The 115,343-nt window shown below is 70.3% G+C and carries 99 protein-coding genes, 1 tRNA gene and 1 pseudogene (2 of these 101 cut by a window edge); 70 read left to right on the plus strand and 31 right to left on the minus strand.

From position 1 onward, the window contains the following. On the minus strand, positions 1-845 hold the 5' portion of the coding sequence (locus tag SB754_RS06660) for an MFS transporter (RefSeq protein WP_410781555.1). Its footprint begins 478 nt before the window's first position; the window shows 845 of its 1,323 coding nt (coding positions 1-845); its start codon is at positions 843-845; its stop codon lies beyond the left edge, outside the window. Between the two features lie 65 nt (positions 846-910). Here SB754_RS06660 and SB754_RS06665 point away from each other — a divergent pair, with 65 nt between their 5' ends. From SB754_RS06665 to ndk, 5 genes are all read left to right on the plus strand, one after another. Continuing rightward, positions 911-1,540: a TetR/AcrR family transcriptional regulator gene (locus SB754_RS06665; protein ID WP_410781556.1), complete on the plus strand. Its 630-nt coding sequence runs from the start codon at positions 911-913 to the stop codon at positions 1,538-1,540. Positions 1,541-1,855: 315 nt separating this feature from the next. Next, positions 1,856-5,209 carry an isoleucine--tRNA ligase gene (gene ileS, locus SB754_RS06670; protein ID WP_410781557.1) on the plus strand — a complete coding sequence of 1,118 codons (3,354 nt, stop codon included), beginning with the start codon at positions 1,856-1,858 and terminating at the stop codon, positions 5,207-5,209. Further along, a complete protein-coding gene (locus SB754_RS06675) occupies positions 5,206-6,573 on the plus strand; it encodes a bifunctional folylpolyglutamate synthase/dihydrofolate synthase (protein ID WP_410781558.1) in 1,368 nt (455 codons plus the stop codon). The genes ileS and SB754_RS06675 overlap by 4 nt, the downstream gene beginning before the upstream one ends. Next, positions 6,552-6,995 carry a DUF4233 domain-containing protein gene (locus SB754_RS06680; RefSeq protein WP_410781559.1) on the plus strand — a complete coding sequence of 148 codons (444 nt, stop codon included), beginning with the start codon at positions 6,552-6,554 and terminating at the stop codon, positions 6,993-6,995. The genes SB754_RS06675 and SB754_RS06680 overlap by 22 nt, the downstream gene beginning before the upstream one ends. Further along, entirely contained in the window at positions 6,992-7,414 is a 423-nt protein-coding gene (ndk, locus tag SB754_RS06685; RefSeq protein WP_410781560.1) for a nucleoside-diphosphate kinase, read from the plus strand. The genes SB754_RS06680 and ndk overlap by 4 nt, the downstream gene beginning before the upstream one ends. Before the next feature lie 164 nt (positions 7,415-7,578). Here the strand turns inward: ndk and SB754_RS06690 are convergent, their stop codons facing one another. Further along, positions 7,579-8,196, minus strand: a complete 618-nt coding sequence (locus tag SB754_RS06690) for a vitamin K epoxide reductase family protein (RefSeq protein ID WP_410781561.1) — start codon at positions 8,194-8,196, stop codon at positions 7,579-7,581. Positions 8,197-8,504: 308 nt separating this feature from the next. On the opposite strand from SB754_RS06690, the gene SB754_RS06695 reads away from it, so the two are divergent. Next, a complete protein-coding gene (locus SB754_RS06695; protein ID WP_410781562.1) occupies positions 8,505-11,096 on the plus strand; it encodes an Rne/Rng family ribonuclease in 2,592 nt (863 codons plus the stop codon). Positions 11,097-11,132: 36 nt separating this feature from the next. On the opposite strand, the gene SB754_RS06700 is transcribed toward SB754_RS06695, so the two are convergent. After that, positions 11,133-11,408, minus strand: coding sequence for a DUF4031 domain-containing protein (locus tag SB754_RS06700; protein ID WP_410781563.1), 276 nt, complete (start codon positions 11,406-11,408; stop codon positions 11,133-11,135). A 277-nt stretch (positions 11,409-11,685) separates the two neighbouring features. Between SB754_RS06700 and rplU the strand changes: the two genes are divergently transcribed. The 11 genes from rplU (at position 11,686) to SB754_RS06755 (ending at position 20,388) form a co-directional block, all read left to right on the plus strand. Beyond that, a complete protein-coding gene (gene rplU / locus SB754_RS06705; protein ID WP_410781564.1) occupies positions 11,686-11,994 on the plus strand; it encodes a 50S ribosomal protein L21 in 309 nt (102 codons plus the stop codon). Positions 11,995-12,031: 37 nt separating this feature from the next. Beyond that, entirely contained in the window at positions 12,032-12,289 is a 258-nt protein-coding gene (rpmA, locus tag SB754_RS06710) for a 50S ribosomal protein L27 (protein ID WP_410781565.1), read from the plus strand. Between the two features lie 124 nt (positions 12,290-12,413). After that, positions 12,414-13,982, plus strand: a complete 1,569-nt coding sequence (gene obgE / locus SB754_RS06715) for a GTPase ObgE (protein ID WP_410781566.1) — start codon at positions 12,414-12,416, stop codon at positions 13,980-13,982. After that, entirely contained in the window at positions 13,979-14,833 is an 855-nt protein-coding gene (gene proB / locus SB754_RS06720; protein WP_410781567.1) for a glutamate 5-kinase, read from the plus strand. The genes obgE and proB overlap by 4 nt, the downstream gene beginning before the upstream one ends. Before the next feature lie 9 nt (positions 14,834-14,842). Next, positions 14,843-16,123 carry a glutamate-5-semialdehyde dehydrogenase gene (locus SB754_RS06725; RefSeq protein WP_410781568.1) on the plus strand — a complete coding sequence of 427 codons (1,281 nt, stop codon included), beginning with the start codon at positions 14,843-14,845 and terminating at the stop codon, positions 16,121-16,123. A 53-nt stretch (positions 16,124-16,176) separates the two neighbouring features. After that, positions 16,177-16,413, plus strand: coding sequence for a hypothetical protein (locus tag SB754_RS06730; protein WP_410781569.1), 237 nt, complete (start codon positions 16,177-16,179; stop codon positions 16,411-16,413). A gap of 11 nt (positions 16,414-16,424) precedes the next feature. Next, a complete protein-coding gene (gene nadD, locus SB754_RS06735) occupies positions 16,425-17,027 on the plus strand; it encodes a nicotinate-nucleotide adenylyltransferase (protein WP_410781570.1) in 603 nt (200 codons plus the stop codon). Beyond that, positions 17,024-18,472 (plus strand): hypothetical protein, encoded by a 1,449-nt coding sequence (locus SB754_RS06740; RefSeq protein WP_410781571.1) that lies wholly within the window; start codon positions 17,024-17,026, stop codon positions 18,470-18,472. Before nadD ends, SB754_RS06740 begins: the two co-directional genes overlap by 4 nt. A gap of 64 nt (positions 18,473-18,536) precedes the next feature. After that, positions 18,537-18,914: a ribosome silencing factor gene (gene rsfS, locus SB754_RS06745; protein ID WP_410781572.1), complete on the plus strand. Its 378-nt coding sequence runs from the start codon at positions 18,537-18,539 to the stop codon at positions 18,912-18,914. A 235-nt stretch (positions 18,915-19,149) separates the two neighbouring features. Further along, positions 19,150-19,222, plus strand: a tRNA-Ala gene (locus tag SB754_RS06750). Positions 19,223-19,494: 272 nt separating this feature from the next. Next, positions 19,495-20,388: a response regulator transcription factor gene (locus SB754_RS06755; protein ID WP_410781573.1), complete on the plus strand. Its 894-nt coding sequence runs from the start codon at positions 19,495-19,497 to the stop codon at positions 20,386-20,388. Between the two features lie 21 nt (positions 20,389-20,409). Here the strand turns inward: SB754_RS06755 and SB754_RS06760 are convergent, their stop codons facing one another. From SB754_RS06760 to SB754_RS06770, 3 genes are read right to left on the minus strand one after another with little or no spacing between them, the layout of a single operon-like run. Continuing rightward, positions 20,410-21,378: a thioredoxin gene (locus SB754_RS06760; protein ID WP_410781574.1), complete on the minus strand. Its 969-nt coding sequence runs from the start codon at positions 21,376-21,378 to the stop codon at positions 20,410-20,412. Next, the gene (locus SB754_RS06765; RefSeq protein WP_410781575.1) at positions 21,368-22,327 is read right to left on the minus strand and encodes an alpha/beta fold hydrolase; all 960 of its coding nucleotides are present in this window, start codon (positions 22,325-22,327) and stop codon (positions 21,368-21,370) included. Before SB754_RS06765 ends, SB754_RS06760 begins: the two co-directional genes overlap by 11 nt. A gap of 12 nt (positions 22,328-22,339) precedes the next feature. Next, complete coding sequence (locus SB754_RS06770) at positions 22,340-23,554, minus strand: epoxide hydrolase family protein (protein ID WP_410781576.1); 1,215 nt, start codon at positions 23,552-23,554, stop codon at positions 22,340-22,342. Between the two features lie 245 nt (positions 23,555-23,799). Here SB754_RS06770 and SB754_RS06775 point away from each other — a divergent pair, with 245 nt between their 5' ends. Further along, a complete protein-coding gene (locus SB754_RS06775) occupies positions 23,800-25,140 on the plus strand; it encodes an LCP family protein (RefSeq protein WP_410781577.1) in 1,341 nt (446 codons plus the stop codon). Between the two features lie 22 nt (positions 25,141-25,162). Here the strand turns inward: SB754_RS06775 and SB754_RS06780 are convergent, their stop codons facing one another. Continuing rightward, positions 25,163-25,369, minus strand: a complete 207-nt coding sequence (locus tag SB754_RS06780) for a DUF6186 family protein (protein WP_410781578.1) — start codon at positions 25,367-25,369, stop codon at positions 25,163-25,165. Continuing rightward, the gene (locus SB754_RS06785; protein WP_410781579.1) at positions 25,366-26,013 is read right to left on the minus strand and encodes a hypothetical protein; all 648 of its coding nucleotides are present in this window, start codon (positions 26,011-26,013) and stop codon (positions 25,366-25,368) included. The genes SB754_RS06780 and SB754_RS06785 overlap by 4 nt, the downstream gene beginning before the upstream one ends. Positions 26,014-26,084: 71 nt before the next feature. On the opposite strand from SB754_RS06785, the gene SB754_RS06790 reads away from it, so the two are divergent. Then, positions 26,085-27,482 carry an MFS transporter gene (locus SB754_RS06790; RefSeq protein ID WP_410781580.1) on the plus strand — a complete coding sequence of 466 codons (1,398 nt, stop codon included), beginning with the start codon at positions 26,085-26,087 and terminating at the stop codon, positions 27,480-27,482. On the opposite strand, the gene SB754_RS06795 is transcribed toward SB754_RS06790, so the two are convergent. After that, the gene (locus SB754_RS06795) at positions 27,464-28,297 is read right to left on the minus strand and encodes a UbiA family prenyltransferase (protein ID WP_410781581.1); all 834 of its coding nucleotides are present in this window, start codon (positions 28,295-28,297) and stop codon (positions 27,464-27,466) included. The two genes, SB754_RS06790 and SB754_RS06795, sit on opposite strands and share 19 nt — an antisense overlap. A gap of 94 nt (positions 28,298-28,391) precedes the next feature. Here SB754_RS06795 and SB754_RS06800 point away from each other — a divergent pair, with 94 nt between their 5' ends. The 7 genes from SB754_RS06800 (at position 28,392) to SB754_RS06830 (ending at position 36,580) form a co-directional block, all read left to right on the plus strand. Further along, positions 28,392-29,405, plus strand: coding sequence for a LacI family DNA-binding transcriptional regulator (locus SB754_RS06800; RefSeq protein WP_410781582.1), 1,014 nt, complete (start codon positions 28,392-28,394; stop codon positions 29,403-29,405). A 151-nt stretch (positions 29,406-29,556) separates the two neighbouring features. Further along, on the plus strand, positions 29,557-31,263 hold the full coding sequence (locus SB754_RS06805) for a glycoside hydrolase family 13 protein (protein WP_410783276.1): 1,707 nt from the start codon (positions 29,557-29,559) through the stop codon (positions 31,261-31,263). 40 nt (positions 31,264-31,303) lie between these two features. Then, positions 31,304-32,680: an ABC transporter substrate-binding protein gene (locus tag SB754_RS06810; RefSeq protein WP_410781583.1), complete on the plus strand. Its 1,377-nt coding sequence runs from the start codon at positions 31,304-31,306 to the stop codon at positions 32,678-32,680. 74 nt (positions 32,681-32,754) lie between these two features. After that, a complete protein-coding gene (locus tag SB754_RS06815) occupies positions 32,755-33,684 on the plus strand; it encodes a carbohydrate ABC transporter permease (protein WP_410781584.1) in 930 nt (309 codons plus the stop codon). After that, positions 33,681-34,679, plus strand: a complete 999-nt coding sequence (locus tag SB754_RS06820; RefSeq protein WP_410781585.1) for a carbohydrate ABC transporter permease — start codon at positions 33,681-33,683, stop codon at positions 34,677-34,679. The genes SB754_RS06815 and SB754_RS06820 overlap by 4 nt, the downstream gene beginning before the upstream one ends. A 16-nt stretch (positions 34,680-34,695) precedes the next feature. Further along, positions 34,696-35,922, plus strand: a complete 1,227-nt coding sequence (locus tag SB754_RS06825) for a glycoside hydrolase family 3 N-terminal domain-containing protein (RefSeq protein WP_410781586.1) — start codon at positions 34,696-34,698, stop codon at positions 35,920-35,922. A 109-nt stretch (positions 35,923-36,031) separates the two neighbouring features. Then, positions 36,032-36,580 (plus strand): YceI family protein, encoded by a 549-nt coding sequence (locus tag SB754_RS06830; protein WP_410781587.1) that lies wholly within the window; start codon positions 36,032-36,034, stop codon positions 36,578-36,580. Positions 36,581-36,695: 115 nt separating this feature from the next. On the opposite strand, the gene SB754_RS06835 is transcribed toward SB754_RS06830, so the two are convergent. The 5 genes from SB754_RS06835 to SB754_RS06855 all read right to left on the minus strand — a co-directional run bounded on the left by SB754_RS06835 (position 36,696) and on the right by SB754_RS06855 (position 42,639). Continuing rightward, entirely contained in the window at positions 36,696-38,084 is a 1,389-nt protein-coding gene (locus SB754_RS06835) for an NAD(P)/FAD-dependent oxidoreductase (RefSeq protein WP_410781588.1), read from the minus strand. 81 nt (positions 38,085-38,165) lie between these two features. Next, a complete protein-coding gene (locus tag SB754_RS06840) occupies positions 38,166-39,581 on the minus strand; it encodes an aspartate aminotransferase family protein (RefSeq protein ID WP_410781589.1) in 1,416 nt (471 codons plus the stop codon). Between the two features lie 2 nt (positions 39,582-39,583). After that, positions 39,584-40,066 carry an Lrp/AsnC family transcriptional regulator gene (locus SB754_RS06845; RefSeq protein ID WP_310129075.1) on the minus strand — a complete coding sequence of 161 codons (483 nt, stop codon included), beginning with the start codon at positions 40,064-40,066 and terminating at the stop codon, positions 39,584-39,586. A gap of 169 nt (positions 40,067-40,235) precedes the next feature. Then, complete coding sequence (locus SB754_RS06850; protein ID WP_410781590.1) at positions 40,236-41,399, minus strand: acyl-CoA dehydrogenase family protein; 1,164 nt, start codon at positions 41,397-41,399, stop codon at positions 40,236-40,238. 55 nt (positions 41,400-41,454) lie between these two features. Beyond that, a complete protein-coding gene (locus SB754_RS06855; protein WP_410781591.1) occupies positions 41,455-42,639 on the minus strand; it encodes a CaiB/BaiF CoA transferase family protein in 1,185 nt (394 codons plus the stop codon). Between the two features lie 111 nt (positions 42,640-42,750). Between SB754_RS06855 and SB754_RS06860 the strand changes: the two genes are divergently transcribed. The 8 genes from SB754_RS06860 to SB754_RS06895 all read left to right on the plus strand — a co-directional run bounded on the left by SB754_RS06860 (position 42,751) and on the right by SB754_RS06895 (position 57,533). Beyond that, the gene (locus SB754_RS06860; RefSeq protein ID WP_410781592.1) at positions 42,751-43,902 is read left to right on the plus strand and encodes an FHA domain-containing protein; all 1,152 of its coding nucleotides are present in this window, start codon (positions 42,751-42,753) and stop codon (positions 43,900-43,902) included. After that, on the plus strand, positions 43,899-44,735 hold the full coding sequence (locus tag SB754_RS06865) for a PP2C family protein-serine/threonine phosphatase (RefSeq protein ID WP_410781593.1): 837 nt from the start codon (positions 43,899-43,901) through the stop codon (positions 44,733-44,735). The genes SB754_RS06860 and SB754_RS06865 overlap by 4 nt, the downstream gene beginning before the upstream one ends. 138 nt (positions 44,736-44,873) lie before the next feature. Beyond that, on the plus strand, positions 44,874-46,304 hold the full coding sequence (locus SB754_RS06870) for a serine/threonine-protein kinase (protein ID WP_410781594.1): 1,431 nt from the start codon (positions 44,874-44,876) through the stop codon (positions 46,302-46,304). Then, positions 46,301-52,213 (plus strand): Ig-like domain-containing protein, encoded by a 5,913-nt coding sequence (locus SB754_RS06875; RefSeq protein WP_410781595.1) that lies wholly within the window; start codon positions 46,301-46,303, stop codon positions 52,211-52,213. The genes SB754_RS06870 and SB754_RS06875 overlap by 4 nt, the downstream gene beginning before the upstream one ends. A 97-nt stretch (positions 52,214-52,310) precedes the next feature. Continuing rightward, the gene (locus tag SB754_RS06880; protein ID WP_410781596.1) at positions 52,311-53,282 is read left to right on the plus strand and encodes an AAA family ATPase; all 972 of its coding nucleotides are present in this window, start codon (positions 52,311-52,313) and stop codon (positions 53,280-53,282) included. After that, entirely contained in the window at positions 53,279-54,619 is a 1,341-nt protein-coding gene (locus tag SB754_RS06885) for a DUF58 domain-containing protein (RefSeq protein ID WP_410781597.1), read from the plus strand. The genes SB754_RS06880 and SB754_RS06885 overlap by 4 nt, the downstream gene beginning before the upstream one ends. Beyond that, positions 54,619-56,928 (plus strand): transglutaminaseTgpA domain-containing protein, encoded by a 2,310-nt coding sequence (locus SB754_RS06890; RefSeq protein WP_410781598.1) that lies wholly within the window; start codon positions 54,619-54,621, stop codon positions 56,926-56,928. Before SB754_RS06885 ends, SB754_RS06890 begins: the two co-directional genes overlap by 1 nt. After that, entirely contained in the window at positions 56,925-57,533 is a 609-nt protein-coding gene (locus SB754_RS06895; protein WP_410781599.1) for a zinc-ribbon domain-containing protein, read from the plus strand. Before SB754_RS06890 ends, SB754_RS06895 begins: the two co-directional genes overlap by 4 nt. A gap of 53 nt (positions 57,534-57,586) precedes the next feature. On the opposite strand, the gene ald is transcribed toward SB754_RS06895, so the two are convergent. After that, complete coding sequence (gene ald, locus SB754_RS06900) at positions 57,587-58,702, minus strand: alanine dehydrogenase (protein ID WP_410781600.1); 1,116 nt, start codon at positions 58,700-58,702, stop codon at positions 57,587-57,589. Between the two features lie 382 nt (positions 58,703-59,084). Here ald and SB754_RS06905 point away from each other — a divergent pair, with 382 nt between their 5' ends. The 4 genes from SB754_RS06905 to SB754_RS06920 are packed head-to-tail and all read left to right on the plus strand — an operon-like array spanning position 59,085 to position 63,266. After that, positions 59,085-60,299 (plus strand): ABC transporter substrate-binding protein, encoded by a 1,215-nt coding sequence (locus SB754_RS06905; RefSeq protein WP_410781601.1) that lies wholly within the window; start codon positions 59,085-59,087, stop codon positions 60,297-60,299. After that, positions 60,299-61,498, plus strand: a complete 1,200-nt coding sequence (locus SB754_RS06910; RefSeq protein ID WP_410781602.1) for an ABC transporter ATP-binding protein — start codon at positions 60,299-60,301, stop codon at positions 61,496-61,498. Before SB754_RS06905 ends, SB754_RS06910 begins: the two co-directional genes overlap by 1 nt. Continuing rightward, positions 61,498-62,418 carry an ABC transporter permease gene (locus tag SB754_RS06915; protein WP_410781603.1) on the plus strand — a complete coding sequence of 307 codons (921 nt, stop codon included), beginning with the start codon at positions 61,498-61,500 and terminating at the stop codon, positions 62,416-62,418. The genes SB754_RS06910 and SB754_RS06915 overlap by 1 nt, the downstream gene beginning before the upstream one ends. Next, the gene (locus SB754_RS06920; RefSeq protein WP_410781604.1) at positions 62,415-63,266 is read left to right on the plus strand and encodes an ABC transporter permease; all 852 of its coding nucleotides are present in this window, start codon (positions 62,415-62,417) and stop codon (positions 63,264-63,266) included. The genes SB754_RS06915 and SB754_RS06920 overlap by 4 nt, the downstream gene beginning before the upstream one ends. Before the next feature lie 130 nt (positions 63,267-63,396). On the opposite strand, the gene SB754_RS06925 is transcribed toward SB754_RS06920, so the two are convergent. Both SB754_RS06925 and gabT read right to left on the minus strand, forming a co-directional pair. Further along, positions 63,397-64,410, minus strand: coding sequence for an asparaginase (locus SB754_RS06925; protein ID WP_410781605.1), 1,014 nt, complete (start codon positions 64,408-64,410; stop codon positions 63,397-63,399). After that, positions 64,407-65,768, minus strand: coding sequence for a 4-aminobutyrate--2-oxoglutarate transaminase (gabT, locus tag SB754_RS06930; protein ID WP_410781606.1), 1,362 nt, complete (start codon positions 65,766-65,768; stop codon positions 64,407-64,409). The genes SB754_RS06925 and gabT overlap by 4 nt, the downstream gene beginning before the upstream one ends. A gap of 38 nt (positions 65,769-65,806) precedes the next feature. On the opposite strand from gabT, the gene SB754_RS06935 reads away from it, so the two are divergent. After that, positions 65,807-66,280 carry an OsmC family protein gene (locus SB754_RS06935; RefSeq protein ID WP_410781607.1) on the plus strand — a complete coding sequence of 158 codons (474 nt, stop codon included), beginning with the start codon at positions 65,807-65,809 and terminating at the stop codon, positions 66,278-66,280. Between the two features lie 124 nt (positions 66,281-66,404). Here SB754_RS06935 and SB754_RS06940 read toward each other — a convergent pair whose 3' ends face one another. Next, positions 66,405-66,638 (minus strand): hypothetical protein, encoded by a 234-nt coding sequence (locus SB754_RS06940; protein ID WP_410781608.1) that lies wholly within the window; start codon positions 66,636-66,638, stop codon positions 66,405-66,407. A gap of 67 nt (positions 66,639-66,705) precedes the next feature. On the opposite strand from SB754_RS06940, the gene SB754_RS06945 reads away from it, so the two are divergent. Then, a complete protein-coding gene (locus SB754_RS06945) occupies positions 66,706-67,179 on the plus strand; it encodes a CGNR zinc finger domain-containing protein (protein ID WP_410781609.1) in 474 nt (157 codons plus the stop codon). A gap of 92 nt (positions 67,180-67,271) precedes the next feature. On the opposite strand, the gene SB754_RS06950 is transcribed toward SB754_RS06945, so the two are convergent. The 3 genes from SB754_RS06950 to SB754_RS06960 form a co-directional block, all read right to left on the minus strand. Further along, complete coding sequence (locus tag SB754_RS06950) at positions 67,272-68,030, minus strand: lysophospholipid acyltransferase family protein (RefSeq protein WP_410781610.1); 759 nt, start codon at positions 68,028-68,030, stop codon at positions 67,272-67,274. A gap of 57 nt (positions 68,031-68,087) precedes the next feature. Further along, positions 68,088-68,942, minus strand: coding sequence for a hypothetical protein (locus tag SB754_RS06955; RefSeq protein ID WP_410781611.1), 855 nt, complete (start codon positions 68,940-68,942; stop codon positions 68,088-68,090). Between the two features lie 120 nt (positions 68,943-69,062). Then, positions 69,063-70,409 (minus strand): aminotransferase class III-fold pyridoxal phosphate-dependent enzyme, encoded by a 1,347-nt coding sequence (locus tag SB754_RS06960; RefSeq protein WP_410781612.1) that lies wholly within the window; start codon positions 70,407-70,409, stop codon positions 69,063-69,065. A 75-nt stretch (positions 70,410-70,484) separates the two neighbouring features. Between SB754_RS06960 and SB754_RS06965 the strand changes: the two genes are divergently transcribed. From SB754_RS06965 to SB754_RS06985, 5 genes are all read left to right on the plus strand, one after another. Beyond that, a complete protein-coding gene (locus tag SB754_RS06965) occupies positions 70,485-71,468 on the plus strand; it encodes an FKBP-type peptidyl-prolyl cis-trans isomerase (protein ID WP_410781613.1) in 984 nt (327 codons plus the stop codon). A gap of 117 nt (positions 71,469-71,585) precedes the next feature. Next, positions 71,586-72,668: a 1-deoxy-D-xylulose-5-phosphate reductoisomerase gene (locus tag SB754_RS06970; protein ID WP_410781614.1), complete on the plus strand. Its 1,083-nt coding sequence runs from the start codon at positions 71,586-71,588 to the stop codon at positions 72,666-72,668. A 93-nt stretch (positions 72,669-72,761) separates the two neighbouring features. Next, positions 72,762-74,087, plus strand: a complete 1,326-nt coding sequence (locus tag SB754_RS06975; protein ID WP_410783277.1) for a M50 family metallopeptidase — start codon at positions 72,762-72,764, stop codon at positions 74,085-74,087. Positions 74,088-74,177: 90 nt separating this feature from the next. After that, on the plus strand, positions 74,178-75,311 hold the full coding sequence (ispG, locus tag SB754_RS06980) for a flavodoxin-dependent (E)-4-hydroxy-3-methylbut-2-enyl-diphosphate synthase (RefSeq protein ID WP_410783278.1): 1,134 nt from the start codon (positions 74,178-74,180) through the stop codon (positions 75,309-75,311). Positions 75,312-75,735: 424 nt separating this feature from the next. Continuing rightward, entirely contained in the window at positions 75,736-77,502 is a 1,767-nt protein-coding gene (locus SB754_RS06985) for a proline--tRNA ligase (RefSeq protein ID WP_410781615.1), read from the plus strand. Positions 77,503-77,598: 96 nt separating this feature from the next. Here the strand turns inward: SB754_RS06985 and SB754_RS06990 are convergent, their stop codons facing one another. Genes SB754_RS06990 through SB754_RS07000 form a run of 3 tightly spaced genes read right to left on the minus strand, consistent with a single transcriptional unit; the run spans position 77,599 to position 80,954 of the window. Then, entirely contained in the window at positions 77,599-78,693 is a 1,095-nt protein-coding gene (locus tag SB754_RS06990; RefSeq protein WP_410781616.1) for an FUSC family protein, read from the minus strand. 9 nt (positions 78,694-78,702) lie between these two features. Further along, entirely contained in the window at positions 78,703-79,809 is a 1,107-nt protein-coding gene (locus SB754_RS06995) for a winged helix DNA-binding domain-containing protein (RefSeq protein ID WP_410781617.1), read from the minus strand. Positions 79,810-79,853: 44 nt separating this feature from the next. Then, positions 79,854-80,954 carry an App1 family protein gene (locus SB754_RS07000; protein ID WP_410781618.1) on the minus strand — a complete coding sequence of 367 codons (1,101 nt, stop codon included), beginning with the start codon at positions 80,952-80,954 and terminating at the stop codon, positions 79,854-79,856. Between the two features lie 201 nt (positions 80,955-81,155). On the opposite strand from SB754_RS07000, the gene SB754_RS07005 reads away from it, so the two are divergent. From SB754_RS07005 to SB754_RS07025, 5 genes are all read left to right on the plus strand, one after another. Continuing rightward, positions 81,156-81,812, plus strand: coding sequence for a TetR/AcrR family transcriptional regulator (locus SB754_RS07005; protein ID WP_410781619.1), 657 nt, complete (start codon positions 81,156-81,158; stop codon positions 81,810-81,812). Positions 81,813-82,072: 260 nt separating this feature from the next. Continuing rightward, a complete protein-coding gene (locus SB754_RS07010; protein ID WP_410781620.1) occupies positions 82,073-82,972 on the plus strand; it encodes an ABC transporter ATP-binding protein in 900 nt (299 codons plus the stop codon). Continuing rightward, positions 82,969-83,658 carry an ABC transporter permease gene (locus tag SB754_RS07015; RefSeq protein WP_410781621.1) on the plus strand — a complete coding sequence of 230 codons (690 nt, stop codon included), beginning with the start codon at positions 82,969-82,971 and terminating at the stop codon, positions 83,656-83,658. The genes SB754_RS07010 and SB754_RS07015 overlap by 4 nt, the downstream gene beginning before the upstream one ends. Beyond that, on the plus strand, positions 83,655-84,395 hold the full coding sequence (locus SB754_RS07020; RefSeq protein WP_410781622.1) for an ABC transporter permease: 741 nt from the start codon (positions 83,655-83,657) through the stop codon (positions 84,393-84,395). Before SB754_RS07015 ends, SB754_RS07020 begins: the two co-directional genes overlap by 4 nt. 65 nt (positions 84,396-84,460) lie before the next feature. Beyond that, positions 84,461-85,387, plus strand: coding sequence for an ABC transporter substrate-binding protein (locus SB754_RS07025; protein ID WP_410781623.1), 927 nt, complete (start codon positions 84,461-84,463; stop codon positions 85,385-85,387). 69 nt (positions 85,388-85,456) lie between these two features. Here SB754_RS07025 and SB754_RS07030 read toward each other — a convergent pair whose 3' ends face one another. Together SB754_RS07030 and SB754_RS07035 are read right to left on the minus strand one after the other, a co-directional pair. Then, the gene (locus SB754_RS07030) at positions 85,457-86,413 is read right to left on the minus strand and encodes a M56 family metallopeptidase (RefSeq protein WP_410781624.1); all 957 of its coding nucleotides are present in this window, start codon (positions 86,411-86,413) and stop codon (positions 85,457-85,459) included. Next, positions 86,410-86,778 carry a BlaI/MecI/CopY family transcriptional regulator gene (locus tag SB754_RS07035; protein ID WP_410781625.1) on the minus strand — a complete coding sequence of 123 codons (369 nt, stop codon included), beginning with the start codon at positions 86,776-86,778 and terminating at the stop codon, positions 86,410-86,412. The genes SB754_RS07030 and SB754_RS07035 overlap by 4 nt, the downstream gene beginning before the upstream one ends. A 91-nt stretch (positions 86,779-86,869) precedes the next feature. Between SB754_RS07035 and SB754_RS07040 the strand changes: the two genes are divergently transcribed. Genes SB754_RS07040 through cydC form a run of 4 tightly spaced genes read left to right on the plus strand, consistent with a single transcriptional unit; the run spans position 86,870 to position 92,647 of the window. Further along, on the plus strand, positions 86,870-88,282 hold the full coding sequence (locus SB754_RS07040) for a cytochrome ubiquinol oxidase subunit I (protein ID WP_410781626.1): 1,413 nt from the start codon (positions 86,870-86,872) through the stop codon (positions 88,280-88,282). A gap of 13 nt (positions 88,283-88,295) precedes the next feature. Beyond that, positions 88,296-89,327, plus strand: coding sequence for a cytochrome d ubiquinol oxidase subunit II (gene cydB, locus SB754_RS07045; RefSeq protein WP_410781627.1), 1,032 nt, complete (start codon positions 88,296-88,298; stop codon positions 89,325-89,327). A gap of 1 nt (position 89,328) precedes the next feature. Continuing rightward, positions 89,329-90,978 carry a thiol reductant ABC exporter subunit CydD gene (gene cydD / locus SB754_RS07050; RefSeq protein WP_410781628.1) on the plus strand — a complete coding sequence of 550 codons (1,650 nt, stop codon included), beginning with the start codon at positions 89,329-89,331 and terminating at the stop codon, positions 90,976-90,978. After that, positions 90,971-92,647, plus strand: a complete 1,677-nt coding sequence (cydC, locus tag SB754_RS07055) for a thiol reductant ABC exporter subunit CydC (protein WP_410781629.1) — start codon at positions 90,971-90,973, stop codon at positions 92,645-92,647. Before cydD ends, cydC begins: the two co-directional genes overlap by 8 nt. A gap of 138 nt (positions 92,648-92,785) precedes the next feature. On the opposite strand, the gene SB754_RS07060 is transcribed toward cydC, so the two are convergent. Next, complete coding sequence (locus tag SB754_RS07060) at positions 92,786-93,583, minus strand: aminotransferase class IV (RefSeq protein WP_410781630.1); 798 nt, start codon at positions 93,581-93,583, stop codon at positions 92,786-92,788. An 18-nt stretch (positions 93,584-93,601) separates the two neighbouring features. On the opposite strand from SB754_RS07060, the gene pabB reads away from it, so the two are divergent. The 5 genes and pseudogenes from pabB (at position 93,602) to holA (ending at position 102,117) form a co-directional block, all read left to right on the plus strand. After that, positions 93,602-94,987: an aminodeoxychorismate synthase component I gene (gene pabB, locus SB754_RS07065; RefSeq protein ID WP_410781631.1), complete on the plus strand. Its 1,386-nt coding sequence runs from the start codon at positions 93,602-93,604 to the stop codon at positions 94,985-94,987. Between the two features lie 135 nt (positions 94,988-95,122). After that, on the plus strand, positions 95,123-97,738 hold the full coding sequence (gene leuS, locus SB754_RS07070) for a leucine--tRNA ligase (RefSeq protein WP_410781632.1): 2,616 nt from the start codon (positions 95,123-95,125) through the stop codon (positions 97,736-97,738). 109 nt (positions 97,739-97,847) lie between these two features. After that, a complete protein-coding gene (locus SB754_RS07075) occupies positions 97,848-98,615 on the plus strand; it encodes a ComEA family DNA-binding protein (RefSeq protein ID WP_410781633.1) in 768 nt (255 codons plus the stop codon). Between the two features lie 368 nt (positions 98,616-98,983). Then, positions 98,984-100,420 (plus strand): annotated as a pseudogene (locus tag SB754_RS07080) (ComEC/Rec2 family competence protein); the annotation flags it as partial. A 656-nt stretch (positions 100,421-101,076) separates the two neighbouring features. After that, positions 101,077-102,117 (plus strand): DNA polymerase III subunit delta, encoded by a 1,041-nt coding sequence (holA, locus tag SB754_RS07085; RefSeq protein WP_410781634.1) that lies wholly within the window; start codon positions 101,077-101,079, stop codon positions 102,115-102,117. A 155-nt stretch (positions 102,118-102,272) separates the two neighbouring features. Here holA and rpsT read toward each other — a convergent pair whose 3' ends face one another. Continuing rightward, positions 102,273-102,533: a 30S ribosomal protein S20 gene (gene rpsT / locus SB754_RS07090; protein WP_410781635.1), complete on the minus strand. Its 261-nt coding sequence runs from the start codon at positions 102,531-102,533 to the stop codon at positions 102,273-102,275. Positions 102,534-102,696: 163 nt separating this feature from the next. Continuing rightward, the gene (locus tag SB754_RS07095) at positions 102,697-103,578 is read right to left on the minus strand and encodes an NAD-dependent epimerase/dehydratase family protein (protein ID WP_410781636.1); all 882 of its coding nucleotides are present in this window, start codon (positions 103,576-103,578) and stop codon (positions 102,697-102,699) included. Between the two features lie 87 nt (positions 103,579-103,665). Here SB754_RS07095 and SB754_RS07100 point away from each other — a divergent pair, with 87 nt between their 5' ends. The 4 genes from SB754_RS07100 (at position 103,666) to hemW (ending at position 108,816) form a co-directional block, all read left to right on the plus strand. Then, positions 103,666-104,886 (plus strand): amidohydrolase, encoded by a 1,221-nt coding sequence (locus SB754_RS07100; protein ID WP_410781637.1) that lies wholly within the window; start codon positions 103,666-103,668, stop codon positions 104,884-104,886. Between the two features lie 82 nt (positions 104,887-104,968). Continuing rightward, positions 104,969-106,819, plus strand: coding sequence for a translation elongation factor 4 (lepA, locus tag SB754_RS07105; protein ID WP_410781638.1), 1,851 nt, complete (start codon positions 104,969-104,971; stop codon positions 106,817-106,819). Positions 106,820-106,888: 69 nt separating this feature from the next. Then, positions 106,889-107,536 (plus strand): DUF1990 family protein, encoded by a 648-nt coding sequence (locus SB754_RS07110; protein WP_410781639.1) that lies wholly within the window; start codon positions 106,889-106,891, stop codon positions 107,534-107,536. Continuing rightward, positions 107,536-108,816, plus strand: a complete 1,281-nt coding sequence (gene hemW, locus SB754_RS07115; protein WP_410781640.1) for a radical SAM family heme chaperone HemW — start codon at positions 107,536-107,538, stop codon at positions 108,814-108,816. The genes SB754_RS07110 and hemW overlap by 1 nt, the downstream gene beginning before the upstream one ends. Here the strand turns inward: hemW and SB754_RS07120 are convergent. Together SB754_RS07120 and SB754_RS07125 are read right to left on the minus strand one after the other, a co-directional pair. Beyond that, a complete protein-coding gene (locus SB754_RS07120; RefSeq protein WP_410781641.1) occupies positions 108,809-109,189 on the minus strand; it encodes a DUF4870 domain-containing protein in 381 nt (126 codons plus the stop codon). The two genes, hemW and SB754_RS07120, sit on opposite strands and share 8 nt — an antisense overlap. 93 nt (positions 109,190-109,282) lie before the next feature. Continuing rightward, on the minus strand, positions 109,283-109,825 hold the full coding sequence (locus SB754_RS07125) for a DUF4870 domain-containing protein (RefSeq protein WP_410781642.1): 543 nt from the start codon (positions 109,823-109,825) through the stop codon (positions 109,283-109,285). Between the two features lie 157 nt (positions 109,826-109,982). Between SB754_RS07125 and hrcA the strand changes: the two genes are divergently transcribed. The 7 genes from hrcA to SB754_RS07160 all read left to right on the plus strand — a co-directional run. Then, a complete protein-coding gene (gene hrcA, locus SB754_RS07130) occupies positions 109,983-111,005 on the plus strand; it encodes a heat-inducible transcriptional repressor HrcA (RefSeq protein WP_410781643.1) in 1,023 nt (340 codons plus the stop codon). 53 nt (positions 111,006-111,058) lie between these two features. Next, entirely contained in the window at positions 111,059-112,174 is a 1,116-nt protein-coding gene (gene dnaJ, locus SB754_RS07135; protein ID WP_410781644.1) for a molecular chaperone DnaJ, read from the plus strand. Positions 112,175-112,181: 7 nt separating this feature from the next. Beyond that, complete coding sequence (locus tag SB754_RS07140; RefSeq protein ID WP_410781645.1) at positions 112,182-112,910, plus strand: 16S rRNA (uracil(1498)-N(3))-methyltransferase; 729 nt, start codon at positions 112,182-112,184, stop codon at positions 112,908-112,910. A 132-nt stretch (positions 112,911-113,042) separates the two neighbouring features. Further along, on the plus strand, positions 113,043-113,414 hold the full coding sequence (locus SB754_RS07145; RefSeq protein ID WP_410781646.1) for a histidine triad nucleotide-binding protein: 372 nt from the start codon (positions 113,043-113,045) through the stop codon (positions 113,412-113,414). Next, the gene (locus SB754_RS07150) at positions 113,401-114,507 is read left to right on the plus strand and encodes a PhoH family protein (protein ID WP_410781647.1); all 1,107 of its coding nucleotides are present in this window, start codon (positions 113,401-113,403) and stop codon (positions 114,505-114,507) included. Before SB754_RS07145 ends, SB754_RS07150 begins: the two co-directional genes overlap by 14 nt. Before the next feature lie 7 nt (positions 114,508-114,514). Continuing rightward, positions 114,515-114,976 carry an rRNA maturation RNase YbeY gene (gene ybeY / locus SB754_RS07155; RefSeq protein ID WP_121260820.1) on the plus strand — a complete coding sequence of 154 codons (462 nt, stop codon included), beginning with the start codon at positions 114,515-114,517 and terminating at the stop codon, positions 114,974-114,976. An 8-nt stretch (positions 114,977-114,984) separates the two neighbouring features. Next, on the plus strand, positions 114,985-115,343 hold the beginning of the coding sequence (locus SB754_RS07160; RefSeq protein WP_410781648.1) for a hemolysin family protein. 1,090 nt of this gene lie beyond the right edge of the window; the window shows 359 of its 1,449 coding nt (coding positions 1-359); its start codon is at positions 114,985-114,987; its stop codon lies beyond the right edge, outside the window.

Here is a 115,343-nt window from a genome sequence, read left to right on the forward strand (position 1 = left end):
CCGAGGACCGCGGTGCCGTAGTCGACCATGTAGGTGTTCATCAGCGAGTAGGAGCCGATGCCGAGGATGGCGGCGCCGATCCCGATGATGAAGCCCGTGGGCGCCTTCCGGAAGACGTCGAGGACGGGGAACCGGTCACGGGTGCCGGTCTCCAGCAGCTTGCGGAAGACGGGCGTCTCGTCGATCGACCAGCGCAGGTAGAGCGAGACGAGCAGCAGCGGGAACGCGGTCAGGAACGGGATGCGCCAGCCCCAGGCGGCGATGTCCGCCGACGACATGCTCAGCGTCAGGACGATGAAGACGACGGCGCTGAGGATGGAGCCGACCGGCGAGCCGAGCTGGGGGAGCGCGGCGTAGAAGCCGCGGCGCTTCGGATTGGCGTACTCCGTCGCGAGGAGGATGGAGCCTCCCCACTCGCCGCCCACCGAGAAGCCCTGCACCAGTCGCAGCAGCACGATCGCGATGGCGCCGAACCAGCCGGCAGCCGTGTAGGTCGGCAGCACGCCGACGAGACCGGTGCTCAGCCCCATCAGGAGGATGGTGATCAGAAGGGTCGGACGGCGGCCGATGCGGTCGCCGAGGTTGCCGAAGACGATCGCGCCGATCGGGCGGATCACGAAACCGGCCGCGATGGCCAGGAACCCGGCCAGCGCCCCGCCGAAGGTGCCCAGCGGCGCGAAGAAGAGCGGACCGACGAAGAACGCCGCGAAGTACGCGTACAGGTAGAAGTCGTACGACTCGAGCGCGGTGCCGACGAACGACGCTATGGTGACGCGGCGTGCGGTGCCCGGCGTGATGCCCGGGCGGTCGGTCTCGCTGCGGACGGGGCTGATGGTGGTAGTCACGGGTGTCCTTCGGAAACGAATAATATGTGGACCGGGTCCAATAATGGCACGAGGAGGAACGCAGGATGGTCGAAGCGCATTCCCCGCGCCCCAAACGGGCCGCAGCGACCGGCCGGCCCCGCTCCTCCTCCCGCGCCATGCTCGCCGAGGCCGCGGCCGAACTCTTCCTCGAGCAGACGTACGGCGGGACCACGGTTGACGACATCGCCCGGCGTACAGGCGTGAGCCGGGCGACCTTCTTCAACTACGTCGGCTCCAAGAGCGACCTCCTCTGGCTGGAGGTGGATGAGGCGCTCGCCGCGTTCGACGCGACGGCAGCCTCCGTTTCTCGGGACCTGGCGCCGATGGAGGCCGTGCTCGAGGCGATGACGCGGCTCGCCGACGGCTTCGGGCCCGGGCGCCTCCCGCTCGCCGTGACCCAGGTCGACCTGATGGGGACCGACGCCGAACTGCAGGCGTCCGCCCTCCCGCGGTTCCTCGCCCTGGTGCGCCGCCTCCAGTCGTTCATCGCCGCGCGCAGCGGCGCCTCCACGGACGCGCTCCTGCCGCGCGCCGCTGCGACCGCCGTCGTCGGCGCCGCCGTCTCCGCCGCGACCGCCTGGGCCCGGGCCGGAGTCTCCCGCGGCCCCCTCACCCCGCTCGTCCGCACCGCCGTCGCCCCCGTCTGCGCCGGCTTCGCCCCCCACCTCCCCTGAACCCGCCCCCCACCATCGAGTCCTCACTTAATGCACACTCCCGCGGCGTGTCGCGTGCAGAAAGTGAGGACTCGATGGTGGGGGGCGGGAGGTTGGTAGGATGGGGGGACAGGCTGTGATCCGGGTATCGCCGGGGAGCCTTCGGAAGAACGGCGTGCGAGCGCTCAGTAGAACCGAACGGGGCCGGCCCGTCACAGCCGAAGAATGAGAGGCTCCGTCCGGCACCGGCGGCGGGTGGGGCAAGCGGGGTGGTACCGCGGCGGGCGTGCGAGCGTCCGGCGTCCTCGTGCAGAACCAGAACCTGCCAGGAGTGAGATGCCGTACCCCAAGTCCGCGCCGGACTCGAACGAGCCCCGCGCCGAGGACACCGCCCAGCGTCCCGACGGACAGCGCCAAGAGATCGTAGCGAGCCCCGTCTTCCCGGCGATCGAGACCGAGATCCTGAAGTTCTGGGACGAGGACGGGACCTTCCGCGCCTCCGTCGACAACCGCGACGGCGCCGAGGAGTGGGTCTTCTACGACGGCCCGCCGTTCGCCAACGGCCTCCCGCACTACGGCCACCTGCTCACCGGCTACGCCAAGGATGTCTTCCCGCGGTTCCAGACCATGCGCGGCAAGAAGGTGGAGCGCCGGTTCGGCTGGGACACCCACGGACTCCCGGCCGAGCTCGAGGCGGAGCGGCAGCTCGGCATCACCGACAAGAGCCAGATCGAGGAGATGGGCCTCGCCGCCTTCAACCAGGCCGCGAAGGACTCCGTGCTGCGCTACACCCGCGAGTGGCGGGAGTACGTCACCCGCCAGGCGCGCTGGGTCGACTTCGACAACGACTACAAGACGCTCGACACCAGCTACATGGAGTCCGTGATCTGGGCGTTCAAGCAGCTGCACGAGAAGGGCCTCGCCTACGAGGGCTACCGCGTTCTGCCGTACTGCTGGCGCGACCAGACGCCGCTGTCGAACCACGAGCTGCGGATGGACGACGACGTCTACAAGATGCGTCAGGATCAGACCGTCACCGTCACCTTCCCGCTGGTCGGCGAGAAGGCGGAGGTGCTCGGTCTGACCGGTGTGCGTGCGCTCGCCTGGACGACCACGCCGTGGACCCTCCCGACGAACCTCGCCCTGGCCGTCGGCCCGGACATCGAGTACGCCGTGCTGCCCTCCGGCCCGAACGGCGCGGCCGACTCGTACGGCTCCCCGGATCAGGAGGTCCTCAGCGGCCGCTACCTGCTGGCCACGGATCTCGTCGGCAACTACGCCAAGGATCTCGGCTACGACTCCCCGGCCGACGCCGTCGCGGCGATCAGCGGGACCGTCCACGGCTCCGAGCTCGCCGACGTGGAGTACGACCGGCTCTGGGACTACTACGCCGACACCGAGAAGTGGGGCACGCAGAACGCGTGGCGCATCCTCGTCGACGACTACGTCACGGTGGAGGACGGCACCGGCATCGTGCACCAGGCTCCCGCCTACGGCGAGGACGACCAGCGCGTCACCGAGGCCGCCGGCATCCCGGTCATCATCTCGGTCGACGACGGCGGCCGCTTCCTGCCCGACGTCGCGGAGGTCGCCGGCCTGCAGGTGTTCGACGCGAACAAGCCGCTGACCCGGCTGCTCAAGGAACAGGGCCGGCTGCTGCGCCAGGCCAGTTACGAGCACTCGTACCCGCACTGCTGGCGCTGCCGCAATCCGCTGATCTACAAGGCGGTCTCGAGCTGGTTCGTGCGCGTCACCGACTTCCGCGACCGGATGGGCGAGCTCAACCAGCAGATCACCTGGGTCCCCGAGAACGTCAAGGACGGCCAATTCGGCAAGTGGCTCGCGGGCGCCCGCGACTGGTCGGTCTCCCGCAACCGGTACTTCGGTTCGCCGATCCCGGTGTGGAAGAGCGACGACCCGGCCTACCCGCGCGTCGACGTGTACGGGTCGCTTGCGGAGCTGGAGCGCGACTTCGGCCGCCTCCCGCTGAATGCGGCGGGGGAGCCGGACCTGCACCGTCCCTTCATCGACGAGCTGACGCGGCCCAACCCCGACGACCCGACCGGCCGGTCGACGATGCGCCGCATCCCGGACGTGCTGGACGTCTGGTTCGACTCCGGTTCGATGCCGTTCGCCCAGGTGCACTACCCCTTCGAGAACCGGGACTGGTTCGACACGCACAACCCGGCCGACTTCATCGTCGAGTACATCGGGCAGACCCGCGGCTGGTTCTACCTGCTGCACACGCTCGCCACCGCCCTGTTCGACCGCCCCGCGTTCAAGAACGTCATCAGCCACGGCATCGTGCTGGGCAGCGACGGCCAGAAGATGTCGAAGTCGCTGCGCAACTACCCGGACGTCAACGAGGTCTTCGACCGCGACGGCTCCGACGCGATGCGCTGGTTCCTGATGTCGAGCCCTGTGCTGCGCGGCGGCAACCTGGTGGTCACCGAGGAGGGCATCCGCGAGGGCGTCCGACAGGTGCTGCTCCCGCTGTGGAGCACCTGGTACTTCTTCTCCCTCTATGCGAACGCGACCGGGTACGAGGCGAAGCGCTCCACCGCCTCCACCGACGTGCTCGACCGCTACCTGCTCGCCAAGACGCGCGACCTGGTGGAGGCTGTGACGGCCGACCTGGAGGCCCTGGACTCGACGCTGGCCGCCGCCAAGCTGCGCGACTTCGCCGACGTGCTCACCAACTGGTACGTGCGCCGTTCGCGCGACCGGTTCTGGGAGGGCGTGGCCGGCGACGGTTCGGGCGCCCAGGCGTTCGACACGCTTTACACCGTGCTCGAGACGCTGACCCGCGTCGCCGCGCCGCTCCTCCCGCTCGTCAGCGAGCGGATCTGGAAGGACCTCACCGGCGGCCGCAGCGTGCACCTGACCGACTGGCCGGAGGCCGCCGAGTTCCCGGCCGACGACGCCCTGATGGATGCGATGGACCGCATCCGCTCGATCAGTTCGACCGCGCTCTCGCTGCGCAAGCAGGCCGGCCGTCGCGTGCGGCTCCCGCTGGCATCCCTGACGGTCGTCGCCCAGAACGCGGACGCTCTGCGTCCCTTCGAGGGCATCCTGCGCGACGAGCTCAACGTGAAGGCGATCCGGCTGGAGGAGCTGCGTGAGGACAGCGCCGCCGACTACGGCATCACGAGCCGCCTGACCGTGAACGCCCGCGCCGCGGGTCCGCGCCTCGGCAAGCAGGTGCAGCAGGTCATCCAGGCCGCCCGTGCCGGCGACTGGCGCGAGGTGGACGGCGTCGTCACGGTCGGCGGGATCGAGCTGGCCGAGGGGGAGTACGACCTGGTGCTGGAGACCGCGTCCGACGGCGACGACTCGTCGGCGCTCGCGCTGCTCGCAGACGGCGGCTTCGTGCTGCTCGACACGGCGACCACTCCGGAGCTGGAGGCCGAGGGCCTGGCGCGCGACATCATCCGCGCCGTGCAGGACACCCGCAAGGCGGCCGGGCTCGACGTGAGCGACCGCATCCGCCTCAGCCTCGCGTTCGATCATGAGGACGACCAGCGCGCCCTCGGCCTCGCCGGGGACGTCGACATCGCGACGGAGACACTTGCGCTGGCGATGGAGATCGCGACGGCCGACGGTGCGTTCCAGAAGCGTTTCGAAGCGGGCCAGTTCGCGAATGTCGGCGGTTTCACCGTCGGCGTGACCAAGGTGGAGGTGCAGTCGTGAGCGACGAGGAGGACTACCGCGAGCGCGCAGAGGAGGTCTACCAGGCGCTGCTGGCGCGCGTCGGGGAGGGTGCTCCCGAGCGCCGTCTCGACGCCACCCGCCGAGCGGTCGAGCTGCTGGGCGATCCGCAGCGGGCGTACCCGATCATCCACGTGACGGGGACGAACGGCAAGACGTCCACCAGCCGCATCGCCGAGAGCCTCCTGCGCGCCTATGGCCTCCGCACCGGCCTCCTGACGAGCCCGCACCTGGTGCGCTTCAACGAGCGCATCGTCATCGACGGCGAGCCGATCGAGGACGAGGCGCTGGTGCGCAACTGGGACGACATCAGCCCGTACCTCGACATCGTGGATGCGGAGCTGACCGAGGCGGGTAAGCAGCCGCTGACGTTCTTCGAGGCGCTCACAGCGCTCGCCTACGCCGCCTTCGCGGACGCGCCGGTCGACGTCGCGGTGATCGAGGTCGGCATGGGCGGCGAGTGGGACTCGACGAACGTCGGCGACGGGCAGGTCGCCGTCTTCACGCCGATCGCGCTCGACCACACCAAGGCTCTGGGCGACACGGTCGAAGAGATCGCGCGCACCAAGTCCGGGATCATCAAGCCGTCCGCCGACGTCGTGTCCTCGGCCCAGACTCCGGAGGCCGACCACGTCCTCCGCGAGGCAGCCGAGCTGACCGAGTCGACGTTCGCCGAGCAGCCGGCCGACTTCGGCGTCGCGGCCACTCGCGTCGCCGTTGGCGGCCAGCTGGTGACCGTCCGAGGACGGGCGGCCACCTACGAGGACGTCTTCCTGCCCCTGTACGGCGACCACCAGGCGCAGAACGCCGCCGTCGCCGTGGCGGCGGTCGAGACGTTCCTCGGCCGGGGCACGCAGCCGCTCAAGACGGACCTGGTCGAGGAGGGGTTCGCCACGGCGACCTCGCCCGGCCGGCTGCAGCTGATCGGCATCGAGCCGAGCATCCTCGTCGACGCCGCCCACAACCCCGCGGGCGCCGAGACCCTCGCCGAGGCCCTGCGGACCTACTTCGACTTCGACGAGATCACGTTCGTCATCGGCATCCTGGGCGACAAGGATGCGCGGGGCGTCATCCGCGCGCTCGCTCCCGTCGCCACCCAGTTCTTCGTGACCCGGCCCGACTCGGACCGTGCTCGCGATCCCGAGGACTTCGGCGAGCTGGTCCGCGAGGAGGTCGGCGACGAGGCGACCATCGTCTACTCCGACGCCATCGACGCGCTCGAGTCGGCCCGCGACTGGGCCGGCGAGGAGGCGCGGCGCGCCGTCGTGGTGGCCGGCAGCATCGTGCTCGTCGGCCAGGCGATGGCGTACGCGGAGGAGCAGGAGTGGAAGCAGGCCGCGTCGTGACCGACGCTCCGGAGGGCGCGGAGGGCGCGGAGGGCGCGAGCGGCCGGCCGCGGCGTCAGCGGTCTCTCCGCGAGCTGCTGGGCTCCATCGTGCTCGGCTTCGAGTTGCTCGTGGTGTTCCTCGGCGCGCTCGTGCTGTTCGGCCTCCACTCGCTGCCCGCCTGGGTGGCGCTCGGCGGGGGAGCGGCGCTGATCGTGCTCATGATCGTCGCGATCGGCCTGCTGCGGAACACCGTCGGGGTCGTCCTCGGCTGGATCGTCCAGGCCATCCTCATCGCCGCGGGCATCCTCGTGCCCGCCTTCTTCATCGTCGGCGCGATCTTCACCGCCATGTGGGCGTACTGCATGATCACCGCCGCGCGCATCGACCGAAACAATCGAGCGGCCGCCCGCGCGGCCGACAACGGAACGGAGAACCCATGACCAGCGCCGTCGAAGAGACCCTCGTCCTCATCAAGCCCGACGGGGTCGCCCGCAGCCTGACCGGCGAGATCCTGCGCCGCATCGAGGCGAAGGGCTACTCGCTCGTCGACCTGCGGATGCTGCAGGCCGACCGCGACCTGCTCGCCCAGCACTACGCCGAGCACGAGGGCAAGCCGTTCTACGAGCCGCTGGTGGAGTTCATGGAGTCGGGCCCGATCGTCGCGATCCGCCTCGCAGGCAACCGCGTCATCGAGGGCTTCCGCTCGCTGGCCGGCACGACCGACCCGACGACCGCCGCTCCCGGAACGATCCGCGGCGACCTCGCCCGCGACTGGGGCCTGAAGGTGCAGCAGAACCTCGTCCACGGCTCCGACTCGCCCGAGTCCGCCCAGCGCGAGCTCGCCCTCTGGTTCGGCTGACCCCTCCCTCGCCCCCTTCCCCGATTCGTGACGAATGTGGCGATCACGCGCGTGAGAGTCCACTTTCGTCACGAATCGGGAGGCTTCCGCGGACCCACGATTCGTGACGAATCGGGGTTTTGCGCCAGCGAAAGCCCACATTCGTCACGAATCGGGACTGCAGGTCAGACGAAGGCGCGGTGGATCCAGTCCAGCTGGATCTGCGCCAGGATCGCGACGATCGCGTAGCAGACGATCGTGATCAGCGGCACCCAGCTGTAAAGGGTGCGGAAGACACCGCGCGCCCGCTCCGGGACCGGGATGTTGCCCTCCTTGAGGTTGTAGAGGGTCACCGACCAGAACGTCGGGATGGTGACGATCCACGTCACCATGCACCACGGGCACAGCACGTTCAGCACCGTCAGCGACTCGGTGATAAGGAAGATCACCAGGACGAGGGCGAGCAGCACGCCGACGTTGAACGCGATCCAGTACCAGCGGGCGAACCGCGCCCGGGTCGCCAGGAGGCCGACGCCGACGGCGATCGTCGCCGTCCAGCCGCCGAGGCCCAGGATCGGGTTCGGGAAGCCGAGCACAGAGCCCGCGGCGGAGTTCAGGTTCTTCGAACAACCCACGAGGACCGAGAAATTGCACGAGAGCTGGGCGCCCGGATTCTCCAGCAGGTGGAACTTGTCCACCGTGAGCATGAAGGCGGCCCAGAGGCCGATGAGTCCGGCGACGATCAGGAAGACGGCGAGAGCGGTCGGGCGGCGGTAGGCGGCCTCGGCGGGACTGGCTGACACCCTCGGATTATGGCATGACCCCTGCGTGTCGTCCTGGGAGGCGACCGTCGGGAGCGGCGATGCGTGCGATAATCGTTGCAGCAGTCGTCCCGGCCGTGGCCGGGATCAGCGACAGAAGGCTTGAGGGCGCCCAGAGCGCCCGGAAATGCCGGCCCTGGAGGTCGGCACAGAACAGTGAACCGGATGTGCGCGGCGCTACGAGCGCGGCAGCATCCGAACAGGATTGAGGGAGGCGCCGCTCGCGCCGCCTCCCGACGGAGAGTACCCGGCGAGTGGGGAGCCGCCGCCGGTCGAGGAGTGCACCAGCGATGGTGGATAACGAGAACAACGACAACACGGACTACAACGAGACGGAGACAGGAGGACGGAAGCGCAAGGGGCTCTTCGGCACGCGACGCGTGGTGAGGAAGGCTCCGCAGGCTTTCTCCGACGTCTCGTCCGCACCGACTGCGGCGCAGACCGCTGAGGGCGACGCGCCCGAGACAGGTGCGCCCGAGACGGGTGCGCCCGAGACGGGTGCGCCCGAGACGCGCGCGCCCGAGACGGACACGCCCGAGACGTCGGCGCCCGAGTCGGCGGCGCCCGAGCAGGCAGCACCGGCCCCCGCGCACGAGCCGCCCGCCCTGCCCGAGAAGCACGGAGAGGACGAGGCGCCGGTCTCGCCGGCGGCCGCCCCCGGCCTCCCGCCGACCACCCTGCTCTTCCAGGCGCCCGACATCCTGCCGCTGCCGCCGCTTCCGGACGCCGAGGAGGAGCCGGCCGGCGGAGTCCGCCGTCGCTCCCGCCGCCGTGCGGGGGAGACCGGCCGCGACACCTCGAACGACCCGGCCAACACCGTGGTCAAGGTCCGTACGCCGCGCGAGCCGGAGCTGATCACCGAGCCGCAGAAGGTCAAGGGCTCCACCCGCCTGGAGGCGAAGAAGCAGCGCCGCCGCGACGGCCGCGACGCCGGACGCCGCCGCCCCGTCATCACCGAGGCCGAGTTCCTCGCCCGTCGCGAGTCCGTCGACCGGCAGATGATCGTCCGCTCGAAGGGCGGCCGCATCCAGATCGGCGTGCTGGAGGACAACGTGCTCGTCGAGCACTACGTCGCCCGGTCGCAGGAGGCGTCCCTCATCGGCAACGTGTACCTCGGTCGCGTGCAGAACGTCCTCCCCAGCATGGAGGCCGCGTTCGTCGACATCGGCCGTGGCCGCAACGCGGTGCTCTACTCGGGCGAGGTCGACTGGGATGCCGTCGAGACCGGCAACCAGCCGCGCCGCATCGAGCTCGCCCTGAAGGCGGGCGATCGCGTCCTCGTGCAGGTCACGAAGGACCCGGTGGGTCACAAGGGCGCCCGCCTGACCAGCCAGATCTCGCTGCCGGGCCGCTACCTCGTGTACGTGCCGAACGGCTCCATGAACGGGATCAGCCGCAAGCTGCCCGACACCGAGCGCTCTCGCCTCAAGAAGATCCTCAAGGAGGTCCTCCCCGAGAGCGCCGGCGTGATCGTGCGCACCGCCGCCGAGGGCGCGACCGAGGAGCAGCTGACGCTCGACGTCAACCGCCTCACGGCGCAGTGGGCCGACATCAGCTCGCGGGTCGAGTCGCAGCAGGCGCCCGCGCTCCTGCACAGCGAGCCGGACCTCCTGATCAAGATCATCCGCGACGTCTTCAACGAGGACTTCCAGAAGCTCGTGATCGCCGGGGACGACGCCCGGCAGACGATCGAGAACTACCTGCGCCAGGTCGCCCCCGACCTGCTCGACCGCGTCGAGGCGTACACGGGCGACCGCGACGCCTTCGACGAGTTCCGCATCACGGAGCAGATCGAGAAGGCGCTGGAGCGCAAGGTGTGGCTGCCGTCCGGCGGTTCGCTCGTGATCGACCGCACCGAGGCCATGACCGTCGTCGACGTCAACACCGGCAAGTTCGTCGGCTCCGGCGGCAACCTCGAAGAGACCGTCACCAAGAACAACCTGGAGGCTGCGGAGGAGATCGTCCGCCAGCTGCGGCTCCGCGACATCGGCGGCATCATCGTCGTCGACTTCATCGACATGGTTCTCGAGTCGAACCGCGACCTCGTCCTGCGCCGGCTGGTGGAGTGCCTGAGCCGCGACAGGACCAAGCACCAGGTGGCCGAGGTCACCTCCCTCGGGCTGGTGCAGATGACCCGCAAGAAGCTCGGCCTCGGCCTGCTCGAGACGTTCAGCGAGGCCTGCGAGGTCTGCGCCGGCCGCGGCGTCGTCGTGCACCACGACCCGGTCGTGAAGCACCGCCAGCCGCAGCAGCAGGCGCCGCAGGGCGAACGCCGGCGGGGGAGGGGCGGCAACGGCGCCCCTACCGCCAACGGCGCGTCTAACGGCGGCTCGAACGGCAACGGTCACGGCGGAACGCACGCCATCACCGACGACGCCAAGAACGCTCTGGCGCAGATCGCCGCGTCGACCATCCACCACCACGACGGTGAGGCGAAGGGTCAGGAGGCCGCCGAGGTCTCCGAAGTCGCCATCACCGAGGTGACGCTGACGGAGGTCACCGCGACCAAGAAGCGCCGCCGCAAGGGCAAGGGCGGCGACAAGCAGCGCCCGGCCGCGGAGCAGCCGGAGGCCGAGTCGGCCGATAGCGCGAGCGAAAGGGCCCCGCAGCCCGAGACCGAGACCACGACCGAGGAGGCCGAGGTCGCCGTGGCCGAGGTCGCGGTGGAGGTCGCCGAGGAGATCGTGCCGCTCATCGACCTGCCCGAACCCGCTCCGACGCACTCGCCTGCGCGCCGGTCGCCGGAGGAGACCGAGCTGCTGCTCGACTCCGTGCTGGATGCGCTCCCGCAGCCGAAGGAGCCGGGTCAAGGCCGTGGCCGCCGCCGTCGGGCCAGCACCGCGGTCATCGCCGGGGGCGAGCTGGCCTCGTCCTCCGAGTAGTCCTCACTGAGAAGTCGTCGATCGCGGCGCGGCGGCTCAGTGCCGGCGCGTCCGGTCGCGCCCTTTCACCCGAAGCCCGCTGGCGATGAGCCGTGAGACGAGCTCCTTGCCGGGGACGGGCTCCGCGCCTGCCGCGACCAGCTCGTCGTAGCGGCGGTCCGGCACGTCGTAGTGGTCGAGATCGAACGCGCGGCGCTGGATGCCGTTGGCGTCGGCGAAGGCGTGCAGTTCGTCCAAAGACGCGTCGCTGACCAGGTGCGACCACAACATGCCGTGCGCCGGCCATGCCGGGGGATCGATCAGGACCGTCATACAATGATTGTAGGAACCGGTTCCGCTGGCGGAGCCGCGCGGTCCCGACGGCCCTCCCGAATTGACGGCTTCCAGGGCGTCGGGTAAAGTTGACCGTTGGTGTGTGTCGGGCGTCGTCCGCATCGCCATCATGGTTTTCTGAGAGCCACCGGGTGCGAGAGCATCGGGCCGGACTCGCCAGTGCCTTGCGATCAAGGCGAATTCCAGAAAAGTTGAAGAGCAGGACCAGATCCGCGGCTGCGCCGGGAGCTGTTCCCCGACGAAAAGGTACTGACAAGTGGTTTACGCAGTTGTGCGCGCCGGTGGCCGGCAGGAGAAGGTCGAGGTCGGCACCATCGTGACGATGGACCGCATCAAGGCCGACAAGAACGGCACGGTCGAGCTCGCACCGGTGCTGCTCGTCGACGGTGACAAGATCACCTCCGACGCCGAGTCGCTCGCCAAGGTGACCGTGACCGCAGAGGTCCTCGGCGACCTGCGCGGCCCGAAGATCCACATCCAGAAGTTCAAGAACAAGACCGGCTACAAGAAGCGCCAGGGCCACCGCCAGGAGCTCACGCGCGTCAAGATCACCGGCATCAAGTAGCCGACGGCCACGCAGACAGCCTCGAGGAGAAGACACCATGGCACACAAAAAGGGAGCGAGCTCCACTCGCAACGGCCGCGACTCCAACGCTCAGCGCCTCGGCGTGAAGCGCTTCGGCGGCCAGACCGTCAACGCGGGTGAGATCCTGGTCCGCCAGCGCGGCACCCACTTCCACCCCGGCGTGAACGTCGGCCGTGGCGGCGACGACACCCTCTTCGCCCTCGCCGCCGGTGCGGTCGAGTTCGGCACCAAGGGCGGCCGCAAGGTCGTCAACATCGTGGAAGCCTCGGTCTGAGTCTCGACCACGAGCATCACCTTCAGGATGGGCGGGCTTCGGCCCGCCCATCCGCCATTTGAGCGGTGAATGCCGCAGCAAAGCGGCAACCGCCGCAGCAGTACAACAGCAGTAGGAGAGCACCATGGCGACGTTCGTTGATCGCGTGACGTTGCATCTGCGCGCCGGCAACGGCGGCAACGGGTGCGTCTCGGTGCGCCGCGAGAAGTTCAAGCCGCTCGCCGGTCCAGACGGCGGCAACGGCGGCAACGGCGGCGACATCGTCCTCGTCGCCGACCCGCAGGTCACCACCCTTCTCGGCTACCACCGCCACCCGCACCGCTCGAGCGACAACGGCGGCTTCGGTATGGGCGACCACCGCAGCGGTTACACGGGCGAAGAGCTCGAACTGCCCGTTCCGGTCGGCACCGTGGTGAAGGACGCCGACGGTCAGGAGCTCGCCGACCTGAACGAGCCGGGAATGCGCTTCGTCGCCGCAGCGGGCGGTATCGGCGGTCTCGGCAACGCGGCCCTGTCGAACCCGAAGCGCAAGGCGCCCGGTTTCGCGCTGCTCGGCACTCCCGGCTGGGAGGGCGACATCCGCCTCGAGCTGAAGACGGTCGCCGACATCGCGCTGGTCGGGTATCCGTCCGCAGGCAAGTCGAGTCTGATCGCAGCCCTGTCCTCCGCCAAGCCGAAGATCGCGGACTACCCGTTCACCACGCTGCACCCGAACCTCGGTGTGGTGCAGGCGGGGGATGTCCGCTACACCGTCGCCGACGTGCCCGGTCTCATCGAGGGCGCGAGCGAGGGGCGCGGCCTCGGGCTGGAGTTCCTGCGCCACGTCGAGCGCTGCTCCGCACTGCTGCACGTGCTCGACTGCGCGACGCTCGAGCCCGGGCGGGATCCGCTGAGCGACCTGGACGTGATCCTCGGCGAGCTGGCCGCCTACCCGGTGCCGGAGGGGCAGAAGCCGCTGCTGGAGCGCCCGCAGCTCATCGCGCTCAACAAGATCGACGTGCCCGACGGGCGCGAGCTCGCCGACTTCGTCCGCCCAGAGCTCGAGCAGCGCGGCTACCGCGTGTTCGAGATCTCGACGGTCAGCCATGAGGGCCTCCGCCCGCTGTCGTTCGCCCTCGCCGAGATCGTCGAGCAGGCGCGGGCCGAGCAGGCGGCTCTCGAGCAGTCCCGGCCCCGGATCGTCATGCGTCCGAAAGCGGTCGACGATTCGGGCTTCGTCGTCAAGGTCGAGGGGGGCACCGACGGCCCGGTGTACCGGATCCTGGGCGCCAAGCCGGAGCGCTGGGTCGCGCAGACCGACTTCGCCAACGACGAGGCCGTCGGCTACCTGGCCGACCGGCTGGCGAAGCTCGGAGTCGAGGACCAGCTGGTGCGCGCCGGCGCCGTCGCCGGTTCGACGGTGGTCATCGGCCGCAACAACGGCGTGGTGTTCGACTGGGAGCCCACGCTCACCTCGACCGCCGAGCTCATCGCCGCGCCGCGCGGAACCGACACCCGCCTGGACATGAACCAGCGTCCGACACGCGCCCAGCGCCGCGAGGACTACTTCGACCGGATGGATGCGAAGGCCGAGGCCCGCGAAGAACTGCAGCGTGAGCGCGCGGCCGGCCTCTGGCAGGACGACAGCTACGACGAGAACGCGGCCGCCGACACCGACTCGAACAGCGGAGACAGGGAGAGCACCGAGGGATGACCATCGACGACCGCAGCCAGATCCCCTCCGCCCGGCGGATCGTCGTCAAGGTGGGCTCCTCGTCCATCAGCGGCGAGAACGCCGGGCAGATCGCGCCGCTGGTCGACGCCCTCGCCGAGGCGCACGGGCGCGGCACCCAGGTCGTCCTCGTCTCATCCGGTGCCATCGCGACCGGCATCCCGTACCTCTCGCTGTCCGAACGGCCCACCGATCTGGCGACCCAGCAGGCCGCGGCCGCGGTCGGCCAGAACGTGCTGATTTACCGGTACCAGGACAGCTTCGACCGGTACGACATCGTCGCGGGCCAGGTGCTGCTGACCGCCGGCGACATGGAGAACGCGACCCACCGCAGCAACGCGAAGCGCGCGATGGAGCGGCTGCTCGACCTGCGCATCCTGCCCATCGTCAACGAGAACGACACCGTGGCGACGCACGAGATCCGTTTCGGCGACAACGACCGGCTGGCCGCGCTCGTCGCACTGCTCGTGGAGGCGGACCTCCTGGTCCTGCTGTCCGACGTCGACGCGCTGTACACGCGGCCGCCGCACGAGCCCGGCGCCGAGCGCATCTCGCACGTCGGCTGGGACGACGAGCTCGAGGGTGTGGAGATCGGGTCGACCGGTCTCTCGGGTGTCGGCAGCGGGGGAGCGGTCACCAAGGTGTCCGCGGCCCGTCAGGCGGCGGAGCGCGGCACCGCCGTGGTGCTGACGGCGACCACGCTGGTGTCGCAGGCGCTGCGCGGCGAGCAGGTCGGCACGTGGTTCGCGCCCGCACCGAGCGGATCCGTCCCCAGCCCGGCTCTCTCCACAGGTTCGATCGCCGCTGTCCCGTCGGACGCGGCCGCGTCCTAGAATCGACGCATGTCCTCGATCATGGATGCGGCGCCCGCCGCGACGCTCTCGCTGCTGGAGCGGTTGACCGCCGCCAAGACGGCCTCCCGGTCGCTCGCGACGGCCACCACCGAGCAGAAGAACCGCGCACTCCGGGCGATCGCCGACGGCGTGCTCGCCACGACCGGCGACGTGCTCGCGGCCAACGAGCTCGACCTGGCGAACGGCCGTGAGAACGGGCTGTCGACCGGCCTGCTCGACCGGCTCACCCTGAGCCCTGCGCGGCTGCAGGGGCTCGCCGATGCGGTGCTCGACGTGGTCGGGATCACCGATCCGGTCGGTCAGGCCGTGCGCGGCAGCGCCCTCCCCAACGGCGTCAAGATCACCCAGGTGCGCGTGCCGTTCGGCGTGGTCGGCGCGATCTACGAGGCACGGCCCAACGTGACCATCGACATCGCGGCCCTTGCGATCAAGAGCGGCAACGCGGCAGTGCTGCGGGGCGGGAGCGCGGCGATCGAGACCAATCGCGTCCTCGTCCGTGTCATCCAGGAGGCCCTGGCGAGCGCCGGCCTGCCCGCCGACGCCGTGCAGACCATCGACGACTTCGGCCGCGAGGGCGCGGCGGAGCTCATGACGGCGCGCGGGTTCATCGACGTGCTGATCCCCCGGGGCAGTGCCGACCTCATCCAGACGGTGGTCACCCAGTCGACCGTGCCGGTGATCGAGACCGGCGCAGGCGTGGTGCACGTCGTGCTCGACGAATCGGCCCGCGAGGACTGGGCCGTCGACATCGTGCGGAACGCCAAGGTTCAGCGCCCCAGCGTCTGCAACGCGGTCGAGACCCTCCTGGTCCACCGCGGCGCGGCGGAGCGCCTGCTTCCCCCGGTGCTGACCGCGCTGCGCGAGTCCGGGGTGACCATCCACGCCGACGAGCGCGCCCTGCCCTACGCTCCCGACGGTGTGCCGGTCACCGACGACGACTACGCGACCGAACACATGAGCCTCGACATCTCCGTCAAGGTGGTCGACGACCTCGACGAGGCGCTCGACCACATCCGGCGGTACTCGACGCAGCACACCGAGTCGATCGTCACCAGCGACCTCGAGAACGCCGAGCGCTTCCTCGCCGAGGTCGATTCGGCTGTCGTGATGGTGAACGCGTCGACGCGCTTCACCGACGGCGGCGAGTTCGGGTTCGGCGCCGAGGTCGGGATCTCCACCCAGAAGCTCCACGCCCGCGGCCCGATGGGGCTGCCCGAGCTGACCAGTACGAAGTGGATCGTCCGCGGGTCCGGCCAGATCCGCGGCTAGTCGACCACTAGACTTGACGGCGGGCCGCAGGCCCGGAGAAAGGATTGCGCACGATGTCACTTCTGACGACCGTCCTCGCCGAGGCGGAGACCCACGTCGAGCTGCCGATGCCCACCTGGGCGTTCGGTGCGATCGCCATCGTCGTGTTCATCGCGCTCGCTTTCGTCGCCTGGAGTTTCAAAGACGTCGCGAACCGGCACAGCCACCGCTCCGCTCCCGACGCGGCAGCCCACGCGGGCGCCCCCGGTGCGACGCACCACGGCACCGGTCACCCGAACCAGGGGCACTGAGCCACCCGGGCATGGAGCTGACGGAGAAGGGCCGGCCCCGGATCGGCGTGATGGGCGGCACCTTCGACCCCATCCATCACGGTCACCTGGTCGCCGCCAGCGAAGTCGCCCAGTCCTTCGACCTCGACGAGGTCGTCTTCGTGCCGACCGGCCAGCCCTGGCAGAAGGGCCCGGTCACACCGCCCGAGCACCGGTATCTGATGACCGTCATCGCGACGGCCTCCAACCCGCAGTTCACCGTCAGCCGAGTCGACATCGACCGCGACGGTCCCACCTACACGATCGACACTCTCCGCGACCTGCACGAGGAGCGGCCGGATGCCGAACTGTTCTTCATCACCGGCGCCGACGCCATCGCGCAGATCCTCAGCTGGCGCGACGTCGCCGAGCTCTGGGAGCTCGCCCACTTCGTGGCTGTGAGTCGCCCGGGACATGACTTGAGTATTTCTGGATTGCCGGAGCAAGACGTAAGCTTGTTGGAAGTTCCGGCCCTGGCGATCTCGTCGACCGATTGCCGGAGCCGGGTGAGCAGGGGATTCCCGGTCTGGTACCTCGTCCCGGACGGGGTCGTTCAGTACATCTCCAAACACCATCTGTATCGGAGCGTGGCATGACATCGTGGCCTGAACAGCCGCCGACGGGCCAGCCGCAGGCGCAGACGCGGCGACAGGCACGTGAGTTCGAGCGCGCGCGTCGCGCGGGCACGGCCGAACCGACCCCGGCGGGTCAGATCCCCGAGATGACCACCACGGCGCCGTCGCGAGACGACCGCGCAGAAGAGACGGCGAACGAAGCAGAGACGGCGAGCACGGAGGTCGAGACGGTCGACGCACCGGAGAGCGCCGGTACCGACTCAGGCGCGCCCGCCGCCGACGAGCGCCCCGCGATCCCGGCGAGTGCCTTCGCAGAGCCCGGCGTCACGTCCCCGTCCCGCGACTCCTTCGACTTCTTCCGTCAGACTCCGGATCCCTCCCAGCCGGAGCCGGTGACGCAACCCATGGCGATCCTGCAGCCCCCGGCGGGAAAGACGCCGGCACCTGCGCCCGCAGCTCCCGACTCCGGGCCAGGCGACCCCGCCACCCCGGCGGGCGAGCGCACTCTCACGCGCCGCGAGCTCCGTGCGATGCTCCAGGCGCAGGAGGCCAATGCGCAGGCCAACCACGCGCCCGCCTCAGGCGAGTCCGTGTTCCCCGTGACCTTCACCTCCGAGCCGGAGGGCGGTCCGTCCGCCGCGCAGCAGGACGGCGACCGCTCGGCCGACCGCGCCCCTGCAGCCTCCGGTACCGCTGCGGCGTCCGCTACCGCCGCAGCCGCGGCTGGTGGCCCCGCCGACACGCCGGCGCCCGTGTCTGCGTCGACCAGCGAGAAGTCGTCCTGGCCGTTCGCGTCGCTCACTCCGTCCTCCGCCCCGGTCGCCTCGCGCGCCGGTCAGCCGGAGACGACGGTCACCCAGAGCACCGCCTCGCCGTTCGCCGCCTTCGGTGCGCCGGCTGCCGCGAAGCCGTCGCCTGCCGACGGCTCCGCCGCCGCGCCCGCGACACAGGAGTCGGCCGACGACACGGCGGCGCAGGAGCGCCGTCCGTTCACCCCGCCGACCGGCCACTGGTCGACCGCCGCCGAGCTGGACGACCAGAAGCAGCCGATCACCTCCCGGAACGTCGCCCAGTCGACGGCGGCGACCACGACCAGCGCGCTCATCCTCCCTGTCATACCGCAGCCGGACTCGGCCGCTCCGCTCACCAGTACGGGCGAGATCCTGGTGACGGGATCCATCGACCTGCCGCGTGGCATGGGCGCGACCGGGGCTCACCCGGACCGCATCGACTCGTCCGACATCGACCGTCTCCTCGACGGCGAGGAGAACGAGTTCAACACCTCCGAGGTGCAGCCGGTGCGCGCGTCCCGCGCGATCAGCACGCACACCTCCACCCGCGGCGTGATCGCGCCGCCCAAGAAGCGCGGAAACGCCCTTCCCGTCATCCTCATGGTGACCGCGGGCGTCCTCGCCGTCGGCGTCATCGGCCTCCTGGTCGCGGCGTACGTCCTGAAGGTGTTCTGATCATCCGCGCCTTCCCACTCACTCCCGCAACACTTCTGCACCGACCGCGACCGGAGGGCCGCTCGTGACCGCATCCCCGCACGCCCGCGACATCCTGCAGGTGGCCGCCGCCGCCGCCGACTCGAAGGGCGGCCAGGACCTGGTGGCGCTCGACGTGTCCGGGCCGCTGCCGCTCACGGACGCGTTCCTGCTGGTCAGCGGCCGCGTCGAGCGGAACGTCATCGCCATCGCCTCCGAGGTGGAGGACCAGCTCAACGAGGCGGGCGTCAAGACGCTCCGCCGCGAGGGCAAGGGGGAGGGCCGCTGGGTGCTGCTCGACTTCGGCGACCTCGTCGTGCACGTCTTCCACGAGGAGGACCGCATGTACTACGCGCTGGAGCGGCTCTGGAAGGACTGCCCGGTCCTCCCGATCGAGCTGCCCGTCCACGAGCGCGCCGAGTAACGCTCCCGAGCCCGCGAGAAGCCCCTCGGCGACCCCGTGCGACTCGCGCGTCGTCGCGCCGCCGCCCGCCGAGTGGTGACCAGATGTCGCAACTCGAGCGGAATAGGCGCATCTGCTCACCACTCGACAAGTCTCGACTGACGCGAGGTCCGCTCAGTTTTTTCTCGCGGTCGCGATGTAGTAGTCTGGACGAGTTGTTCCGGGCGGCTCGAAAGGGCCCGAAGGATCACGATCTGGGTCTGTGGCGCAGCTGGTAGCGCACCTGCATGGCATGCAGGGGGTCAGGGGTTCGAGTCCCCTCAGATCCACCGAAATGTGAAGCCCCCGGCCGACGGCCGGGGGTTTTCTCGTTGCCGGGCCAGGCCGGGCCGGTGCGGCTGTCAGCGGAGGCGACGGTCCTCCTCCTGCTCCAGGCGCTCCTTCTCGGCGTCCTTGGCCTCCTGCTCCTTCTGGATCTCTTCTTCGCGGGGTGTCTTGTTCGTCATGCTGCGAGCGTAGCGGCCGGTCACGGCATCCGGAACGCCCGCCGTTGTGCATGCTCCCGGCGCTGCGTTAGCCTCCCGACGGAGCGGATGTCACCATGGCAGTCGAGAACGGACCTGCGGAGCCCACTTCCGCGGACGAGCGGACCTGGATGCGCGACCTCGGGGCGCTGCTGGCCCTGCCGTCGCTATGGGTCGACCACACGGCGCCGGAGATCGCCGACGGGCTGCTCAGCGTCCTCACCGGGATACTGCGCCTGGATGCGGCGTACGCCTGCTTCCAGGGCCCCGACGGCGTGCCTCCGTTGGAGGCGTGGCGCCCGGCCGGGGGCGAGCCGCCGGTGGAGCTGATGTCGTCGGTGCCCGGTTCCGGCGTGACGACCTCCGCGGTGCGTGCGGCTCGGGGGCCCTTCGACCCGCCGGGGATCGCCCGGGTGACGACGCTCACCCTCACCCTCCCGTGGGGAACGGGACTCGTGGCCGGCTCAGCCCGCCGGGCGGACTTCCCGACCGAGCGGGAGACCCATCTGCTGCGCGTGGCCGTCGGGCAGGCCGCCATCGCCCTCCACACCGCACGACGGCTGGCCGCGGAGCAGACGGCGCGGCGTGAGGCGGAGCAGTCGCTGGCGCATCAGAACCGCGTGCTGCGATCGCTGCTTGAGGATGTCGGACCGGCACTGGAGACGGCGTCCCGTCTGGTCGGGGAGGCCTCGCGGGAGGCGACACGGGAGGCCGCCCAGCCGCGGAGTGCGGAGCAGACCGCGCCCACACCCGTTCGGGCGGCGTCCGCTGCCGTCTCCGTCGCCCTGACCCGGCGCGAGCTGGAGGTGCTCGGCCTGCTCGCCCGGGGCCTCAGCAACAAGGAGATGGCGGCGGTGATGTGGTTGAGTGACCGCACGGTCGAGCGCCACATCACCGGCCTGTACCGGAAGATCGGCGTCGCCCGTCGGAGCGAGGCCACCGCCTACGCGTTGCGCCACGGGATCGCGTGAGGCGCGATTCCTCGGCGCCGTTCAGCCGAACGTGAAGCAGTACGCCTCCAGTCCCGGGAGGTCGAACCGCAGCTCGACCAGCGCATCCCGGATCGCTCCCGGCTGCCGGACGAGCTGGTAGGTGTCCTGCCGGTCCACCAGCCCGCGTCCCTCCGCGTCGACGTCCGTGCCGTGCGCTTCCCCGGGCGGCCGCCCGTCGAGCAGCACCCGGAAGGGGATGGGCACGCCGTCTGCGGCCGGACCCATGACGAGGTTGGCGTCGCGGGCGTGGAAGGCGAAGCGCACGCTCCCACCCGCCTCGTCGAGCACGGCGGCGTGGCGGGCCTGCGTCCACCGCCCGGAGAGTGCCCAGCCGTTCAGCGGCAGCGACGCCGGCGGCCGGTAGGTCTCCGAACGGTCGTACGCGTCGGCCGACTCCGCGACGAAGCCGCTGCTCTGCCCGTAGCCGAGATACGTCTCGGGGGACTGGAGGTCGCGCCAGTCGGCCGCGACCTCCAGGCCGGACGGCTCGACCGACACCAGGCCGGGGTTCGGGAGGTCGGCCCCGGCATCCACGAGCAGCCGCTGGATCATCATCTCGGTCCGCTCGTATTCGCCCTCGCCGAAGTGGTGGTAGCGGAGTCCGCCCGACGCGTCGGCGAGGTAGAGAGCGGGCCAGTAGTGATTGGCGAAGTCGTCCCAGACGCCGTAGTCGTCGTCCACGGCGACGGGATACCGCACACCGAGGGCGCTCGTGCGGGCGGTCACGTTGGCGCGGTCGTGCTCGAACCCGAACTCCGGGGTGTGGACGCCGACGATGGTGAGACCGACCTCCGCGTACTTCTCGTGCCAGGCCCGGAGGTACGGGAGGGTCCGCAGCCAGTTCACGCACGTGTACGTCCAGAAGTCGACGAGGACGACCCTGCCGCGCAGCCCCTCCGGGGTGAGCGGCTGCGAGTTCAGCCACCCCGTCGCGCGCGAGAAGGACGGAAGGCGCCCCTCATCCGACACCGGCCGCCCCCGCCTCCGCCGCCCCCGACCTCGCCACCGGACCGCCCTGCTCGTCGGCCAGGCGTGCGGCGTCCAGCATGGCCCGGGCGAACGCGTCCGGCGCCTCCTGCGGCGTGTTGTGACCAATGCCGCCGGTCAGCTCCCGATGCTCGTACGGCCCCGTGAACAGCGACCGGTACGCCGACGGTTCGGGATGCGCGGCGCCGTTGGCATCGCCTTCGAGGGTGATGGCGGGCACCGCGATCGGCGGCCGCGCCGCGAGACGCTCCTCCAGCTCGTCGTAGCGCGGATCGCCGTCGGCGAGGCCGAGCCGCCAGCGGTAGTTGTGGATGACGATCTCCACGTGATCCGGGTTGCGGAACGACTCCGCCGTCCGCAGGAACGTCTCGCCGTCGAACGCCCACTCCGGCGATGCGGTGTGCCAGATGAGCCGGGCGAACTCCTCGCGGTTGCGGTCATAGCCCTCCCGTCCGCGTTCGGTCGCGAAGTAGAACTGGTACCACCAGGCGAGTTCGGCGGCGGGCGGCAGGGGCTGGGCGTTCGCGGCGCGACTGCCGATCAGGTACCCGCTCGCGGTCACCTGGGCACGGAACCGCGCAGGCCAGAGGGCCGCCAGGATGTTGGCCGTCCGCGCTCCCCAGTCGAACCCGCCGACGACAGCGGTCTCGATGTCGAGCGCGTCCAGCAGTGCGATCGCGTCGAGTGCGATCACCGACTGCTGCCCGTTGCGAAGGGTGTCCGGGTCTCGGAAGGTGGTCGTCCCGTAGCCCCGGAGGTAGGGGACGATCACCCGGTGACCCGCATCGACGAGCAGTGGCACCACCTGGTCGAAGCTGTGGACGTCGTACGGCCAGCCGTGCAGCAGCAGTGCGACGGGCCCATCCGCGGGACCGCTGTCCGTGTAGCCGACGCTCAGTTCGCCGGCCTCGATCTGCAGGAGTTCGGGCATGCGCGGCGCCCGTCAGCGCAGCGACCGGAAGGTCGCCCGGACCTCCTGGGAGAACAGCTCCGGCTGCTCCCAGGCGGCGAAGTGGCCTCCGCGGTCGAGGCGGTTGAAATGGATGAGGTGCGGGTACGCCGCAGTCGCCCAGCTGCGCGGGGCCGCGTAGATCTCGTCGGGGAAGACGCTCACCCCGGCCGGGACCGGCACGCCCTTGGGGGCGAAGAAGGCCAGTTTGCTCTCCCAGTAGAGCCGGGCCGAGGAGACGGCGGTGGTGGTGAGCCAGTACAGCGTCACGTTGTCCAGGACGTCGTCGCGCGAGAGCCCCTCCGCGCCGCCGGCGAACACCCGGGCGATGAGGTCGTAGCTGCGGGCGTCGTGGTCGAGCATCCAGGCGGCGAGTCCGACGGGGGAGTCGGCGATGCCGTAGAGGGTCTGCGGGCGGTTGCCCATCTCCTGCGCGTACGCGAGGCCGTGGGCGTAGAAGAAGGCGAGCTGGTCCCAGGCGCCGCGCTCCTCCTCGTCGAGTCCGGCCGGCGGCGGCTCGTGGGCGTCGAGCGCCGCCTGGATGGCGTCGGGCACGGTGGCGGGCATGTTGGTGTGGATGCCGATCAGCCCCGGGGCCTGCAGCAGTGCCAGCTGCTCGGTCACCGCGTTGCCCCAGTCGCCGCCCTGGGCGACGTACCGGTCGTAGCCGAGGCGGGTCATCAGCTCCGCCCAGGCCTTCGCGATGCGGATGGGGTCCCACCCGGTCGCCGTGGGCTTTCCGGAGAAGCCGTGTCCGGGGAGCGACGGGATGACCAGGTGGAACGCGTCGGAGGCGTCGGCGCCGTGAGCGGTCGGATCGGTGAGCGGGCCGACGATCTTCAGCTGCTCGATGATCGAGCCGGGCCAGCCGTGCGTGACGATCATCGGGAGGGCGTCGGCGTGCGGCGACCGGATGTGGAGGAAGTGGATGTCGAGGCCGTCGATCTCGGTGACGAACTGCGGCACAGCGGCGAGGCGGCCTTCGACGCCGCGCCAGTCGTAGTCGCCGGCCCAATAGTCGGCGAGGGCGCGCACGACCTCCAGCCGCACCCCCTGTGAGCTGTCGTCGACGGTCTCGCGTTCGGGCCAGCGGGTGGCGCGGATGCGACGGCGCAGATCGTCGAGCTCCTCCTGCGGAGCGGTGTACGAGAAGGGGCGGATGTCGGCGGCGGAGCTGTCGGCGTCGTGGCGGGGTGCGGCGATGGTCATCGTGGCCTCCTGGGCTCGTCCAGCGACGCCCGGGCGGCCGCCGCGGCACAAGGATGCGACGCGCGAAGCCGGGGCGTCATCAGGGAGACCCCTCAAGGCGTGCGGGGGCCTGCGCAGAATTGGGGGAAACCCCGCACGGCGGGCGACGCCGTGAGAATGCGTTCATCCGCCGTGCGGGTCTCGCAGCGGACGGAAAGCGGCGACGACTAGGATTTCGTCAACGACCGACGACCCGAGGGATGCCGATGACCGATCTGCCGCGACGTCACCAGCGCGCCCGCGGACCGGAGGGCGTCCGCCACGGCCGGTTGCCGCGGAGGCGCGCCGGTGTCGCAGCGCTCAAGCTGCTCGCGGCAGCGGTCGCCATCGTTTTCGTGAGCGTCGGCTCCATCGCCGCGTACGCGGTGTGGGATGTGGCGCACTCGATCAAGACGGGTGTGCACCTCCAGGCGCTGCCCGGGCACTCGGCGATCCCGCAGGACATCCCCAACGTCTCGGCGATCCCCGGCGGCGTGAACCTGCTGCTGGCCGGCACGGACAGCCGCAGCAATTTGGGCGGCGTGTACAGCAGCGCCACCGAGCAGGACGCCAGCAGTGGGGCGGGCAACAACGACGTCACGATGCTGCTGCACATCGCCCAGGACCACAAGAGCATGGTCGTCGTCAGCTTCCCACGCGATCTCATGGTGGCCATCCCGGACTGCCCCTCCGCGGACGGTAAGAGCACGATCGACGGCACTTCCTACGCGCAGTTCAACACGGCACTATCCCGCGGCGGTCTCAACTGCGTCGTGGCCACGGTCTCGAAGATGACGGGACTCACCATCCCCTTCGCCGCGGTCATCAACTTCAACGGCGTCAGCGCCATGTCGAGCGCGGTCGGCGGAGTCACCGTCTGTCTGGCCAGCCCCGTGATCGACGACAAGACCAACCCGCCTCTCGACCTCCCAGCGGGCTCGAACACCATCGTCGGCGATGTCGCCCTCTCGTTCCTGCGCAGCCGGTACGGCGTCGGCGACGGCAGCGATCTGGGCCGCATCTCCAACCAGCAGGTCTTCCTCTCGGCGCTGGCGCGCAAGGTCGTCAGCGGCGGCGTACTGTCCAACCCGGTCCAGCTGTACGGCCTGGCGAAGGCCGCGGTGGACAACATCACGCCGTCCGAGACGCTGACGAACCCGACCACCCTCGTGCAGATCGCGCTGGCGCTGAAGGATACGGGCCTCGACAACATGGTCTTCGTGCAATACCCGGCCGTCAGCGATCCGGACAACCCCAACCGGGTGGTGCCTCAGGAGTCGGCGGCCGACGCGCTCGACCAGGCCCTCGTCGCCGACCAGCCGGTCAAGCTGACCGGGTCGACGGGACGTGGAGCGGAGGATCCGACGGCCACGGCCTCTCCGGCCCCCGATGCCGGCGCGGGGGGAGCGCCGTCGCCGGTCGCGCCGGCCACGCCTGCGGCGCCCGCCACGCCCGCGCCCGCCGCGACGCCTGGTGCCTCCGACACGGCCGCCACGGCCGTCCCCCTCCCCGACACGATCACCGGCCAGACCGCGGCGCAGCAGACCTGCACCAAGGGCAACGACTGACCGTCGGCGCGCTCGGCGAGGCCTAGGGTTCCGGCGCGACCGCGAGGAAGTGCCAGCCCAGCCACCACCAGAACAGCAGGATGACGATCCGAGCGGCGCGGTCCACCATCACGACGTCGAGCAGGGTGCTCAGCCTCGCCACCCGCAGCGGCGCGATGCGCGCTTCGACCACGAGTGCGGCGAACAGCAGCCCGCACACCACGAAACCGGCGACCGTCACGTCCCTCATCGGCGCCACCCCCTCCGCACCAGCGCGTAGCCCCCAAGCAGCCAGAGGGCGACCAGGACCGCCCGCGCCGGCGGCCAGGCGATGAGCGGATCGAGAAGGTCGGACAGCGCAGGGAATTCCTGCTCCCGGTCCGGAAGTCCTCGGCCGAGGAAGAAGGCCGCGATCTCCCAGGCGCAGCCGGCCGCGATGACCGCCGACCACAGCACGGCCGCACGCCGGACGGCTCGCCGTTCGGCGTCCGGTGTCGGCGAGTCGAGCGCGGCCGGCTCCGCCCGGTCGGCCCAGGCAACCGGAAGCAGCAGCAGGCCGATGCCCACCACGACGGCTGTGTCGGCGCCGCCGTAGAGCGGACTCAGCGCGAGCGTGAGCGCGGCCACGCCGATCAGCACGCCGACCACCAGGCGGCGCGACACGGCCCCGCTCTCGGCGCGCAGCCGGAGCGGGACCCGCAACCAGCCCAGCTGGTCGAGCGCCAGCAGCACCGCCCCCGCGCCGTAGATCAGGGCGTCGACCGGCGCTCCGCGAATGACATGGAAAACGGCGGTGAGCACGAGCACTGCCACCCAGGCGAGCCGTGTGACGGCAGCGGCCCGGCCCGTTCCCGTGCCCCGCTCGCGCCGTGCGGAGCGCTCCTGCTCGGCCATGGCGGCACTCTACGCCGGAGGGAGGACCATCCGTGCTTGCCACGGCCGCCTGCGACCCGTTGAATGAGGGGATGGCCACCACCCGGATCGAACGGATGACCCCGCTGCAGTTGCGGGTCCTCCTCATCGCGATCCTGTCCAGCTTCGTCGCCTTCCTCGACGGGGCGGTGATCAACGTCGCCCTCCCGGCCATCTCACGCGATCTCGGCGGCGGCCTGCCGCTACAGCAATGGGTCGTCGACGCGTACCTCGTGACCCTTGGTTCGCTCATCCTGATCGCCGGGTCGCTGTCGGATGTCTTCGGACGCAAGCGCGTGCTCTACGCCGGGCTGATCGGGTTCGGCGTGACGTCGCTGCTCTGCGCGTTCGCGCCGACGGGGATCTTCCTGGTGCTTGCACGCGCCCTGCAGGGCGTCGCCGGCGCGCTCCTCGTGCCGAGCTCGCTGGCGATCATCATCTCCCGGTTCGAGGGCCCTGCGCAGGCGAAGGCCATCGGCCGGTGGACGGCGTGGACCGGCATCGCGATGATCGCCGGGCCGGTCGTCGGCGGCGTGTTCGTCGACACGCTGGGCTGGCGGTGGGTGTTCGTCATCAACGTCATCCCGATCGCGATCACGCTCATCCTGATGGCCGGCCTCAAGGTCACCGACCACGGCATGGGCGGCCGTGTGGATGTGCTGGGCGCGATCCTCGGTTCGGTTGGTCTCGCGGGCACCGTCTTCGCCCTGATCGAGCAGGGCACATACGGGTGGAGCAGCCCACGGGTGTGGATCCCGCTGGTGCTCGGCCTCCTGAGCCTCGCGGCGTTCTTCGTCGCCGAAACGCGGGTGAAGCAGCCCATGCTGCCGCTCGGGCTGTTCCAGGTGCACAACTTCTGGGTGGGCAACATCGCCACCGCCTTCGTCTACGCGGCTCTGTCGTTCGGTCCTCTGATCGTCACCCTCTACCTGCAGCAGGTGGCCGGCTTCTCGGCGATCGCGGCGGGCTTCGTGTTCATCCCGTCGACGCTGTGCATGCTGTTGCTGTCCGGCTTCTTCGGCGGTCTGGCGGGGCGGTACGGGCCGAGGCTGTTCATGGCGATCGGGCCCGTCATCGCGGCCGCCGGCTTCCTCTGGCTGCTGATGATGGGGGAGCAGGTGGACTACTGGACGACGCTGCTGCCGGCCGTCCTGCTCTTCGGCATCGGCCTCTCCATCACGGTCGCACCGCTGACCAGCGCCATCCTGGGCGCGATCCACCCCGAGCAGGCGGGCATCGCCTCCGCCGTCAACAACGCCGTCTCGCGGATCGCCGGGCTGCTCGCGATCGCGGCGGCGGGCATGATCATCGGTGGCACGCTCGACGAGGCGGGACTCCACCGGGCGATGATCGCGGCGGCCTTCCTGCTGCTGGTCGGCGGCGCGGTGTCGGGCGTCGGCATCCGGAACCGCCAGCGCGCGGCCGAGAAGATTCAGACGGTCACGGACTGACCGGCGAGGGCCAGCATCACCACGTCCACGATCGCGCAGGTCATGATCAGCTGCATCAGCAGTCGAGTCGGGCTTCGGCGCAGGAGCAGCACGACGCCGAGCACGGCGGCTGCCAGGCCGATCACCAGTCCGGCGATGAGCAGCGGCCGGACGGGGAGCCCCGGTCCGAAGGTGATCAGCAGGGTGGCGACGGCCAGAGCGGTGAAGGCGAGCAGCCCGCTGATCCGGGCGCCGAGGCGGTGCGGGAGGCCGCGGATGCCGGTGCGCGCGTCGTCCTCGAGGTCGGGCAGCACGTTGGTGACGTGCGCGGCGACGCCGAGCAGCGCGCCGGCAGCGAACACCCACCACTGCGGGAGCGCGGGCTGTTCCTGACCGAGGGTCGCGATGGCCGGCAGCACGCCGAAGGACACCGCGAAGGGAACCCAGGAGGAGGCCGTCGTCTTCAGCCCCAGGTTGTAGGCCCAGCCTCCGGCGATGGCGATGAGGTGCGCGACGAGTGCTCCGGCGCCGAGCGGGACGGTGATCAGGATGGCGACCACCAGGGCGACGAAGGCGGCCGTGCGCACGACGGCGACGGAGACGTCGCCGCGCGCCGCCGGCTTATCGGTCCGCTGCACCGCCCGGTCGCGAGCGGCGTCGAGCCAGTCGTTGCTCCACCCGATGGAGAGCTGGCCGAAGAGGATGGCGAGCCCGAGGACGGCGAGGCGGCCGGGCGGATAGCCGAGACCGACGCCGAGCCCCACCGCGATGACCGTGACGACGACCGTCGGCCCCGGATGACTGGCGAGCAGGAGGGAGAGCACCTTCTTCGCCATGCCCGCCATGCTATCCCGCCCCGTTCCCGAGCCATCCCCGTTCATTCTGCAAAAGACTTGCGCGAATCTGCAAGAAGTTGCGTACACTGTCGCCATGTCGAAACGACTCGCCGAAGTGGCCCGCAAGGTGGGCGTCAGCGAAGCAACGGTCAGCCGCGTGCTCAACGAGAAGCCCGGAGTGTCGGAGGCGACACGCCAGGCCGTCCTGACGGCGCTGGACGTGCTCGGCTACGAACGGCCCACCAAGCTGCGCGGGGAGCGCGCGCGGCTCGTCGGCCTGGTACTGCCCGAGCTGCAGAACCCGATCTTCCCCGCCTTCGCCGAGATCCTCGGGGGTGCGCTGGCCCAGAACGGCTACACGCCGGTGCTGTGCACCCAGACCGCCGGCGGCATCTCCGAGGCCGACTACGTCGACCTCCTGCTTCAGCAGCAGGTGTCCGGCGTCGTGTTCGTGGGCGGCGCCTACGCCCAGAGGGATGCGGACCACGCCCACTACGCACGGCTCGCCGACCTGAACCTGCCCACCGTCCTGGTCAATGCGCCGGTGGACTCCCTCCACTTCGCCACCGTTTCCTGCGACGACGTGGTCGCCACGCGGCAGGCCCTGACGCACCTGCGCTCGCTCGGCCACGAGCGCATCGGCCTGTTGCTCGGACCGCGCGACCATGTGCCGTCGCAGCGCAAGCTGGAGGCCGCCCGGCGCCTCGCGGAGAGCTGGGGCGCGCCGCTGGACGAGTCCCTCGTCGTGCACTCGCTGTACTCGCTGGAGGCGGGACAGGCGGCGGCGACCCGGCTCCTGTCGGCAGGGGTGAGCGCCATTCTGTGCGCGAGTGACCCGATGGCACTGGGCGCGATCCGGGCGGCACGCCGGGCCGGGCTCTCCGTCCCGCGGGATGTGTCGATCGTCGGCTACGACGACTCCGCTCTGATGAACTGCACGGAGCCGCCACTGACGACCATCCGGCAGCCCATCGAGCCGATGGGACGCACCGTCATCGAGCTGCTGCTCCGGCAGATCTCGAGCGATTCGGCGATCCGCGATGAGCTGTTCTTCGAGCCCGAACTGGTCGTGCGTGGGTCGACGGGGCCGGCTCCGCAGAGGTCGTAACGCCGCAAACGGCCGCAAAAGTACGCAAACCAATTACTCACTGTTGAGTTCTTGCGTCGATCTGTCGCGTTAGCTACATTTCGGTGAAACGACGACGGCGCCGCACGGCCCGTCGCGACGACCGAAGGGCCTCAGTGTGGATCTCACCGTGATGGACGGCGACAGCAGCTCGGCGACCGCCGACGGCGCCGCGGCGCCTGCGCCTCCCACCGACGATGCCGACTGGTGGCGCAGCGCGGTCATCTACCAGATCTACCCGCGGAGCTTCGCCGACGGGAACGGCGACGGCGTCGGCGACCTGGCCGGAGTGCGGGAGCACCTCCCGTACCTCGCGGAGCTCGGCGTCGATGCGCTCTGGTTCACGCCCTGGTACGAGTCCCCACTCGCGGACGGCGGCTACGACGTGGCCGACTACCGCAGCATCCACCCGGCCTTCGGCGACCTGAGCGAGGCCGAGGCGCTGATCCGCGAAGCCCTGGGGCTCGGCATCCGCACCATCGTCGACATCGTGCCCAACCACGTCTCCGACCGGCACCGCTGGTTCCAGGAGGCCCTGGCGTCGCCGCCGGGATCGCCGGAGCGGGAGCGGTTCTGGTTCCGGCCCGGTCGCGGGGCGACGGGCGACGGCATGCCCACGGAATGGCGTTCGAACTTCTCCGGTGACACGTGGACGCGCACCACGAACCCCGACGGGACACCCGGCGAGTGGTACCTTCACCTGTTCAGCCCGCAGCAGCCGGACCTCAACTGGGACCATCCGGAGGTGCGCCGCGAGCACGAGGACCTGCTGCGCTTCTGGTTCGACCGCGGCGTGGCCGGCGTGCGGATCGACTCCGCCGCTCTGCTCGTGAAGGACCCGGCGTTGCCCGAGGTGCCAGACGAGCCGGGCGCAGGAGAGCACCCGACGCAGGACCGGGACGAGCTGCACGAGATCTACCGCGACTGGCGCTCCATCGCCGACGGCTACCCGGGCACCCGGGTGCTGGTGGGGGAGTTGTGGCTGCCGGACATCGAGCGGTTCGCCCGGTACCTGCGCCCGGACGAACTGCACACGGCCTTCAACTTCGACTTCCTGGCCCGTCCCTGGGATGCCCGGGAGCTGCGAGCCTCCATCGACCAGACGCTCGCGGCGCACGCCCCGGTGCACGCCCCGAGCACCTGGGTGCTGTCCAACCACGACGTCACCCGGGCGGTCACCCGCTATGGACGCGCCGACTCGTCCTTCGCCTTCGCGACGAAGCGCAAGGGCACGCCGACCGATCTGGGGCTGGGCCGCCGCCGGGCGAGGGCGGCCGCACTGCTGACCGCCGCGCTGCCCGGTTCGCTGTACATCTACCAGGGCGACGAGCTGGGGCTGCCGGAAGTGGAGGACCTGCCCGACGAGCTGCGCGAGGACCCGATGCACGAGCGCTCCGGCGGCGTGGACCCGGGCCGCGACGGCTGCCGGGTCCCGCTGCCCTGGCGGGGGAGCACCCCGCCGTTCGGCTTCAGCCCCGACGGCGCCACGGCGCCTCCGTGGCTTCCGCAGCCGGCGGACTGGGCCGGGCTCACCGTTCAGGCGCAGCAGAGCGATCCGTCGTCGATGCTGTGGCTGTACCGCCAGGCGCTCCGCATCCGCCGCGCCGAGCCGGGGCTGGGCGACGGGCCGCTCGTCTGGCTCGACGCTCCCGACGGCGTCCTCGCGTTCTCCCGCGGAGCCGCCTTCGCCAGCGTGACCAACCTCTCCGGCGCTCCGGTCGCTCTGCCGGAGCACCAGGCGATCCTGCTCAGCAGCTCTCCGCTCGCCGGCGGGCTGCTCCCTCCCGACTCCACGGTGTGGCTGCGGACGCAGCGGCCCGCGGAGCACCTCACCACCTGAATCGCACCATCCACGCATCACATTCGAAAGGGTTCGGACAATGAAGTCACCACGCACCATCGCGGCAGTCGCCGCGATCACCATCGCCGGGGCCGGGCTCCTGGCCGGATGCTCGTCATCCGGCGGGGACTCCGCGGACGGCAAAGTCCACATCACGGTCGCCAGCCTCATCCCGGGCAGCGACAAGTCGGCGTTCAAAGCGTTCGACGACCGGGTCAAGGAGTTCGAGAAGGCCAACCCGAACATCGTCGTGAAGTCCGAGGAATACCAGTGGACCGGACCGACGTTCGCCACGCAGCTCGCCGGCGGCACCCTCCCGGACGTCTTCAACGTGCCGTTCACCGACTCGCAGTCGCTGCTGCAGGCGGGCCAGCTCGCCGACATCACGGCCGAGGTGAACAAGCTGCCGTACGCGAAGAAGTTCAACGAGAACGTGCTCGCCGTCGCGAAGTCGGGCGACAAGATCTACGGGATCCCGTACGGCCCGTACGCCATGGGCCTCTCGTACAACCGCGACATCTTCCAGAAGGCCGGTCTCGACCCGGATAAGCCGCCGACGACCTGGGACGAGGTCCGCCAGGACGCGAAGACCATCTCCGAGAAGGTGCCGGGCGTCGCCGGCTACATGCAGATGACGCAGGGCAACACCGGCGGCTGGGAGCTGACCACCACCGTCTACGCACGCGGCGGCCGGATGGAGACCACCGACGGCGGCAAGACCAAGGTCACCACGAACAACCCGGTGACCAAGGACGCCCTGCAGTGGCTGCACGACGTGCGCTGGGAGGACAACGCGGCGGGCAGCAACTTCCTTCTCGACTGGAGCGGCATCAACCAGGCGTTCGGCGCCGGTCAGATCGCGATGTACCCGTCGGGTTCCGACGTGCTCACCTCCCTGGTGCAGCAGAACAACGTCGACCCGAAGAACTACGGCCTGACCATGCTGCCGATCGACGCCAGCAACTCCGACGCGGGCGTCCTCGGCGGCGGCAACGTCGCCGCGGTGAGCCCCAAGTCGTCGCAGGCGCAGAAGGACGCCGCGGTGAAGTGGATCGACTTCTACTACATGCAGAAGCTGCTCAACCAGGAGCAGGCGGTCGCCGACGCGAAGGTTCTCGTGAAGTCGGGTCAGCCGGTAGGCGTGCCCACCCTCCCCGTGTTCGACAAGGCCACCTACGACCAGAACATGTCGTGGATCAAGGACCAGATCAACGTTCCGCAGGAGAACGTGGCGCCGTTCACCGACAAGATCTTCGACGCCGACCTCGTCCCGGAGCCGAACAAGCACACGCAGGAGCTGTACGGCGCGCTCGACTCGGTCGTGCAGGCGGTGCTGACCGACAAGAACGCGAACGTCGACCAGCTGCTCAGCAAGGTCGACAGCGACATCCAGAAGCTCGTCGACGCCGACAAGTAGGCCGACGAACCCACCGGCCGGCGGGGAGCCCTGTGCTTCCCGCCGGCCCCGTCCTCTTCGATGTGGAGAACCCGATGACAGCGATCGACCGGACGCGCGTGCGTCCGAGGCGCACGCCCGCGACCTGGCTCCGCGGCGGCGGGCTCAGCACCCTCCTCTTCCTGCTGCCGATGCTCCTGATCTTCGGGATCTTCTCGTGGTGGCCGATCGTGCGCAGCGTCGTGATGAGCTTCCAGCACACCAACCTCGTCAGCGCGCCGACCTGGGTCGGCTGGGACAACTTCGTCCAGGTGGTGAACGATCCGCTGTTCTGGACGGCGGTCGGCAACACGGGGTGGTTCGCCCTGCTGGCGCTCGTGCTCGGCTACCCCATCCCGCTGATCGCCGCGGTGCTGATGAGCGAGGTGAAGCGCGCGAAGGGGCTCTACAGTGCGCTCGCCTATCTGCCCGTCGTGGTCCCGCCGGTGGTCGCGGTGCTGCTCTGGAAGTTCTTCTACGACGCCCGGCCGGACGGCGTCTTCAACACGATCCTCGGTTGGGTCGGCATCCCGCCGCAGCCGTGGATCCAGTCGGCCGTGCAAGCGATGCCTTCCCTGGTGGTGGAGGCGACGTGGGCGGCCGCGGGCGGCACCATCATCATCTACCTGGCAGCGATCACCGGTGTGGCGCCCGAGCTGTACGACGCCGCCGAAGTCGACGGAGCAGGGATCTGGCAGAAGATCTGGCACGTCACCCTCCCGCAGCTGCGGGGCGTGCTCCTCATCACGCTGATCCTGCAGATCATCGGGACGGCGCAGGTCTTCCTCGAGCCGTTCCTGTTCACCGGAGGCGGCCCGGTCGATTCGACGGTGACCATCCTGCTGCTGATCTACCGCTACGCCTTCCAGAACTCGCTCGGCGGCGACTACGGCGCGGCGACCGCGCTGAGCCTGCTCCTCGCGGCGTTCCTTGCCGTGCTGTCGCTCGTGTACTTCCGCCTCACCAAGTCCTGGAGCCAGAATTGACCACCACGACCTCCCTCCCGCCCGAAGTCCGGAACGTCCTCGCCGACGTGATCGAGGAGGGCGGCGCGCCCGAGCCTCCGCGTCGCCGCCGCCGACGGCGCAGGGCGGGCGAGGAGGCGGGCGACCGCGGCATCCTCTCCGTCTCGGACCGCCGCAAGAGCGGGGTGCGCTGGGGCGCCCGGACCGTCCACGGCCTCCTGCTGCTCGTCCTGCTCGTGGTGGGCCTCGGACCGCTGCTGTGGCTCGCCAAGTCGGCCATCACGCCCACCGTGGACACCCTCCGTACGCCGATGGCGCTGTTCCCGCACGGTGTGGACTGGGCGAACCTGTCCACAGCGTGGTCCACCGTCCACATCGACGTGCAGTTCGTCAACACGATCTGGGTGGCCGCCGGCTCGTGGGCGGCGCAGATCCTGGTGGCGACGACGGCGGGCTACGCGCTCAGTGTGCTGCGGCCGGCGTACGGGAGAGTGCTCTACGGGCTCATCCTCACCACCCTCTTCGTGCCGTCGGTGGTGCTGCTCGTGCCGCTCTACCTCACCATCCTGAACCCGCCGCTGCTCGGGCAGTCGCTGATCAACACGTTCTGGGCGGTCTGGCTGCCTGCCGGCGCGAGCGCGTTCAACGTCGTGCTGGTGAAACGGTTCTTCGACAACCTGCCGCGCGAGATCTTCGAGGCTGCGCGGACCGACGGGGCCGGACCGTTCCGGCTGTTCTGGTCGATCGTGCTGCCGATGTCGAAGCCGATCCTCGGCGTCGTGTCGGTGTTCGCGATCATCGCCGCCTGGAAGGACTACCTCTGGCCGCTGCTCGTGCTGCGCGACCCGGCGATCCAGCCGCTCTCGGTCCGCCTCCCCACCCTGCAGGCGGCCATCCAGCTCGACGTGTACCTGGCGGCGCTCGCCATCTCGACGCTCATCCCGATCGCCCTGTTCCTCGTGTTCCAGGGGCTGTTCCTGCGCAGCGCGGGTCTCGGAGGCGCCGTCAAGGGGTGACGGCTAGCATCGAGGGATGCGCAGAGCCGGGCGGTGGACGGCCGCGGTCGTGACCGCGGCGCTGGCGGCGACCCTCGTCGGGTGCGCAGCCGCGGCGCCGGGCGAAGGGCGGAGTGCCGGAGCGGAGCCTCGTGGGGGCGCGTCGGCGCGGTCTTCTGTTCCTGGCGCGCCGTCGGCCTCGGGGTCATCGTCGCCCTTGCCGTCATCCGCGCCCTCGGCCGACCCTGTCGCCGCGTACGCCCGTCAGCGGCTGAGCAACATGACCCTCCGTCAGAAGGCCGCGAGCCTGTTCATGCTGCACCTTCCCGGCACGGACCCGGCGGCCCTGCGCGGCTTCATCGATCGGTACGGGCTCGGCGGCATGATCCTGATGGGCGACAACATCCCCGGCTCGCCGGCGCAGCTGGCCGCGCAGACGGCGGCGATGAAGGCCTCCGACCCGGGGCTGCCGCCGCTGATCGGGATCGACGAGGAGGGCGGAGACGTCACCCGTCTGCCCTGGGACGATCAGCCGGGCGCCGAGACGCTCCGGCGGGAGGACGCCTCGGCCACGAAGGCCGCGTTCGCCCGCCGGGCGCAGCTGCTGCAGCAGGCGGGAGTCTCGGTGAACTTCGGCACGGTCGCCGACGTCACCGCCGATCCGTCGTCGTTCATCGCCGACCGGGTGCTCGGCACCGACCCGGCGGGGTCTGCGGCACGTGTCGCGGCCTCCGTCGCCGGGGAGCGGGGTGCGGTGCTCAGCACCCTCAAGCACTTCCCGGGGCACGGCGAGAGCGAGGCGGACTCTCACCACGCCATCCCGTCGACCGCCGTGTCGAAAGCCGACTGGGCCGTGCGGGACGCCCCCAGCTTCCGCGCCGGCGTCGGAGCGGGAGCCGAGCTGGTGATGTTCGGGCACCTCGCGTACACGCAGGTGGATGCGGCGCCCGCCTCCCTCTCGGCCGCCTGGCATCGCATGCTGACGGACGAGCTCGGGTTCCGTGGCGCCTCCATCACCGACGATCTGCGCATGCTGCAGGACTCCGGGCTGCCGCAGTACCAGGATCCGGGGGAGAACGCGGTGCAGGCGATCGCCGCGGGCAACACGATGGTGCTGGATGTGATCCCGACCGGGGAGGACCCCGGCGCGCTGATCGATGCGGTCGTGTCTGCGGTGCAGCAGGGGCGCATCCCGGTCGCGCAGGTCGACGCGGACGCCCTGAAACTGCTCGAACTGCGTCGGTCGCTGGCGCCGAAAGAGTGACGCGTCAACTTTTTTTCGGATTTCCGGAATAGACCGGAGATCGATGCGCTTGCATGGTCTTGACGCGGGGCGGAAGGGCCGCCCGGCGCGCGACTTCTAGGAGACATCCGTGAGCATTGAGATCCCCGGCTACAAGGCAGGCACCTGGACCATCGACCCGACCCACAGCGAGGTCGGCTTCAGCATCCGCCACCTCATGATCAGCAAGGTCAAGGGCGTGTTCGAGAACTTCGACGCCACCTTCGTCACCGCCGAGAACCCGCTCGACTCGAAGGTCACCGCGAAGGCCGACGTCGCCTCCATCAACACCAAGGACAAGAACCGCGACGCGCACCTCCGCACCGGTGACTTCTTCCTCGCCGACGAGCACCCGACCATCGACTTCGTGTCGACCGGCGTCCGCCACGAGGACGGCGAGTTCCTGGTCGACGGCGACCTGACGATCAAGGGCGTCACCAAGCCGGTCACCTTCGAGTTCGACTTCGGCGGCTTCGGTCAGGACCCGTACGGCAACTACAAGGCCGGCGCGACCGCGAAGACCAAGATCAACCGCGAAGAGTTCGGCCTCACCTATAACGCGGCGCTCGAGACCGGCGGCATGCTGCTCGGCGACGAGGTCACCATCACCCTCGAGCTCCAGGCCGTCCTCGCCGCCTGACCCCCTCCGCACCCCAACCCCCACCGTCGAGTCCACAAGAACTGCACGTTTCGCAGCCGAAAACGTGCAGAAATCGTGTACTCGACGGTGGGGGTTGTGCGTTTGAGGAGGCGGGTCAGTGGCCGAGGAGAGGGGAGAGGACGCGCGAGACGACGGAGGGGCGCCGGGTGACGGACTCCTCCAGGTCGGCGGACTCCATGGCCAGGAGGCCGGCGTTGGCGCCGGCGAAGCGCATCGGCTCCGGCTCCCAGTGCGGTGAGCGGTGGCCGACCCACGGGAGCGCGGTGAGCGACGTGCGGGAGCCGGTGAGCAGGTCGGCGAGCGTGCGGCCGGCGAGGTTCGTCGTGCTGAGGCCGTCGCCGACGTAGCCGCCCGCCCAGGCCTCCCGCGCGTCGCGGTCGAAGCCGACGCTCGCGTGCCAATCGCGCGGCACCCCGAGCGGCCCGCCCCAGTGGTGCGTGATCCGGGCGCCCGCCGCATCCGGGAACAGGTCGAACAGCGTCCGGATGAGATGCTCGCGCACCCGCGGCGACCGGTCGTAGCCGGGCTGGATGGCGCTGCCGGCGTGATACCGCGCCCCGCGCCCGCCGAACGCGAACCGGTTGTCGGCGGTCCGCTGCCCGTAGACGATGAGGTTGCGGAAGTCGGTGAAGGTCTGGCCGTGCTCGATTCCGATCCGGTCCCAGGTGGCGTCGGGCAGCGGTTCGGTCGCGATCATCAGCGAGTACAGCGGGAGGATGCGGCGGCCGACCTGGGGCAGCTGCGAGCCGTAGCCTTCTGTGGCGTTCACCACGACGCCCGCGCGTACGGTCCTGTCGACGCCGCCGGAGCGGGCGCGCACCGTCCCGGAATCCCACGACAGCACCTCGGTGCCCTCCGCGATCGTCGCGCCCCGGCGCTCCACGCCGCGCGCGAGGCCGCGCACCAGCTTGGCCGGGTGGATGCGCGCGCACGCGGGCGTGAATGTCGCCGCCACCGCATCCCCCGCCCTGAAGCGCTGCCGCACGGTGCCGGTGCCCCAGAGCGCGACCTGGTCGACGCCGTAGCGCTCCGACTCCTCGAACTCGGCGCGGGCCGCCGCCAGCTGCGGCGCCGACCGGGCGAAGGTGACCGTTCCACCGCGTGCGTAGTCGATGTCGATGCCCTCGGTCTCGGCGACCCGCCCCACCTCGTCGACGGTGTCCACCATGGCGCGCCGCGTCGCGACGGCGGCGTCGAAGCCGTACCGCTTCTCCAGCTTGGAGGCCGACCACGGGAACAGGGAGGAGCACCAGCCGCCGTTGCGGCCGGAGGCGCCGAAGCCGGCGACCTCCTTCTCCAGCAGCACGATCCGGAGGTCCGGGTCGCGCTCCTGCAGGTAGTAGGCGGTCCACAGGCCGGTGAGGCCCGCGCCGACGATGGCGACATCCGCCTCCGCGTCGCTGCTGAGACCGGGCCGGGGGCGGAAGCCGTCCTCCTGCTCGGCGATCGAGTCGAACCAGAAGCCGACGCTGCGGTAGTCCATGTCTCTCCCCTTAACCCAGTGGTCCCAACACGCCGTTATGGTCACGGACGTGACGGCGTGTTGGGACCAGCGGATGCCGAATTACAGGTGGTTGGATGCCTCCGTCAGCACCGACTCCAGGATCTGGCGGATCTCGACGAACTCGTCCGGGCCGATCGTGAGCGGCGGCGCGAGCTGGACGACGGGGTCGCCGCGGTCGTCGGCGCGGCAGTACAGGCCGGCGTCGAAGAGCGCCTTGGACAGGAACCCGCGGAGCAGGCGCTCCGACTCGTCGTCGTCGAAGGTCTCCTTGGTGTTCTTGTCCTTGACCAGCTCGATGCCGAAGAAGTACCCGGCGCCGCGCACGTCGCCGACGATCGGCAGGTCGAGCAGCTTCTCGAGCTCTGCGCGGAACAGCGGCGAGTTCTCGCGCACGCGCTCGTTGAGCCGCTCCTCCTCGAAGATGTCGAGGTTGTCCAGCGCCACCGCGGCGGACACCGGGTGACCGCCGAAGGTGTAGCCGTGGTAGAACGACGTGTTGCCGTGCTTGAACGGCTCGTACAGGCGGTCGCTGATGATCGTCGCGCCGATGGGGGAGTACCCGCTGGTCATGCCCTTGGCGCAGGTGATCATGTCCGGCACGTAGCCGTACTCGTCGCAGGCGAACATGTGGCCGATGCGTCCGAAGGCGCAGATGACCTCGTCGCTGACCATGAGCACGTCGTACTTGTCGCAGATCTCGCGCACCCGCTGGAAGTAGCCGGGGGGAGGCGGGAAGCAGCCGCCGGAGTTCTGCACCGGCTCGAGGAAGATCGCCGCGACGGTCTCCGGGCCCTCGAACTGGATCATCTCCTCGATGCGGTTCGCGGCCCAGACGCCGAACGCCTCGATGTCGTCGCTCGGTGCGCCCATCTCGTCGGCGCGGTAGAAGTTGGTGTTCGGGACGCGGAACCCGCCGGGGGTGAGCGGCTCGAACATCTCCTTCATGGCCGGGATGCCGGTGATTGCCAGCGCGCCCTGCGGCGTGCCGTGGTAGGCGACGGCGCGGGAGAGCACCTTGTGCTTGGTGGGCCGGCCCTGCAGCTTCCAGTAGTACTTCGCCAGCTTGAAGGCGGTCTCGACGGCCTCGCCGCCGCCGGTGGAGAAGAAGACGCGGTTCAGGTCGCCCGGCGCGTAGGAGGCGAGCCGGTCGGCCAGCTCGATCGCGTTGGGGTGGGCGTACGACCAGATCGGGAAGAAGGCCAGCTGCTCCGCCTGCTTCGCCGCCGTCTCGGCCAGGCGCTTGCGGCCGTGGCCCGCGTTCACCACGAACAGCCCGGAGAGGCCGTCGATGTACTGCTTGCCGCGGGAGTCCCAGATGTGGTGCCCCTCGCCCCGCGTGATGATGGGGACGCCGTGGCCCTCCTCCATCACCGACTGACGGGCGAAATGCATCCACAGGTGGTCGCGCGCTTTGGCCTGCAGCGCCGCCTCCTCGGCCGCGATCGGTTCGCCGAACGTTTCTACGGTTGTCGTCATGGTTATCGCGTTCCCCAGTTGTAGAACTGCTTGTGGAGTTTCAGATACACGAACGTCTCGGTGGAGAGCACGCCCTCCAGCGTCCGGATCTCGGAATTGAGCATCGTGATGAGGTCGAGGTCGTTCTCGCACACCACCTCGGCGAGGATGTCGAAGGTGCCGGCTGTCAGCACCACGTAGTCCACGTCCGGCATGGCCGCCAGCTTGTCGGCGACCGCACGCGTGTCGCCTGTGCACCGCACGCCGATCATCGCCTGCCGGTAGAAGCCGAGCTGCATCGGGTCGGTCACGGCCACGATCTGCATCACACCCGATTCGGTGAGCTTCTGCACGCGCTGGCGCACAGCCGCTTCGCTGAGACCGACGGCCTTGCCGATCTCGGCGTACGACTTGCGGCCGTCCACCTGCAACTGCTCGATGATCGCCTTCGAAACGTCATCGATGGTCGCAGCCTTCTGGCCGTTCGTTGCCCGAGGGGTACTCATGGACCGATTCTGTCAGCGGATCGGGGATCGGGCAAGCGATTCCGCACCAATCTGGGCATCCTGGTGACGAAATCAGTAGGCTGCGGGCATGAACACACCCGAACTGCGGAACTTCGTCGGGTCGTACATCGGGGAGTAGTCGCCGGGTGCGGCGTCGTGGGTCGCGCGCTCACCCGAACGCGGCCAGCCCGGTCAGTGCGCGTCCGAGCACGAGCGTGTGGATCTCGTCGGTGCCCTCGTAGGTGCGGACCGACTCCAGGTTGGCGAGGTGCCGCATCACCGGGAACGCGCTGGTGATGCCGTCGCCGCCGAGGATGGTGCGCGCCTCGCGGGCGATCGCCAGCGCCTCCCGCACGCTGTTCAGCTTGCCGACGCTGATCTGGGTCGGCGTGAGGCGGCCAGCCTCCTTCAGCCGGCCGAGGTGCAGCGCGAGCAGCATCCCCTTCTCGTACTCGACCAGCATGTTCGCCAGCTTCTCCTGGATGAGCTGGGTCGCGCCGATCGGACGGCCGAACACCTCGCGGGTCGTCGCCCGGTGGATGGACACCTCCAGGCAGTCGCGGGCGGCGCCCATCGCGCCCCAGACGATCCCGTACCGCGCCTCGTTCAGGCAGGAGAACGGGCCCGAGAGGCCGCGGGCCCCCGGCAGTTGCGCCGAGGCGGGCACCCGGACGTCGTCGAGCACGACGTCGCACTGCACCGACGCCCGCATCGACAGCTTGCCGCCGATCGGCGTCGCCGCGAACCCGGGAGTGCCGGTGGGGACCAGGAACCCGCGCACGCCGTCGTCCGTCGCCGCCCACACCACGGCGACGTCCGCGAGGGAGGCCAGGCCGATCCAGCGCTTTGTGCCGGAGATCAGCCAGTCGTCCCCGTCGCGGCGGGCGTGCGTGCGCATCGCCGCCGGGTCGCTGCCGCCCTCGGGTTCGGTGAGGGCGAAGCAGCCGATCCGCTCCCCGCGCGCCATCGGCGGCAGCCACTCGGCCTTCTGCTCGTCGGATCCGAACTTCGATATCGCACTCATCGCCAGTGAGCCCTGCACGGACACGAAGGTGCGCCAGCCACTGTCCGCGGCCTCCAGTTCGTGGCACACCAGGCCGTAGCCGACCGCACCGGCACCGGCGCACCCCTCGTCCTTCAGGTGCATGCCGAGCACACCGAGCGCGCCGAGCTCGCCGACGAGTTCGCGACGGAAGCGCTGGTCCTCGAAGTCCTGCTCGATCACCGGCCGGATGCGCTCGGTCGCGAAGGCGCGCACCCGGTCCCGCCAGCCGCGCTCCTCGTCGGAGAGCAGGTGGTCGATGGTGAACGCCTCGTCGAGGGTCGTCGTCACGGTGTGTCCTTTCGCCGGGATGCAGGAGTGCGGGATGCGGGAGTGCGGGATGCGGTCAGCGGGGGTCGCGAGCGGAGTCCGCGGCTGCGGGAGTCTCGTCCGCCCAGCGGGCATCGTGCTCGCCGAGCAGCGGGGGCGGGGTCCGATGTACGGCGGGAGCGGTGTCGAGGTGGATGGGCGTGGCGGGCTGGCGGGACGTCCGTCCCGTTGCCGGGTCGACCGTCGTCACGACCGGCTCTCGCCCGAGTGACCGGGCGAACGCGAACGCCTCGGCGACGTCGTTGACGAGGCCGGCCGGGACGCGCGCTGCGGTGAGCACCTCTACCCACGCGGCGGCCGGCCGTGTCGTGAGCACCGCCTCCAGCGCCTCCCGGAGCTCGACGCGGTGGGCGACTCGCGCCTCGTTGGTGACGAACCGGACGTCGTCGGCGAGCTCGGGGAGTCCGAGCGCCGTCGTCAGCGCGGCGAACTGCCGGTCGTTCCCGACCGCGACCACGAGCTCCCGGTCGGAGGCCCGGAACAGTTCGTACGGCGCGATGCTGGGGTGGGCGTTGCCCAGCCGCGCAGGGGCGGCTCCGGTCGTGAGGGTGCTCGAGGCCTGGTTGGTGAGGGCGGCGAGGAGCGAGCCGAGGAGGTCGACATCCACTCGCGAGCCTCGCCCGGTCGACTCCCGCTGCCGCAGCGCGAGCAGGATGCCGGAGAACGCGTTGAGACCGGTGAGCACGTCGACGAGTGCCACGCCGACCTTGCTCGGCTCACCGTCCGGCGCACCGGTGATGCTCATCAGGCCGCCGACCGCCTGCACCAGGAGGTCGTAGCCGGGGAGGTCGCCTCCTGGGTCGCGGCCGAACCCGGTGATCGAGCAGTAGACGAGCCGCGGATTGACGGCGCGGAGGGCCGCCTCGTCGAGCCCGAAACGCTCCATGACGCCCGGCCGGAAGTTCTCGACGACCACGTCGGCGGTCCGCGCGAACCGGACGGCCTTCGCACACCCCTCCGCCGTTCCGAGGTCGCAGACCACGGAGCGCTTGCCGCGGTTGACGGCGCCGAAGTAGGTCGACTCGCCGGTATCGTCCACCGGAGGCCTCCAGGCGCGGGTCTCGTCGCCGGAGGGGCTCTCGATCTTGACGACGTCTGCGCCGAAGTCGGCGAGCATCATGGTGGCGTACGGCCCGGCGAGCACGCGGGAGAAGTCGGCGACTCGGATCCCGCTCAGGACACCGGGGATGCCTTCGGCCATGCTCGCTCCTTCGCTCAGGCGGATTCATCCTAGGGTCATGGTGTCCACGATCCGGTCGGTGATCCCTCCGCGGTCGGGCTACACTCGCATCGACCACGAGAGGAGCCGACGATGACAGGCGGCTTCATCCGGTACGCCCCCACGGCCGGGCCCTCCCGTTGGCTGCTCATCGCCGGGCGCCGCTTCGTCGCCGCCGTCGAGAGCACCGCCTCCGACGAGATCGTCGACGCCGTGTACTGGCTCGCCGACTCCGACCTGGCAACGATCGAGTCGGTCGTCGGCGCGTTCCCGCTGGCCGGGCCCGACAGTGTGCGGTCGTTCGCGGTCGCTGAGGTGGCGGAGCCGAACGCGGCGGGCGAGGTCACCGTGACCGCGGTGGTCCGGGGCTCGGCGGCGATCGACGTCTTCTCGGTGGGAGGCGCGCGCCGTTTCTCCGCCGCCGGCGTCCAGCCCTGGGTGCTGGCCGAGTTCCGGAGCGTGACCGGGCTCGTGCTCCAGGGCGACGATGCGGCGACGGGACCGGTCGCTCGACTCGCCATCGGCTCCCTGCCGCTCCGGATCGGGGTGGCCGACGGCGAGCTGCTCACCTGGACGCTCACCCCGATCGACCGCGCCGAGCGCAACGCGGCGAGCGGATCCTCCGGGGAGGCCGCCGCGGCGACCGGGCCCGCGCGAGACTCGCCCGCGGAGGGACCAGCCGCGGAGGAGACCATCATCCGTGACCGCAATCGCAGCTCGAGCCTGTTCGGGCACGGCGCAGGCGGGATTCAGGAGGTCGACCAGGAAGTCGACCCGGAAGTCGTTCCGCCTGCCGTGCACCCGGCGGTGCACGAGTTGCCCGGCGCGGTGGACATCGAGGAGCCGCCGGCCTCGAAGCCCGCGGCGCCGGAGCCTGCGCCCGCCGCGCTCCGGCTCTTCGCCGCCCGCCTCCCGAACGGCGAGACGCTCCCGCTGGACGCGCCACTGCTGGTGGGCCGCCGACCCGCCCTCGCCCGCGTCGAGCCGGGCGCCCCGCCGCGCCTCGTGACGGTCGTCTCCCCGACGCAGGAGGTCTCCTCGACCCATGCCCGCATCGAGCAGTCCGGGGAGGCCGTCGTGGTCACCGACCTGCGCTCGACGAACGGAACGGTCGTGACCGGCCCAGCCGGCGCGCGCCGCCTGAGGCCGGGGGAGTCCGTCGTCGTCCCGGCCGGCGCGAGGGTCGAGATCGGCGACGGTAATATCATCGAGATCACGGCCCGACGAGACGAAGGACGCGAGTGACCCAGATCGGTCGCAGCAGCAGACGCCACAGTGTGGGCGTCCCCGGCGATTCCGACGCGCGCATCAGTCTCTCCTGGGCGGCGCTCAGCGACACGGGCTACCGGCGCAGCGTCAACGAGGACAGCCTCCTTGCGCGGTCGCCCATCTTCGCCGTCGCCGACGGGATGGGCGGGCACACCGCCGGGGACTTCGCCAGCACGGCGGTGGTCACCCGGCTCGCCGAGAAGGTGAAGGCCGACTTCGTGGGCGAGGTCGCCCTGACCGAGGCGCTCCGCGCGGCGGTCGACGACATGAGCCGCGGTGTCGGCCACACCGACCTCGGGACCGGGACGACGGTGACCGGGATCGCCCTGACCCTGGTCGACGGCTCGCCGTACTGGCTCGTGTTCAACATCGGCGACTCCCGCGTCTACAGCTACCGCGACGGCACGCTCGAGCAGCTGACGGTCGATCACTCGATCGTGCAGGAGCTGCTCGATGCGGGCGCGATCACTCCGGCGGAGGCCGAGGTGCACCCCCACAGCAACGTCATCACGCGTGCGGTCGGGTTCAACGAGGACCCGGTCCCCGACTACTTCCTGCTGCCGATCGTCGCGGGCTCGCGCCTGCTGGTGTGCTCCGACGGCCTCACCAAAGAGCTGACGGAGCACGGCATCCGCTACTTCCTGGGCGAGGGGTCGTCCCCGCTCGACGCGGCGCAGCAGTTGATGGATGCGGCCCTTGGCAACGGAGGTCGCGACAACGTGACCGTGGTGGTGGTCGACGTGCTCGCCACGCCGGAGTCCGGCTCCCACCGCGACGGCGAGTCGAGACGGGCTGCGCGCCGGCACTGAAACTGTCCCCCGACTTGGGGGTAATCGAGTTGTCCCCAGTGCGGGTCCGGCCCAGCAGATGCCCGGGAGCGGCTGCCTACAATTGTCAAACGCTTTTGCACCGTGCGAACGCGTCTTCGCCGACGAACGGGAGGAGCCATGGCCCGGCGTTTGCCGTCCCAGCCGCCCAATCTCCCCGGCTTCTCGTACGTCCGCGTACTCGGGTCTGGCGGCTTCGCCGACGTGTTCCTGTACGAGCAGAACATGCCGCGGCGACAGGTCGCCGTCAAGGTCATGCTGGCCGAGGTCGTCACCAGCCAGGTCAAGCAGATGTTCCAGGCCGAGGCGAACCTGATGGCGCAGCTCAGCACGCACCCCTCGATCCTGACCGTCTACCAGGCGAGCGTGTCGTCCGACGGGCGGCCGTATCTCGTCATGGAGCTCTGCTCGGCGGCGATCGGCCAGCGGTACCGGTCGGAGCCGATGTCGGTCCCCGACGTGCTGAGTGTGGGCGTCCGGATTTCCAGCGCCGTCGAGACCGCTCACCGCGCCGGGGTGCTGCACCGCGACATCAAGCCCTCCAACATCCTGAGCACGGCGTACGGGCATCCTGTCCTGAGCGATTTCGGCATCGCCGCGACGCTGAGCGAAGCCGACGTGACGGAGGCCATCGGCCTCTCGATCCCGTGGTCGGCCCCGGAGGTGCTGCTCGACGAGACCAGCGGCACGATCGCGAGCGAGGTCTGGTCGCTGGGCGCGACGATGTACTCGCTGCTGGCCGGTCGTTCGCCTTTCGAGGTGCCGGGCAAAGAGAACACCTCCGCCGAGCTCATCCACCGCATCACCAAGAGCCGGCCGCTGCCGATCGGGCGCGCCGACGTTCCGCCCCGGCTGGAGCAGGTGCTCCTGCGGTCGATGTCGCGCAAGCCGTCTCAGCGGCAGAGGAGCGCCCTCGAGTTCATCCGTGAGCTGCAGGCCGTCGAAGCCGAGATGGAGCTGCCGCAGACTCCCATCGAGGTCGCGATGGACGACTGGGCGCTGGCGACCGCCGGCGATCCGGAGGACCGGACGCGGGTGAAGGGCGTCGTCGCGGTCGAGCCGGGTGCCCGCCGACGGCGCAGACGATCGGCGCCGGCGTCCGCCACCGTGACGCGCGCGGTCGGCCACACGGTCGTGCGCGAGAGCGCCGGAAGCGCCCAGACGCCCCAGCAGGCGCCGCCCTCCAAGACCTCGCGGGCGCTGGTGGTGTCGCTCATCGCGTGCGCCGCGCTCGTCGTCGTGCTCGCCATCACGGCCTCGATCGTGCTGGTCCGCGCCGGCGCCAGCGGCGACATCCCGACCGTGCGCGACCTGAGCGGCCGGGTAACCGGGAGCACCATCGTGTTCAGCTGGACCGACCCGGGCCTCCAGGCAGGGGACACCTACCAGGTGACGGTCCAGGATCAGCCGCCGAGCAGCCAGCACGCCACTGAGTTCCGGGTGGATGCGAAACCGGGCCAGACCGTCTGCGTCACGGTCACCGTCAACCGCGACGGCAAGACGGGAACGCCCAGCGGCCAGAAATGCGTAGAGAGGGCGGACGGGACGTGAGCGTCCTCACGCGCCTGGGGTCCTGGCTTGCGGCCCACAAGTCGATCGCGGCGACCGCCGTGAGCGGCACGGCCGTCGCGGCCCTGGTGACGACCCTTGCCGTCGTCTCCGGCGGCTACAGCGCGCAGCACCTCCACCTCGACGACGCCGCGGTGTGGGTCGCCAGCGACGCCAAGAAGTCGCTCGGGCGCGCCAACACCGAGATCGACAAGCTCAACACCGTCGTGGCCGGGACCGGCGAATCGCTGGACGTCGTCCAGGACGGCACGGACGTGCTCCTGATCGACCGCGAGGCGAACACGGTCGCCGTCGTCGACCCGGCGACGGCGGAGGCGGGCAAGTCCGTCGCACTGCCCCCGCGTTCGCCGCAGGTGCTTCTGGCCGGCGGGCACGTCGCCCTGCTGTCTCAGACCACCGGGCAGCTCTGGCTCACCAGCGTCTCGCAGCTGGACCAGTTCAACTCCGGTTCCGCGGCCACCGTCGACCTCGGCGGCCGTGCGGTCTCGGCCATGGACCCGTCCGGCGTCCTCTTCGCCTACCAACCGGCGACCAGAACGCTGGTGCGCACCGACCTGGGTACGGCGGAGCCCGCCACCACGACCACCAAGGTCGCCACGCGCGGCGACGGAGCGAACGTCTCACTGACATCGGTCGGCGGCCACTGGGCCCTGCTCGACCCGGACGAGCGCACCATATGGCTGGACGGACGCGCCGTCGATCTCTCCTCGCTCCTCCCCGAGGGCGCGGCCCCGGTGTTGCAGCAGTCGTCCGCCGGCGGCGACGCCGTCTGGGTCTCCTCCGCCGCAGGGCTCGTGCGGGTCCCGCTCGACGGCAGCCGGGCGACGCGCCCGTTCACGCGTGCCACGGGAACCCCGGCCGCTCCGGTCACGGTCGCCGGCTGCACCTACGCGGCCTGGAGCGACGGGACGGCGTGGCGCTCCTGCGACCCGTCGGCCGCGGGGGAGCGGACGACACTCTCGCAGGTGCCGTCCGGCGCCACGCTGGCCTTCCGGGCCAACGGCGATCGGGTCGTGCTCAACGACGGCCGGTCCGGCGTCTCCTGGGCGGTGCAGAGCGGGAACGCGCGCATCGACAACTGGGACGAGCTGGTCTCCAAGAAGAACACCCAGGAGCTCGTCAACCAGACCAAGCAGGACACCGCCCCGCAGTACGAGAAGCAGGAGCAGCCTCCCGTCGCCGTCGACGACACGTTCGGCGCGCGGCCTGGCCGCGTGACGCCCCTCCCCGTGCTGCTCAACGACTACGACCCCAACGGCGACGTGCTGACCATCGACTCCTTCACCGGCGTGCCGGAGACGCAGGGGACGCTCGAGCTGACGAACGCCGACCAGCAGCTGCAGATCTCTCTCCCCGCGACGGCGACCGGCACCATCCCCTTCGACTACACCATCTCGGACGGACGCGGCGGAACGGCCACCGCGCACGTCACCGTCACCGTCCGTGCGGCGGGCGAGAACACGCCGCCGGTCTGCGTCCGCAATGCGAAGGCCGTCGTGCAGTCCGGCGGCCGGGTCACCTCGGCCGTCCTGGGCGACTGCTACGACCCCGATGGCGACTCCTTCTACCTGGCCGGCTCCAGCGTGCCTGCGCCAGACACCGTCACCTTCACGCCGCAGGGTCAGGTCGCCTACTCCGACCACGGCGACGGCGCAGGGGTGAAGGATGTGGCGCTCACCCTCTCGGACGGCCGCGCCGAGTCCGCCGGGCTGCTCGCGGTGACGGTGCGTCCTCCCGGACAGGTCCCGATCATCGCGGACCCGTTCGCCGTGCTCGCCTACCAGGGCCAAGAGGTGACCGTCTCGCCGCTCGACCACGTGCGCGGCGGCAACGGGACGGTCCGGCTCAGCACCGTCCCGACGAAGGCCGACGCGACGATCACCCCGGACTACCAGGGCGGCACCTTCCGCTTCGAGTCGGATCAGGCGGGCACCCACAACATCGAGTACTCGGTGACCGACGGCGTCATCACGGCCACCGGCGTGGTGCGGGTGGAGGTCAAGGCGCCACCGGGGGCCAAGACCGCACCGATCGCCGTGCCCCACACCGCGTTCATCCGCGAGCAGGCGTCGCAAGACGTCGACGTGCTCTCGACCGACATCGACCCGTCCGGCGGTGTGCTGCTGGTCACGGGCGTGACGGCACCGGAGGCGTCGACCGGCGTCCGCGTCCAGGTGCTGCAGCAGCGCACGCTGCGCGTGACTCTCAGCCGTCCGCTCGAGGGTCCTGTCGACTTCCACTACCGGCTCAGCAACGGCCTCGCCGACACGGAGGGCACCGTGACGGTGGTGCAGCTGCCGCCGCTGACCGTGCACCAGCCGCCGATCGCGGCGCCCGACTCGGTGTCCGTCCGGGTCGGCGACGTCGTCGACATCCCCGTGCTGGCGAACGACGTCCAGCCGGACGGCGACACCCTGACCCTCGACCCGACCCTGGCGACCCCGCTTCCGAACGGGGCGGGCCTGCTGTTCGCCAGCGGCGACCACCTGCGCTACCTCGCGCCGGGGAAGCCGGGCAACTACACGGCCGCCTACAAGGTCTACGGCGCCGACGGTCAGTGGGCGACCGCCGAGGTGACCATCGCCGTGCGCGAGCGCGACGCGGCGACGAACAACCCTCCGGTGCCGAAGACGGTCACCGCCCGGGTGCTCGCCGGCGACACGGTGCGGATCACCGTTCCGCTCTCCGGCATCGACCCCGACGGCGACTCCGTGCAGTTCATCGGCCAGGAGACCAACCCGCAGAAGGGCGCCGTGATCGCCTCCGGCCCGGACTGGATGGACTTCCAGGCCGGTGACTACTCGGCGGGCACCGACACGTTCACGTACGCGGTCGTCGACGCGCTCGGCGCGCGGGCGACCGGGACCGTGCGCGTCGGGATCGCCGCCCGGGTCGAGGGCGCGCGCAACCCGATCGCGGTCGAAGACGACGTCACCGCGCGACCCGGCCGCACGCTGACCGTCCAGGTGCTCGCGAACGACAGCGACCCCGACGGCAGCCCGCTCAGCGTCACAGCCGTCTCCTCGCTCGACGGCAAGGCGAAGGCGAAGGTGAGCGGCGACGTCGTCACGGTCACCGCGCCGAAGACGCAGGGCGCGTACGGGTTCCTGTACACGATCCAGAACGAACGGGGAGGGACGAGCCAGGCGTTCCTGCGGCTCACGGTCGACGAGAAGGCGCCCCCAGCCCGTCCGGTCGTCTCGGACACGACGCTCGGCCTCTCCGACATCCTCGGGAAGAACCGGGTCGACGTGAACGTGCTGGCCAACGTGTTCTTCGCCGACGGCCCGGTCTCGACCCTGAAGCTCTCGCTCGTCCCCGGCTACACCAGCGGCGCGCAGGTGACGGCCTCCAAGCGACTCAGCATCCCGATCGGCGCGAAGAGCCAGATCGTGCCGTTCAAGGTCGCCAACCCGGAGGACGAGTCCGTCGTCGCCTACGGCTTCGTGCACGTGCCCGGCTACGACGACGCCCTCCCGCAGCTGAAGCGCGGAGCCCCGAAACTGACGGTGGTCAGCGAGAAGACGCTGACTATCCACCTCAACGACTACATCGTGGCCGTCGGCGACCGGAAGGTGCGCCTCACCGACGCGGCGACGGTCCGGGCGACGCACGCGAACGGCGACGACCTGGTGGTCGGCAATGACACCCTCCAGTTCACGTCGTCCCCGCGGTACTTCGGGCCGGCGTCGATCTCGTTCCAGGTGACGGACGGCTCCAGCGCCACGGATCCGAACGGCAACGTCGCGACGATCGTGCTCCCCATCGACGTGACTCCGCGCGAGAACCAGCCGCCGGTCTTCACCGGAGCCCTCATCGAGTTCGAGCCCGGCCAGACGAAGACGATCGACCTCACCAAGGTGACGAAGTACCCGTACGCCAAGGACCAGGACGAGCTCGTCTACTCGATCCAGAACCCGCGGCCGGACGGTGTGAGCGCGACCCTCGACGGTCAGAAGCTCACGGTGACAGTCGCGACGGGCACGCCGAAGGGATCGACTCCCTCCCTCTCCATCGGCGTGAAGGATGCGGTGAACGCCGGGCAGGCCGGGCGCATCGACATCTCCGTCGTCCCGTCGACCCGGCCGCTGGCCAGCCCGCAGCCCGACCGGGTGATCGCTCCGCGCGGCCAGACGACCACCGTCGACGTCCTCGCCAACGACAGCGCCACCAACCCGTTCCCCGGCAAACCCCTGACGGTCCTCGCTGTGCGCGGACTCGGAAGCGGGCTGCCGGACGGACTGAGCATCACGCCCAGCGCCGACAACTCGCAGCTCGAGGTGTCGGTGTCGGCCACGGCCGCCCCAGCCGACACCACCCTGCAGTACGAGGTGGCGGACGCCACCGGCGACCCCGATCGGTACACCTGGGGCACGGTCACGGTGTCGGTGCAGGACCGGCCGGCGCCGGTGTCCAACGTGCAGGTGGGGACGATCGCCGACCGCAGCCTCACGCTGAGCTGGATCCCCGGAGCCTTCAACAACTCGCCGATCACCGGCTTCGAGGTGGCGATGGCGAACGCGACCACCGGCGCGCTGCTCTCCACCACGCAGTGCGCCACCACGACCTGCGTGATCACGACGCCGGGCAACGGTCCGGACAACTCGGTCACGCTCACCGTCCGCGCGCGGAACGCGCTGGGTCTCTCCGATCCGACGGCCTACGCCGAACCGGTCTGGTCCGACGTCATCCCCAACGCGCCGACCGCGCTCTCGTCGACGCCGCTCGACCATGGCCTGCGGATCACCTGGTCGAAGCCGGCCGACGCGGCGGGCGCCAGTCCCATCACGTCCTATGTGGTCTCGCTCGGCGGAGTCACCAACGCTCTGCAGGTCTCCGCCACCGACCCGGTCGGCACGTCCTACGCACTGAACATCACCGACCCGGGCATCGCGAACGGCGCCGCCATCGCGTTCAGCGTGTCGTCGAGGAACCAGTTCTACCAGGGCCGCACGACCTGGAACCAGAGCCAGGGGAGCGGTGTGCCCGCCGGGGCGCCGACTCTCACCGGTGTCGCGCCCGTCGCCACCCCGGACACCACTGCAGGCACCAGCGCCACCCTCAGCTGGTCCGGGGTCTTCGGTGAGAACGGCAAGGCGATCTCCAGCTACTACGCGGGCGTCTTCCAGGGCGCCGATCCGACATCCTGCCGGGTGACGGGCGTCGACTCCGGTCAGGCGTCCCTCTCCACCAGCGGGCTCCGCCAGGTGCAGGACGGCAGCACGGTGTTCACGGGCTTGAGCCCGAACCAGAGCTACACGTTCGTCGTCTACGCCTTCAACGGGCAGGGCTGCACGGAGGCGGCCCCCGTGACCGCGACGCCCCGGCAGTCTCCGGGCGACGTGACCGGGATCGCGGTGCAGGGCCGGGTGCAGACCGGCGACACGGCCGACTTCCAGGTCACGGTCTCCTACCGGGCAGGCGGCGGCGCGAACCCGCGCTTCGACTACGACCTGCTCAGCGGCGGCGCCGTGGTCGACTCGGGCACTCTGGCCGGCACGACCGGTGTGCTCAGCGGGACGAACGGCACCCACTACGGCGTCCCGCTGACGGTGCGGATCAACAGAGTCTGCGAGGGCTACCCCGACGGCTCCTCCCTCTGCTCACCGCCGCAGAGCGCGACGCAGGATCTCGGGGTCGCGGTCAGTCTCCGGATCGGCGGGGCGCGCTACGACCCGGCGAGCCACGTCTTCAGCTGGACGAGCTGGCCGACCGGTCAGTACGACGCCGTGACGTACAGCTGCGACGGCACCACCCAGCTGCCGATGCCGGCGGCCGGGGAGACGGCCAGCTGCACCGCGCCCGCGAACGACCCGTCGCCGACTCTGACGGTCCGCGTCAGCGCCGGCGACACGTACACCTGGAACTATCCGGGATCGAGCCTGCCATGACCGCCGGCCGCCATAATGACGTGAGCCGCATCCCGCGGCGCACCCTCCCATCCCTGCGGCAGACCCCGCCGCGCCCCGAACCGAAAGAGGCCGGAGCATGACGATGACCCCCGAGCAGGCCGGCTGGTTCTCCGGAGTGTTCGAGCGCCTCGTCGGGAACATCGACCGTGTGCTGCTCGGCAAGACGCACGTGATCCGCCTGGCGCTCACCGCACTGTTCAGCGAAGGGCACCTGCTCCTCGAGGACTTCCCCGGGACCGGCAAGACGTCGCTCGCGCGCGCGATCGCGGAGAGCGTGCGCGGCACGACCAACCGCGTGCAGTTCACCCCCGACCTCCTGCCCGGGGACATCACCGGCGTCAACATCTACGACCAGCGGACGGGAGCGTTCGAGTTCCACCGCGGACCGGTCTTCGCCAACATCGTCCTCGCCGACGAGATCAACCGCGCGAGCCCGAAGACGCAGTCGGCGCTGCTCGAGGTGATGGAGGAGCAGCAGGTCACGGTCGACGGCGTCCGCCACTCCGTCGGCGCGCCGTTCATGGTGATCGCGACCCAGAACCCGATCGAGCAGGCGGGCACCTACCGGCTCCCGGAGGCGCAGCTCGACCGGTTCCTGATGAAGGCGTCGATCGGGTACCCCGACCACGAGGCCACGCTCCGCATCCTCGAAGGGTCGGAGCGCAAGGCGCACGAGGTCGTCGTGCCGGAGGTCATCTCCGCGGCGACGGTCGTCGAGATGGGGACGATCGCGCGCGGGGTCCACGTCGACCCGACGATCAACGACTACATCTCCCGCTTGGTGGAGGCGAGCCGCAGCGCCGACGAGATCCGGCTCGGCGTCAGCGTCCGCGGAGCACTCGCCCTCCTACGTGCCTCGAAGACGCTGGCGGCAGCCTCCGGCCGCTACTACGTCACCCCGGACGACGTGAAGGCGCTGGCCGAGCCCGTGCTCGCGCACCGCCTGGTGCTCGACCCGGAGGCCGAGTTCGAGGGCGTCAGCGCGTCCAGCCTCATCGGCCAGCTCCTCATCGAGGTCCCGCCCCCCAGCGATCGGGCCGCCGTGTGACCACCGTCACCCGTTCGCAGACCGAGCTCACCAACGCGCGCGCCCGCATCGTCGGTGAACGCGAGGGGCTGCTCGCCGACGCGATCGTGTGGGTCGTACGCAGCTCCGCCACGGCCGGTCGCGCGATCGCCGTGCTGGCGCGCCGGGTCGGCAGCGTGGTGACGGCGCTCGGCTGGTCGATGCTCGTGCTCGCGGTGCTGGCCCTGACGGCCGGTTACCTCTGGGGCTGGGTGGAGGCCGTGGTGGCCGGGTGGACGGCCGTCGTCCTGCTCGTCGTCGCCTCCGGGTACCTCATCGGGCGCACCGCGTACGAGGTCGGGCTGTCGCTGCCGGCCAACAGAGTCGTCGTCGGCGACCGTGCGCCGGGTGAGGTGGCCGTCCGCAATCCGCTGCGGCGGAGGCTGCCCGGAGTGCGCGTCGAGGTGCCGGTCGGTCAGGGGTTGGCGGAGTTCGCCGCTCCGTCGCTCGCGCCCTCCGAGGAGCACTCCGACGTGTTCGTCGTCCCGACGAGCCGCCGCGGCATCGTCCCGATCGGCCCCGTCCGCACTGTGCGCGCCGACCCCATCGGCCTGCTGCGACGCGAGGTGGTCTGGGCGGACTCCCTCGACCTGTTCGTGCATCCTCGGACCATCGCCATCCCGAGCATGAGCACCGGCTTCGTGCGCGACCTGGAGGGGTCGCCCACCCGCGACCTGACGTCGAGCGACATCGCCTTCCACGCGCTGCGAGAGTACGTGCCAGGGGACGAGCGCCGGTACATCCACTGGAAGTCGACCGCCAAGACCGGCAGCTATATGGTGCGGCAGTTCGAGGAGACCCGGCGCAGCCACCTCCTGGTCGCCCTCAGCCTCTCGGCGTCCGACTACGCCACCGAGGAGGAGTTCGAGCTCGCGGTCAGCGTGACCGCCTCCCTGGGCGTCCGGGCGATGCTCGACTCCCGCACGGTGTCGGTGGTCGCCAGTGCGGAGACGCCGGACTTCGCCAAGCGGATGGTGTTCAGCGCGCGGCGCCTCAGCACGATCAACCGCGGCAGGCTCCTCGACGACCTCGCGGGTGTCGAGACCGCCGACTCCGCCCTCCGCCTCGCGGAGCTCGCGCAGGTCGCGTCGGAGGACTCGGCGGGCATTTCGATCGCGTTCCTGGTCTGCGGCTCTACACCGACGGCGGCCCAGCTGCGTGCAGCGGCGGCCCACTTCCCGCTCGGCGTCGATGTGGTCGGGATCGTCTGCGACGAGGGGGCGGTGCCGTCCCTCCGCCGGGTCGCCGATCTGAGCGTGCTCACCATCGGCTACCTTGAGGACCTGCAGCGCAGCCTGGCGAAACGGCTGGCCACCTGATGCCCGCCCGCCGCTCCGCCCGCGCGCTGATCGACGTCGTCTTCGCGCTGGCCGCCGTCGCCCTCGGCGCGTGGTCGTTCTGGCCTGTGTACCAGTCGGGCTCCTTCATCGTGATGCTCGTCTGCACGCTCGTGCTCGGCACGGTGATCGGCGTGGTCGGCTGGGCCTGGCGCCTGCCGAGCATCGTCATCGCGGGCCTCGTCGCCGTCGCGTACCTGGCGACGGGTGTGCAACTGGCCGTGCCCGCCGAGGCCTCCGCCGGGGGCCTCCTGCCGACGGCCGCCGGCTTCGTCGACCTTGTGCAGGGAACCTGGCTGAGCTGGAAGCAGCTCGTCACGATCAGTGTGCCGGTCGGCTCCTACCAGGCGCTGCTCGTGCCGGCGTTCCTCCTCACGCTGATCGCCACAGTGCTCACCGTGACGATCGCCCTTCGTTCGTCGCGGCCCGAACTGGCCGCCCTCCCGCCGGTGCTGCTGGTCGTCGCCGGCATCCTCCTCGGCTCCTCGGTGGCGCCGGTCCCGCTGCTGCTCCTCTTCGCCCTGTTCGCGGTACTGCTCGCCTGGATCATCCGCTTCCGCCTGCAGCGGAGGTCGGCGGCCGTCCGCTCCCTGCGTGAGCAGAGCGGCCTCCTCGTGGAGTCGCGCAGCGAGCGCCGTTCGACCGCGCTGCTGACCGCGACCGGCGCGACGGTCATGCTGGTCGCCGCGTCGGCAGGCGGCATCGCGGCGGCTGCGCTGCTCCCTCCGCCGGGCGACCGGCAGGTCGTCCGGACCGCGGTCGAGCAGCCCTTCGACCCCCGCCACTACCCGAGCCCGCTGAGCGGCTTCCGCTCCTACTTCGAGCAGCCGAACGCGGACACCACCATGCTGACGGTCGACGGGCTGCCCGCCGACCACCGCCTGCGCATCGCGACCCTCGACACGTACGACGGGGTGACCTACTCCGTCGGAAGCGGCGACGAGACCAGCGCGTCCGGCTCGTTCGCGCGGGTGCCGTACCGGATCGACCAGGGCGCGACGACCGGCAGGCGGACGACGACCACCGTGGTCGTCCAGGGGTATCGGGGGCCGTGGCTCCCGGGCAGCGGCCAGCTCGAACAGGTGCAGTTCGGCGGCCCGCGGTCCGGCACCCTGGCCGGGGCGTTCTTCTACAACGACGTGACGGGGACGGGCGCCGTCACCACCGCACTGCACACGGGCGACATCTACACGGAGCAATCCGTGGTGAAACCCCTGCTCGCGACGGCCCAGCTCGAGAAGGTCCAGCCGGGGACGGATTCGGTCCCGCGACCGACGGTCATCCCCGATGAGCTTCAGTCCGTCCTGCAGAAGTACACCGCGGGCGTCTCGGGCGCTGGTCCGAAACTCGCCGCAGCCCTGCGCGGGCTGGCGCAGGACGGCTACATCAGTCACGGCGTCGGGCCGAACGAGCCGGCCAGCCGGTCGGGGCACGGCGCGGACCGCATCACAGAACTGCTCACCGACGTGCCGATGCTGGGCGACCAGGAGCAGTACGCGGTCACGGCCGCCCTGATGGCGCGTCAGCTCGGCTTCCCGGCGCGGGTCGTCATGGGCTTCGTCGCGCCGAAGGACGTCACCGGCTCGCAGGTCAGTTTCACCGGATCCGACATCTCGGCGTGGATCGAGGTGCAGACGACGACGGGCTGGGTCACGGTCGACCCGACGCCGCCGGAGCGCCCTGTGCCGCCGAAGCAGCCGGACCAGCCGACGCAGATCTCGCGGCCGCAGACCAACGTGCAGCCGCCGGTCGACGACAACCCGCAGCGCAACGACGAACCCCCGCAGGCCCAGGTCGACCCCTCGAACCAGCCGAAGCCGGATCCGGTGCTGGAGACCCTGCTCACCGTGCTCGTCATCGTGGGATGGACGCTGCTCGTCCTGGCGATCCTCGCCTCCCCGTTCCTGGCCGTGCTCGCAGCCAAGTGGCGCCGGCGGGCACTGCGCAGGTCGGCTCCGACCGCCCGGGAGCGGATCGTCGGCGGTTGGCGCGAGTTCGCCGATGCTGCGGTCGACCACGGCTACGACCCGCCCCCGGCTGCCACCCGGGCGGAGTTCGCCGGCACCATCGGCGGGTCGCGGGCGGCGGCCCTCGCCACGGTGGCCGACCGGGCGACGTTCAGCGGGATCGCGCCCACTCCGGCCGAGGCGGAATCCGTCTGGAAGGCCGTCGACGATCTCCGTGGACAGCTCGCCAAACGCGACACGCGGTGGAAGCGGGTGCTCGCTGCCGTCTCGCTGCGCTCGCTCGGCTACCGTGGGAGGGGAAGCGGAAAGGGACGGAAACGATGACCTGTCGTGTGTGCGGAGCGGAACTGGCCGACGGCACCCTGTTCTGCCCGATGTGCGGCAGCTCGGTCACCTCGTCCCGGCTGCGCGCACCCGAGATCGCCGACCAACGGCCGTCCGACACGTCGATCATCTCCGATCGCCTCGCCGAGCGGCCGCCCGCGCCCGCGATGGCCGGCCGTTTCCCCGACCAGCTGGAACTCGATGAGGACGGCCTGCCTCCGACCCAGGCCATGACCATCGTGCCGGTGGAGGAGGCGCCGCCCGCGCATCCGGTCGCCTACCGCGTGTACACGCTGAGCTTCTCGACGGGCGATATCGTCGAGGTGTCCGGCTCCGGACTGGTCGGCCGCAGGCCGATCATGCAGCCGGGCGAGCACGTCGACCAGCTCATCGTGGTCTCCGACCCGACACGCAGCGTCTCCAAGACGCACCTGGAGTTCGGCCTGGAAGGCGACGAACTCTGGATCTGCGATCGCTACTCCGGCAACGGCACGGTCGCGCATCCTCTCGGAGGTGTCGCGCGTCAGTGCGAGGCCGGCCGGCGCTACCGCGTCACGCGCGGCACCCGGGTGGAGATCGGCGATCAGTGGTTCGACGTCTCCTGAGCTGATCCCGGGCGCCGCGCGGGGCGTGCGGCGGCTCAGATCGCGGGAGGGCCTCAGGCCAGCGCGTCCTGAACGGCGACCGCCTCCAGGCCGTGCGCCGAGGCGACGCCCTCGTTGGTGACGCGTCCGTCGTGCACGTTGAGGCCGAGCGCCAGGGAGGCGTCCGCGCGAAGGGCATCCTGCCAGCCGCGGTTCGCGATGGCGCGCGCGTAGGGGAGCGTCGCGTTGGTCAGTGCGTACGTCGAGGTGTGGGGGACCGCGCCGGGCATGTTGGCGACGCAGTAGAACACCGACTGATGCACCGTGAAGGTGGGGTCCGCGTGCGTGGTCGGGTGCGAGTCCTCGAAGCAGCCTCCCTGGTCGACGGCGATGTCGACGAGGACGCTGCCCGCCTTCATGCGCGACACCAGTTCGTTGGTGACGAGCTTGGGCGCTTTGGCGCCGGGGACCAGCACCGAGCCGATGACGAGGTCGGAGGCCACGACCGCCTTGTCGATCTCGAAGCTGTTGGAGGCGATTGTCTTGATCCGGCCGGCGTACAGCGCGTCGAGTTCGCGCAGACGCTGGATGTTGGTGTCGAGCACCGTCACCTCGGCGCCCAGGCCGACAGCGACGGAGATCGCATTCGTTCCGGCGACACCGCCGCCGAGCACGGTCACGACGGCCGGGTGCGTTCCGGGGACCCCGGGGACGAGGAGGCCGGGTCCACCGTTCGGCTTGAGCATGGTGTTGGCGCCGACGATCGGCGCGAGCCGTCCGGCGACCTCGCTCATCGGCGCGAGCAGGGGGAGGGCACGGGTCGGAAGCTGTACGGTCTCGTACGCGATGGCGGTGACGCCCGCGTCGACCAGGGCGCGGGTGAGCGCCTCGTCGGCCGCCAGGTGCAGGTAGGTGAACAGCACGAGGCCGCGGCGGAAGTAGCCGTACTCGCTCTCGATCGGCTCCTTCACCTTGAGGATCAGGTCGCCGGCCTCCCAGGTGCCCGCCGCGTCGGGGACGATGGTGGCGCCCGCGCGCGCGTACAGCTCGTCGGGGATGGAGGAGCCGACGCCCGCGCCGGCCTCCACGAACACCTCGTGTCCCGCTCCGACCAGGTCGTGTACGCCGGCCGGCGTGATCGCCACCCGGAACTCGTTGTTCTTGATCTCGCGGGGGATCGCGACCTTCATGGGGCTCCTTCGACACTCGACATGGGGTTCGCTCTCACCATAGCCGGGTTCACGGAGGATTTCGACTGAATTTTCGCCACGGGGATGCTGATTTCGCGGGCCGGTGCCGGTGTTTCAGACGGTTTCCGCACCTCCTCCGATACGTGAGCGACAAGTCGACCGCGGGACGCAGCGGCAGAACGCCCGGTCTGCGGTTTCCCGGCCGTTTCGACCGATCCGACACGGATTTCGTAAAGATTGTGTTTCCGAATGGACCATCCGGCCATATTCTGCTGCGGATCGCGACGGTGTGTGCCAGGATCGGGTCCACCGCGACGGCACGACGGAGTGCCGCCGATGCGCCGTCGCCCGTGGTCCGTGTTCGATCCCCGAGGAGCACCCAGTGAAACCGAGCAACCTCCCGCAAGACCCGATGATCCGCCAGCTCGTGGAGTCGGCCCGCGCGTCGCACCTGACGCGCCGCGGCCTCCTCGCCGGTGCGGGAGCCGGCGCCGCCGCACTGGCACTCGCCGCCTGCTCCACCGGCGGCGCATCCAGCAAGCCGACTCCCGCCAAAGACCAGTCCGGCAGCACAAAGAAGATGACCTGGGCGAACTGGCAGGCGTACCTCGACCAGGACGACGCGGGCAAGTACCCGACGCTCGAGGCGTTCGAGAAGCAGAGCGGCATCTCCGTCAAATACGACGTCGCCGTCGACGACAACAACACCTACTACGCCAAAGTGAAGGACCAGCTGGCCCTCGGCAAGGACATCGGCGCGGACACCGTCTGCCTGACCGACTGGATGATCGCCCGCTGGATCCGGCTCGGCTACGTCCAGTCGTTCGACGAGTCCGCCATCCCGAACAAGAAGAACCTGGTCGCCAACCTGCAGGACGTCGACTTCGACCCCGGCCGCAAGAAGTCCCTCCCCTGGCAGAGCGGCTTCGCCGGCATCTGCTGGAACAAGGAGAAGCTCCCCAACGGCCTGAAGTCGATCGACGACCTCTGGAAGTCGGACCTCAAAGGCAAGGTGGGCGTGCTCAGCGAGATGCGCGACACCATGGGCCTGATCATGCTGCAGCAGGGCGTCGACATCTCCAAGAGCTTCAGCGACGCCGACTACGAGAAGGCGATCGAGACGATCACCAAGCAGGTCAACGACGGCCAGATCCGCAACATCAAGGGCAACTCGTACCTCAACGACCTGAAGTCGGGCGACACTCTGGCCGCGATCTGCTGGTCCGGCGACATCACCCAGCTGAACGCGGAGGCGGGCGACAACTGGCAGTTCGCCATCCCCGAGGCCGGCGGCACGCTGTGGAGCGACAACTTCGTCATCCCCATCGGCAGCTCGCAGAAGGCGAACGCCGAGAAGCTGATCGACTACTACTACCAGCCGGAGGTCGCCGCCGAGGTCGCCGCGTGGGTGAACTACATCACGCCGGTGCAGGGCGCGAAGGAGGCCGCGACGAAGATCGACCCGAAGCTCGCGGACAACCAGCTGATCTTCCCGGACGCCGAGACGCTCTCGAAGGTGAAGATCTTCCGCTCGCTGACGCCCGCCGAGGAGCAGAAGTACCAGGCGTCCTTCCAGAAGGTGATCCTGGGGGCCTGATGCCGAAGGGAGCATTCGCCGAGTCCGGCGCCGACCTGCGCCTCGACGGCATCACCAAGCGGTTCCCGGGGTTCACCGCCATCGAGGACCTCGACCTGACCATCCCCGCAGGATCGTTCTTCGCCCTCCTCGGGCCGAGCGGCTGCGGCAAGACCACGACGCTCCGCCTGGTCGCGGGTCTGGAGGAGCCCAGCGCAGGACGCATCCTCATCGGCGGTCAGGACGTGACGCGCACCAAGCCGTTCCAGCGTCCGGTCAATACGGTGTTCCAGAGCTACGCGCTGTTCCCCCACATGACGGTCCTCGAGAACGTCGCGTTCGGGCTCCGCCGGCGCCGGATCGGCGACCCGGTGGCGAAAGCGCACGAGGCGCTCCGTCTCGTCGAGCTCGACCACCTGGCGTCGCGCCGCCCCACCCAGTTGTCCGGCGGTCAGCAGCAGCGCGTGGCGCTCGCCCGCGCCGTCGTGAACCGTCCCGCACTGCTCCTGCTCGACGAGCCGCTCGGCGCGCTCGACCTGAAGCTGCGCAGGCAGATGCAGCTGGAGCTGAAGTCCATCCAGACGGAGGTCGGCCTCACCTTCGTGCACGTCACGCACGACCAGGAGGAGGCCATGACCATGGCCGACACCGTCGCCGTGATGAACAAGGGGCGCATCGAGCAGATGGGCTCGCCGGAGATCCTGTACGAGCTGCCCTCCACGGTGTTCGTCGCCAACTTCCTCGGGCAGTCGAACCTGTTCGCCGGCCCGGTGCGCGACACCGGCACGGACACACTCGGCGTCGACGTCGGGGGAGAGCGCATCCAGGTGCCGCGTGCGCGCGCCCAGCGGACGAGCGGCTTCGTCACCGTCGGCGTCCGTCCGGAGAAGCTCACGCTGCACACCACGCCAGAGACCATCCCGTCCGGCGCCAACCGGCTCGGGCCGGGGCGCGTCGCGGACGTGTCGTTCAGCGGGGTGAGCACCCAGTACCTGGTGGACGTGCCGGGCCTCGGCACCGTCGTCGTCTTCGCTCAGAACACCGCGAGCGGGCCGATCGCGGTCCTCGGCGCCGAGGTGTGGGTGGCCTGGGATGCCGGCCACACGTTCGTCCTCGCCGACGAGCCGCCCGCCGACGGACGCTTCTCCGACGATGCGGACACGCAAGCGATCGCTGCGCAGGCCCGGGAGCGGATGCTCACGGAGCTGGAGGAGGCGTAATGGCGATCGCCGCGTTCACCGGGGCGCCGCCGGTCCAGGACCAGGAGCCCGCCGTCCGCCGCAAGAGCGGCATCGCGCTCGTCCTGCTGCTCCCCGGCATCCTCTACCTCGTCCTGTTCTTCCTCACGCCGCTGATCTCGCTGATCATCACCTCGTTCCAGGCGCCTGTCGTCGACGGCGACATCGGTCAGTATCAGACAGCCTTCCAGTGGCAGAACTACGCCGACTCGCTGTCGGAGTACTGGCCGCAGATCCTCCGCTCGTTCGGGTACGCGCTGATCGCGACCGCCGCGGCGCTGCTGATCAGCTACCCGCTGGCGTACTTCATCGGCGTCACGATGCGCGGCCGTGCGATCCTGCAGAACCTGCTGATGACCCTGGTGATCGCGCCGTTCTTCATCAGCTTCCTGCTGCGGACGCTGGCCTGGAAGGCGCTGCTCAGCGACGACGGGTGGATCGCCAGCTCGCTGAAGGCGCTCTCCATCCTCCCGCCGGACGCACACATCACGGGCACGCCGTTCTCGGTCATCTTCGGGTTGACGTACAACTTCATCCCGTTCATGTGCCTCCCGCTCTACTCGACGCTGGAGCGGCTCGACACCCGGCTGCTCGAAGCCGGGCAGGACCTCTACGCGAGCCCGTGGACCACGTTCCGCAAGGTGACCATCCCGCTGTCCATGCCGGGCATCGTCTCCGGGACGCTGCTGACGTTCATCCCCGCGGCCGGCGACTACATCAACGCCTCGCAGGACTTCCTCGGCGCGGCCGACACCTCCATGATGGGCAACGTCATCGAGAGCAACTTCCTCGTTCTGCAGAACTACCCGGCGGCGGCGTCCATGTCGGTCATCCTGATGGCGGTCATCCTCGTCATCGTCGGACTCTATGTGCGACGGAGTGGGACGGAGGAGCTCCTGTGACCACGATGACCACGCCGACCGACACGAGCACACCGCCCCGGTCGACCACGGGCCGGCGGCGGTACAAAGGGCTCGGGCTCGGCGTCTACGCGTTCCTCGCGCTGGCGTTCCTGCTCATCCCCATCGTCTACACGTTCATCTTCTCGTTCAACGACGCGATCAAGAACAACATCGCCTGGCGCGGGTTCACCCTCCGCAACTGGACGAACGTCTGCGACGCCGCCGGCATCTGCGACGCGTTCATGGCCAGCATCATCATCGGCATCATCTCGACGGTCATCGCGACGGTGCTCGGCACGATGATCGCGATCGCTCTGATGCGCTACCGGTTCCGCTTCCGCTCGCAGACCAGCCTCCTGCTGTTCCTGCCGATGGCGAGCCCGGAGGTGGTGCTCGGAGCGGGCCTGGCGGCGCAGTTCCTCAGCCTCGGCGTGAACAAGGGCTTCATGACGATCATCATCGCCCACGTGATGTTCTGCATCAGCTTCGTCGTGGTGACCGTCAAGGCGCGGGTCGCCTCCCTCGACCCGGCGCTGGAGGAGGCGGGGCGCGACCTGTACGGGTCGCCGAACGCGGTGTTCTGGCGGATCACGTTCCCGCTGCTGCTGCCGGGCATCCTCTCGGCTGCACTGCTGTCGTTCTCGCTCAGCTTCGACGACTTCATCATCACGAACTTCAACGCCGGGGCGGTGACGACGTTCCCGATGTACATCTACATCGCGGCGTCGCGCGGCATCCCGGCGCAGGCCAACGTGATCGCCTCGGCGGTCTTCATCCTGACCCTGCTCGTGGTGCTCGTCTCGCAGCTGACCGCCGCAGCCCGGGCCCGGCGCCTCGCCCGCCAGTAGCCCCGCTGCTTCGCGGGCCTACGCCGCGCTCCCGCGCACTCCCGCGGGCCTACGCCCACCGTCGAGTACACGATTTCTGCACGTTTTTCGCGTGAGAACGTCGAAAAATCGTGTACTCGACGGTGGGGGGTCAGGCGTAGGAGGCGCGGATGGCGCCGACGGGGGCGCCGCGACCGAGGACGGCCAGGTCGAGCTTCGGAGCGACGGCGTCGACGTCCTGGTGGGTGAGCGCGCCGGCGTCGGCGAGGAGGCGCAGGGCGACGATCGAGGCCGCGCGGAGGCTGCCGTCGAGCACCTTGAGGGTCACCGTCGTGCCGTCGGGCGCGGCCATGACCATGACGCCCTCAGCGCCGCCCTTGGCGAAGACGCCCAGCTCGTCGATGACGACGGTGTTCGCCCGCCCTGGTCCGTCGATCGCCCAGCCGTCGGCGAGCACCGCGTTCTTCAGCAGCGCTGCGTTGCGGAACAACGCGAACGGCGACCCGTCGGAGGCGGTCGCGATCCGCTGGATGCCGCGGGCCAGCGCGATCAGCGACATCGCGTGCACGGGAGCACCGCAGCCGTCGACCCCGGTCGCCACGACCTTCTCGCCGGTGAGCCGCTCGATGGTGTCGCGGATGTGCTGCTGCACGGGATGCTGCGGATCGAGGTAGCTGTCGGTCGCCCAGCCGTTCACCCGGCAGGCGAGCAGCATGGCCGCGTGCTTGCCGGAGCAGTTCATGTACACCGGGTGCTTGTGCTCGCCGGCACGGACCAGCTCGTCGCGCGCCGCCGTGTCGAGGGGCCAGTCCGCCGGGCAGTGGAGGGCATCCTCGCCGAGCTGTGCCTGCGCGAGCAGCTTCCGGACGACGGACAGGTGCGCCGGAGTGCCGGCGTGGCTCGCGGTGGCGAGAACCGCGCTCGCGCCTTCGAGCGGTACGCCGGCACCCATCACGGCCACCGCCTGGAACGGCTTCATGCTGGACCGCGGGAACACGGGACGTTCGGGAGCACCGAGGGTGCGGAGCACCGCTCCGTCGGGTCCGAGCACGACGGCAGAACCGGCGTGCCGCGACTCCACGAAGCCGCTACGCTCGACCACGGCGAGCTCGACGGACTCGTCGACCGAGAACACCTCCACCGTCACGGCTGCCTCAGCGCTCACAGCCCGGCGATGGCGTCGTCGATCACCGAGACGGCGTCGGCGATGAGCTCGTCGGACACGGCGAGGCTGGGCAGGAAGCGGAGGACGTTGCCCCAGGTGCCGGCGTTGAGGAACAGGATGCCCTGCTGGGCCGCCGCCGCGACGATCGCGTTGACCGCCTCCGGGTTGGGCTCCTTCGTCGTCTGCGCGGTCCCCGGCTTGACGAGCTCGATGGCGATCATCGCGCCGATGCCGCGGACGTCGCCGATGATGTCGTGCTTCTGCTGCAGCTTCTCGAGGGCGGGCTTGAGGGCGGCCTCGATGCGGCCGGCCTCGGCGAGCAGGTCGTTGCGCTCGATCGTCTCGAAGACGGCGATCGCGGCCGCTGCGGCGACCGGGTTGCCGCCGAAGGTGCCGCCCAGACCGCCGGGCTGCGCGGAGTCCATGATCTCGGCGCGGCCGGTGACCGCGGCGAGGGGGAGGCCTCCCGCGATGCCCTTGGCGCTGAGCACCAGGTCGGGGACCACGCCGAAGTGCTCGCTGGCGTAGTAGGCGCCGGTGCGCGCCATCCCGCTCTGGATCTCATCGGCGATGAACACGACGCCGTTGGCGGTGCACCACTCCTGCAGCGCGGCGAGGTACCCGTCGGCGGGGACGATGAAACCGCCCTCGCCCTGGATCGGCTCGGCGACGAGGCAGGCCAGGTCGGAGGCGCCGACGACCTTCTCGAGGTACGCAATGGTTCGCGCGGCCGCCTCGGCGCCGCTCAGGCCGTCGCGGTACGGGTACGAGTTCGGCGCGTGGTACACGTCGCCGGCGAACGGACCGAAGCCGGTCGCGTACGGCATGGCCTTGTAGTTCATGGCCATGGTGAGGTTGGTGCGGCCGTGATAGGCGTGGTCGAGCACCGCGACGGCGCGGCGGCCCGTGTACTTGCGGGCGATCTTGACGCCGTTCTCGACGGCCTCCGCGCCGGAGTTGACGAGGACCGTCTTCTTGGCGTGGTCGCCGGGTGTGTGCTCGGCGAGGAGCTCGGCCACGCGGACGTACTCCTCGTAGGGCGTGATCGTGAACAGCGTGTGGATGACGTCCTGCAGCTGCCCGGCTGCGGCCTCCACGACCGCGGTCTCCGTGTGCCCGACCGTGGTCACGCCGATCCCTGCGCCGAAGTCGACGAACTGGTTGCCGTCCACATCGACGAGGATCGCGCCATTGGCGCGGGCGATGTAGATCGGCAGAGCCGAGGACACGCCGGTCGGCACGACGGCCAGGCGTCGCTCCTGCAGTTCCTGGGACTTGGGGCCGGGGATGGCGGTCACGATTCGGCGTTCTTGTGGAACGGAGAAGACGGGCGCGGGGGTGCTCACGGTGTCAGTCATGGTGCTTTCGAGTCTAGCCGCGGTGCGAGAATCGGAGCATGAAGCTCGAGCACGCGTATGCGATCGACCTGCAGTGGACCGGCAACCGCGGCACCGGTACCAGCGGCTACAAGGACTACGGCCGCGACCACGTGGTGAGCACGGCGGACAAGCACTCGATCGAAGGCTCGGCGGACCGCGCCTTCTTCGGCGATCGCGACCGCTGGAACCCGGAGGAGCTGCTCCTGGCCGCCCTGTCGCAGTGCCACATGCTCAGCTACCTCGCCGAGGCGGCCCGCGCGGGTGTCGTCGTCGTCGGCTACACGGACGCGGCGACCGGCACCATGGAGCAGACGGGCAACGGCGGTGGTCACTTCACCGAGGTCACCCTCCACCCGCGCGTCACGATCGCCGATCCTGCGCAGCAGGAGCTTGCCGCCTCCCTCCACGCGCCGGCCGCCGAGAAGTGCTTCATCGCCGCGAGCGTCAACTTCCCCGTCCGTCACGCGCCCGAGCTGCTCACCCTCGCCTGAGCCCTCCGCCCCCGCTCCGCACCCTCCGCGCTGCGCCCCCCGTCGAGTCCACACTTTCTGCACGCGACACGCCGTGCGGGCGTGCAAGATTCGTGTACTCGACGGTGGGGCGGCGGATCGGGGGTCAGGCGCAGCCGAGGCGGGCAGCGGCGGAGGGCGAGGGAGCGGGCGGCGCGGCCGGGAGCTGCGGCGGTTCTGCGGCGGCCCAGCGCTGGATGGCGGCGCGCCAGCGGTCGTCGCGGGTCAGGGGAGCAGGCTGCTCGACGCCCGAGTCGCGCTGCGCACGGAGCATCGCCTCCTGCCGCTCGCGCTCGGCGAGATCCGCGACGGAGATCGACCAGAAGAACAACGGATGCATGATAACCACCTATCTGCGTTGACAGGTTACAGGCTACCGTAACTGTCTATTGAGTTACAATGGTTATATGCGTACGAATGAGCCCGAGCTCGGCGCCGACCTCCTGGTCGACTTCCTCAACACGCTCGACGTCGAGGAGGACACCGACCGGCTCGCCGACGACGCCGGCCTCCGCCTCTGGGCCGGCGAGCACGGCGTCGACCCAGGAGACCGGGCGGCCGCAGTCGGCGCACGCGACGCGCTCCGGGCACTGGTCGACGGAACCGACGCGGACCTCCCTCCTCTGCAGCTTCCCGTCGCCGCCGCGCCGGGCGCCGTGCGCCTGACCGCCCGCACCGCGGCCGACGCGGCGGTCGCCAGCGCGGTCGTCCTCAGCCTCCAGGGCAAGCTCGGCCGCGTGAAGCTGTGCGGGGGAGAGGACTGCCGCTGGGCGTTCTACGACGCCTCCCGTAACGGTTCGCGCCAGTGGTGCAGCATGGAGGTCTGCGGCAACCGGCAGAAGGCGCGAACGTACCGGGCCAAGGAGCGCGACGGATCTTGAGGAGCCCCATCGCCTCCGAAGTCGAGTCCACACTTTCTGCACGCGACACGCCGTGAGGACGTGCAAGATTCGTGTACTCGACGGTGGGGAGGCTAGAGGCGCTCCGGGCGGAACGCGCGCTTGACGCGTTCGACGGTGTTGGCAGGGGGAGCCTCGTTGTAGACGTTGGCCAGCTCCTGGCCGGTGAGTTCGTGGATGGCCGCCATGATCGCATCCGTCGCCTGGCGGCGCGCACGCCCCGACTCCGGCGGGCCGAAATGCGACACGTCGATCGGCGCGCCGAACGCCACCGTGATGCGGTGCGGGCGCGGGAAGCGCGCCCCGACCGGCTGCATCTGGTCGGTTCCGATGAGCCCCACCGGGACGACGACGGCGCCCGTGGTCAGCGCGAGCCAGCCGATCCCGGTGCGGCCCTTGTAGAGGCGGCCGTCGACCGACCGCGTTCCCTCGGGGTAGAGGGCGAACGCCGCGCCCGTCTCGATGATGCGCCGGGACTGGTCCAGCGCCTCTTGCGCCGCGGCTCCTGCTCCGCGCTTCACCCCGACGGCGCCGATGGCGGTGAAGAACGCGCGGGAGACCCGGCCTTTCAGCCCCGTCCCTTCGAAGTAGCTCGACTTCGCGAGGAACTGCACCCGCCGCGGAGCGGTCATCGGGATGACGATCGAGTCGATGAACGAGAGGTGGTTGCTGGCGAGGATCACCCGGCCGTGCTTCGGCACGTTCCGCGTGCCGATGACCCGCGGCCGGTAGACCAGCTTCAGCAGGGGCGCCATGAGGATGCGCCCGGCGAAGTAGAGCGCGCCCGGCCTCTTCACCGTGGCGACGCCGTCGTCGGGTTCGTCGCTGCTCATCCCTTCGAGGGTAGCGCGCTCGTATGCCGCGAGAGGCATGAGCCGGGCGGGGATCCGCTACGGCTTGAGGGGTGTTACCTGGCGGCAGCCGAAGCCGTCCTGGTAGACCAGGCACCCGTCGACGAACCCCGTGTAGCGGACCGCGAGCGGTGAGCCGAACCACGCGCTGTACAGCCGGGAGAAGTTGAGGTTCCCGTACGCCGAGCATGCACCGCCCGGACCCTTCGGCGCCTTCAGCGTCTCGTCGTTGGGCTGGTACGGCGTGTAGTTGTACAGGTTCGCCGTCGCCTGGTTGAGGATCGTCACGGTGCTCGCCCCGCAGGCCGCATCCGGGTGGTACTGGATGGAGTTGCCGCCGATCTTGTAGCGCCAGTCGCCGGGATGCACCGTGTACTCCCGGAACTGCCACGCCGCCCGATATACCTGATTGAAGAAGCCGAAGTAGCGCTTGTCGCACTCCGCCGTGTCCGGGCACGCGTACCCGGTGGCCCGTTGATAGCCGGAGGCGCTCGGCGCCGTCAGCAGCGACTGCTCCTTCTGCAGCAGCACGAGGAGCACCCGCGGGCTGACCGTGCAGGCCTTCGCGACGCGGGCGATGATGCTGCTGGCGCGCTCGTTCCTCTGAGACGGCATCGCGGTGCAGCGTTCCGCCGACGCGGGCTGGGCCGGTGCGTTCATCCGGAAGTCGGAGAGGCACGGCGACGAGTCCGTGGGGTGGCAGCTGCGATCCTCGAGGAACGTCTGGATCTGGCCGGCGGTCATCGCGTCCGGGTTGAAGAAGCTGTCGTCGCTGATGATGTAGCCGGGGAAGAAGGGCGCAGGCGCCTCGGCGACGGCGGCGGCCGGCACGAGCGCGAGTGCCGCCGACGCAGCGGAGGCCGCGGCGATCAGGCGCAGGCGGGGGAGCCGCATGGAGACATCCTCACGGTGACGAAGGCAGACCGGTGCGACGGTAGCGGGCCGGTCTGGGGAATCCCTTTGATGTGCGGGCGGTCGGGAGTCCGGTGGGCGGGAGGCCTGTGGGCGCCGGGCTCAGCCCAGCCGGCCCAGCGCCTCCTCCAGCACCGTCGCCGCGTCGTCGATCAGCTCCTCGCTGATCACGACGGACGGCAGCAGCCGGAGGACGCTGTCCCAGCTTCCCGCGTCGAGCGGGATGACGCCGTTGCGCGTGGCGTGACCGAGGACGGCGGTCAGCGCTTCCGGGTTCGGCGTCTTCGTGCCGGGCTTCACCAGCTCGACGCCGAACATCGCGCCCTTGCCGCGCACCTCGCCGACGACCGGGAAGCGCTCCGCCCAGTCGCCGATCCGGGCAAGGAGGGCCTTCTCGACCCGTCGGGCCTCGGCGAGCAGGTCCTCGTCCTCGAACGCCTGGAACACCGCGAGGGCGGCGGCCGTCGACACCGGGTTTCCGCCGAAGGTGCCGCCGATGCCGCCCGGCTGCACGGCATCCATGATCTCGGCGCGTCCGGTGACGGCCGCCAGGGGGAAGCCGCCCGCGATGCCCTTGGCGCTCGTGACGAGGTCCGGGACGACTCCGTGGTGCTCGATCGAGTACCACGTGCCGGTGCGGCCGATGCCGGCCTGGATCTCGTCGGCGACGAAGACGATGCCGTTCTCGGCGCAGAACTCCGCCAGACGCGCGAAGTAGCCGGGCGCCGGGATGATGATGCCGCCATCGCCCTGGATCGGCTCGACGAACAGGGCGGCCAGCTCCGTCGCTCCGATGTGCGTGCGGATGTAGTCGATGGTCCGCTCGGCGGCCTCCTCGCCGGTCATCCCCGCCGGGTCGCGGAACGGGTAGCTGATCGGGAGGCTGTAGATCTCCCCTGGGAAGGGTCCCATCCCGGCGCGCTCCGGCCAGGGGCGGTAGGTCATCGCCATGGTGAGGTTGGTGCGGCCGTGGAAGGCGTGGTCGAGGGTCGCGATGGCGCGCCGCCCGGTGTGCTTGCGGGCGATCTTCACTGCGTTCTCGACGGCCTCGGCGCCCGAGTTGACCAGGATGCTGTGCTTCTCGAAGTCGCCGGGGGTGATCTCCGCGAGCTTCTCGGCGACCGCGACGTAGTTCTCGTACGGCGTCAGAGTGAAGAGGGTGTGGGTGAGCTTCGAGGCCTGCTCGGCGGCCGCAGCGGCGACGGCGGGATGCGCGTGGCCGATCGTCGTCACGCCGATGCCGGACCCGAGATCGATGAGGCGGTTGCCGTCGACGTCGACCAGGATGGCGCCCGACCCGGACTCCATGTAGATGTTGGCGAGGGTTCCCGCACCGCGGCTCACCGCGGCAAGGCGCCGCTGCTGCAGCTCGACCGACCGCGGGCCGGGCAGCTCGGTGACCAGATGACGGGACTGGGGCACGGAGAATTCGCGGGTCATGCCCTCCATCGTATGCGGCGCATCCAGCGGACCCATGACCCGCTGTCAGCTTGGCCGGAGCCGGATAGGGCAAGATGGTCGACCGTGCGTACCTCTATCAAGGCCCTGACCGCGACCGCGACGGCGGCCCTCCTCGTCGCCGGGCTCGCGGCCTGCAGCTCGTCCGCCGCGCCCACATCCTCCGCGACGCCCGCCGCCAACGCGTGCCAGAACGTGAAGTCGGGCAGCGCGTCGAATTCCGTGAAGGTGACCGGCGACTTCGGTGCCACCCCGAAGGTGACGTTCGACTCGCCGCTGAAGGCGACCGACATGGAGCGCACCGTCGTCATCACCGGCACGGGTGCGGAGGCGAAGGGCGGGTCCACTGCCGACATCGCCCTCGCCGCGTACAACGGCACCACCGGCAAGGAGCTGACGGCTGCCCAGGGCTTCGACGGCTCGGCCCCCGCCACGGTCCAGGTGGACGACAAGGCGTTCGTGCCCGGTCTGGTGCGGGCTGTCGAGTGCCTCAAGGTCGGCTCGCGCGTCGTCCTGACCTCCCCGGCGAAGGACGCGTTCGGCAACGCGGACCTGTCCCAGCTCAGCCTCACCGCCAAGGACAGCGTCGTGTTCGTCGCCGACGTGGTCGACCTCCCCCCGACCCGCGCCACCGGCAAGTCCGTGGCGCCGACCGCTGGGATGCCCACCGTGAAGCTGAACGCCAAGACCGGTGAGCCCAACATCACCATCCCGAAGGCCGACCCGCCCACCGAGACGAAGATCGCGCTGCTCAAGCAGGGCGACGGCGAGACGGTGCAGCCGGGCGACACCGTGACGGTGCAGTACAAAGGCGTCCTGTGGCGGAACGGCGCCATGTTCGACTCCAGCTGGAGCCGGGGAGCGCCCGCCTCCTTCCAGACGACAGGCGTCGTGGCCGGCTTCAAGAAGGCGCTCGAAGGCCAGAAGGTCGGCTCGCAGGTCATCGCCGTCGTTCCCCCGGCCGACGGCTACGGATCGGCCGGCTCCGGTGACGTCAAGGCGACAGACACCATGGTCTTCGTCGTCGACATCCTGAAGACCACCCGCTAAGGCTGGATCGCCAGCGAGCGGTGAGCAGCTGCGCCAATTCTTAACGGGTTGCGACATCTGCTCACCACTCGGGCGTGAGGGAGTCCGCCCCGCGCCACGCCTGCGTACGATGGCCTCGTGCGCAGAGTCATCATCCTCGGGTCGACGGGATCCATCGGCACGCAGGCGCTCGACGTCATCGCGGCTAATCCGGACCGATTCCGTGTCGTCGGACTGAGCGCCGGGCGCAATGCCGACGAGCTCGCGGCGCAGGCGGAGCGGTTCGGGGTGGTCGACACGGCGCTCGGCGCGGATGACTCCGAACTGCTCGTGCGGTCGGTGGAGGCCGACGTGGTGCTGAACGGCATCACGGGCTCTGTCGGGCTCGGGCCGACCCTGGCGGCGCTCGAGGTGGGAGCGATGCTCGCGCTCGCCAACAAGGAGTCGTTGATCGTGGGTGGCAGCCTGGTGAAAAGCGCTGCCGCACCCGGGCAGATCGTCCCGGTCGACTCCGAGCACTCGGCGATCGCTCAGGCGCTACGATCCGGCGCGGCCACAGAGGTGCGCCGACTCGTCCTGACGGCGTCGGGCGGGCCGTTCCGGGGCCGCTCGCGCGAATCGCTGCGTGACGTCACGCCCCAGGAGGCGCTCGCCCATCCCACCTGGGACATGGGGCTGGTGGTCACCACCAACTCCTCCACCCTGGTCAACAAGGGGCTCGAGGTCATCGAGGCGCACCTTCTCTTCGACGTGCCGTACGACCGGATCGACGTCACCGTCCATCCGCAGTCCGTCATCCACTCCATGGTCGAGTTCGTCGACGGCTCGACCATCGCCCAGGCATCCCCACCGGATATGCGCCTTCCGATCTCGCTCGGCCTTGCCTGGCCGGACCGGGTTCCGGAGGTCGGCGCGCCGCTGGATTGGACGACGGCGCACACCTGGACCTTCGAACCGCTCGACGGTGACGCGTTCCCGGCGGTCGCCCTGGCCAAGCGCGTAGGAACGGCAGCGGGGACATACCCCGCGGTCTTCAATGCGGCCAACGAGCAGGCGGTGGCGGCCTTCCACGCCGGCGCAATCGGCTACCTCGACATCCTCGAGACGGTCGAGCGGGTGGTGGATGCCCACGTGCCCTCCGGTCCGTTGAGCAGGGAGACACTGGCAGAAGCAGAGAAGTGGGCCCGGACGAAGGCCGACGCGCTGATCGCAGGGTCCTGATCGCCGGGTCCTGACAGCTGCGGCATAGCGGCCATCCAGCCGGTTCGGGGCCTGCTCCAAGGCGCGCGCCGCTAGCCTGAAGCCGTGGATTCCGTGCTCCTGTTCGTTCTCGGCGTCGTCATCATCCTGATCGGCGTCGCTCTGTCGATCGCGCTGCACGAGATCGGCCACCTGGTGCCGGCCAAGCTGTTCGGCGTCAAGGTGACCCAGTACATGATCGGCTTCGGAAAGACGCTGTTCTCGTTCCGCCGGGGGGAGACCCAGTACGGCGTGAAGGCCATCCCGCTCGGTGGCTACATCTCGATGATCGGGATGTTCCCCCCGGGCAAGGAGGGCGGCCGCGGACGGAACGCGACCACCGGCTTCATGCAGCAGATGGCGCAGGACGCCCGCACCGCGAGCTCCGAGACCGTCGCGGTCGGGGAGGAGGATCGCAGCTTCTACCGGCTGCCGGTGTGGAAGCGGATCGTCATCATGTTCGGCGGCCCGTTCATGAACCTCGTCATCGGTGTCGTGCTGTTCGGTGTCCTGCTGATGGGGTTCGGCGCGCCGCAGAGCTCGACCACCGTCGCGACGGTCAGCCAGTGCGTGCTCCCGGCGACCAGCAGCACCGCCACGAAGTGCCCCTCCGACGCGACGCAGGGCCCCGCGGCGGCCGCAGGGCTCAAGCCCGGTGACACGATCGTGAGCATCGACGGAACGAAGATCACCAGCTGGGATCAGTCCACGGCGATCATCCGGAAGTCGGCCGGGCAGACCCTCACGGTGGTGCTGGCCCGCGACGGCGAGCAGCGCACCGTGCAGCTGACTCCGGTGGTCAACAAGGTGGCACGGACGGACGCCAACGGGGCCGTCGTCAAGAACGCCGCGGGTGGCATCGAGACGCTGACGGTCGGTTTCGTCGGCATCGGTCCGGTCGCGAAGCTCGTGCCGCAGCCGGTGACGGCCGTGCTCCCCGCGGTCGGCGCCCAGACGGGTGCTGTCGTGAATGTCTTCGTCCACCTCCCGCAGCGGATGGTCGACGTCTGGAACGCCGCGTTCGGCTCCGCCCCGCGCGACCCGAACGGCCCGATCAGCGTGGTCGGCATCGGCCGCGCCGCAGGCGAGCTGACCGCCCTGGACGGCGTGCCGGTCGTCGACAAGGTCTACACGATGATCGGGATGCTGGCGTCGCTGAACATCGCGCTGTTTGTCTTCAACCTCGTCCCGCTGCTGCCGCTCGACGGCGGCCACATCGCGGGCGCGCTCTGGGAGGGTCTCCGGCGCACGTTCGCGAAGATCTTCCGCCGGCGTGACCCCGGCCCCGTCGACATGGCCAAGCTGATGCCGCTGACCTTCGCGGTCGTCATCGTGCTCGGCGGGATGAGCGTGCTGCTGATGTACGCGGACATCGTCAAGCCGGTCAACCTGTTCGGCTGACATTTCACCTGCCCGGAACGTTCGGCGGGCACCCAGCCGGCTCCCACGCGGCCGCGTAGGATTGGGGACGTGGCAGCAATCAATCTGGGGATGCCCAAGGTCCCCGAAACCCTCGCCCCCCGTCGCAAGTCCCGCCAGATCCGTGTGGGCAAAGTGCTGGTCGGCGGCGACGCCCCGATCAGCGTCCAGTCGATGACCACGACTCCGACGACCAACATCAACGCCACGCTGCAGCAGATCGCCGAGCTGACGGCGTCCGGCTGCGACATCGTCCGTGTCGCCGTCCCGAGCCGCGACGACGCAGAGGCGCTGCCGATCATCGCGAAGAAGAGCCAGATCCCGGTCATCGCCGACATCCACTTCCAGCCGAACTACGTCTACGCGGCCATCGACGCGGGCTGCGCCGCTGTGCGCGTCAACCCCGGCAACATCCGCAAGTTCGACGACCAGGTGGGCGAGATCGCCAAGCGTGCCAAGGCCGCCGGCGTCTCGCTCCGCATCGGCGTCAACGCCGGATCTCTCGACCGCCGCCTGCTCGAGAAGTACGGAAAGGCCACCCCGGAGGCCCTCGTCGAGTCGGCCGTCTGGGAGGCGAGCCTGTTCGAGGAGCACGACTTCCACGACTTCAAGATCTCGGTAAAGCACAACGACCCGATCGTGATGGTGAAGGCGTACCGGATGCTCGCCGAGCGCGGCGACTGGCCCCTCCACCTCGGTGTGACCGAGGCCGGCCCCGCGTTCCAGGGCACGATCAAGTCGGCGACCGCCTTCGGCATCCTGCTGGGCGAGGGAATCGGCGACACCATCCGCGTCTCCCTGTCGGCCCCGCCGGCGGAGGAGGTCAAGGTCGGCCTGCAGATCCTCCAGTCGCTGAACCTCCGCGAGCGCAAGCTCGAGATCGTCTCCTGCCCCAGCTGCGGACGCGCGCAGGTCGACGTCTACTCGCTCGCCGACAGCGTGACCGAGGGCCTGCAGGGGATGAGCGTCCCGCTGCGCGTCGCGGTCATGGGCTGCGTCGTGAACGGACCCGGGGAGGCCCGCGAGGCCGACCTCGGCGTCGCCAGCGGCAACGGCAAGGGCCAGATCTTCGTCAAGGGCGAGGTCATCAAGACGGTTCCTGAGTCGGAGATCGTCGCCACCCTCATCGCGGAGGCCAACCGCCTCGCCGACGAGATGGGCGACCAGCCCACCGGGGAGCCCTCGGTCACCGTCGGCGCGCACTGAGGTGCGGGCGGCGCCTCGGAGTGACGGCGGCGGGGCGTCGTGCGCTTCCGCCTCCTGAATTCAGGAGATTTGCGCGCCTGAATTCAGGAGATCTGCGTTCCTGAATTCGGGAGGTCAGTGCTCCCGATCTCCGGAGTTCTGAGTTCCTGAATTCAGGACTTCTGTGTTCCTGAATTCAGGAGATCTGGGTTCCTGAGTTCAGGAGATTCGGCGCTGCACGTTGCCGTGCGCCCCGTATTCAGGACATGGGGACCGATTCTGGCGAATTCTCCTGAAATCAGGAACGGCGATCTCCTGAAAAAAGGAGCGAATCTCCTGAATTCAGGAGCGGCGATCTCCTGAGAACAGGACACACCGGGGCCCCGCCATGCGGTTATCCCCTCCGTGATCCGACGCCCCCGGCGCCGCCCTCTAACATGGAACGGTGCCTACACGCTTGAGCAACTACTTCCTCCGCACCCTCCGTGAAGACCCCTCCGACGCCGAGGTGACCAGCCACCGGCTGCTCGTCCGCGCCGGCTACATCCGCCGTCAGGCGCCGGGGATCTTCGCGTGGCTGCCGCTGGGGTTGCGCGTGAAGGAGAAGATCGAGCGCATCATCCGCGAGGAGATGGCGGCCGCGGGCGCGCACGAGGTGCACTTCCCCGCGTTGCTGCCCCGCGAGCCCTATGAGGCCACCGGGCGGTGGGAGGAGTACGGCGACGGCATCTTCCGCCTGAAGGACCGCAAGGGGGGCGACTACCTGCTGGCGCCGACGCACGAGGAGGTCTTCACCCTCCTCGTGAAGGACCTGTATTCGTCCTATAAGGACCTGCCGCTCACCATCTTCCAGATCCAGGACAAGTACCGCGACGAGGCCCGGCCGCGCGCAGGGCTGCTGCGCGGCCGCGAGTTCACCATGAAGGACGCCTACTCCTTCGACGCGACCGATGCGGGCCTGGATGCCAGCTACATGGCGCAGCGCGATGCCTACGAACGCATCTTCACGCGCCTCGGGCTGTCGTACGTGATCGTGCAGGCCGACGCGGGAGCCATGGGCGGTTCGCGGTCGGAGGAGTTCCTGCACCCGACGCCCGTCGGCGAGGACACCTTCGTCCGCTCGCCCGCCGGCTACGCGGCCAACGTGGAGGCGTTCACCACCACGGCGCCGCCCGCGCGCTCCTACGAGAAGCTGACCCCGCAGGAGGTGCTGGACACCCCCGGGACGCCCACCATCCAGTCCCTGGTCGAGCTCGCCAACGAGAAGCACCCGCGGCCCGACGGGCGTGCGTGGACGGCGGCGGACACCCTCAAGAACGTCGTCCTGGCGCTCCGCAACCTGGACGGCACGCGCGAGCTGGTCATCGTCGGCCTGCCCGGCGACCGAGAGGTCGACCTGAAGCGCGCCGAGGTGGCGTTCGCCCCTGCGGAGGTCGACGCGGCCACCGACGAGGACTTCGCGAACCATCCCGGCCTGGTGAAGGGCTACATCGGTCCCTGGTCCGAGAACGGTCCGGTCCTCGGGGAGGAGGCCGCCACCGGCATCCGCTACGTGGTCGACCCGCGCGTCGTCGACGGCTCCGGCTGGATCACCGGCGCGAATGTCGAGGGCAAGCACGTCTTCGGTCTGGTCGCCGGACGGGACTTCTCCTGGGACGGCGTGGTCGAGGTCGCCGAGGTGAAGCCCGGCGATCCTGCGCCGGACGGATCCGGTCCCGTGGAGCTCGCCCGCGGCATGGAGATCGGCCACGTGTTCCAGCTCGGTCGTAAGTACGCCGAGGCGCTCGGGCTGAAGGTGCTCGACGAGAACGGCAAGCTCGTCACTGTCACGATGGGCTCGTACGGCATCGGCGTGACGCGCATCCTGGCCATCCTGGCCGAGGAGAACAACGACGACCGTGGACTGGTCTGGCCGGAGTCGATCGCGCCGTTCGATGTGCACGTGGTCGCGGCAGGTCGCGAGGCGATCGCGTACGAGGTGGCCGAGGAGGTCACCGCCCAGCTGGAGGACGCCGGTCTCGACGTGCTCTACGACGACCGCCCGAAGGTGTCGCCCGGTGTGAAGTTCGGCGACGCCGAGCTGATCGGGGTGCCGCGGGTCCTCGTCGTCGGCCGGGGCGCGGCCCAGGGCGAGGTCGAGCTGTGGAACCGTCGCACCGGCGAGCGGAGCACGGTTGCCGTCGCCGAGGCGATCGCCGAGCTGACAGCGTAGCGACTGAGGGCGGAGATTCGTGCCGGATCCGCTCTGATCTCCGACGCTGGGCCGCAGATCTCCGACGCAGCGACCCGATGCGCGCCGCGGCCGCGTTCACGCCGCAGAGGCGTCGTGTCCGGCGATCTCCACGTGGATGCGGCGCAGGTCCTCCACCAGCGAACCGATCAGCACCCAGTGCCGCGGGTCGGGCGTGGCGACCGTCAGCGGAGCCGTGAGCACCGGGACGCCCGCCGTCTCGGTGCCCGGCTCCACGATCGGCTCGTCGGGGTCGCGCGCAAGCAGCCGGAGGTCGTGCGCGGCCCGGTGCAGCTCGCCGGCGATGGCGTGGATGGTCGGCTCGGCGGCGAGGCTGTCGTCGTAGTGGTCGTGGTAGGCGCGCGTCATGCCGAGGGTGCGGTTGATCAGCGGCCGGAGGCTGTCGAACAGTTGCTGGTCGTGCTCCAGGTAGACGCGGTGCTTCCGCTGGCGGGGGTTCAGGGAGAGGCTGTCGCCGGCCGCGGTGAGCGCCGCCTGCGCCTTCGCCTCCATCGGCCGCAGCAGGCGCGCCTCGATCAGCAGGGCATCCAGTTCTCCTCGCGTGTGCTCGGTGGTGAGCGCGTCGGCGAGGCGGTCGAGGGTGGAGGCGATCTCCGTTCCGAGGGCGACGACCGACTGGCGGGCGGGGGCGGTCAGCACGGGAGGGACGATCGCGACGTTGACGATGACGCCGACCGCGGCGCCCAGGACGGTCTCGACGATGCGCGCGAGCGCGTACTCCGGGTCCGAGGCTCCGATCGCCAGCACCAGCATCGCCGTGATGGGCACTTGGTTGGCGGTGCCGGGCGTCAGCCGGAGCGCCCACGCGAGCAGGACCGACACGACGACGGCGAGCAGGACGATCCAGCTGTTCGTTCCGAAGACCAGCCCGATCAGGTACGCGACGACGACCCCGCCGATCACGCCGAGTGAGCGTTCGATCGCCCGTCCCACGGACTGGTTCACGCTCGGCTGCACGACGAGCAGGGCCGCGATGGTGGCGAAGATCGGTAGTTCGCCGTGGACGAAGACACTGGCGACGCCCCACGCGACGATCATGGCGACCGCCGTCTTCACGACCTGCAGGAAGGGCGAGCGGGTCGAGGTGCGGATGGTGGCAGGGAGGGCGATGCCGGCCGGAAGCCGGCGCCGGGAGGAGCTGGAGCGTGCCACCCCTCAACGCTACCCGGCGTAGCGGGTGTACGCCTTCGCCGCCCGGTCCAGCCTGCGTGCACGGGCATCGCTCAGCGGAACGAAGGGCAGCGGGACGACGCGCGTGCCGTCGCGCCGCCAGGTTCCGACGATGCGGCCGCCCGCGACGATCAGCGGCTGGAAGACGCCGTTGCCGCCGGGGACGATCGCCTCGGCGTGCTCCTCGTCGAGGATCGGGGAACGGTCCTGGTACCCGAGCAGGTATTCGTCGAACGCGGGCAGCAGGTGCACCGCATCCTTCTCGGCTCGGGAGGCCCGTGTCGCGGTCGCGCGCTCGGCGAGCTCCGCTGCGACGAGGTACTCCGTGCCGTCGGTCTCGAGCGTCGCCAGGGCGTCGCCCAACTCGGCCCGCGCCGCTTTGGCCGCGCCCACCGTGCCTTTGGTCCACCAGACGAAGTCGCGCAGCGTCGCCGGACCGTGCCCGATCAGGTAGCGGAGCAGGAATTGCGCATTGGCCTCGGCGGCGTCGAGCGGAGGCGGAGGTGGAGCCCACTCGTCGAGCAGTACGAGGGCCTGCGTCGGCATGCCGTTGCCGCTGCGGACCACCGGCCCCCAGCACAGCAGGCCGGTCTGTGCGAGGAAGTAGATCAGGTGATAGCCGCGCTGCCCGGTGGTGGCGACGCCGGCGGACTCCCACAGTGCCATCAGTTCCGCCCGGCTGATGCTGCCTCCGCCCTCCAGCTCGGCGGTGACGATGTCTGCGGCACGGGCGAAGTCGGGCGCGGACAGTCCGAGCTGCTCCTGGCGTCGGCCCAGGCTCGCGACCATGCGGTCCATCGTGACCGAGAGCATCCAGCGGAAGTCCTCAGGAGCCACGAAGTGCAGCGTTCCCCGCATCGGCCAGGAGCGGATGATGCGGCCGGCATCGAGCTCGGCGAGCACATCGGCCAGGGTCGCATCGGTCGTCCGGACCGCCAGCGCCCAGCAGCCTGCGGCGAAGTCCTGGCCCTGCAGCGCGAGCATCCGGCGCACGACGGCGGCCGGATCGGGATCACGAGGCCCGTCGATGGCCTGCGCCAGCCGGCGCATCCGGAGGAGGTCCGCACGGCTGGCGCGGACGGCGTGGCCGACTGACATGGAGCCAGCCTGCCAGACACCGCCGACAGAACGCTCGGCGGCCGCTACGGCAGCAGGCCGAGCTCGGTGAGCTGCTCGCTGAGACCCGCGCCGTCGGGCGCGTAGACCCACGGCGTCCCGGAGAGCTCCGTGTGCTTCTCCGCCTTCGACCGTCCACCGGCGAGCACCGCCTCGCCGCTCGACAGCTGCCGGATGGCGACCGCCGCGACGTTCTGGGGATGCGCGACGGTGAACTCGCCGTACAGGTCTTCGTCGTGCTGGCCGTCGTCGCCGACGAGCAGCCATTTCAGTCCGGGGAACTCCTGCGCGAGGCGTTCGAGGCTGGTCCGCTTGTGCTCGCGCCCGCTGCGGAACCAGCGGTCGTGCGTCGGACCCCAGTCGGTGAGGAGCAGGGGGCCGGCAGGGAACAGATTGCGCGAGAGGAACCGGCTCAGCGTCGGGGCGACGTTCCAGGCCCCGGTGGAGAGGTAGATGACCGGGGTTCCGGGATGGGCGGCGGCCAGTCGTTCGAGCAGCACCGACATCCCGGGCGTGGGAACCCGCGCGTGCTCGTCGAGGACGAACGTGTTCCACGCGGCCAGCAGCGGCCGGGGGAGGGCGGTCACCATCACGGTGTCGTCCACGTCGGAGATGACGCCGAAGGTGGCCTTCGGATCGAGGATGAAGACGGGCGACTCGAAGACGCGCGTCGACTCCGCCGTGGAGAGCCGCACAGTGTGCCAGCCGGGGGTCAGCTGAACGGGGATCACGGTGTCGATGACGCCGCCCCGGTCGGTCGTCACCTCGTGGCGCTCGCCTTCGATCTCGACCGTCACCGTCATCTCGGCGAGCGGCACGCTGATGAACGACCGCCAGCCCCGGATCGACTCCTCGCGCTTGCGGTGCAGCCGCTCGGCGCGGCTGCCGGGCCGCGGGTCCTTGGCGAGCACGACGCGGCCGAGGATGCGCACCCAGGTGGGCGATCCGTAGCCGGTGTACGGGACGACCGTTGCGAGGAAGCCCCGCTTGCGCGCCCGCCGTGCGCGGAACTCGTGGAAGGCGTCCTCGATGCGCGCAGCGCGGTGCATGATCGGCTCGACGGCCGCTCCGCGACGGACGACGGGGTCGCCGGAGGCCTTGTCGGGGAGCGATTCGGAGGAGGCCATCTGACTCATTTTCACACGGAGTGAACGTGCGCACGAATGCATCCCCCAGATCTGGGGGACTGTTTCTGCGGCGCGTCGAAGGGTATTCCCCAGCGGAAGTGAGGTTTCCACGAATATGATCGGGTCAGTGCGACGATGATCTCGTCGCCGGGCTGGGGACCCGAACACCGCCTTGATCGACTGAGAAAAGGAGTCGCCCTCGTGCCCATCAACGACCTGGTCGCGGGACAGAGCACCGTCGGAGCACCACTGGTTCGCACGGAGCCCATCCAGGAACGCAGCGCCGCACGCATCGATGCGCTGCTCGACGCGGCAGCCGCCGTCGTCGACGAGATCGGTTTCGACCGGCTGACCACGGCGATGGTCGCCGAGAGGGCCGGCGCGTCCATCGGCACCGTCTACCGCTACTTCCCCGACCGCATCGTGCTCCTCCAGGCGCTGCGCGACCGAGCACTGCTGCGCTACCGCCACTCCGTTGTCCAGGCGATCGACGCGCAGAAGCCGGAGCACTGGTGGAACGCCGTCGAAGCCGCCATCGACGCCTTTGTGGACATGTTCCGCACCGAGGCCGGCTTCCGCATCATCCGCTTTGCGGACGCCGAGCGCGCCGGAGCGTCCGAGGAGGAGGTCGCGCGCGAGACGGGATTCGCCCCGCAGTTCGCGCAGATCCTCTCCGACGAGTACGGCCTCCCGGCCGGAGAAGACCTCGCGTTCCGCCTCGAGGTGGTGGTCGAGATCATGGACTCCCTGATCAACCGCGCTTTCGTAGAAGACGCGAATGGCGACGAGCGGTACATCTCCGAAGCCCGCACCGTCGCGCGCGAGTACCTCGAACGACGGTTCGACACCCAGGACTGATTTCCGCGCTGCGGGAATGTCGGTGGTCGGTGGCAAGTTGCCATGCACACGGGCGTGCGCTCCGAACAGAGTTCGCACACACCGAACGGCCACGTCACCGAACGAAGGGGGGCCGGAATGCGACCGACCCTGAACGTCACGATTCGTCTCTTTTCATTGCCAAAACGCCGAGGGTTTGTTTGGGTTGACGAGATGTCCGTGACAGCCCCTGCCTCTCTCCACGCTCCGGAGCGCGTCATCCCGGCGAGCGGAGGGCTGTCGTGATCGAGTTCCGTGGCGTGACGAAGCGCTTCCCTGACGGGACGCTGGCCGTCGACGACTTCTCGCTCGTGATCCCGTCCCGCAAGATCACGGTCCTGGTAGGTTCGTCCGGGAGCGGCAAGACCACCATCCTGCGGATGATCAACCGCATGGTCGACCCGACCTCGGGTTCGATCGAGATCGACGGTGAAGACGTGCTCTCGCTGAAGCCCGTGGCACTGCGGCGGTCGATCGGGTACGTGATGCAGAACTCCGGGCTGCTCCCGCATCGCAAGGTCGTCGACAACATCGCGACCGTTCCGCTGCTCAAAGGCGTGAAGAAGAAGGATGCGCGCGAGCGCGCGCTGCAGCTCATGGACACCGTCGGGCTGGAGCGTTCGCTCGCCGACCGGTACCCCAGTCAGCTCTCCGGCGGCCAGCAACAGCGTGTCGGCGTTGCACGCGGGCTGGCGGTCGACCCCAACATCCTGCTCATGGACGAGCCGTTCGGCGCCGTCGACCCCATCGTGCGCGACGACCTCCAGAACGAGCTGCTGCACCTGCAGCGCGACCTCGACAAGACCGTCGTGTTCGTGACCCACGATATCGACGAGGCCTTCAAGCTCGGCGACCAGGTCGTCATCTTCCGCAAGGGAGGCGTCGTCGCCCAGAAGGGCACGCCGGCCGAGATCCTGGCAGACCCCGTCGACGACTTCGTGGCGTCCTTCGTCGGTACCGATCGCGGGCGGCGCGCTCTGCACATCGAGCAGACGTCCACGGGTACGGTGCTCGTCGACAGCGACGGCCGTGCCGCAGGCGTGCTCGCCGACGGCTCCCACAGCGGCGCCGTTCCCTCCGAGGCAAAGGCCGTGACCGTTTCGGTCGCGGGTGCTCCGGCGCAGGGTGAGGACGCGTCGTGAGTTTTCTGTGGTCGAATCTCGGCCAGGTCTGGAATCTCACGGTCTCGCACGTGTGGCTCGCCGCGCTTCCGATCGTCATCGGTTTCGTGGTGTCCCTGCCGATCGGCTGGGTGGCGAATCGTTACCGGCTGACGCGCGGGACGCTGCTGACGATCAGCGGCATCCTGTACGCCATCCCGTCTCTGCCGTTCTTCTTCGCGATGCCGGCTCTGCTCGGCACGCAGATCCTGTCGCCTATCAACGTCGTGGTCGCGCTGAGCATCTATGCGCTCGCGCTCATGGTGCGCACGACGGCCGATGCGCTCGCGTCCGTGCCCGGCGACGTCCTGCAGTCGGCGACAGCGGTCGGTTTCGCGCCCTGGCGACGGTTCTGGACGGTCGAGCTGCCGCTCGCCGGACCGGTTCTGCTTGCGGGACTCCGGGTGGTGTCCGTCAGCACGGTGAGCCTGGTGAGCGTCGGCGCGCTGCTCGGTGTTCCGAACCTCGGCTTCCTGTTCACGGACAGCCTGAACCGCTACTACCCGGAGGAGGCCGTCGTCGGGATCGTCCTGATCATGATCCTGGCATTGGTGTTCGACCTCGTCCTGGTGGGCATCGGGCGACTGTCGATGCCCTGGACGCGCGCCGATCGGCGGTCCAAGCGGCTCAGCAGCCGGGCAGCGATGAAGGCGGTGAGCGGCGCATGACCGACGTCCTCGCCGCGTTCGGGTGGATCTTCGACCCGGCGAACTGGGTCGGCCCGAGCGGCATCCCCGTCCGGCTCGGCGAGCACATCGTCTACTCGCTGCTGACCCTGCTGCTCGCCGCGGCGATCGCGTTGCCGATCGGTTTCGCCATCGGTCACAGCGGGAAGTTCCGCGGGCTCGCGGTCGGTGTGTCCGGCGCTCTCCGGGCGCTCCCGACCCTGGGTCTGCTGATCTACCTTGCGCTGATCACGACGAACCTGACGATCGTCCCTCCGCTGATCGCGCTGACGATCCTCGCCATCCCGCCGATCCTCGCGGGGGCGTACTCCGGCCTGGAGTCGGTCGACCGAGCGCCGATCGACGCCGCGCGGGCCATCGGCATGACCGGTTGGCAGGTGTTCGCCAAGGTCGAGTTGCCGCTTGCGCTGCCCCTGGTCATCGGAGGCATCCGCTCCGGCGCCCTGCAGGTCATCGCCACCTGGACCGTGGCCGCCATCCTGCCGGTCGGCGGCCTCGGGCGCTTCCTGTTCGACGGGATCGCCGTCCAGAACTATCCGGAGATGCTCGGCGGCTCGATCATCGTCGTCGCGCTCGCTCTGGTGTCGGACGGCCTGTTCGCCCTCGTCCAGAGGCTCGTGGTCCCGCGCGGCGTGATCGCCGGGCGCGTCCGCGACACGTCGGACGGAGGCGGCCGGTCCCCGCACGCACCGGCCCCTCAGGGCGCGACCACCACCTAGACCTGCCCTTCCATTCCCCGCACACCCAGCCTCCCCGACCGGGAGAACCCAAGAGAAGAGAGATCATGTTCGCATCGAAGAAGAGCCGCCTCGCGGCCGGCGTTCTCGCCGCCGGGGCGCTGCTCGCGCTCAGCGCCTGCTCCTCCGGGGGCGGCGCGTTCAGCACCGGTTCCGCGTCGTCGTCCGGCGACACCGTCACCGTGGGGTCCGCCGCGTTCGGCGAGTCCGAGATCCTCATGCAGATCTACGGCCAGGCCCTCGCGGCCAACGGCGTGAAGGTGGCCTACAAGCCGAGCATCGGCCAGCGCGACGTCTACCTGAAGGCACTGCAGGACGGCTCCATCGACCTCATCCCCGAGTACAGCGGCAACCTGCTCCAGTTCTACGACAAGAACAGCACCGCCACCTCGAGCGACGACGTCTTCGCCGCCCTCAACGACGCGCTGCCCAAGGGCTACGAGGTGCTCGACCAGTCGGAGGCCCAGGACGCCGACTCGTACAACGTCACCAAGGAGTTCTCCGACAAGTACAAGGTGACCAGCCTCGACGACCTGAAGAACGTCACCGTGCCGCTGACCGTCGGCGCCAACCCCGAGTTCGGGACGCGGCCCTACGGCATCCCGGGCCTCAAGTCGGCGTACGGCGTCACCGCGACGCTCAAGCCGATCAGCGACTCCGGCGGCCCGCTGACCGTCGCCGCGCTGAAGAACGGCGACGTGCAGCTGGCCGACATCTACACGACCACTCCGGCCATCAAGGACAACGGATTCGTGACCCTCAAGGACCCGAAGAACCTGATCGCCGCGCAGAACATCGTGCCGCTGATCAACACCTCCAAGGCCTCCGCAAAGGTCAAGGACGTGCTGAACAAGGTCTCAAAGGAGCTCACGACGAGCGACCTGATCGACATGAACAGCGAGAACCAGGGCTCGAGCAAGACCCAGCCCGACGCGGTCGCCAAGAAGTGGCTGCAGGATCATCCGATCAAGTAGCGACCACCCGGTCTCAGCGAAGCGGCGGCTCGGATTCCCGGGCCGCCGTTTCGCGCATCCGGAGCCGGCTCAGCTCAGCAGGATGACGAGCGGTGGGACGATCACCAGGAGCACCGTCGCGGCCACCACGGCGAGGCGCAGCGCCGGTCCGACGGTGCGTCGCCCGGTGGTCAGCCGCTCCTCCCGTGCGACCAGAGCGGCGCGCCGCTGTTCCGGGGTGCGCCGGTCCTTCGGCGCGCCGAGCGCCGCACCGGCAGGGCCGGTCGCGTCGACGAGCCGGATCGCCTCGGCCAGTACGGCATCGCCGGAGACGCGGCGAGCCGTGTCGTCCGCCAGCATCTCCAGCAGCAGTGCGACGGCGTCCTGCGCCCGAGTGGCGATCGGGAACCACGGCAGCGAGCGTTTCCAGGACCGGAAGGCATCCAGCAGCAGGTGGTGCTTCTGCCGCAGGTGGGCGCGTTCATGGGCGACCACGGCATCCAGCTGGGCGGGGGAGAGCAACTCGATCATGCCCTCGGAGAGGACCGTGACGCTGCGGGCGCCGGGAAGGCAGTACGCCGCGGGCGCCGGGTGGTCGATCACGCGCGTGCTCGGCGTGTCCGGCAGCGGGGAGGAGAGCAGCCGCAGCAGCTCCATGTGACGGTGGCGCTGATTGCGGCTCCGCACGGAGGTCAGTGCGAGGTTGAGCACCAGATGCGCCGTGAGGAGGACCGCCGCGCTCAGCAGGAACGCGTTCAGGAGGCTGACCGCAGGCGGCAGCGGACCGTGGAACAGTGAGGCCGCAGCGCCGCCGATCCTGCTCCACAGGTCGACCCCGAAGGGCAGCAGGCCCGCCAGCAGCAGCGAGCCGATCATCGAGATGCCGCCGGCGAGGGCGATGGACTGCCAGAGCGCCACCGCGAGCACAGGGGCCGCCGACGGCCATTTCGCGCGAGCGAGCAGCAGAGGGACGGGCCACGCCAGGGCCACGGCCAGCGCGCCCAGCAGGATCGCACCGGCGAGCGGTGCGACGGGGTCGGTGCTCACACGCTGCGCGCGTCGAGCAGGCGGCGCAGCACCTCGGCCTCGGATTCGTCGACCGAGCCGACGAAGTAGGCGAGCGCCTCCGTGCGGTCGCTGGAGGACTCCAGCACTTCGCGCATCAGGTCGGCGACGTGCCCGGCCCGGGTGAGGGCAGCGTAGTAGAGGTGCGGGCGGGCGTCGCGGTCGCGGCCGACGAAGCCTTTCGACTCCAGACGGGACAGCACCGTCATGATCGTGGTGAGCGCCGGCGCCTTCCCGGTGTCGCGCGACGCGGCGAGCTTGTCGCGCAGGTCTCCCGCGCTGATCGGCGCGTCGCCGTCCCACAGGGCGTCCATGACGGCCCGTTCGAGTTCTCCGAGATTGGCCACGCATCCAGAGTAACCCGAACCGGCTGAGAATGTTCTACACTCTGTAGAAGTAGAAGTTCTACGCAGTGTAGAAGTATCCGGGAGGATGCACGTGAACGAACTGCTGGACCCGCTCCTGCTGTCGCGCTGGCAGTTCGGGCTCACCACGATCTACCACTTCCTGTTCGTGCCCCTGACCATCGGACTGGTCACCTGCACCGCCATCTTCCAGACCGCGTGGTACCGGACGGCGAAGCCGCACTACCTCCAGCTGACCCACTTCTTCGGCAAGATCTTCCTCATCAACTTCGCGATGGGCGTGGTCACCGGCATCGTGCAGGAGTTCCAGTTCGGCATGAACTGGTCGAACTACTCCCGCTTCGTCGGCGACATCTTCGGGGCTCCGCTCGCGCTGGAGGGGCTGCTCGCGTTCTTCCTGGAGGCCACGTTCATCGGCCTCTGGATCTTCGGCTGGGACCGCCTCCCGCGGGGCCTGCACCTGGCGACCATCTGGGTCGTCTCGGTCGGCAGCATCCTCTCGGCCTACTTCATCCTCGCCGCGAACGCGTTCATGCAGAACCCGGTCGGCTACCAGCTGAACGCCGCGAAGGGCCGTGCCGAGCTGACCGACCTGTGGGCGGTCCTCACCAACAAGGTCGCGCTTGCCGCCTTCCCGCACACGATCTTCGGCTGCTTCATGGTGTCGGCCGGACTCATCATCGCGGTCGCCGCGTGGCATCTGTCGCGCAACCGCCACCTCGACACCATGCGCCCCGCCCTGAAGTTCGGCCTCTGGCTGATGGTCGGCGCCGGGATCGGCACCGTGCTCAGCGGGGACCAGCTCGGCCTCGCCATGGTCGAGACCCAGCCGATGAAGATGGCGGCCGCGGAGGCGCTCTACAAGACCTCGACGGGAGCCGACGCCTCCTTCTCGATCTTCACGCTCGGCACCCCCGACGGCGTGCACGAACTGTTCTCGATCCGCATCCCGTACCTGCTGTCGTTCCTCTCGACGCACACCCTCACGGGCACGGTGGAGGGCATCAACGACCTGCAGGCGCAGTACACCCAGCTCTACGGTCCCGGCGACTACACCCCGGTCATCTGGGTCACGTACTGGGCGTTCCGCTGGATGATCGGGCTCGGCTCGCTGCACATCCTGATCGCACTCGTCGGACTCTGGATGACACGCAAGGGCCGGACACCGTTGCGGCCCTGGATGTGGAAGATCGCGATCTGGGCGATGCCGCTGTCGCTCGCGGCCATGATCGTCGGCTGGGTCTTCACCGAGATGGGCCGCCAGCCCTGGCTCGTGTTCAGCCTGATGAAGACGGCCGACGGCGTCTCGCCGGGCACCAGCGGGCTGGAGGTGCTGATCTCGCTCATCGCCTTCACCGCCGTCTACGGCACCCTCGCGGTGGTCGAGTTCCGGCTCATCAAGCGCGCGGCCCAGAAGGGCCCTGCGCCCATCGACGAACACCTCGACGAGGCCGGTGAGCCGGTCCCGGTCGCGACGGTCTACTAGAAGGAGCACGGCAATGGATCTCGCAGTTCTCTGGTTCGGCATCGTCGCGTTCTTCTTCGTCGGCTACTTCGTGCTCGACGGCTTCGACTTCGGCGTCGGGATGGCGCTGCCGTTCCTCGGACGGGACGACGTCGACCGTCGCGTCATGATCAACACCATCGGCCCGATCTGGGACCTCAACGAGACGTGGGTCATCGTCGCGGGCGCTGCGCTCTTCGCCGCCTTCCCGGAGTGGTACGCAACGCTGTTCAGCGGCTTCTACCTGGCGCTGCTGCTCATCCTGCTGGCGCTCATCGTGCGCGGGGTGTCCTTCGAGTACCGGCACCAGCGCGACAGCGCACGGTGGAAGAAGTGGTTCGACGGCATGATCACGGTCGGCTCGGCGCTTCCCGCCTTCCTGTGGGGCGTCGCGTTCGCCAACATCGTGCAGGGTGTGGCCCTGGATGCGCACTACGACTACACCGGCAGCTTCTTCGACCTGCTGAATCCGTACGCCCTGCTCGGAGGCCTGACCACGCTCCTGCTGTTCTTCACGCACGGAGCGGTCTTCCTCTCGCTGAAGACGGACGGCGACCTCCGGCTGCGTGCCCGCCGCCTGGCATCCCGCTCCGGTGCTGCAGCCATCGTGGTGGCTGCGGTGTTCCTCGGTTGGACGGCCGTTGCGCATTTCTCGGTCGCGTTCCTGGTGCTGGCCCTGCTCGCGGCCGTCGCGCTGGTCGCCTCCTGGGTCGCCAACCTGCACGGAGCGGAGGGCTGGTCGTTCGCCTTCATGGCGGCGACGATCGCCCTGGCCGTGGTGTCCCTGTTCGCGGCGCTCTTCCCGAACGTGATGCCGTCGTCGCCGAACCCGGAGAACAGCCTGACGATCGCGAACGCGTCGAGCTCGCAGACGACGCTGACGGTCATGACCTGGGTCGCCGGCTTCTCGCTGCCGCTCATCCTGGTGTACCAAGGCTGGACCTACTGGGTGTTCCGCAAGCGCGTGACGCGCGAGCACATCCCTGATCACCCCGTCGAGGCCGAAGCGCCATCGGTGGTGGCCTGACATGCGACCGCTCGACCCGCGCCTCCTCCGCTACGCGTCCTCCACGCGCGGCACCCTCGCCGCTGGTGGGGTGCTCGCGGTGCTCCAGACCCTCTCGATCATCGCGTTCGCCTGGCTTGTCACCGGCCTGGTGGTGCGGGCGATCGCGGGGGAGCCGGTCGCCTCGCTCGGCGTCACGCTGGGATTGCTCATTGCGGTCATCGTGGTGCGCGGAGTGCTGTTCTGGGCTGTGGAAGCCGTCGCGACGCGGGGTGGCGCCCGGGCCGTCGGGCAGCTGCGGGAGCGCCTGGTCGACTCCATCGGACGGCTCGGTCCGGGATGGACGGCGCGCCGCAGCAGCGCCGACGTCACGCTGATCGCGGGCCGGGGGATGGAGGCGCTCGACGGCTACTTCGCGAAGTACCTCCCGCAGCTCATCGCGACGGCGGTGGCGACGCCGCTGCTCGTCGTGACGATCGGCTGGCGGGATCTCACCAGCGGGATCGTCCTGCTCGTGACGCTGCCCCTCATCCCGGTGTTCATGATCCTGGTCGGCTGGGCGACGCAGACGGCGCAGCAGCGCCAGTGGCGGGCCCTGTCGCGGTTGTCCAGCGGCTTCCTCGACGTGGTGGCGGGGCTGTCGACGCTGAAGCTCTTCGGCCGCCAGCACCGGCAGGAGGCGCGCATCCGCCAGGTGAGCGAGGAGTACCGGGTGCACACCATGCGGGTGCTGCGCATGTCGTTCCTCTCCGGCTTCGTGCTCGAGCTGGCGGCAAGCCTGTCGGTCGCTGTGATCGCGGTGACGATCGGACTGCGACTGCTCGGCGGATCCCTGGACCTGTCGGTGGGCCTGTTCGTGCTGCTGCTGGCGCCCGAGGCGTTCCTTCCGCTCCGGAATGTGGGTGCGTCGTACCACGCGGCGGCCGAAGGGATCGAGGCCGCGGCGAACGCCTTCGCGGTGATCGAGGAGGCGGAGGCGCAGGCGATAGCGGTGCCGGGCGAGCGCGCGTCTCACCGCGCGGTCGCGCAGCCCGCCGGGCTCGTCTTCGACGACGTCACGATCGCGTACGACGACCGTACGGTGGTCGACGGGTTCTCCGCGACCGTCCCGCCCGGTTCGCTGGTGGCGCTGCGTGCGCCGAGCGGATCCGGGAAGTCGACGCTCATCGCCGGCCTGCTCGGCTTCGTGCCGGTCGACGGCCGGATCGTTGCGGGCGGCCGCGAGGACGCCACCGGCCGTCGTGACGCGGTGGCCTGGGCCGGCCAGCGGCCTGGACTCGTCTCGGGGACCATCTCGGAGAACGTGGCCCTCGGCGACCCGACCCCGGATGCGGAGGGTGTCGCCCGCGCGCTGCGCGAGGCAGCCGCTGGCGAGCTCGCCCCGGCGACGATCGTCGGCACGGGAGGAGCGGGTCTCTCCGGGGGGCAGGCGCAGCGCGTCGGGATCGCCCGCGCGCTCTACCGCCTGCGGTCGCGCGGGTGCAGCGCCCTCGTGCTCGACGAGCCAACGTCGGCTCTGGACGCGGCGACCGAGCGGCGCCTGCTCGACGCGCTCCGTGAGGTGGCGGACGAGGGGGTCGCCGTGCTGGTGGCGAGCCACCGGGAGGCCGTGGCCGACGCCGCCGACGGCATCGTGACCCTGGGCGCCCGTCAGGAGGTGCTGCATGTCTGACGAGACGGAGGTCCGCCGCATCCTGCGCCTCGCGCTCCCTCCCGCCAGGAGGCTGTGGACGGCGATCGCCTTCGGCGTGCTGAGCGGTGCGTGCGCCGTCGCACTCCTCGGCGTGTCCGCCTGGCTGATCACGCGCGCCTCCGAGCAGCCCGCGATGATGTACCTCTCGCTGGCCGTCGTCGGCGTGCGGGCTTTCGCGCTGGGGCGCGCGTTCTTCCGCTACCTCGAACGGCTGGCCGGGCACGACGCGGCCTTCCGTCAGCTGGGAAGCGTCCGGGCGCGGCTGTACCGACGGCTCGAACCGCTCGCGCCGGACGGCCTGCGGGGCGTGCGATCGGGCGACCTGCTCACCCGGCTCGCGGACGACGTCGACGAGTTGCAGAACCTGGCGCTGCGCGTCGTCCAGCCGCTGGCGTCCGCGCTCGTCGTTGTGGCCGGAAGCGTCGTCGTGGCGTGGCTGATCCTCCCGGCGGCCGCCGCAGTGCTGCTCATCACGCTGGTCGCCGCGGTGATCGCCGGGGCGCTGGCGAACCGATGGGCCGCGGGAAGCGCCGAGCGCCGTATCGCTCCGCTGCGGGCCGACCTCAATGACGCCCTGCACGACTTGGTCGCGAACCTCGACGTGCTGACGGCGTACGGCGCGCTGCCTCGTGCGCAGGTTCGCGTTCGGGAGGCGAGCGCACGGCTGACCGTGGCCGCACGACGCCGGGCCGTCGGGCTGGCCGTTATGGCCGGCGCCGTCTCGCTGCTCGCGGGCGCGGCGACGATCGGCGGGCTGGCCGCCGCGGTTCCGGCCCTCGGCGCGGGGCTCCTGGACGCCCCCGGCCTCGCGGTGGTCGCGCTGCTGCCCCTCGCAGTGTTCGAGGTGTTCGGGGCCGTGCCGCCGGCGTTCGGCGCGTGGCGGAGCGTCCGTGCGGGCGCCGAGCGGATCGCTTCCGTCGCGCCCGCCACCGTGCCCGACGGCATCCCCGTCGATGCGGGGGATGCCCGAGTGTCCGCCGTCGACGGCGTGCCGGAGCTCCGGCTCGACGGACTCACGGCGCACTGGCCGGAGGCGGACGAGCCGGTGCTGCGGGACGTCTCCCTCCAGGTGCGGCCGGGGGAGCGCGTGCTGCTCACGGGGCCCACCGGTGCGGGCAAGACGGCTCTCGCGCACGTGCTCACCCGGCTGCTGGACCACACGGGGGTGTACCGGCTCGGCGGGGTGGAGACGGGAGGTCTGCGACAGGACGACGTGCGGGCCGTCGTCGGACTGGTGGAGCAGCGTCCGTACCTGTTCGACGCCGACCTGAGGCAGAACCTCCTGTTCGCGCGCGACACGGCGACGGACGACGAGCTCCTCGACGTCCTGCGGCGCGTCGGGCTGCGCGACTGGGCGCTCGAACGCGGCGGGCTGTCCGGGCCGGTCGGCGAGCGCGGCGCACTCGTCTCGGGAGGTCAGGCGCAGCGCATCGCGCTGGCGCGGGCTTTGCTGGCCGGCTTCCCGGTGCTGGTCGTCGACGAGCCGACGGCGAACGTGGATGCGTCGGCGGCGGACGCGATCGTGCGCGACCTGCTGACCACCGCTCAGGAGGACGGGCGCAGCGTGCTGCTCATCTCGCACACCGACGTGCCCACCGACCTCGTCGACCGCACTCTGCGGCTGGAGGCCGGCCGCCTGGTCGCGTGACGCCCGGTCCCGCGGCCGCCGGTCCCGGGGCCGCTGGTCCCGCGGGCGCCGGTCCCGGGGCCGCTGGTCCCGCGGGCGCCGAGTGGTGAGCAGATGTGGCAACTCGCTGAGAATACGAGCGACTACTCACCGCTCGATCTACGGGAGCGGCCGGGCGAGGGCGGCGAACCGCGCGCGCCAGGCGTCGGTGCGTGCCGCGTCGGTGGCGAGGACGGGACCGTCCACCCACGCGGTGACCGCGCGGATGCCGTGCAGCGCGTTCACCGCCCACAGCACCACGCCCTCCAACTGCGCCGGGCGTGCCTCCTCCTCGTCGACGGGGACCCCGAGCGCTGCGGCGATCCCGCGCACCGTCCGTGCCGCGACGCTGTCCACCCGCGGGAGCGACAGCGGCGGCGCGAACAGTTCGTCGCCGCGCCACCACAGCAGCGCGGTCGTCGAGCCGTCCGACACGAACCCCTCGTCGAGCAGGACCGCCTCCTGCGCGCCGCGGCGCTGCGCCCGCTGACGCGCGGCGTTCAGCCGGTCGATGTCCGGGCCCTTCAGGTGCGGCACCTGCCGCGGATCACGGTCGGCGGTCGCCACCACGAGGGATGCCGTCCGCTCCGGAGCAGGTCGTACCCGGGCGCGCAGCCGGAGCGCCTCCCGCGCCCGCACGAGCTCGATCCGGGGGAACCAGTCGCCCGTGTCCGGGAGCGCCGCCACCGCGGCATCCCAGAAGTCGGAGAGGTCACCTTGTGCGTAGCCCTGCTCGCGGGCGGACTCGACGAAGCGGGCCCGGTGCAGCCGCAGCGCGAGCGCGGTGCCGTCGTGGACCAGGAACGAGTCGGCGGCGAGCAGCTCCGTCTCGACCGTCTCGCAGTCGTCGCGCACCCGCAGCTCGCCGTCCGCCCAGTCGGCGAGGGTCGTCAGGGGCTCGATGCTGTGCGCGTCCACTCGCCCTAGGCTAGTCCGGTGGCCCTCCCGCTCCGCGTGCACCGCCTCGACGCCTGGGTCGACCCGGCCGACGCGTTCGTCGCGCTGTTCGGTGCGGCGGCAGAGGACGGCGCCGTGCTCGAGGATGCGGTGTGGCTCGACAGCGGTCCGGAGGCGGTCGACGGTCGCTCGTACATCGGCACGGGGCGCGTCCGGGCGACGGCGTCTGTGGCCGACGGCACGGCGACGCTGGCCGGTGTCACGTCGCCGGGCGGCATCCTGGACCTGCTGCGCCCCGACCTCGCTGCGCACGCTGCTCCCGATGCGCCTGGACATCCGCTGGGCTGGTGGGGCCGTCTCGGCTACGAGGCGGGAGCGGCGGCTGCCGGCGCGCCGGTCGCGGCGACCACCGGGTGGGATGCGGCGCTGCTCCTCGTGGACCGGCTGATCGCCTTCGACCATGCCGAACGGACGGTGGAGGTCGTGGCCGGCGACGACGAGGATGGCCGGGCCTGGATCGCGCACGCAGTCGCCGCGATCACCCCTGCGTCTTGCGCGGCGCGTGCGTACGAGGAGACCCATCCCGTGCCGTCGTCCCTCACGTCGTGGCGCGACGACGACGCCGGATACCTCTCCGCGATCGTCGCGTGCCAGGAGGCGATCCGCGCGGGCGACGCGTACCAGCTGTGCCTGACCAACCGGGCGGACGCCCGGACCGATGCCGATCCGCTCGCCGTCCACCTCCGGCTGCGCCGCTCCAGCCCCGCGCCACAGGGCGGCTTCGTCCGGATCGGTGGGGACGTCCTGGTCAGCTCCTCGCCCGAGGAATTCCTCCGGGTCACGGCCGACGGCCGCGTCCGCACGCGGCCGATCAAGGGAACGCGTCCCCGCGGCGCGACCCCGGAGGCGGACGCCGCCCTCCGCGCCGAACTCGTCGCGAGCGACAAGGAACGCGCAGAGAACGTCATGATCGTCGACCTGATGCGCAACGACCTCGGCCGGGTCTGCGAGGTCGGCTCGGTCGAGGTCAGCTCGCTGCTCGCCGTCGAGAGCTACGCGCAGGTGCACCAACTCGTCTCCACCGTGGAGGGACGGCTGCGGCCAGGCCTCGGCGCCGTGGACGCGGTCGCCGCCTGCTTCCCGGCCGGCTCGATGACCGGAGCGCCGAAGCTCAGCGCCATGCGCATCCTGAACCGGCTGGAGGGCGGGCCGCGCGGCGCGTTCGCCGGCTGCTTCGGCTACCTCGCGGCGGACGGGTCGGCTGCGCTCGCCATGGTCATCCGCAGCCTCCACTTCACGGCCGGCGCGGTCACGATCGGCGCGGGTGGCGGGATCACGGCGCTCTCGGTGCCCGAGGAGGAGCTGGAGGAGGTGCGCGTGAAGGCGGCCGCCCTGCTCGCGGCTGCGGGGCTCACCGTCCCGTGACTTCTGGGAACGGGCCGGGAACGGACTGGACACCGTCCGCGTTTAGTACTCTGGAGACCCGGGCCATCTCGCCCGGACCTCTTCCGTGCCGCCGAAATCCCGCCGCGGCACGACGGAACCGAGATTGAGAGTCACGTGGCACACGAGCACGACGCAGCCGGCAGTAAGGCCGCGAGCACCCCGCAGGACGCGACCGCCGAGCGCCCCCAGTACGATTTCGCGGCGATCCAAGAGAAGTGGCTCCCGGTCTGGGAAGACCTGCGCCCGTTCGCGACAGACGACCCCGCCGACAAGCGGCCGCGCAAGTACATCCTCGACATGTTCCCGTACCCGTCCGGCGACCTGCACATGGGCCACGCCGAGGCCTATGCGCTCGGCGACGTCGTCGCGCGCTACTGGCGCCAGCAGGGCTTCAACGTGCTGCACCCGATCGGCTGGGACGCCTTCGGCCTGCCCGCCGAGAACGCGGCGATCAAGCGCGGCCTCGACCCCCGCGGGTGGACGTACGACAACATCGCGCAGCAGAAGGCCAGCATGCGCCGCTACGCGCCCAGCTTCGACTGGGATCGGGTGCTGCAGACCTGCGACCCGTCGTACTACCGCTGGAACCAGTGGCTGTTCCTGAAGCTGTACGAGAAGGGGCTGGCGTACCGCAAGGCCAGCCAGGTCAACTGGTGCCCGTTCGACCAGACCGTTCTGGCCAACGAGCAGGTCGTCAACGGCCGCTGCGAGCGCTGCGACCACCTGGTCACCAAGAAGAAGCTGACCCAGTGGTACTTCCGCATCACCGACTACGCGGACCGCCTGCTGGACGACCTGAACCAGCTGGAGGGCGCCTGGCCGTCCAAGGTGATCTCGATGCAGCGCAACTGGATCGGCCGCTCCACCGGCGCCGACGTCACGTTCCAGATCGAGGGACGCGACGAGCCGGTCACCGTCTACACGACCCGGCCGGACACGCTGTACGGTGTGACCTTCATGGTCGTCGCGCCAGACTCCGACCTGGCCGCCGAGCTGGTGAAGGACGCGCGTCCGGAGGTCCGGAAGCGCTTCGACGACTATCTGGAGGCCGTGCGCGGCACCACCGAGATGGACCGGCTGAGCACGGAGCGCGAGAAGACCGGCGTCTTCCTCGAGCGTCACGCGATCAACCCGCTCACCGGCGAGCGCCTGCCGATCTGGGCGGCCGACTACGTGCTGAGCGACTACGGTCACGGCGCGATCATGGCCGTGCCCGCGCACGACCAGCGCGACCTCGACTTCGCGCGCGCCTTCGACCTGCCGGTGCGCGTGGTCGTCGACACCACGCAGCCGGTGACCGGCGCCATTCCGGTGATCCACATGGACCCGGTGACCGGCGAGCCCATCCTGCCGGAGGAGGCCGCGCTCGAGAACCCGTCCGAGACCGGTGCCGCGCTGACCGGCGAGGGCCGCCTGATCAACTCCGGGCCGTTCGACGGGCTCAGCAAGTCCAACGCCATCCGCCGGGTGACCGAGGCGCTGCAGGGCTCGAAGCTGGGCGCGGCGGCGAAGAACTTCCGGCTGCGCGACTGGCTGATCTCACGCCAGCGGTACTGGGGCACGCCCATCCCGATCATCCACTGCGAGCAGTGCGGCGAGGTGCCGGTTCCGGAGGCCGATCTGCCCGTTCTGCTGCCGCCGGCCGAGGGCCTGGACCTGCAGCCGAAGGGCACCAGCCCGCTGGGCGCGGCGACCGACTGGGTCAACGTCTCCTGCCCGAGCTGCGGCGGACCGGCCAAGCGCGACACCGACACGATGGACACGTTCGTCGACAGCTCCTGGTACTTCCTGCGCTTCCTGTCCCCGAACGACGACACCCAGGCGTTCGACCCGCGCGAGGCCGAGAAGTGGGCGCCCGTCGACCAGTACGTCGGCGGCGTGTCGCACGCCATCCTCCACCTGCTGTACGCCCGGTTCATCACCAAGGTGCTGTTCGACCTCGGCTACATCAGCTTCACCGAACCGTTCACCGCGCTGCTCAACCAGGGCCTGGTGCTCATGGACGGCTCGGCGATGTCGAAGTCGCGCGGCAACCTGGTGAAACTGTCCGAGCAGCTCGACGAGCACGGTGTGGATGCTGTGCGCCTGACGATGGCGTTCGCCGGACCCCCGGAGGATGACATCGACTGGGCAGACGTCTCGCCGGCCGGGAGCGCCAAGTTCCTGGCGCGTGCCTGGCGGATCGCCGACGATGTCACCAGCGCGCCGGACGTGGTGTGGAGGACGGGGGATGCGGCGCTGCGCCGCGTCACCCACCGCTTCCTCGCCGACGCCCCGGGACTGGTGGAGTCGTTCAAGTTCAACGTGGTCGTCGCCCGCCTGATGGAGCTGGTGAATGCGACCCGCAAGACGATCGACTCGGGTGCCGGCCCCGCCGACGCGGCGGTGCGCGAGGCAGCTGAGGTCATCGCGATGGCGCTCAACCTGTTCTCCCCGTACACGGCGGAGGACATGTGGCAGAAGCTCGGCTACGAGCCGTCCGTCGCGCTGGCGCAGTGGCGCAAGCCGGACCCGACGCTGCTGATCGAGGAGTCGGTCACGGCGGTCGTCCAGGTCGACGGCAAGGTGCGCGACCGGCTCGAAGTGTCCCCGAAGATCGCCTCCGACGACCTGGAGGCTCTGGCGCGCGGGTCTGAGGCGGTGAAGCGTTCCGTCGGTGACCGGGAGGTCGTGAACGTGATCGTGCGGGCGCCGCGTCTGGTGAACATCGCCACCAAGCCGCGGGGCTGATCACACGGGAGGGCGCCGGGTTGTCGTGCACAACCCGGCGCCCTCGTCGTTTCTCCACCGATCCCGGCTGCCGCCGGTGAGGCGCGTCCTGCCTTCCTAGCGTGGAGGGATGCGACACCGATCCGAGCAGAGCGACCAGAGCGCAGCCGTCGACGACTCCCCGCTGCAGACCGAGGGCCTGGATGCCGTCCCCAGCGAGAGGGAGCCGCCGGCGACGGGCCCATCGAGTCGCGTGCGGATCGGCGTCGGCGCGGCGGTGGTGCTCCTCATCGCGGCAGCCGTCGTGGCCGTCCTCATGTCGGCGGCGGCGCAACGGGGGGCCGAGGTCGCACTCCCGACGACCTCACCGGGAGCCGTCGGGTACACCGGGCCGCCGGGCTCGGCATCCGCGGAGCCGTCATCGGGCACGGCCGACCTGCTCGTCCACGTGGCCGGCGCGGTGCGGAAGGCAGGGCTGGTGGTCCTGCACCCCGGAGCCCGCGTCGTCGATGCGGTCGCCGCGGCGGGTGGTCTGAGCGACGAGGCCGACGCGGCGGGCATCAACCTGGCGCGGCCCGTGGCGGATGGCGAGCAGCTCGTCGTGCCGCGCGTGGGCGAGGCTCCCCCCGCGGGTGCGGGTGCCGGTGCGGGTGCCGGTGCTGTCGCGGGAGCGGCTGGGCCGGCCGGGGCGTCGGGAGCCGGTGGAGCGCCGGTGAACCTCAACTCCGCGTCCCAGGCCGATCTCGAGACCCTTCCGCGGATCGGCCCGGCTCTGGCGCAGCGCATCCTCGACTGGAGGCAGGCCAACGGCCGCTTCGCTCAGGCCACCGACCTCTTGAAGGTCTCCGGCATCGGCCAGAAGCTCTTCGACGGGCTCAAGGACCGGGTGGTGGTCTGATGCCCGACCTGCGGCTGGCCCTGCCCGCTCTCGCGCTGTGGATCTCGTGCGCGGTCCTCATCGCGGCGGCCGGTGCCGCGATGGCGGTGGCGGTGGCCGCCGGGACTCTCGCTCTCGCACTCTCACTCGCGCTCGTGCTCCCGCTCGTGGCGGTCCGTGCGAGCTCCCGCCAGGCTGGCGCAGGCGGTGGCGCCGGCCGACGGTTCCGTCTCGTACCCGGCGCCGCCGTCCTGCTGGCCGCGACGGCCCTCGGCGGCGTCGCCGTCACGGCTCAGGCTCCCGGCCGTGCCTCCGCGGGGCTGGATACGGCTGTCGAGCACTCGGACACGGTCCGGTTGACGATCCGGGTGGAACGCACACCGCACCGCATGGCAGGAGGCTTCGGCGATTCCCCCCGCTGGATCCTGCGCGGCCGAACCGTCGGCGACCCGGACTCGATTCCGGTCGCCCTGCAGTTCGATGCCTCGCTCCCGGAGGCGCGACGCCTGGCGCTGGGAGCCACCGTCCACGCCGCCGGGGTGCTTCGCAGAGAAGACCCGGGGGAGGCGATCGGGTACACCGTCCGCACATCCGGTACAGGCGCCGTCACAGTGGCGGGTCCGCCGCCGCCCTGGCTGTCCTGGGCGAGTGCCGCACGCACGACGTTCGCGACAGCGGCGGACAGGACTCCGGGCGGTGGAGGACTGCTGCTGCCGGGCCTCGCCATCGGCGACGAGACCGCGCTGTCGCCGGCGCTCGACGACGCGATGACGGCGTCGTCGCTCAGCCACCTCACCGCCGTCTCCGGTGCCAACTGCGCGCTCGTGATCGGGCTGGTGTTCGTGCTCGCACGCGCTCTGGGTGCGGGGCGACGTACGCGGATCATCGCCGCGGGCGTCGCTCTCGCCGGTTTCGTGGCCCTGGTCGGACCCGGCGCGAGCGTGATCCGTGCCGCAGCGATGGCGACGGTCGTCCTGATCGGGCTGGCGCGCGGTCGCCCGGCGGACGGGGTGCCCGCCCTGTCGCTCGCGATGATCGTCCTCCTGATCCAGGACCCCTGGCTGGCCCGCGACTACGGCTTCGCCCTGTCGGTGCTGGCCACGGCCGGGCTGCTCGTGCTGGCCGGACCGCTGGCGCGGCTGCTCACCCGCTGGCTGCCGCGCGCGCTCGCTCTCTCGATCGCCGTCCCGACGGCTGCCCAGCTGGCGTGCCAGCCCGTTCTGGTCCTACTGTCGCCGACGCTGCCGCTGTTCGGGATCCCGGCGAACCTGCTCGCAGAGCCCGCCGCGCCGATCGCGACGGTCCTGGGCTGTGTCGCGTGCGCTCTGCTTCCCTTAGCGCCGGCGCTGGGCGAGCTGGTCGTCCGGATCGCGTGGGTTCCCTCCGCGTGGATCGCACAGGTGGCGACGTTCGCCGCCGGGCTGCCCGGCGTCGCGCTGCCGTGGGCCGAGGGCGTGCTGGGTGTCGCGTTGAGCGCTGTCGTACTCGTCGGAATCGCTCTCCTGGTCTTCGCCGATCGTCTGCCACGGGCGGTCGCGATCGCAGCCGTGCTGGGACTCGGCGCTGGGGGCCTGGTCTACGTCGGCACCCTCGGCGGTGCCGCGGCCGGCCGCGCGACGGCCATCCCCGGCGACTGGCAGATCGCCGCCTGTGATGTCGGCCAGGGCGACGGTCTACTGCTGCGCGACGGCGATGCCGTCGCCATGATCGATGTCGGGCGCCATCCCGGACCGGCCGCGGCGTGCCTCGAGCGCCTCGGAGTTCAGCACCTCGACCTCCTGGTGCTCACGCACTTCGACGCCGATCACGTCGGCGGTGTCTCCGGAGTCGCCTCGCGTGCGGAACGCGCTCTCGTTCAGCGTCCGGTGCGCGACGCAGATGAACGGACGCTCCAGGTGTTGCGCGCAGCCGGCGTGCGACTCGAGGAGGGGCACGCCGGCCTCTCCGGGCGCATCGGCGGCATCAGCTGGCGTCTGCTCTGGCCGCCGGCGAGCGGTCCACCCGACCTGGAGACCGGCAACTCCGGGAGCCTCACGCTCGAGGCGGAGGGAGACGGCCTCCGGTCGATCTTCCTGGGGGACCTGGGGGAGGAGGCGCAGGACGCGCTGCTCGCGACGCGCGGCGTCCGCCCCGTCGACGTCGTGAAAATGGCCCACCACGGCTCAGCCGACCAGAGCCCGGCCCTCTATCGAGCCCTCGGGGCGAGAGTCGGCCTCGTCTCGGTCGGAGCGCACAACGGCTACGGCCATCCGACGCGACGCGCTCTGGACATCCTCGTCTCCTGCGGCATCGCCGCCGAGCGCACGGACGAGCAGGGACTCATCCTCGTGTCGCCGGGGAAGTCGGGGACGGCGGGGACGGCGGGGACGGCGGGCATCCGGGTGTGGAGCGAACGAGCGGCGGCCGTGACTGCCGGTGGTCGCCTCTATCCTGGATACGGGAGGCCGGGCGGCCCGGTCTCCGCAGCGGAACGAGGAGGCACGTGGCGACCCGAGCCAGCAGCAGAGGTGGTGCAGCCAAGGCGCGCCCCGCTGCAAGCGCGATCCCGCAGCTCCCGTGGAACCAGGTGCGCCCCGCTCCGATCGTGCTGGTCACCGGCGCGGAGGGCTTCCTCGCCGACCGAGCGGTCCGCGCGCTGCGCGACGCGCTCAAGGCCGACGACCCCAGCCTCGAGATCAGCGACCTCCACGCGGGGGACTACGCGCCGGGAGAACTGCTCACCCTCGCGAGCCCCTCCCTGTTCGGTGAGCCGCGGATGATCCGGGTCGAGGCCGTCGAGAAGTGCAACGACGCGTTCCTCGCCGACATGCTCGACTACCTGAACGCGCCCGCCGACGGCACCGTCGTGACCCTGCGCCATGGCGGAGGGGTCCGCGGCAAGAAGCTGCTCGACGCCATCCGTGCGGGCACGGGCGGTGGCATCGAGATCGTCTGCGCCGAGTTGAAGAAGGACTCCGACAAGTACGACTTCACCCAGGCCGAGTTCGCCTCAGCCGGACGCAAGATCACCCCCGGAGCCCTCCGGGCCATCACCTCCGCGTTCTCCGACGACCTCGCAGAGCTCGCTGCCGCCTGCCAGCAGCTGCTCTCCGACTCGGCGGAACAGATCACCGAGGCGACGGTCGACAAGTACTACGGCGGCCGTGTCGAGACGAACGCCTTCCAGGTCGCCGACGCGGCGATCGCCGGCCGCCACGGCGAAGCGCTGGTCACGATGCGTCACGCGCTGGCCTCCGGCGCCGACCCTGTCCCGATGGTGGCCGCGTTCGCGAGCAAGATCCGCACGATGGCGAAGCTCTCCGGCGCACGCGGGGGATCCGGCCAGCTCGCCCAGCAGTTCGGCCTCGCCCCGTGGCAGGTCGACCGGGCGCGCCGAGACCTCCAAGGCTGGACCGAGGACGGTCTGGGCCGCTGCATCGAACTGCTCGCCGAGACCGACGCGAACGTGAAGGGCGGCGGGCGCGACCCGGTGTTCGCCCTGGAGCGGATGATCCGCGTGGTCAGCGCCCGCGGGCGCGACTAGCGGAGAGACGGCGGCGGCTGGCGGCAGTGCGCCTGACGGCAGCGCTGCTGACGCCGGCGAGCGCTCCGGACATGCAGCGAGCCCCCGCCCGGGACCGTGGTCCTGGGGCGGGGGCTCGCTCGCGGCGCGGGACAGGTCCCGCGGTCGGTCGTCGCTCAGAGTGCGGCGACCTGCTTGGCGATCGCAGACTTGCGGTTCGCCGCCTGGTTCTTGTGGATGACGCCCTTGCTGGCCGCCTTGTCGATCTTCTTCGCGGCGAGACGCAGCGCCGCGGTCGCCTTCTCCTTGTCGCCGGAGACGACAGCCTCACGGGTGGAGCGGATGGCGGTCTTGAGCTCGCTCTTGACGGCCTTGTTGCGCTCCTGCGCCTTCTTGTTCGTGCGGTTGCGCTTGATCTGCGACTTGATGTTTGCCACGAGTGGTCACCTTCGTTGTTGATGAGTTAGGGATGTGCCGCTCAGCGGAGAGGGCGCCTTGCGGCGTTTCGTGCGGACACATCCACACGCAAGCCAACAAACAACTCTACCAGCGGGTCGCGCCTCGCGCCAAAAGCAGTGGAGGGGCAACCCGTCCGGCGGGTCAGACCCGCGCGGGCGCGTAGGAGCCGACCAGCAGTTCCTCCAGCAGCGACGGCCCGTTCGGCTCCCAGCCGAGGTCGATCCGCGCCGTCGTCCCACGCGCCTGCTGGTCGAGCAGCAGCGCGTCCGCGAGCGACTCGCCCAGACGCGAGCGGGACTCGTCCACCGGCTCCGCGACGACACCACCGGCGATGCCCGCCGCCTGGGCGGCCGTCTCGCCGAGCTCGCGCACGGTCGGGTTCTGCCCGCCCGCCCCGATGTACGTCGCACCGGCCGTGCCGTGCTCCAGGGCGAGCACGTAGAGGGCCGCCAGGTCGTCGACGTGGACGGTGGCCCAGTGCTGCGAGCCGTCGCCGATGAGACGCAGGGCGGGCGTCGTGCCCTCACCGCGCGGCGCATCCACGATCACGTTTGCGAGGCCCTTCCCGTAGCCGTACACGATCGATGGCACCACGACGATGCCTCGGACGTCCTCCGCCTCGCGCACCAGGGTCTCCCCGGCGCCGCGCCACGCGGTGAGCGCAGGCGGGGCGACCGGAGAGTCCTCGCCGATGTCGTCGTTGGAGCCGTACGTCCAGATGCCGCCGGTGTGGACGAACGACTTTCCCGTGCCCGCGAGGCCGGTGAGCACGGCGGGCACCAGCACGGCGTCCACCTCCTTGCCGGAGGCCAGGTGGATGACGCCGTCGCTGTCGCGAGCCGCGCTCTCCACGAGCGACGCGTCGCTCGCGTCGCCGATCAGCGCCCTGGCACCGGCGGATTCGACGATGGCGGCCTTGTCCGCGTCGCGCACCAGCGCGGTCACAGCGTGGCCCTCGTCGAGGAGGCGGGGGAGGACGGAGGATCCGATGAAGCCGGTCGCGCCGGTGAGGAGGATGTTCATAATCGTCCACAACGCGGGCCGACCGTGGACATTCCCCAGATCCTTCGCCGCCCCTGGTGGCCTGGACGACGCGCGTAGGCTCGATCCATGACTTCTTCCACCATCGCCATCGTCAACGGTTACGTCGTCCCCGTCTCTCAGGAGCCCATCGAGAACGGCATCGTCCTGGTCAGGGACGGCGTGATCGAGGCGGTCGGCACGGCTGCCGATGTGGAGGTGCCGGACGGCGTCGCGGTGGTCGACGCCGCGGGCAAGTGGGTGCTCCCCGGCTTCATCGAGTCGCACGGCCACGTCGGCATCCACGAAGAGGCCAACGGCCCGGCCGGCGACGACACCAACGAGATGACCACGCCGAACACGGCGGCGGTCCGCGCCCTCGACGCCATCAACATCGACGACGAGGGGTTCCGCGACGCGCTCTCCGGCGGTGTCACGTCCGTGGTCGTGAAGCCCGGCTCCGGCAACCCGATCGGCGGGCAGACCGTGGCGATCAAGACCTGGGGCGGCCGGATCATCGACGAGCAGGTGATCCGCGAGGCCGTCAGTGTGAAGTCGGCCCTCGGCGAGAACCCGAAGCGCGTCTACGGCGGCAAGAACCAGATGCCGAGCACCCGCCTGGGCGTCGCGATGATCATCCGCGAGGCGTTCGTCGCCGCCCAGAACTACCGCGCTCAGCGTGACAACGCGGAGCGCGAGGGCAAGCCGTTCGACCGCGACCTGACGAAGGAGACGCTGGTTCGGGTGCTCGACGGCGAGCTCGCCTGGGATCAGCACACCCACCGCCACGACGACATCGCCACCGCCCTGCGGCTCGCCGACGAGTTCGGCTACCGCCTGGTCGTGAACCACGGCACCGAGGCGCACAAGATCGCCGACGTCCTGGCCGAGCGCGACATCCCCGTCATCTTCGGTCCGATGTTCACCTCCCGGTCGAAGGTCGAGCTCCGCGACCGCGCCATCGCCAACCTGGCCGTGCTCGCCGCGGCCGGCGTGCGCGTCGCGATCACGACCGACCACCCGGTCGTCCCCATCAACTTCCTGATCTACCAGGCCGCTCTCGCCGTGAAGGACGGGCTGCCGCGCGAGACCGCGCTCGAGGCGCTCACCGTCAACCCGGCCTCCTTCCTGCGCCTTGACGACCGGGTCGGCTCGCTGCGTCCGGGCCTCGACGGCGACGTCGTGGTCTGGTCCGGAGATCCGCTCGACGTGAACTCGCGTGCCGAGCGCGTGTTCATCCAGGGCGCGGAGGTCTACCGGTTCGAAGACGGACAGGGGCACGTGGTGGAGCGCGCCGAGCGCTTCGCCTGACGCCCCGCCGTCGCTCACGCCGATGCTCGCACCAACGCCGGGTGCGCCGGGCCGCGAACGTTCATGGGAGAATGGCCGGACGATGTCACCACGAGCTCTCCAGGCCCTCGAGCCCGCCGCGACCGACCCGGCCTCCCTGCGCAACTTCTGCATCATCGCGCACATCGACCACGGCAAATCGACGCTGGCCGACCGCATGCTGCAGATCACCGGCGTGGTCTCCGACCGGGACATGCGCGCCCAGTACCTCGACCGCATGGACATCGAGCGCGAGCGCGGCATCACCATCAAGAGCCAGGCCGTGCGCATGCCGTGGGCCGCCGACGGGCAGACGTACGCCCTCAACATGATCGACACCCCCGGGCACGTCGACTTCACCTACGAGGTCTCCCGGTCGCTCGCCGCCTGCGAGGGCGCGATCCTGCTGGTGGATGCGGCCCAGGGCATCGAGGCGCAGACCCTCGCCAACCTCTACCTGGCGCTCGAGAACGACCTCACGATCGTGCCGGTCCTCAACAAGATCGACCTGCCCGCCGCCGACCCCGACAAGTACGCCCAAGAGCTTGCCAGCCTGATCGGCGGCCGTCCGGAGGACGTGCTGCGCGTGTCCGGCAAGACGGGCATGGGCGTGGAGGCGCTGCTCGACCGGGTGGTCGCCGAGATCCCCGCTCCGGTCGGCGTCGCCGACGCACCCGCCCGCGCGATGATCTTCGACTCCGTCTACGACAGCTACCGCGGTGTCGTCACGTACGTGCGCATGGTCGACGGCACGCTGCATCCGCGCGAGCGCATTCAGATGATGTCGACGCGGGCGACGCACGAGATCCTCGAGATCGGCGTCTCGTCGCCCGAACCGACCCCCTCCAAGGGACTCGGCGTGGGCGAGGTGGGTTACCTGATCACCGGTGTGAAAGACGTGCGCCAGTCCAAGGTCGGTGACACGATCACCACGGCCGCCAAGCCGGCGACGGAGGCCCTGCCCGGCTACACCGAGCCGAAGCCGATGGTGTTCTCCGGGCTGTACCCGATCGACGGCAGCGACTACCCGGAGCTGCGCGAAGCGCTCGACAAGCTGAAGCTCTCCGACGCCGCGCTGGTCTACGAGCCCGAGACCTCGGTCGCGCTCGGCTTCGGTTTCCGCTGCGGGTTCCTCGGCCTCCTGCACCTGGAGATCATCACCGAGCGGCTCTCCCGTGAGTTCAACCTCGACCTGATCACCACCGCACCCAGCGTGATCTACGAGGTGACGACGGAGGACAAGAAGACCGTCACCGTCACCAACCCGAGCGAGTTCCCCGGCGGCAAGATCGACAAGGTGGAGGAGCCCGTCGTCAAGGCGGCCATCCTCGCCCCCAAGGACTACGTCGGCGTCATCATGGAGCTCTGCCAGAGCCGCCGCGGCACCCTGCTCGGCATGGAGTACCTGGGCGAGGACCGTGTCGAGATCCGCTACACGATGCCGCTCGGCGAGATCGTCTTCGACTTCTTCGACCAGCTCAAATCCAAGACCGCGGGCTACGCGTCCCTCGACTACGAGCCGTTCGGCGAGCAGGAGTCCGACCTGGTCAAGGTCGACATCCTCTTGCAGGGCGAGACGGTCGACGCGTTCAGCGCGATCGTGCACCGTGACAAGGCCTACGCCTACGGCACCATGATGGCCTCCCGTCTGCGCGAGCTGATCCCGCGGCAGCAGTTCGAGGTGCCCATCCAGGCCGCCATCGGCGCGCGCATCATCGCCCGCGAGAACATCCGCGCGATGCGCAAGGACGTGCTCGCCAAGTGCTACGGCGGTGACATCACCCGCAAGCGCAAGCTCCTCGAGAAGCAGAAGGAGGGCAAGAAGCGCATGAAGATGGTCGGCCGCGTCGAGGTCCCCCAGGAGGCGTTCATCGCCGCCCTCTCCGGAGACACGGAGAAGAAGGACAAGAAGTAGCCATCCGGCTTCCGTCAAGTGGGGCGACCGCGTTTCGCGAACTCCCGCGACATGGCGGAAGATGATTACATGCGTCGCTCGACCTTCACCGATCAACCCGTCACGTACGGGGCGGTCGGCGCGACCCAGGCGGCAGATCTCCTGTACTACCCGCCCAAGGGCTACAAGCCGCTGGAGCGCAGCATCCGGCTCGGGAGCGGCGACGAGCGTTTCGAAGCCGCGGCCACCGCGCTCCTGGCCTGGGGTGTGCAGAAGGGCAGCGGCATCCACGTCACCGACGTGCGCGAGGGGACCGGCGTGCAGTACGAGGGCGTCGAGTTCGGGCCGGACGGCACCCCGATGCGCATGCGCGAGAATCGCCGCGAGGAGGACGTGTTCTCGGACGACGGCACGCCCTTCGTCCGCAATGGGATGACCGCCGTGCTGAAGATCCCGTTCGGTCCGTTCCGGGTGTCGGCGCCGGTGCGTGTCGTCTACGTCGTCGACGAACCGCACCGCCGCGGGTTCGCCTACGGCACCCTGCACGGCCACCCGGAGAGCGGCGAGGAGCTGTTCCAGGTGGAGCAGCGGGAGGACGGCACCGTCTGGTTCGTCGTGCGCGCCATCTCCCGGCCCTCCAACGCGTTCTACCGCCTCGTCGCCCCGGTCCTCATGCTCGTGCAGCGCAACTACACCGCCAAGTACCTCCGCGCCCTCCACCCGGCGAGCTCCGCCTGATGCCCAGCGCTCTTCCCCTCGGCGACCCGGCGCCGGTCGACGGACGCCTGCCCGCCACAGCCGCCGACGGCGCGCGGGACCGCGACTTCGGCGTGTACCTGCACGTCCCGTTCTGCCGCGTTCGGTGCGGTTACTGCGACTTCAACACCTACACGGCCACCGAACTGCGTGGCGTCTCCCAGTCCGACTACGCCGGTCATGCGGTGCGTGAGGTGGAGTTCGCAGCCGACGCCCTGCGAGCCAGCGGCATTCCGGAGCGGCCCGTCTCGACGGTGTTCTTCGGCGGAGGCACCCCGACCCTCCTCCCGCCCGGCGACCTGAGCGCGATGCTTGGCGCGGTGCGCGAGGCCTGGGGGCTGGCCGACGGCGCAGAGGTGACCACCGAGGCGAACCCCGACTCGGTCGACGCCGACGACCTCCGCAGGCTCGCCGACGCCGGCTTCACCCGCGTGTCGTTCGGGATGCAGTCCGCGGTCCCGCATGTGCTGGAGACCTTGGAGCGCACCCACGACCCGGCCCGCGTACCGCTGGTCGTCGGCTGGGCGCGCGAGGCGGGCCTCCAGGTGAGCCTGGACCTGATCTACGGGACGCCGGGAGAGTCGCTCGACGACTGGTCGCAGAGCCTCGACGCCGCGCTCGCGTGCGAGCCCGACCACCTGTCGGCGTACGCGCTGATCGTGGAGGCCGGGACCAAGCTGGCGCGCCAGATCCGCTCCGGCCAGGTGGCAGAGCCCGACGACGACCTCGAAGCGGACATGTACGAGCTGGCCGACCAGCGGCTGGCCGACGCCGGCTACGACTGGTACGAGGTCAGCAACTGGGCGACGGACGAGGTCCACCGCTCCCGTCACAACCTCGCCTACTGGCTCGGCCACGACTGGTGGGGCGTCGGTCCCGGCGCCCACAGCCACGTCGGCGGAGTCCGGTGGTGGAACGTGAAGCATCCCGCCGCCTACGCGCAGCGCGTGCTCGCCGGGGAGTCGCCGGCCGCCGGTCGCGAGACCCTGGACGCCGAGACGCGGCATGTCGAGCGGGTGCTGCTGCTGAGCCGGATCCGGGAGGGTGTGCGCACGACGGAGCTCGGCGACGCCGGCCGCCGGGAGGTGCCCGCCCTGATCGCGGACGGCCTCATCGACGGACGAGCCGCCCTCCGCGGGTCGATCGTGCTGACCCTGCGGGGGCGGCTCCTCGCCGACGCGGTGGTGCGGCGGCTGCTGGCGGACGACGCAGCAGACGCCGCCGATGCCGCCGAGGATGCTGCGGAGCGAACCGCTAGCTGACGAAGCGGATGGCGATCGGGTACGTGTAGAACTCGCCCTGGTTCGCCTTCACGGCCGCGATGATGCTGAACACGATGTTGAGCACCCACGCCGCGATGATGATGAAGATGCCGACGACGACGATCGACAGGATGCCGCCGACGACGTAGGCGATGAAGATGGTGATCTGGAAGTTCAGCGCCGTCGCCGTGTGCGAACGGACGAACGGGCCCCGGTCCTTCAGGACCAGGTAGCCGACGAGGGCGGGGATCCAGGAGAAGAGGATCCCGCCCACCTGCACGAGGGTCGCCCAGAGCTTCTCGTCGGCCGGGCTCAGCTGGGGCGCGCCGCCGTACGGCTGCTGGGGCGGGGGCGGCGGGGGTGTCGCGGACATGGTGCGGTTCTCCTCTGTCGGGCAGGGGTGGACGTGGTCGTCCCAGCCTAGGGCGCGCCGCCGTAGGCTGGAAAGACCCTGAACGCTCTCTGCCTACTTGATGAAGCGGAAGTTGATCGGGTAGCGGTAGGTGCCTCCGCTGTTGACCCGGACGAAGCCGAGGATCGAGAACACCAGGTTCAGGATGTACAGCGCCCACGGGATCAGCAGGCCGAACAGCAGGTAGCCGATGCCGTAGGTGAAGCTGCCGATGATGATCCCGATGATCTGCGACGCCACCCAGGCGATGATCCAGGTGATCTGCCAGTTGAGGGCTTCCTTGGCCTCCTGGTCGGTGAGCCGGCCCCTGTCCTTGAAGACGAGCCAGATGATGAGGGAGGGGAGGAACCACAGGATTCCGCCCAGGTGCGCGAACGACGCCCACTGCTTGTCCTGGGCGGGGTCGAGGGGAGCCGCGGCCGCTCCGGCGGGCTGTGGCGCTCCGGCGGGCTGTGCGTAGGGCTGCTGCGGCGGGACCCCTGCGTAGGGCTGCTGCGGCGGGACGTTGCCGTAGGGCTGCTGCGGCGGGACCCCGCCGTACGGCTGCTGCGGCGGGACGCCGGCGTTCGGGTCGGCGGGCTGATTCGGGTCTGTCATCGGCGGAACCCTTTCGTGTTCGGTTACGAGCGTGTCGAACCGGTGCCCATACGGTACTGCGGCCGTGTCTCAGCCAGCAATCATCCGCTGCGGGTTTCTGCGCGGTAGGATTGGCACTCAGGATCCGTGAGTGCTAATCGGTCGACGGGAGGCGGGTATGGTCTCGGAACGCAGCCTCGAAGTATTGCGCGTCATCGTCCAGGACTACGTCGCGTCGCGCGAGCCGGTGGGCTCCAAGAGCATCGTCGAGCGGCACTCCTTCGGCGTGTCCGCCGCGACCATCCGCAACGACATGGCTCTCCTCGAAGAGGAGGAGCTGATCGCGGCGCCGCACACCTCCTCCGGCCGGGTGCCGACCGACAAGGGCTACCGGCTCTTCGTCGACCACCTCGCCGAGATGCGTCCGCTCACGCCGGCGCAGCGCACCGCCATCGAGACCTTCCTCGGCCAGTCCGTCGACCTCGACGACGTCCTCTCGCGCACGGTGCGCTTGCTGTCCCAGCTCACCAACCAGGTCGCCCTCGTGCAGTACCCGTCGGTGGCGCGCTCGCGCATCCGCCACATCGAGCTCGTCGCCCTGTCGCCGCGCCGCCTGCTCAGCGTGCTCATCACCGACTCCGGAGCGGTGGAGCAGCGGGTGATCGAGCTGGCGTCCGAGCTGAGCGACGAAGATGTGGCCGAGATCCGCGGCGCGATCAACGGCGCCGCCGCCGGGCTGACGCTCGCCGAGGCCACGGCCCGGCTGCGCGACCTGCCGGCCGCGCTGACGGAGCGGACGCGCGCCCTGGTCGAGCCGGTCGCGAGCGCGCTGCTCGACCAGATCGCGGCCAACCGGCAGGAGAAGCTGGTGATGGCCGGCGCCGCCAACCTGGTGCGCACCGAGCTCGACTTCCCCGGCACCATCACCCCGGTGCTCGAGGCCATCGAGGAGCAGGTCGTCCTGCTCCGGCTGTTCGACGAGATGGCCACCGACCAGCACGGCGTCGCGGTCAGCATCGGCCGCGAGAACGCCGGGATCGGCCTGACGGAAGCATCCATCCTCTCCAGCGGTTACAGTGCGGCGGGGTCGGATGTCGCCCGGCTCGGCCTGCTCGGGCCGCTCCGCATGGACTACTCGGGCAACATGGCGGCGGTCCGCGCCGTCGCCCGCTACCTCTCCCGGCTGCTCGGCGACCAGTAGGCCGCCGCAGCCCTTCCCACAGCACTCGATCGAAAGAAGAAGGAACAGCCCACGTGGCCGACCACTACGAAATCCTGGGCGTCGAGCGCGACGCCAGCCCCGACGAGATCAAGAAGGCGTACCGCCGGCTGGCTCGCGAACTCCACCCGGACGTGAATCCGAGCTCCGAGGCGCAGGAGCGCTTCAAGCTCGTCACGCACGCCTACGACGTGCTCAGCGACCCGCAACAGCGGCAGCAGTACGACCTGGGCGGCTCAGGAGGCTTCGGCGGCGGCGCGGGCAGTGCCGACTTCGCCGGGTTCAGCGACATCTTCGAGACGTTCTTCGGAGGAGGCGGGGGAGCGACACGCGGTCCCCGCTCGCGTCGCGAGCGCGGACAGGACGCCCTGCTGCGCGTGGAGGTCGACCTCGACGAGGTCGTCTTCGGCACGCACCGCGACCTCGAGGTCGACACTGCGGTGGTCTGCGAGACCTGCAACGGCTCGTGCTGCCAGCCGGGCACCCAGCCCGTCACCTGCGACATCTGCCACGGCACCGGGAGCATCCAGCGCTCCGTGCGTTCGCTGCTCGGCAACGTGATGACGTCGAGCCCGTGCGGAACCTGCCGCGGCTACGGAACGGTCATCGCGACTCCGTGCGTCACCTGCCAGGGCCAGGGCCGCGTGCGCGCCCGCCGCACCGTTCCTGTCGACATCCCGGCCGGCGTCGACACCGGGTTGCGCCTGCAGATGCCGGGCAGCGGCGAGGCCGGCCCCGCGGGCGGCCCGAACGGCGACCTCTACCTCGAGATCAAGGTGAAGCACCACGAGGTGTTCAGCCGCGACGGCGACGACCTGCTGTGCACGCTCGAGCTTTCGATGACGGACGCGATCCTCGGCACCACGGCCACCGTGAAGGCGCTCGACGGCGACATCCGGCTCGAGCTCAAGCCCGGCACGCAGTCCGCCGACATCGTCACGGTCAAGGACCGCGGCATCACGCACCTGCGCGGCACCGGCCGCGGCGACCTCCGGGTCGGCATCCAGGTGGTCACGCCCACGAAGCTGGACCACAAAGAGAAAGAGCTGATCAAGAAGTTCGCGGCGACCCATAAGGCGGCGGAGCCCTCGCTGGCGCACTTCCAGCAGGGGCTGTTCGCGAAGCTCCGCGACCGGTTCCTCAACCTGTAGGCACCGGATGGCCTCCCTCTACCTGCGCGAGGACCTCGACGAGGTCGAGATCGGCGCGCGGCTGTCGCTGACCGGTGCGGAGGCGAAGCACGCAGCCACCGTCAACCGCACCCGGCCCGGCGAGTCCGTGCTGATCGGAAACGGGCGCGGGCTGGTGGCCTCCGGGGAGGTGCTGGTCGCGACGAGCGCGGAGCTCACGATCGACGTGGAGTCGGTGTCGCGCGTGGAGCGTCCTTCGCCTGCCGTGACGTTGGTGCAGGCGTTGGCGAAGGGCGACCGCGACGAGCTCGCGATCCAGGCCGCCACGGAGCTCGGCGTGGATGCGGTGCTGCCGTGGGCGGCCTCCCGCTCGGTGTCGCGCTGGGAAGGCGCGAAGGTGGCCAAGGGGCGCGAACGCTGGACGACGATCGTGCGGGAGGCCGCGAAGCAGTCGATCCGCGCCTGGACGCCGGAGGTGGGGGAGCTCGCCACGACGAAGCAGGTCGCCGCCCTGGCCGCCACCTCCCGTCTCCTCGTGCTGGAGCCCGACGCCGACGTGCCGCTCACCGCTCTCGAGCCGGACGACCGCGACCTCGTCCTGGTCGTCGGCCCCGAGGGCGGCATCGCCCCCCAGGAGCTCGCGCTCTTCCGCGACGCCGGCGCCGACCTCGTCCGCCTCGGCCCCACGGTGCTCCGCACATCCACCGCCGGCCCCGCCGCCCTCGCCCTCCTGAACGCCACCCTCCACCGCTGGTGACCCCGCCGCCGCCGCCCCCGCCGCGCCGCCCCCCGCCATCGAGTCCTCACTTTTTGCACACGGAGAGCGCGTTCACCGTGCATTAAGTGAGGACTCGATGGCTGGGTCGGAGGGGGCGAATAGGATGGAGACATGGCAGAGACGGAGCGTTCGATCTTCTCGCGGATCATCGCGGGCGAGATCCCGGCGGACGTGGTGTACGACTCGGAGCGACTGATCGCGTTCCGCGACATCGCGCCGCAGGCACCGGTGCACCTGCTCATCGTGCCCAAGACGGAGCAGTACCGCGACGTGGTCGAGCTCGCCGCGGGCGACCCGGGTCTGCTCGCCGAACTCGTCGCCACCGCCAAGAAGCTGGCCGACGAGCATTCCGACGGCGACTTCCGCCTGATCTTCAACACCGGCGAGGGCGCGGGCCAGACCGTGTTCCACGTCCACGCACACATTCTGAGCGCCAATGACAGAGGAAGCACCCTCGAGGAAGGACGTCTTGCCCAGCTCTGAAGACACTCCGGGACAGCCGGCACAGTCGGGACAGCCGGCACAGTCGGAAGCCGAGGCGCACCTCAGCGTCGACGGCGTCCAGATGGTTCGCCTCCTCGGACCGCAGGACCGCCTGCTCACCACGCTCGAACGGCAGTACCCGCTGGTCAGCGTCCACGTCCGCGGCAACGAGATCACCCTCGCCGGCGACCCGGCCCAGGTGTCCGCGGCGCAGCGACTCGTCGAGGAACTGCTCCAGATGGTCCGCAACGGCCAGGAGCTGTCTCCGGCCGAGGTGACCAGCTCGGCCCGGATGCTCGGCACCGACCTCAACCTCAGTCCGTCCGACGTGCTCGGCCAGGCGATCCTGACCGCGCGCGGCAAGAGCATCCGCCCGAAGACGCTCGGTCAGAGCCAGTACGTCGACGCGATCGACCACAACACGATCGTCTTCGGCATCGGCCCGGCCGGCACCGGAAAGACCTACCTCGCGATGGCGAAGGCCGTGCAGGCCCTCCAGCGCAAGGAGGTCACCCGCATCATCCTGACCCGCCCGGCGGTGGAGGCCGGGGAGCGGCTGGGGTACCTGCCCGGCACGCTGACCGACAAGATCGACCCGTATCTCCGCCCGCTGTACGACGCACTGAACGAGATGCTCGATCCGGACCTCGTCCCGAAGCTGCTCGCCGCCGGGACCATCGAGGTGGCGCCGCTGGCGTACATGCGCGGCCGCACGCTGAACGACTCCTTCATCATCCTCGACGAGGCGCAGAACACGACGCCGGAGCAGATGAAGATGTTCCTCACCCGCCTCGGCTTCAACTCGAAGATGGTCGTCACCGGCGATATCACCCAGGTGGACCTCCCGAACGCGGCCAGTGGTCTGCGCCTGGTGACGCGCGTGCTCAACGACATCGACGACATCCACTTCGCGCGCCTCACCAGCGAAGACGTCGTGCGGCACAGCCTGGTCGGCCGCATCGTCGACGCCTACACCGAGTACGACGCCCGCCAGCAGGCCCGGCACTACGAGCGCGAGCAGGCGGCGGAGTTCGCCAACCGCGCCGAGCGCCGCGGCGGCTCGCCGCGCGACCACCTCCCGAAGCGACGATAGGGCCGCCGTGAGCATCGAGATCAACAACGAGTCCACCATCGAGGTCGACGAGGCCGCCCTCCAGCGGCTCGCGACGTACGCGTTCGACATCCTGCACGTGCACCCGGATGCCGAGCTCGCGATCGTGCTCGTCGACGAGGCCGCCATGGAGCAGCTGCACGTCCAGTGGATGGACGAGCCCGGCCCGACGGATGTGCTCAGCTTCCCGATGGACGAGCTCCGCCCGGGCACCGAGGAGGAGCCGTCGCCGGCCGGCCTCCTGGGCGATGTGGTGCTCTGCCCGCAGGTCGCCCAGGTCCAGGCGGAGACCGCCGGTCACTCCCTGATGGATGAGCTGCTGCTGCTGACCACGCACGGCATCCTCCACCTGCTCGGCTTCGACCACGCGGAGCCCGCGGAGGAGCGCGAGATGTTCGCCATCCAGCGCGACATCCTCGTCGGCTTCGCCCGCTACGACCGACAGCGCTAGGGGGCCGGATGCTGCAGGCGCTGTTCTTCGTCGTCGCGTTCCTGCTGGTGGCTTTCGGCGGTCTGATGGCCGCCGTCGACTCCGCCCTGGCCGTGCAGTCGCGCGGCGACATCGCCGACCTCGCCGAGACCTCCCGCGCCAAGAAGTCGCTGCGGTCGATCGCGGAGGACCCGGGCGCCTACCTCAACGCCGTCAACTTCACCCGCATCATCGCGGAGACCACGGCCGCGGTGCTGGTCACGCTGGCCTTCGAGCAGATCTTCGAGCAGTGGTGGGTCTCGCTCATCCTCGCAGCGCTGATCATGGCGACCGTGTCGTTCGTGCTGGTGGGCGTCAGCCCGCGCAGCGTCGGCCGCGCCAACTCCAC

The organism is Leifsonia sp. SIMBA_070, assembly GCF_046534635.1.
Taxonomy (GTDB): domain Bacteria; phylum Actinomycetota; class Actinomycetes; order Actinomycetales; family Microbacteriaceae; genus Leifsonia.

Bases quoted from the DNA above. Each gene is read 5' to 3' on its own strand.
- SB754_RS06845 (WP_310129075.1), bottom strand. From the start codon at position 40,066: ATGAGTACCCCTCGGGCAACGAACGGCCAGAAGGCTGCGACCATCGAT.
- cydC (WP_410781629.1), top strand. From the start codon at position 90,971: ATGTCTGACGAGACGGAGGTCCGCCGCATCCTGCGCCTCGCGCTCCCT.
- gabT (WP_410781606.1), bottom strand. From the start codon at position 65,768: ATGACTGACACCGTGAGCACCCCCGCGCCCGTCTTCTCCGTTCCACAA.
- SB754_RS06770 (WP_410781576.1), bottom strand. From the start codon at position 23,554: ATGACCATCGCCGCACCCCGCCACGACGCCGACAGCTCCGCCGCCGAC.
- SB754_RS06955 (WP_410781611.1), bottom strand. From the start codon at position 68,942: ATGCGGCTCCCCCGCCTGCGCCTGATCGCCGCGGCCTCCGCTGCGTCG.
- hrcA (WP_410781643.1), top strand. From the start codon at position 109,983: ATGGTCTCGGAACGCAGCCTCGAAGTATTGCGCGTCATCGTCCAGGAC.
- SB754_RS06740 (WP_410781571.1), top strand. From the start codon at position 17,024: ATGACATCGTGGCCTGAACAGCCGCCGACGGGCCAGCCGCAGGCGCAG.
- SB754_RS06995 (WP_410781617.1), bottom strand. From the start codon at position 79,809: ATGTCAGTCGGCCACGCCGTCCGCGCCAGCCGTGCGGACCTCCTCCGG.
- SB754_RS06730 (WP_410781569.1), top strand. From the start codon at position 16,177: ATGTCACTTCTGACGACCGTCCTCGCCGAGGCGGAGACCCACGTCGAG.
- SB754_RS06910 (WP_410781602.1), top strand. From the start codon at position 60,299: ATGCCGAAGGGAGCATTCGCCGAGTCCGGCGCCGACCTGCGCCTCGAC.
- ndk (WP_410781560.1), top strand. From the start codon at position 6,992: ATGACCAGCGCCGTCGAAGAGACCCTCGTCCTCATCAAGCCCGACGGG.
- cydB (WP_410781627.1), top strand. From the start codon at position 88,296: ATGGATCTCGCAGTTCTCTGGTTCGGCATCGTCGCGTTCTTCTTCGTC.
- SB754_RS07120 (WP_410781641.1), bottom strand. From the start codon at position 109,189: ATGTCCGCGACACCCCCGCCGCCCCCGCCCCAGCAGCCGTACGGCGGC.
- SB754_RS06695 (WP_410781562.1), top strand. From the start codon at position 8,505: ATGGTGGATAACGAGAACAACGACAACACGGACTACAACGAGACGGAG.
- SB754_RS06700 (WP_410781563.1), bottom strand. From the start codon at position 11,408: ATGACGGTCCTGATCGATCCCCCGGCATGGCCGGCGCACGGCATGTTG.
- ald (WP_410781600.1), bottom strand. From the start codon at position 58,702: ATGAAGGTCGCGATCCCCCGCGAGATCAAGAACAACGAGTTCCGGGTG.
- SB754_RS06815 (WP_410781584.1), top strand. From the start codon at position 32,755: ATGACAGCGATCGACCGGACGCGCGTGCGTCCGAGGCGCACGCCCGCG.
- SB754_RS06870 (WP_410781594.1), top strand. From the start codon at position 44,874: ATGGCCCGGCGTTTGCCGTCCCAGCCGCCCAATCTCCCCGGCTTCTCG.
- SB754_RS06855 (WP_410781591.1), bottom strand. From the start codon at position 42,639: ATGGCCGAAGGCATCCCCGGTGTCCTGAGCGGGATCCGAGTCGCCGAC.
- SB754_RS06960 (WP_410781612.1), bottom strand. From the start codon at position 70,409: ATGGAGGGCATGACCCGCGAATTCTCCGTGCCCCAGTCCCGTCATCTG.
- SB754_RS06945 (WP_410781609.1), top strand. From the start codon at position 66,706: ATGCGTACGAATGAGCCCGAGCTCGGCGCCGACCTCCTGGTCGACTTC.
- SB754_RS06800 (WP_410781582.1), top strand. From the start codon at position 28,392: ATGTCGAAACGACTCGCCGAAGTGGCCCGCAAGGTGGGCGTCAGCGAA.
- SB754_RS06895 (WP_410781599.1), top strand. From the start codon at position 56,925: ATGACCTGTCGTGTGTGCGGAGCGGAACTGGCCGACGGCACCCTGTTC.
- SB754_RS06805 (WP_410783276.1), top strand. From the start codon at position 29,557: ATGGACGGCGACAGCAGCTCGGCGACCGCCGACGGCGCCGCGGCGCCT.
- SB754_RS06790 (WP_410781580.1), top strand. From the start codon at position 26,085: ATGGCCACCACCCGGATCGAACGGATGACCCCGCTGCAGTTGCGGGTC.
- ispG (WP_410783278.1), top strand. From the start codon at position 74,178: ATGCCCAAGGTCCCCGAAACCCTCGCCCCCCGTCGCAAGTCCCGCCAG.
- SB754_RS06755 (WP_410781573.1), top strand. From the start codon at position 19,495: ATGGCAGTCGAGAACGGACCTGCGGAGCCCACTTCCGCGGACGAGCGG.
- SB754_RS06780 (WP_410781578.1), bottom strand. From the start codon at position 25,369: ATGAGGGACGTGACGGTCGCCGGTTTCGTGGTGTGCGGGCTGCTGTTC.
- SB754_RS06775 (WP_410781577.1), top strand. From the start codon at position 23,800: ATGACCGATCTGCCGCGACGTCACCAGCGCGCCCGCGGACCGGAGGGC.
- SB754_RS07000 (WP_410781618.1), bottom strand. From the start codon at position 80,954: ATGGCCTCCTCCGAATCGCTCCCCGACAAGGCCTCCGGCGACCCCGTC.
- SB754_RS07020 (WP_410781622.1), top strand. From the start codon at position 83,655: ATGACCGACGTCCTCGCCGCGTTCGGGTGGATCTTCGACCCGGCGAAC.
- SB754_RS06835 (WP_410781588.1), bottom strand. From the start codon at position 38,084: ATGGACTACCGCAGCGTCGGCTTCTGGTTCGACTCGATCGCCGAGCAG.
- SB754_RS06795 (WP_410781581.1), bottom strand. From the start codon at position 28,297: ATGGCGAAGAAGGTGCTCTCCCTCCTGCTCGCCAGTCATCCGGGGCCG.
- SB754_RS06880 (WP_410781596.1), top strand. From the start codon at position 52,311: ATGACGATGACCCCCGAGCAGGCCGGCTGGTTCTCCGGAGTGTTCGAG.
- SB754_RS07140 (WP_410781645.1), top strand. From the start codon at position 112,182: ATGGCCTCCCTCTACCTGCGCGAGGACCTCGACGAGGTCGAGATCGGC.
- cydD (WP_410781628.1), top strand. From the start codon at position 89,329: ATGCGACCGCTCGACCCGCGCCTCCTCCGCTACGCGTCCTCCACGCGC.
- hemW (WP_410781640.1), top strand. From the start codon at position 107,536: ATGCCCAGCGCTCTTCCCCTCGGCGACCCGGCGCCGGTCGACGGACGC.
- SB754_RS06950 (WP_410781610.1), bottom strand. From the start codon at position 68,030: ATGAGCAGCGACGAACCCGACGACGGCGTCGCCACGGTGAAGAGGCCG.
- SB754_RS06665 (WP_410781556.1), top strand. From the start codon at position 911: ATGGTCGAAGCGCATTCCCCGCGCCCCAAACGGGCCGCAGCGACCGGC.
- SB754_RS06940 (WP_410781608.1), bottom strand. From the start codon at position 66,638: ATGCATCCGTTGTTCTTCTGGTCGATCTCCGTCGCGGATCTCGCCGAG.
- SB754_RS06725 (WP_410781568.1), top strand. From the start codon at position 14,843: ATGTCCTCGATCATGGATGCGGCGCCCGCCGCGACGCTCTCGCTGCTG.
- SB754_RS06785 (WP_410781579.1), bottom strand. From the start codon at position 26,013: ATGGCCGAGCAGGAGCGCTCCGCACGGCGCGAGCGGGGCACGGGAACG.
- SB754_RS07025 (WP_410781623.1), top strand. From the start codon at position 84,461: ATGTTCGCATCGAAGAAGAGCCGCCTCGCGGCCGGCGTTCTCGCCGCC.
- proB (WP_410781567.1), top strand. From the start codon at position 13,979: ATGACCATCGACGACCGCAGCCAGATCCCCTCCGCCCGGCGGATCGTC.
- ileS (WP_410781557.1), top strand. From the start codon at position 1,856: ATGCCGTACCCCAAGTCCGCGCCGGACTCGAACGAGCCCCGCGCCGAG.
- SB754_RS06860 (WP_410781592.1), top strand. From the start codon at position 42,751: ATGACAGGCGGCTTCATCCGGTACGCCCCCACGGCCGGGCCCTCCCGT.
- SB754_RS07125 (WP_410781642.1), bottom strand. From the start codon at position 109,825: ATGACAGACCCGAATCAGCCCGCCGACCCGAACGCCGGCGTCCCGCCG.
- SB754_RS07100 (WP_410781637.1), top strand. From the start codon at position 103,666: ATGACTTCTTCCACCATCGCCATCGTCAACGGTTACGTCGTCCCCGTC.
- SB754_RS06765 (WP_410781575.1), bottom strand. From the start codon at position 22,327: ATGCCCGAACTCCTGCAGATCGAGGCCGGCGAACTGAGCGTCGGCTAC.
- SB754_RS06935 (WP_410781607.1), top strand. From the start codon at position 65,807: ATGAAGCTCGAGCACGCGTATGCGATCGACCTGCAGTGGACCGGCAAC.
- SB754_RS07145 (WP_410781646.1), top strand. From the start codon at position 113,043: ATGGCAGAGACGGAGCGTTCGATCTTCTCGCGGATCATCGCGGGCGAG.
- nadD (WP_410781570.1), top strand. From the start codon at position 16,425: ATGGAGCTGACGGAGAAGGGCCGGCCCCGGATCGGCGTGATGGGCGGC.
- SB754_RS06915 (WP_410781603.1), top strand. From the start codon at position 61,498: ATGGCGATCGCCGCGTTCACCGGGGCGCCGCCGGTCCAGGACCAGGAG.
- rpmA (WP_410781565.1), top strand. From the start codon at position 12,032: ATGGCACACAAAAAGGGAGCGAGCTCCACTCGCAACGGCCGCGACTCC.
- lepA (WP_410781638.1), top strand. From the start codon at position 104,969: ATGTCACCACGAGCTCTCCAGGCCCTCGAGCCCGCCGCGACCGACCCG.
- SB754_RS06840 (WP_410781589.1), bottom strand. From the start codon at position 39,581: ATGACGACAACCGTAGAAACGTTCGGCGAACCGATCGCGGCCGAGGAG.
- SB754_RS06890 (WP_410781598.1), top strand. From the start codon at position 54,619: ATGCCCGCCCGCCGCTCCGCCCGCGCGCTGATCGACGTCGTCTTCGCG.
- SB754_RS06825 (WP_410781586.1), top strand. From the start codon at position 34,696: ATGCGCAGAGCCGGGCGGTGGACGGCCGCGGTCGTGACCGCGGCGCTG.
- obgE (WP_410781566.1), top strand. From the start codon at position 12,414: ATGGCGACGTTCGTTGATCGCGTGACGTTGCATCTGCGCGCCGGCAAC.
- SB754_RS07095 (WP_410781636.1), bottom strand. From the start codon at position 103,578: ATGAACATCCTCCTCACCGGCGCGACCGGCTTCATCGGATCCTCCGTC.
- SB754_RS07075 (WP_410781633.1), top strand. From the start codon at position 97,848: ATGCGACACCGATCCGAGCAGAGCGACCAGAGCGCAGCCGTCGACGAC.
- SB754_RS06810 (WP_410781583.1), top strand. From the start codon at position 31,304: ATGAAGTCACCACGCACCATCGCGGCAGTCGCCGCGATCACCATCGCC.
- SB754_RS07110 (WP_410781639.1), top strand. From the start codon at position 106,889: ATGCGTCGCTCGACCTTCACCGATCAACCCGTCACGTACGGGGCGGTC.